This is a genomic window from Rhizobium sp. BK491 (assembly GCF_014194925.1).
Lineage (GTDB): Bacteria > Pseudomonadota > Alphaproteobacteria > Rhizobiales > Rhizobiaceae > Rhizobium.
This window is the reverse complement of the sequence record NZ_JACIAR010000004.1, coordinates 574028-689370: the sequence shown is the minus strand read 5'-3', so window position 1 is coordinate 689370 and position 115343 is coordinate 574028. Positions and strand designations below refer to the sequence as shown.

The window sequence follows — 115343 nt, the reverse complement described above, 5'->3', positions numbered from 1 at the left end:
CGGGTCCTTGGCCAGAAGGCTGCGCATGCCGCCGCGCTGGTCGCAGGCAATCACCATCATGGCACCGTTGCTGCCGCAAATCTGCTGGTAGCCGCGCATCTCCGCTGTCGTCAATTTCGTCATGTGATCCTTCCCCCAACCGTTGCGAAACGGCACCCATACGAGCACGCCTTCCCCACTCCTCGAAGAGGGCAATGCTCCTGAAATTGAGGACTCTCATGCGCGGTATAAACGTTGCGAAACCGGGCTTTTTAAGCGATAACTCCTCAAGTACCATACGTGTAACACATTGCAGAAAGGAATTTCAACCTGAATTCGTCTCAATCGCAGGAGGCTGCGGCAAATCGCGCGTTGCTGCACACGGTCGCCAAATTGCACTACCAATCCGATATGGCGCAGGTGGATATTGCCAGGAAGCTTGGCCTGTCGACGGCGACTGTTTCACGGTTGCTGCAGCGAGCCCGGGCAGTCGGGATCGTCCGGATCGAAGTCATCGATCTCTCACCTGCCGAGGATCTGAGTGCTGCACTGATCGACGGCCTGAAGCTGCGCACCGCTGCAGTGATCGATACGCCGTCATCAAACGTGCTGAGCGCGCTTGCCGCGCCTGTCGGCTCGCTTCTGCAGCAGGCGGGCCTGCGTTCGGGTTCGACGCTCGGCATCGGCTGGGGGCGGGCGGTGCGCGAGGTGACATTGGCTGGTCTGCCGCAGTTGCCCGGTATCGTCACGGTCGCGCTGAACGGCGGCATGCAGCATGCAGCGCCTCACTTCCAGATCAATGAATTCGTGCGCCAGGCGGCAGTCCAGATGGGCGGCGTGCCGCATTTCCTGCATGCGCCTTATATTTCTTCGACCGAACTCCGGGATGCATTTCTCGGAGATCCTACGGTCCAGCAGGTGACGTCTCTCTGGGACAGGCTGGACGCGGCAATCGTCGGTGTCGGACTGACACATGCGGCAAACCCCTCGGAAACGGCGTTACCCGGCGAAAAGGCGCTGAGCCACGCGGCCGGCGATGTGCTGCGCCACTACGTCACCGAGGAGGGCGAAATCCTGCACTGGGATGGAGAGGAAGGGATGATTGCAGCCTCTCCCCAACAGTTGCGCAAGGTGCCGCTCTGCATCGCCGTTGCCGCTACTCCCGGCAAGGCGAGCGGCATTATCGGCGCGGCACGATCGGGAATGATCAATGCGCTGGTCACGGACGCCAATACCGCGCAGGCCATTCTCGATCGCCTGTCGTCCCATCAGAAAGCCGAGGATCGATCCTGATACCCTTTGTCTGCGCGATTAGCGCTTAGAAACGGCAAGCACTTGTGTGTCTGCTCATGAGTTTACCAGGCAGCAATCTCTTACGCTGCCTTTGGCAAGAGCGATTTTAGGTTCACGCCATCCGTCAAAGCTTCGATCGGCGGCATGATGCGCTTGGCAATCAGCATCTCGCTCAGTTTGATATCCTTGGCGATCTTGTTGCCGGGCCCCACACCGCTCGCAGCGACCAGCCTTTGTTCTGCGTCGAGATGGAACAGGATGACGGCGCCGTCATCCAGATCGCGTCTGATGACCGTCCGCCCCTCGTCGACGAGGCCGGCGATTTGCAGCGTATGATCAAACTGGTCGGACCAGAAATAGGGGACGGCCTGATAGCAGCGAGCCGCACCCATCAAATTGGCCGCCGCGAGAATGCCCTGATCCTGCGCATTGCGCCAGGCTTCAAGACGCAGCCGACGTCCGCCGTAGAGCGGATGCGGAAACGAACAGCAGTCGCCGGCGGCAAAGATGTCGGCGATCGAGGTTTCCAGGTGCTCGTTGACTGCAACGCCATTATCGATCGCAATGCCTGCTTTTGCAGCAAGTTCGGTGCGTGGCTGCGCGCCGATCCCGACAACAAGCACATCGGCAGCGATCACCTTTCCGTCGGAAAGGGAAATGCCGACATGTTGTTCATCCGCTTCGATACCGAGAACCGCCATGCCGCATTTTACGGTGACGCCGTTGCGCTGGTGCAGGGCTGTGATCGTTTCCGCGATCAGCTCGGGTACCCCGCGTTTGAGAATACGTTCCTGAGACTCGATGACAGTTACTTTCGCGCCGCGGCTATGCGCCGATGCGGCAACCTCCAGCCCGATAAAGCCGCCGCCAAGCACGGCTACATGCATATTTGCCCGGATATGGGAACGAAGCGCAATCGCATCGTCCATTGTCCGCAGATAGAGGATCCGGGAACTGGCGGGCGTGTTCGCCAGTCGCCGGGGTGCAGCCCCCGTCGTCAGCAGTAACTTGTCGTAAGACAAGGCCCGATCATCCGAGAGAATGAGCCGTTTTCCAGCTGCGTCGATGGCGTCAGCCGATACGCCGCCGATATGCCGGATAGCCTTTTCAGCCAGTGCGACATCATTGAGAACGGCGGGCAGCCGAGGCTCTGCGTGATCGAGCAGGACCTGCTTGGAAAGAGGCGGTCGCTCGTAGGGAAGATGAACCTCATCGCCGATAAGGGTGATCTCCCGCCGATAGCCGTTCTCCCGCAGGCTCAATGCGGCGCGTGCGCCACATTCGCCGGCACCGACGATGATGATGCCCGCATCGCCGCTCATGCGCCGATCCCGATCATGACGCGATCGCCTTCCACTTTGACCGGATAGGTCTTCAGATTGATGCAGACGGGCGCGCCCCGTGCTTCTCCGGTCTTGTAACTGAAGCGGCCATTGTGCTTCGGACACTCGATTGTGTCGTCCATCACGAGCCCGTCGGCCAGATGGATTTTCTCATGGGTGCAAAGCCCATCTGTAGCAAAATACTCGTCGTCGGGGCTGCGGTAGATCGCGAAGGTTCGCCCGGCGTGATCGAAACGAACAACATCTTCCTGATCGATTTCGTCGGCAGCGCAGGCATCAACCCAGTTCGTCATTTCTTCCTCCTCATTGCAATCGCCAAGGCGTGAAAGGCGTTATCGAGTCTTGGGAGCAGGTCGACATTACGCTTTGAGCGCGCATCGTTTTTCCTCCCGAGTGGTTCCCAGCATGCGCGAAACCACCCCTCGCATTCCACGTCGATTGTGATCATTTTTCATCATGGAAGAGCTGCATGGAGAAGACACGTCGCTGGGCGGCTAGGCTATAGGGCCGAAAACGTCGGCTTCACATCCACATATCGATAGACAATAAAGCCGGAGCCTGCGGAAGGAGGCCGCAGGCTCCGGCATTTGCCGTCATCGCCGGTCGTGAGATGACGGTCCCGGCAGCCCAGCCGGGCCTTCGACCCGCTTTAGCTCGGTGTGCCGGAGCGGCGCGCCTGCTTTTCGGTATATTTCTTGGCGCGCTCCATAAAGCGCTTGTTCATGCGGTCCTCGGCCTCCTTCGAGCCGTCATGGAAAGTGCCGAACCACTGGTCGAGCGGGATGACGCCATCGGCATAATTGCATTCGAAGAACTTGTGGTGGAGATAATGGTCATAGGCGTGGGTATCGATCCCGGCTTCCTCGCCGATCACGATCTTGTCGAAGCCGGCATGGCCTGGCGCCGGCGCAAGAGCGGCGTGCGTCAGATGGAACAGGGCGTGGATGGGATTGGAGGGCAAGATCCAATGGATGAGAACGCCCGAGAAATACAAAAGATGTTCGACCGGATGCATGGCGAGGCCTGACCAGGGGCCGGGATTGACGTTGTTGTGATGCAGCTTGTGGACCGCATGATAGAGCGGCGGCCAGTGGATCAGACGATGCACCAGATAGAAGTGCAGATCACGGAATGCCGGGATCAACAGCATGATGATGATGCAATAGATGGGGTGCTCGGCAAAGTCGACATAGGGAATGATGCCGTTCGCAAAGGCCCATAGCGTCAGAACTTCGAATGCCGTCCAGAGCGGTACGGCGCTCGCAAAGGTCCAGATCACGTTGTCGACGGTCTGGTTTTTGAAAAGGAAGGCCGAGTTATCCTTCGACGGCCACTTGCTATTATATTTGAAGCGCGTGCCCTGCTTCTTCTGCATGTAGAGGCGGAGATGAAAGGCGCCGAAGAACAGGAAAACCAGCGCGGCATTGCGCAGGAGGAGATAGGCAATCCAGCCCGGCGCCAGTGTCTTCATCGTTTCCGTGGAAGGTGTCGCGTAGAGCCACAGCAACGTTGCAACGGCGGCATAGACGGCATTCCAGGGCATCAGATAGCCGGGATATCCAAAGAACCATTTCAGGAAAGCGATCGGTTTGGCCGGCCAGATGAAGACGGGCGGATAGTGCAGAAGCTTGTTGGGTTTCCAGTCGCCGCGTTTGTCGCGGGTGCCATAGAGCGTGTCGTCCATAATGTGCCTCCCGGTGGATGAACTATGCGGTCAGTGTCAGCGACGTCGGCTGGAAACGACAGCATTGATTTGATGAAATTTGCTCACGGAGGCGGGAACTTTTCTGAGTCGCAATCGGGGAGGGAAAGGTGGCGATTTGGCATCCAGAGCGTCTTGATGAAAAACCCTCACGACACCGGCGCCCGGCTCGCGAATACATCCGCTTTGCAATGAAACGCCGCGATGATCAAAAGCCATCATCGCGCCGGCTGGCGAAGATCTCGGATTCATGATCTGAGCTGCGCACTGGCAGGGGAGGAACCATGCAGAACTTGCTCATATTCCAGTCGCTGTGGTCCATGGAGCGGCGCAGCGCGCAATATCCGGAGCTTTCTCTGGAAGAAAACATCGACAAGATCGCGTCTGCGGGCTTCGATGGCATCAGTACCCACTGGTACGACCGCAAGATCGTTTCCCGCGTCGCAGCGCTGCTCAAGCAGCATGGCTTGCAGGCGGAAGGTCAGTGCTTTCCCAAGACTGTCGACGATCTGAAGCCGGTGCTGGAAACCGCGGCCGAATACAATGTTCATCATATCTGTCTGCAGCCGGACGTGCGGCTACGTCGGCTGGAGGACTGTATTCCATTGCTGGAGGGTTGGCAGCGGCTGGCGGAAGAAGCCGGCATCGACGTCTGGATCGAGACGCATCGCGACCGTATGACGACGGATCTATTCTTCACGCTCGATCTCCTCGATCGGCTGCCGGATCTGCGGCTGTTGGGGGATGTCTCCCATTTCCTCGTCGGGCGCGAATTTGCCTGGCCGGTATCCGACGAAAACCATGCGCTTATTCATCGGATACTGGATAGCTCCTGGGCTTTCCATGGCCGCGTTGCCTCGCGCGAACAGGTCCAAATCGAGATTTCCTTCCCACATCACAGGCCCTGGGTCGACCTTTTCCTCGGCTGGTGGGAATATGGCTTCAAAAGCTGGAAGAAGCGCGCCAACGAGGACGCAACGCTCGCCTTCACCTGCGAGCTCGGACCCAAGCCTTATGCGATCACCGGCAGGGACGGTGAAGATACCACCGACCGCTGGGAAGAATCGCTGCTTATGCGGCAGGAAATACTCGATTTATGGGCAAAGGTAGCCGGCTGATAAGTCGAATTAGATATCGATCATAGACTATTGATTTTGGAGGATTTTCGATGGACGTAAGAGCAGCGGTCGCGGTCGCGGCTGGCAAGCCGCTTGAGGTGATGACGGTTCAGCTTGAGGGGCCGAAGGCCGGCGAAGTGCTGATCGAGGTCAAGGCAACCGGCATCTGCCACACCGATGATTTCACCCTGTCGGGTGCCGATCCGGAAGGCCTGTTTCCGGCGATCCTCGGCCATGAGGGTGCCGGCATCGTCGTCGATGTCGGACCGGGAGTGACCTCGGTGAAGAAGGGCGATCACGTCATTCCGCTCTACACCCCCGAATGCCGCGAATGCCCCTCCTGCCTTTCCCGCAAGACCAATCTGTGCACGGCGATCCGCTCCACCCAGGGCCAGGGTCTGATGCCGGACGGCACCTCGCGCTTCTCGATCGGCAAGGACAAGATCCATCACTATATGGGCTGCTCGACCTTCGCCAATTATACCGTGCTGCCGGAGATTGCCGTCGCCAAGGTCAATCCGGACGCCCCCTTCGACAAGATCTGCTATATCGGCTGCGGCGTGACCACAGGCATCGGTGCGGTCATCAACACTGCCAAGGTGGAGATGGGCGCAACGGCCATCGTCTTCGGTCTTGGCGGCATCGGCCTCAATGTTATCCAGGGCCTGAGGCTTGCCGGTGCCGACATGATCATCGGTGTCGATCTCAACAATGACAAGAAGGAATGGGGCGAGCGCTTCGGCATGACGCATTTCGTCAATCCGAAGGAAGTCGGCGACGACATCGTGCCCTATCTCGTCAACATGACGAAGCGCGGGGCCGACCAGATCGGCGGTGCCGACTATACCTTCGACTGCACCGGCAACACCAAGGTGATGCGCCAGGCGCTGGAAGCCAGCCATCGCGGCTGGGGCAAGTCGGTGGTCATCGGCGTTGCCGGCGCCGGCCAGGAGATCTCGACGCGTCCGTTCCAGCTGGTGACGGGCCGCTCGTGGATGGGCACGGCCTTCGGCGGCGCGCGTGGCCGCACCGATGTCCCGAAGATCGTCGACTGGTACATGGAGGGCAAGATCGAGATCGATCCGATGATCACCCACACCATGCCCCTCGAAGACATCAACAAGGGTTTTGAACTCATGCATTCGGGAAAGAGTGTTCGCGGCGTCGTCATCTACTGACGGCACAGGCGTCCTCGCCGGAAGTTTCTGGCGATCCAAGCGACGGATAAGCCGATCGCCATCGTTCAAGAAGAACGCCGGCCTCGTGATGGGGTCGGCGGTTTGAACATGAATGACCTTCAGGCAAAAGGATATGCCCATGACCAGCAAGTTGCTAGGTGCGACCGCCGCCGCTCTCTTCGCTCTATCTTCCGCAACCGTCGTCTTCGCCCAAACGACGGCACCTGCGACGCCAGCTCCCGCCACGACGTCTTCCACATCGGCGCCATCGTCCACCATGCCCTCGAAGGATGAGATCAAGACGGCGCGGCAAGCCTGCCGGCAGGATGCGACAGGGCAGGGCCTCAAGGGTCAGGCACGCAAGGACGCAGTCAAAAGCTGCCTGCAGCAAAAGTATCCAGTCCTGGCAAAACGCAAGACCTGCCATGACGAAGGTACAGGTAAAGGTTTGCAGAGGAAGGCGCTGCACGATTACGTCAAGCAGTGCATTACCGCGAGCTGAACAGCGACCTGCAATCGCGGCCTCTCGCCGGAGCTGCTCATCGTAACAGTCCGCTTCACGGGGCGGACCGCTACCTCGCACAATCACCGCGCACGTCACGTCGGCCCTTTTTCCCGCAGGCAAGTCGCCTTATCTCCTTAAGCAAGGACATAAACTTCAGGGCGTGGCGTGCTTTTCCATCCAGACCGACTTTCATTCGGCATAGTACTGCCGGCGCAGCCGCGAACTGCGGCCGACATTCAGTTCGATACTCAGCTCGGCATTGCAACCCATGCCGACAAATTGGGTTTCGATGCGCTGTGGGTGAGGGATGTTCCCCTCAATAGCGAAAGCTACCCCGACCCGATCGGACATGCCGATCCCTGGGTTTTCCTGGGAGCTTTGGCGGCTGTCACCTCCAATATCCATGTGGCGACCGGTGCAATCGTCCTGCCTTTGCGGCATCCGCTCCATATCGCCAAGGCCGCGCTGTCCGTCGCCTCCCTTTCGAAAGGCCGGCTCGTCCTCGGTCTCGGTTCGGGAGACCGACCGAGCGAATATGATGTTTTCGGAGAGGATATCGAGAACCGTAAAGTGCTCTTTCAATCGCATTGGGACCGGCTCGCCGTTGCACTTAGCCCGGATCAGAAGGTCGTCGATGAAGGCGGTCGCGTGCGAAACGAGTTCGCCATCAGGCCCGCGCTGCAACAACCCTCCATTCCCCTGGTGGCGGTCGGTTCATCGTCGCAATCGCTCGAATGGATTGCCCGCCACGCAACAGCCTGGATGACTTATTACCGGCCGCTACCCGTTCAGAAAGACCGGTTGGCGCTTTGGCATAATGCCCAAGCCAAGGTAACCACGGATTTTCGCGGCTTCGGCCAGTCCATGGTGCTGGAACTGCTCGACAACCCGCAGGCCTCCTATGAGGAGATCAATCTTGGCGGCAGAACCGGTAGGCGAGGGCTTATCGACGCCTTGTCGGCAATGCGTGAAGCCGGCATTCATCACGTCGCCTTCAATCTCGTTGTCCAAGGCAGACCGGTCGGCGACGTCTTGGAAGAGATCGCAGCGGATATTTTGCCGGCTTTGCAGTAGCTTCGCCAATTGCCCTCGATGGTAGCGTCGTGGAAATCCTATCCCTGTGACCCTGGCTTTTGCAGCCCTTGCCACCTATCTTTCCGCTGCAACCAAAAAGGGCCGATTTTGCTTCTCGAAATTTCTATCGTCATCGTCCTCACCCTCCTGAACGGCGTGCTTGCCATGTCGGAATTGGCGATCGTCTCATCCCGCCCTGCCCGTCTGAAAGTGTTATCGGATCAAGGCAGCAGAGGCGCGACCATGGCGATAAGGTTGGCCGAGGAGCCGGGCCGCTTCCTCTCAACGGTACAGATCGGCATCACGCTCGTCGGCGTCCTGTCCGGCGCCTTCTCGGGCGCCACACTTGGCGCTCGACTGTCGGGTTGGCTTGCCGCGCAAGGTCTTTCGGTCGCAGCCGCCGATGCCATCGGCGTTGGTTCCGTTGTAATGGCCATCACCTATCTATCGTTGATTATCGGCGAACTCGTACCGAAGCAGGTTGCTCTCCGGGCGCCGGAATTGGTCGCCAGCAAAGTCGCGCCGGCCATGGTGTTCCTTTCCCGAGCTGCAGCCCCGCTCGTCTGGTTGCTCGACCTCTCGGGACGGCTGGTTCTGAGGGCGCTTGGTCAATCCGGCAAGGTTGCCGATGGCGTTAGCGACGAGGAAATCAAGACGGTTCTGGCGGAGGCACAGAGCGCCGGCATCATCGCAACGGAAGAGCAGGCGATGATCTCGGGCGTCATGCGATTGGCCGACCGAACCGCAAGGGCATTGATGACGCCGCGTCGCGACGTGGAGGTTATCGATATCGAAGATAGCTTCGGCAAGGTTCGCGAGCAGATTCGCCGCACCGAAAAAGCGCGGCTGCCGTTACGCAAGGACAGCTCCGACGAGATCGTTGGGGTGCTGACAACAAGGGATTTCTTCGACGCACTGGCTTCCGGCGGTCAGCCTGACATTCTGAAGCTCGGCAAGCAGGTGCCGATCGTTTCGGATCTTTCAAGCGCCCTTGACGTCGTCAAGGCTCTGCGTCGCTCCTCTTCGCACATGGTGCTCGTCTATGACGAATACGGGCATTTCGAAGGCGTCATCACGTCGGGTGACATCCTGGAAGCCATTTTGGGAGCCGTTCAGGAAGAAGAAGACGCCGGCGGCGAACAGGCAATCGTCCGTCGCCACGACGGCAGCTATCTCGTGTCCGGCTGGATGCCTATCGACGAGTTCGCCGATTTCATGAACCTCCAGATCGAAGACGATCGCGACTACCAGACGGTTGCAGGCTTCGTGCTGCAGGAGCTGCGCCATCTTCCGGATGTGGGCGAAAGCTTCACGAAAAACGGCTGGCGCTTCGAGGTCGTGGATCTCGACGGCCGCAGGATCGACAAGCTGCTGGTGAGCTCGGAAAACGGCGGCAGCGATAGTAGCCTTTGACAGCTGGATTGAGATGCATGACACGCCCATGATCATCTAAGCACGTCTCTTTACAAAACGAACTAGTTCGTACATTATTTCCTCAGAGGAGGAGTACCTGCTGCCCGAAGCAGCACGGTGACTGCCAAGATCGGCTTGAATGCCATGCGAAGGGGGCGCGGAAGGTAGATTCGGCGTTGCCGCTCGCTGCATTTCCTTGAAATTGGAATTGTCTGGGGAGGAACAACGATGACGATATCAACTGATCATAAGACGCCTAGGCGCGCCGCTTTTGCCAGCTGGCTGGGAAGTGCCGTCGAATATTACGATTTCTTTGTCTATGGGACGGCCGCGGCGCTGATCTTTCCGAAAATATTCTTTTCAGCGGAAGATCCGCAGACAGCGGCAATCGCTTCTTTTGCGACCTTCGGCGTGGCCTACATCATGCGGCCATTGGGTGCGGTGATCCTGGGTCACATCGGCGACAAGTTCGGTCGCAAAAAAGTGCTGACCTTCACGCTGCTTCTCATGGGATTCTCGACCTTTATTATCGGTTGCCTGCCGACCTATGGCCAGGCTGGCATCCTGGCTCCGATCCTCCTGGTTTTCGCGCGATTGCTGCAGGGTATTTCGGCTGCGGGAGAGCAGGCCGGAGCAAGCTCGATGACCCTCGAGCATGCTCCCGAGAACCGCCGGGCCTTCTTTACAAGCTTTACGCTGAGCGGGACACAAGCGGGCCTGATCCTTGCGACCCTCGTCTTCATTCCGTTGGGAACGCTGGACGAAGCCGCTTTGCTCTCATGGGGCTGGCGCATCCCATTTTTCCTGAGTTTCGCTGTCGTTATCGTCGGCTTCTGGGTTCGTCGAACGCTCGCGGAAACGCCCGCTTTCCTTGAAGAGACGAAGAAAGGCGATGTGGTCAGGCTGCCGCTGGTCTCGCTGTTTGCCAACTATTGGGCCGATGTGCTGCGTATCATCTTTGCCGCCTTGATTTCCGTGGTCAGCACGATTTTCAGCGTCTTCACGCTCTCCTATGCTGTCAACACCATGCATATCGATCGCTCGACGATGCTGACCGTTCTGGTGCTCGCCAACATCGTGGCGCTTGGCGCCATTCCGGCTTGGGCCATTCTGGCGGACCGAATCGGCCGCAAACCGGTCTTCATTTTCGGCGCCATCGGCTGCGCGCTTCTGATATGGCCCTATATCTGGGCAATCAGCCAGAATAACCTCACGCTCGTCTTCATCCTCGGCATTCTGCTCTCAGGTGTTGTTTACAGCGCATCCAACGGCATCTGGCCGGCGCTCTATGCGGAAATGTTCGACACCCGCGTGCGTCTGTCCGGCATGGCCGTCGGCACCCAGATCGGTTTTGCGCTTGGCGGCTTTGCTCCGACGATCAGCGCCGCCCTTATGGGCAGCGGTCCCATGGGATGGGTGCCGGTTGCCTTGTTTACCTCGATCACAGCCTTGATTGCCGCCATTTCCGCCGCAACCGCGACGGAGACTTATAAAACGCCGATCGATCAACTCGGCAAGGATGCGCGGCGCTTCGCAGGCTCGATGAACCACGCCGATCGGACGGTCTAGACGTCAGAAGCCGATCTGGACGATGACGTGTCGCGATCGCGGACAAGCTTGTTGAAAACCACCACGTGAATGGGATGAAACAATGAAAACCTCGATTGCGACCGTTTCGATCAGCGGTGACTTGAAGGAAAAGCTTCACGCCATCGCCAAGGCTGGTTTCGATGGTGTCGAGATCTTCGAGAACGATTTCCTCGCTTTCGATGAATCGCCACGCCAGGTCGGTCAAATGGTCCGCGACCATGGGCTGGAGATCACGCTCTTTCAGCCCTTCAGAGATTTTGAAGGCATGCCGGAGCCCTTGCGCAGCCGGACCTTCGACCGCGCCGAACGCAAGTTCGACCTGATGCAGGAGATGGGCACGGATCTCGTGCTTGTCTGCTCGAATGTTTCATCGGTCGCGATGGGGGGCATCGATCGCGCAGCGGCTGACTTCTACGAACTCGGGGAGAGGGCGGCCAAGCGCGGCTTGCGCGTTGGCTATGAAGCACTTGCCTGGGGCCGGCACATTCACGACCATCGCGACGCCTGGGAAATCGTCCGTCGGGCCGATCATCCGAATATCGGCCTCATTCTCGACAGCTTCCATACGCTCTCGCGCAAGATCGATGTCAATTCGATCCGGTCAATACCGAAAGAGAAGATCTTCATCATCCAGCTTGCCGATGCGCCGTTGATCGACATGGATCTCCTCTATTGGAGCCGTCATTTCCGCAACATGCCGGGCGAGGGCGACCTTCCCGTGCTTGACTTCATGAAAGCCGTCGCGGCGACAGGCTATGACGGCTATCTCTCTCTCGAAATTTTCAACGACCAGTTTCGTGGCGGCTCGCCGACCGCCATTGCCGTCGATGGCCGGCGTTCGCTCATTTATCTCGGCGACCAAGTGCGCCGCGCGGAAAGCAGCGGCCTTACCCTGCCGCCGATGCCGGCGCGCACCGAGGTGGAGGGCGTTGCCTTTATCGAATTTACCGTCGATGAAGCGGAGACATCCGTCCTCTCGGGTCGGTTGCGTGCCCTGGGCTTTCGCCATGTCGGGCACCACAAGAGCAAGCGCGTCGACGTCTTCCGGCAAGGCAATATCAATCTCGTCGTCAATACCGATCCGCATGGGTTTGCCGGCGTGTCCTATGCCCTGCATGGGCAGTCGGCCTATGCGATGGGATTGTGGGTGGATGATGCTGAGGCTGCGGTCGCACGGGCTGTCGCCCTCGGCGCCGAACGCTTTGAGCAGCCCCTGAAGCCTGGTGAAATAAAAATGCCGGCCATAAGAGGCGTCGGCGGCGGCATCCTTTATTTCCTGGATCGGGGGAGCGCGCTCGCTCGCATATGGGAGACCGAATTCGATCCGATCGACGACGATGCTGATCTCCGACCGGTCGGACTGACGGGAATAGATCATGTTGCGCAAACCATGAAATATGAGGAGTTGCTGACCTGGCTACTCTTTTACACCGCGATCTTGAAGGCGCATAAGACACCGATGGTCGACATTATCGATCCCGCCGGTGTCGTCCGCAGCCAGGTGGTCGAAAACGAGCCGGGAACTTTGCGTATTACTTTGAACGGTGCGGAAAATCGCAATACCTTGGCGGGACATTTCATTGCCGAGACTTTCGGCTCCGGGATTCAACACCTGGCCTTTTCGACCGACGATATTTTCGCGACAGCGGTAGCTTTGTCGAAAAATGGTTTTGCGACGTTGATGATCTCGCCCAATTATTACGACGATCTCGAGGCGAGATTCGGCCTGGAGCCGACCTTCACCGATCGTCTGAAGGCACATAATATTCTCTACGATCGAGACGATTATGGCGAATATTTCCAGCTCTATAGCCCGACCTATGGCGAAGGTTTCTTCTTCGAAATCGTTCAGCGCAGCGGCTATCGCGGCTATGGTGCGGCAAACGCCATTTTTCGCATTGCGGCGCTCCGGCGGCATCTGCGGCCAATTGGTGTACCGAAACTTTAGGCTCTCCCCATCAGCGCGAAGCCTATGTTAAAGCTTTGATCTTCAATGATGGGCCGGAGCGCCCAGGAAGACGGGCAGAGGGCATGACCAAATCGCAAGCGGCGAAGATAGAGCGTATTGCGCGAAAGAACGATCCAGACGCGACCAAAGAAAATATCCTCAAGATCGCAACCGAGGAATTTGTCGCGGCTGGCTTTTCCGGGGCGCGCGTCGACGAGATTGCCGAGCGCACCAAGACGTCCAAGCGCATGATTTACTACTATTTCGGTAGCAAGGAAGGGCTCTATCTCGCTGTCCTGGAGCAGGCTTACACGAAGATCCGCACGCTCGAGAGCGAACTCGATCTCGAAAACATGCCGCCCGTTCAGGCTATGGCGCAATTGATTGCAAGCACCTTTGATCACGATGATCAAAATCCGGATTTCGTCCGCCTGGTCAGTATCGAGAACATTCATCGCGCGGAGCATATGAAACGTTCGGTCGTCCTGTCGCAAATGAACATCGCGGTCATCGACATCATCTCACAAATTCTCGAAAGGGGTTATGCCGATGGCAGCTTCGTGCGCCGCGTCGATCCCGTCGATTTACACATGATGATCAGCGCGCAGTGCTTTTTTCGCGTTTCCAATCGGCATACTTTCGGAGCGATCTTCGAGCGCGACCTTTCATCAGAAGAATTGAAGAAACGTCACAAATCTTTGATAATAGACGCCATTCTTGCCTTTCTGAAAAATCCGTCCCCCGACTCGATCTGAATTCGCGTCAAACTGTTTGAGTTCCGTCGGCGGCTCCAGCCGGCATGCAAAACTGCGCCTCACGTTGACTTCACGTACTAGTTCGTACATTTTGTCGCAAAACCACGTGGCATAGCCTTATTTCGCTGCTCGGGAGGAAAAATTGAACACCCAAACCGCAATCGTTCCGCGTCAGCTTCGCGTCGGATTAATCGGCGCCGGCATTGGCCGGTCGCTCACGCCGGCCATGCATATGCGCGAAGGCGAGCATTGCGGACTGTCCTATCGCTACGACCTCATCGACCTGGATGCCCGCGGTCTATCGGTCTCGGATTTGCCTGCACTTATCGATGAAGCCGAAGCGCAGGGTTTTGCCGGTCTCAACATCACGCACCCTTGCAAGCAGGCGGCTGTTGCACTTGTGGATGAGCTATCGCCTGATGCCCAGACGCTGGGATCCATCAATACGATCACCTTTCATGGAAAGAGCAGGATCGGCCATAACACCGATTGGTGGGGCTTTGCTGAAAGCTTCCGTCGCGGGCTGGCCGGCGTTGCGCTTGGTCATGTCGTACAGCTAGGAGCAGGTGGCGCAGGTGTTGCCGTCGCGCATGCAACGGCCGAGATGGGCGCGCGCTCCATAGAGATATTCGATCTGGATCCCAAGCGTGCACAGGCTCTCGTGGAGCAGCTTCAGCCGGCACACGATGCCTGTCGTTTCTCGATCGGTCATGATCTTGTCGCCGCGCTTGATGCCGCGGATGGCCTGGTCCACGCAACCCCAACCGGTATGGATGCGCATCCGGGCCTACCGCTCGACAGACGGCTTTTAACGGAGCGCCTTTGGGTTGCCGAAATCGTTTACTTCCCGATAGAAACCGAATTGGTGAAGCGCGCCAAGCAGGCAGGATGCCGCGTACTCGACGGCGGCGGCATGGCGGTATTTCAGGCCGTAAAGGCTTTCGAACTATTCACGGGCATGCGTCCGGATGCGAACCGTATGATGCAGCACTTCAATTCGTTGCGCTCCTGACGAAAAGCCCGTTTATCCTCATCAAGCTGCTTTTCGCACCGATGGATCATCATTTGCATTTCAGAGCATGGAGATCATGCAAATGACTGTGGCTTTAAGTTCCATAAGATAGATTATCTGATATTTAGTTGTCGCAAAGTTAGAGTGTCCTGATCCTGCAAAGCAGGAATACCACTCTCCCCGCGTCAATGCCCGTCCCGGGCAACGTCGTCTTTCGGGACCGTATCCACCAGGTTCTTCCGATGGAAAATGAAGAGTCCGGCAAGGACGATGATAGCGGAGCCGATGATAATCTGGGTGTCCGGAATATCGCCGAAGAAAACGAAGCCCAGGACGATTGCCCAGACAAGCAGGCTATATTGGAGCGGAGCCAGCAGCGAAGCTGGCGCGAGCTTCAAGGATCTGGTTATCAGCATATGAGCGCTACCGGCGACAATGCCGAGGGCGAGCATCGCACCGAGATCGAGCGCTGATGCGGAACGCCAGTTGCCGATGCTAAGCGCCAATCCGGCAATAAGCGCACCGAGCGTCTGCCACGCGACGAGCGTCGCATCGCGTGTCTGCCGCAGCCGCCGTCCAAGCACCAGGGTCAATGAGAATGCGAGGCTGCCGCTGAGGCCGAAAAGCGATGGCCAGGAAAACATTGCCGCCGAAGGTCTGAGCGCGATCAATACGCCGATAAAGCCGACGAAAACCGCAAGCCAGCGCCGCCAGCCGATCCTCTCGTCAAGGAAGAAATGCGAGATCGCCGCCACATAGATAGGGCCGGCCATGTAGAAGGTCATGACATCGGCAAGCGGCAGATAGGCGACAGCGGCGTAAAAGAGAGCGACGTCGAGCGTCGCCATGACGACACGCAGAAGCTGCAGCGGCGGCCGTTCGAGGCGAAAAAGCGCGTCACTGCCCTGCCGCGCGATCATAGGCGCCAGAATAATGAACGAACCGAATGAGCGGATCACCAGAATCTGGCCGACGGAGAAACTCGCAACCAGCCACTTGCCCATGGCATCGTTCAGCGAAAACAGGAAGTCGCCGAGAAGCATCAGCAGCATGCCGGCAAGTACAAGATTGCCGCTTGTTACGGCTTTGCCCATGCGCATGCTGACTATCCTTGCGAATCCTGCATTTTACCACCTGCGCTTTAGCCGGTTTTGCCCCCTACCCGCAATGGATTTCCTCGTAGGCAGTTATTCCCAACATCTATCGGTTTCCAGCCATAGAAGCATCGGAGCGCTCGCCGTCGGCAGACGCGATCTTCCTCTAAAACTTGAGCGGATGTTTATAAATTCGTTTATATGATAACGTTTATGGAAGCGACGAGCCGAACCTCGCCAAAGGGAGACGCTCGATATTCCTACATGCTTTTCATTGTTGCATAACAGCCTGCCGATATTGTCCGCTTGCCGGGTGAGAGAAGATACATGATGCAGCCGCCGGATGGAGCGCCAGATCCTACGCACCGGGACCAAGACGTCGAAGACGAGCAGGTCCTTAAGCCATTTGAATTGCTCCAGGCCCGGTACCTGTCTCTCGCCGAGCGCTACGAATGGCTCGAAGCCATGATCAACTACGTACCGGACTATATCTATGCCAAGGACAGGAATGGCCGCTTCCTTTTTGCTAACCTGGCGATCGTCCTCAACAATGGCTTCAGGCATGTCGACGAGTTGATTGGACTTACCGACGCCGAAATTCACCCCATGGCCGATGCCTACAAGATCGAAGAAGTCGAACGGCAGGTAATGGAGAGCGGCAAGGCCGATCTCGGCGTCGAGGAACGGCGACTGAAGGGTGAAGGCTGGCTCATGATGTCGCGGGTGCCGCTACGCGACAGAAACGGCAACATCATCGGCGTCGTCGGCGCATCGCGCGACATTTCCGCTCGAAAACGGGCGGAAAAACTGATGAGTGCCCAGACGAAGCTTCTACAAGATGTGGCGCGCGGCGTTGATCTCGACGTATTTCTCAGGGAGTCCCAAGTCCTTCTTGAGGAATTGCTCAACGGCAGACGCGTGAGCTTCGTCCTCAATGGCGATCAAGCCGAACCGCTTGCCGGCGATATCCTGGAATTTCCCATTTTTTCGCGAGACGGCGGCCGGCATGGAGCCCTGGTGACGGTGCAAACCGATGGTGACGAGGCCGGGCTTATGGAATTCTTCGCCGGCATAGCGCAGACCGTGGGCATTGCCATCGATCGCCATCGCGACATCGCCCATATCGCCTATCTGGCTGAACATGACGCGCTCACCGGCCTGCCGAACCGCATGCTGCTCGACCGCAAGCTCAGCGCCCTCTTGGAAAAAGCGTCCCGACAACAAAGGTCATTGGCCGTGGCCTTTGTCGACCTCGATAATTTCAAGCTGGTGAACGACACCCTTGGCCACGCAGCCGGCGATGAATTACTGACCGTTGTCGCGCGGCGCATATCGACCCAAGTCGGCGAAGGCGGCGTTGTTGCGAGGATTGGCGGTGATGAATTCATCATCGTTCTGGAAGATCCGGCTGAGCCAATATATGAGAGGCTCGCGGCCGTCCTGGCGGACATTTCCCAGCCCATGATTGTACAAGGCGTCGAAATCCGGGTAGGCTGCAGCATCGGTGTCGCGTGCGCCATGGAGCATGGCACGACGGCTTCGGAACTCTTCGCAAATGCCGATATGGCGCTCTATCGTGCCAAGGAAGCGGGGCGCAATGCCATTCGCCTGTTCACGCCGGCGATGGCGGAGGACGCCCGCAACAAGCTGATCCGTATCGAAGAATTGCGACGCGCTGTGGAGCGGGACGAATTCGTGCTCCATTATCAACCGCAAAAGGAAGTTCGCAGCGGCAAGATCATTGGCGTCGAGGCCCTCGTGCGGTGGCAGCATCCTGTCGAGGGCTTGTTGTTGCCCGGTGTCTTCATTCCGCTCGCGGAAGAAACAGGGCTCATCGTCCCGCTCGGCGAAATCGTTCTGCGAAAGGCCTGCCAGCAAGCCCGTCTGTGGCAAGATCGCGGCCTGCCCGCACTGCGCATGGGCGTCAACGTATCTGCGCGGCAATTCCTGGAGAGTTCACTGACAAGCCATGTGGCATCCGCATTGCAATCGGCTGATCTCGACCCGCAATGGCTTGAGCTCGAACTGACGGAAAGCTTGATCATGCGTGACGTAGAAGGCGCCATCGAGCGGATGCATGAACTGAAAGAGCTGGGTGTCAGCCTCGCGATGGATGATTTCGGCACCGGATATTCAAGCCTGAGCACACTCAGGCGCTTTCCGCTTTCCCGGCTGAAGATCGACAGATCCTTCATTGCCGACATTCCCGAAAAGCCGGGCGATATGGCAATTACGTCCGCCATCGTATCGCTCGGCAGAACACTCGATCTGGAAGTCGTGGCGGAAGGCGTCGAGACCGAGGAGCAGGCCCGTTTTCTCGAAGGCGCCGGATGCGAATTGCTTCAGGGCTATCTGTTTGCCCGGCCCCTTCCCTCCTCCGAGATCGAAAGCCTGATTACCGGGACCGTTTCTAAAGCTGTGTAGATATTCGCACGGGGCAGCTCCCCGCACGCGGATGCCTCTCAAGGAAATGTCGCCATCTCGATCCAGTTCGCACCTGCATTGACCGGGTATCGCCCCACCAATGCGAGACCGCCATCGGATTGGTCGATGGCGTAGACGGACAGCCGGTCGGATTTCTCTCCCGATACGACGAGGAACCGGCCTGATGGGTCGATGCGGATGCCGCGCGGCTGCTGCTCGGTCGGATAATTCGTGACGTAAGTCAGCCTTCCGTTATCCACATCGATTTTCAATAGCGCAAGCCGGCTGGTGGTCCTTTCCGTCGTATAAAGAAATCTGCCGTCCGGTGTGATGCCGATATCTGCGGCCCAGATTTTCGGCTCGCCGTTGTCTGGTGAGACTGCATCCGGTGCTAGGCCAGGCGACAGGCCCGCATCCTCGGGAATGGATGCGACGCTCTCGACCTCTCTCAATGTGCCCCTATCGGCATCGAGCGCATAGTGGACGACATGGCCGGTCAGCTCCGTCAGAACGTAGACGGCCTTATTATCCGGCGACACGACGATATGCCGCGGGCCAAAGCCCTTGCCGGTCAGGACCTGAGCCGGATCGTTCGGCTTCAGTATCCCGGTCTCAGGGTGTAGGATGAATTGCTGCACGGCATCGGAGCCGAGATTGGTGACAAAGACATATTTGCCTGTCCGATCAGTGACGATCGAATGGGCGTTGCGGCCGGTTGCGATCACTTGCTGGGCTCGCGCGGTGACGAGCCCATTCTTGTCGATGAGCAGCACGGCGATCTTGTTGCCGCCATAAGAGGCAGCCAATAGAAGCCCGCCTGTCGGGTCGAGGGCAACATAGGCCATGCTGTCGGGCAGCGCTGCGGCCGCCTCCTGCCTTAATCTGCCGCTTTCGGGGTCGATCGCCAGCGTCAGCACCCGGTAAGGCTGCGCACGGATAACGGCGTAAAGATGTCGCCTGTCGGGGCTGACAGCCATCGGCATGACCATCGCGCCGACATCCATGCTGGATATCGCCGTGAGCGCACCTGTCGCTCCATCCATTCGATAGGCATCGATCGTTCCGGCAATTGCCGCAGAGACATATACGAACGTGCGATGCACACTGGAAGAAGGCTGAATCACGGATCACCTCGTCCGAGCATCAGGGCCGGTTCCATCGGCGGCGATGCGGATCATCTGGAAAATAGATACTGCTATCCATCGAATGCGCGAAAACCAGATGGTCGCCACAGCGCCTCGATCCGGCTGGCCAAACAGACGGAACATCCCTTTCGAAGAATCGACCGCTATCGTATGACATAATATGACAGCAGCACCCTGTCGAGCATTATTGCTCCTGCAGCTCGGCGAGACGGCGATAGCGACGCTGGCTCGCCATCATATGCGCACGCATCGCTTGTCGCGCGCGTTCTGGATCTTGATCGGCGATCGCCGCTAAAATCTCCGCATGCTCTGCATGAACCTTCTGCAGATAGGCGCGGTCATTCGCCTCGGGCAATGTCGGAAACTGCTGGCGCGGAATGGTTCGTGTTCCGAAATGCCGAAGCACGTCGACATAGAACCGGTTATTCGTCGCAGCCGCGATCGCCATATGAAACTCATAGTCCGCTTCGACGGTCGACAGCCCCTGCTCTATCAGCTGCGCCATCTTACGGTTGGCCGTTGCAATCGCGGCCTCCTGTTCGGCCGTCCTGCGATAGGCGGCGATGGCTGCCGCCTCGCCTTCCGCCGCCATGCGGAATTCCAGCAGTTCCAGCGTTTCGGGGATACTCTTGACCTCGACCGGCGTCAGCAGCAGCCCAGACCGCGTCGGTGTGTCGGAAACGAATACGCCCTTGCCCTGAACCGGCGTGACGAGGCCTGCCGCACGAAGATCTGCAATCGCCTCGCGCACGACGGTCCGGCTGACGTCGAATGCAGCCTCAAGCTGCGGCTCGGTCGGAAGCTGGTCGCCGGCCCGAAGCTTGCCGCTCTCGATCTGCAAGCGCAATTCGTCGATGACCCTTTGTGCCAGCCTTTGCCGTGTCCGGGCATTTGTCGTCATTCCCAATTCCCGACCCATTTCTTGGCCTTCAACCGCAGTCGCTTCTCATCGTCAGCAAGTCATCATACGAATAGTCTTAACATCAGGCGCGTCGAATGCAATTGGGCCAGGCGGGCCCATCAGATTTCCCAGTCAGAACTATATGCCCTGGATCTCAATTTCGACGACAATTCCAGCTGTACCTCGATCGTCTTCTGCAGCCTTGCCTGGAGACTGTCGGACGAGATGGTGCCGTCTAACCAATCCCGCTCGGTGGCGTAAACGACATAGGGATTGATCACGCATTTGAAATCGAGCATCAGCGACGTGGCCAGACTTCCATAAGCCATATAGCTGTGCGGAAGCCCACCGGAGCAGATGAAAGTGACGATCTGATCGAACCAGGCCGATTTTTGTCCGCTGGCGCCTGTCGCACCGGTAAGTTCGATCAGGCTCTTGGCAGCACTTCCCACCGACCAATTATAAATGGGTACCGCAAGCAAGACACCATCCGCATCGCGAATTGCACGATACAGCCGGTCGTATGAAGGATGTTCATAGCATTTCAAATTGTCAAAAGCGGGCAACTCCAGATGCTGAAGATCGATAAACTCGACTTCGCATCGCCTCTCTCGCAACAAATTTTCAGCCTCGCGAGCCATGCGGCGGCTCCTGCTTTTCGGATCAAGGCTGCATGAAAGGATGGTGATCTTCAGAGGATCCATTGCCTATTCACTCCAGCATCATCGTTACGAGAAGAGGTTTTAAGTATGCGTCATGACGGCGAGACGGCCCCCCTCACCAAAATCCTACCGGCTAGGCAGTCTATGAATATGATCCTGAAAATAGCAATGCGCCGCCCCGTCATTGCGGTAACGCGGCCAGAGAGCCTCAGATGTCCTTGGGGCGCCGTGAACGGGCTATTTCCCTTTTGACCAACCTATGCAAAGTTGTACGCATGACAGGAACAGCCGCGTCGTAACGGAAGTTGGCGAATAGATTTGAGGTCTGGCAAGGTATTGATCGCGTGGGCAGCGCTGCCGCCCCTACCGGGCTTGCCTGACAGTCTCGGAGGGCATTTCTCCGAAGGATTGATAATATAGCGCTGCGAACCGCCCCATATGGGAAAATCCCCAATCGCGCGCTATGTCGGCCACAACCCGCGGGCGGTTCGATTGCGTCAAGGCCTTACGCGCGCCTTGCAGGCGTATCTCGCGCAGATAGCCGAGGGGCGTCATGTTCTTGAACTGCTGAAATGCGGTCTGTAAAGATCGCACGCTTGTTCCGCTCTCGCGCGCAATATCGGCGATCTTGATGTCCGCACCTGCATTTACGTGCATATATTCCATTGCGCGCTTCAACTGCCTCGGGATTGCCGGCGATGCCGGCCCTTGCAACTGCGGCGTATAATTGTGCGGCACAGTCTCAAGCAGAGCAATCATCATTGCCTGCAAAAGGCATTCGGTGAATGAAGCGGAGGATTTTTGTTGGCCGGCCGCTGTGAGGTCCTGCCAGATCAAGTTTCCAAGCGCGGCAATCTGCATCCCTCGCCCCGATGTCAAATCGACCGGGCCGGCGAATTCCAGATCAGAGCGCACCGGTGCGTCCAGCAGCGTGCTGAGCTGCCGTATCATGGCCGCCTTTTCGAATGCGATGCCCATATGGCTCCGCTGCTCGAAAAACGTGAGCCGGCTGAAAGAAGACATATCGGCCACAAGTCCCCTGCCCGGCTCCGATTCCAATTGCAGCCCAGCGGCGTCGACAAGCATCTTGCCGGCGGTCGGCAGATAAAGGCCGTAGGCTTCGGGGCCACCGGGCAGCATAACGCTCATGCCAGAATGACATTTGCCGCGCCAGACGCTGCAGGAGCCGATCGTATAGTGGCGGTCTTCCACCGAAATCGCACCGCGGCGATGGAGAGGTTCGACAATCGCGGGAAACAGGGTTCTCGCGTAATGTGCGGTCATCTCCTCGGCATCGGCTTTCTCGATTTGGGACACCGAGCACGTCGCGTAAGTCAAATGTTCCCCTCATAGCGCTGCGTCTGCAGATTACCTTTTTAGCCTTCGGTCATCTGCCTCGAAAATACATCCTCGCTTACGCCCCCGAAGAAAATAGCGCCATAAAACTAGAAAAATCAATGGCTCATCGAATAAGTATGATAATTACAACCATGCGGACGCATCGCAACGTGAGTATATATTTTCTTCCTGCTTATATTATTTCATAATATGATCGGACGCATTGAGATATATTTCATATTTAAAGAATGCCTCTCGTTAATACGTTAACTTTTCAGCCGAGACGGCACATGATGCCTGAATATACAGGCAATCATCCGAGCCTCTTGACGGAATGTTATCGATAACATAGCCTCCTCCTATCGAAGCTTTGGGAGGAGCAGGATGGACGACGAAAAGCTGCTCGCATTTTCCGACATCACCAAGGAATTTGGCGGAACACGAGCCCTGTCGAACGTGTCGCTCGACTTGCAGCGCGGCGAAATCCTTGCGCTTCTCGGGGAAAATGGCGCGGGCAAATCGACCCTCATCAAGACATTGGCTGGCATCTACAAGCCGGATGGCGGGCAGATCCTGTTTCGCGGCAAACCCTATCATCACCGCCCGCCACAACCCAATCAACGCCAACCGGTCGCCTTCATCCATCAGGATCTCGGACTGATCGAATGGATGACGGTGGGCGAGAATGTCGGGCTCGCGCAGGGCTATTCCCTGCGCGGTAAATTGATCGACTGGCGCGCCACGGAGCGACGTACCGCCGAGGCACTGAAGCTCGTCGGCTGCGATTTCGATCCGTCGACCCGCGTACAGGAGCTGACCCGCACCGAGAAGTCGCTGGTCGCAATCGCTCGGGCGCTTGCCGTCGAAGCCGACGTGCTGGTGCTTGACGAACCTACGGCCAGCCTGCCCGCCGACGAGGTCGAGAAACTCTTTGCCGCCATCCGCCCGCTGAAAGAGCGCGGCGTGGCTATGATCTATGTGTCTCATCGCCTCGACGAGATCTTCCGTATCGCCGACCGCGTTGCCGTCTTACGTGACGGTCAGCTGGTCGGCCAGAAGCCAGTCTCCGAGACAACACCGGATGAACTCATCCGCATGATCGTCGGGCGCAAGGCGGACCAGCTTTTCGTCAAGGCAGAAAGAAGCGCTGGCCCCGCCATCGTTTCCGTAAAAGAGCTTTCCTGCCGCGGCGCGGGACCCGTGTCCTTCGATATCCGAAAGGGCGAATTGCTTGGTCTCGTCGGCTTGCGCGGCGCCGGCCAAGAACTGATCGGACGCACCCTCTTCGGCTGCGAGCCGTCGCAGGGCAGCGTTCGCTTGAATGGGGCAATACCCGATCTTTCCAGCACAGTCGCAGCGATGGCTTCAGGCATCGGGCTGATCGCCCGCGATCGGACCGAAGAGTCCGTCGCCATGTCGCTCAGCCTGCGTGAAAATACGTTCCTCAATCCGGGCGCCTCCGGACGAAGCCTGTTTTCGTTCCTGTCGCCACGCCGCGAAGCCGAAGCCGCCTATTCTCTCGGCAGCCGCGTCGGCCTCAGACCCAATGACCAGAGCCTTACTATCGAAGCCCTATCCGGCGGTAATCAGCAGAAGGTCGTCGTCGGACGATGGCTGGCGACGGGCCGCAAATTGCTGATCGCCGAAGATCCGACCGCCGGCGTCGATGTCGGCGCCAAGGCCGACATCTATCGGCTGATCGCCGAGGCGGTCGAGGCAGGCCTTGCCGTGCTCGTCGTCTCCACCGATTTCGAGGAAATCGCTCACATCTGCCATCGTGCCCTGGTGTTTTCGCGCGGGAGGATCGTGCGCGAACTCAGCGGTGCCGACCTCACAACACCGGCGGTCATCGCCGCCGCATCAGCATCCGAAGCGGCCTGAACCGGAGGAGAACACCATGCAATCGATCGAATCCAACGCGCTCGAGCCAACCCGCGCCGAGCTTTCGGCCATGAGCTTCGGCCAGAAGATCCAGCGCCTGCTGCCTGTCTATGGCCTCGTCATCCTGACGGTCTTCTTGATCCTGCTTTTCTCGATCCTGCTGCCGCAGACGTTCCCGACGATGCTCAACCTGCGTTCGATCGTTTCCGACAAGACGATCATCGCCATCCTGTCGCTGGCGGCCATGATCCCGATGGCGGCTGGCCGCATCGACCTGACGATCGGCTATGGCATCGTGCTCTGGCACGTGCTGGCGATCAGCCTTCAGACGATGTTCGGGCTGCCTTGGCCGGTTGCCGTCTTGATCGTCATCGCGCTTGGCGCGCTGACCGGCTTTCTCAACGGCCTGCTGGTAGAAATCGCCAAGATCGACAGCTTCATAGCAACGCTCGGCACGGGCACGGTCCTCTACGCCATCGCACTCTGGCATACAGGCGGACGGCAGGTGGTGGGCATGCTGCCGCAAGGGTTTTATGCGCTGAACGGCACCATGGTCTTCGGCCTGCCGATCACCGGCATCTATGTTCTGGCACTTGCCTTCGTCATGTGGATCGTCCTCGAATATCTGCCGATCGGCCGCTACATCTATGCGATCGGCGCCAATCCGAAGGCTGCCGCGCTCAACGGCATTCCCGTCCGCCGCTTCGTCATCGGCGCCTTCGTCACCTCGGGCACGCTTGCCGCCTTCGCCGGCGTCCTGCTTGCCTCCAAGCTGCGTATCGGCCAGGCAAGCGTCGGGCTCGAATATCTGCTGCCCGCGCTGGTCGGTGCGTTCCTTGGCTCGACAACGATCAAACCCGGCCGCGTCAATGTCTGGGGCACGATGATCGGCGTCATCATCCTGGCGGTCGGTATCGCCGGCATCCAGCAGTTTGGCGGCTCCTTCTATGTCGAGCCTCTGTTCAACGGCGTCACCCTGCTCGTCGCGATCGGTATTGCCGGTTACGCCCAGCGCCGCCGCAGTCATGCAGGACGCATGGCACCAGCCCAGGCACCGCAACTTTCCGCCAAGACGGCGGAGAAATGAAGATCATCCGAAGTTCGAATGTCCAAAGGGAGGAGAAGACATGAACCGTAGACAATTCCTGCAGGCCACGACAGCGATCCTGGTGCTATGCGCCGGCCAGGCCTATGCCGACCCGTTGGCGGATGCGAAGGCCGTCGTCGAGAAATATGCGACACCGGTGACCAAATGGGACGGACCAACCACCGGCCCGAAGGCACAGGCCGGCAAGACCATCGTCGTGCTAGCGGGCGACCTGAAGAATGGCGGCATTCTCGGCGTCAGCAACGGTGTCGAGGAAGCAGCAAAGGCGATCGGCTGGGAGGTGAAGGTTCTTGATGGCGCCGGTTCCATCGGCGGACGCACGGCAGCTTTCGGTCAGGCCATAGCCCTGCAGCCTGCCGGCATCATCATCGATGGCTTCGATGCCGTCGAACAGGCGCCGGCACTGGAACAGGCAAAGGCCGCCAAGATCCCGTTGGTCGCCTGGCATGCCGGCCCGACCATCGGCCCGGACGACAAGAACGGTCTTTTTGCCAACGTCAGCACCGACGCCATGGAAGTCTCGAAAGCCGCTGCCGATTGGGCCTTCGTCGATGCCAAAGGCAAGCCGGGCGTCATTATCTTCACCGACTCCACCTATGCGATCGCCATCGCAAAGGCGGACAGGATGAAGCAGGAGATCGAGCGGCTGGGTGGCAAGGTGCTCGAATATGTCGATACCCCGATCGCCGAGACATCGCAGCGCATGCCGCAGCTAACCACCTCGCTGCTGCAGAAATACGGTGACAGCTGGACGCATTCGCTTGCGATCAACGACCTCTATTTCGATTTCATGGGTCCTTCGCTCGCCTCCGCCGGCAAGAGCGGCACCGACGCGCCGATCAACGTCGCAGCCGGCGACGGCTCGCAATCGGCCTATGAGCGTATCCGCGCCGGCCAGTTCCAGAAGGTTACGGTGGCCGAACCCCTAAATCTCCAGGGTTGGCAACTGGTCGATGAACTCAATCGCGCTTTTGCCGGCGAAAAATGGTCTGGGTACCTGTCACCGCTGCATGTCGTGACGGCAGACAATATCCAATCCGATGGCGGCCCGAAGAACACCTTCGATCCGGACAACGGTTACAAGGACGAGTACAAGAAAATCTGGGGTAAGTGATCTCAGTCAAAAGAGGTGGCGCGGCGGCGAGCCGCGCTGCTTTCGCCAGACAGGTTAAACTTGGCGGCTGCTGTCCCGTGCAATCAGTTGCGGTAAAATCCTGACATCGGAAACCGGCTGCGTGCCTTCGATAATATCCAAAATCAATTGCGCGGTCCGCTCGCCAATTTCACGCGCGAAGGCGTTGATCGTCGTCAAGGTCGGCACGCAGACCTCGCCGATCTCATAATTGCCAAAACCGCCGATGGAAAAGCGCTCAGGCACGGGAATTCCTAGCCGACGACATTCGGTAAGCGCACCATAGGCGGCAAGATCCGAGACGCAGACGACGGCTTCCGTATCGGGATAGAGCTCGATCAGCTTCGCCATGGCATTGGCGCCTTCCCGCATCGAGATCGGCGGCGATCCGGCTGCGATCAATCTCGATGCATCAAGGCCATGTGCCTGCATGGCAGCGACGAAGCCGAGCCGGCGTTCGCTGCCGCGCGAATCTCGCTGGACATCGCCGCCAATGAAGGCGATGCGGCGACAGCCGAGTGCGACGAAATGATCGACCATATCGCGCATGACGGCTCGGTTGGAAAAGCCGACATAGTGGCCGATCGGATCGGTCGGGATATCCCAGGTTTCGATCACCGGGATTGCCACGGTCTGAAGGAGTTTCCGCGCACGCTCCGTGTGAGTGCCGCCGGTTACGACGATCGCCTGCGGCTTGCGGCGAAGCAGCTGCTCGATCAGCCGCTCCTCCTCCTCGACATTGTAGTTCGTGTAGCCAAGCAGGATTTGCATGTCCCGCTTGGACAAAGTATCCGAGAGGCCGCCGACCGTATCGGCGAAGTTGGCATTGTTGATGGAGGGAATGGTAACGGCGACGAAGCCTGACTTTTGCGAACGAAGGTTGGACGCTGTGCTGTCGAAGACATAGCCCAGCTCTTCCGCCGTTCGCAGGATCGCTTCGCGCGTCTCCGGACTGACCAGGCTATCGGCCTTGAAGGCACGCGACACGGTCATGGGAGAAACTCCCATGACGCGGGCTATGTCGGCCATGGTCGGCGTTTTGCGATCGTTACTCATCAATGGCCCATGTTATCGTTACCATCAGAGTAATATGCCTCTTCCCAGGATGGCAAGAGACCATCCAAGATGTCCCGCCAAACGAGCACGGAGCCTTGCTGCCCGCGCCGGAAACGTCGTGCGAAAGCGGTCTACAGCTGGAACTCATGTGCCAGCGTCACATGATGATGGATGCGTCCTTCGAAAAAGCGTGAGAGAACCGCTTCCGTCGCTGCACGCGCCTCGGTGCGCACCGGGCTCGCAAGAGCCTTCTCCACGGCGGCCATGTCCGGATAGTTCACGGCTAAAATCATCGGAAACTCCGGGGCGCCTTCATCGCGTGCCTCGGCAAAGGTAACCCGCACGTCGAGGGCACCTGGAAACTGCTTCCACTTCGGCAGGATGGTTTCCATGACGGCCGTCCGAAACGCCTCTGCCTCCCCTTCCTTGACCTTGCCTTCGAATAATGCGTATCGGGTAATCATCCAGCGATCTCCTTGTTCGGCCCCTTGAAGAATTCCATCAATGCCGCCTGATCTTCACCGCCAAGACCGGAAGCCGTCAGCATGCGGTGTATCTCGGTACAGACCGCCGTCAGCGGCATGGCGGTATTGGTCCGGCGGGCCAGATCCTGAGCGCCGTTTAGATCCTTGACCATATTGTCAATCCGTCCGGTGCGGCGGTAATCCTTGGCGACGTAGCGCGGCATATATTCCTGCAGGATGGCGCTGTCGGCCCGCCCGCCCTTCAGCGCCTGCGGGATTTTCGTGGCATCGACGCCGGCGTCGAGCGCCAGTTGCGTCGCTTCCGCGACCGCAAGGAAATTCAAGGCGCAAAGAACCTGATTGATGAGCTTCGTGGTCTGACCCGCCCCGACGGGACCCATATGCGTATAGTTCGAGGCCACATGGCGCAGGACTTGATGCGCATCCGCGACATCCTGCTCGCTGCCGCCAGCCATCAGCGTCAATTGTCCGATCAGGGCCTTTGGCGCTCCACCGGACAGCGGACTGTCCACCCAGCGCAGCCCCTTTTCCGCAGCCGCTGCGGCAAGAGCCTTTGTCGCATCGGGGTCGATCGACGACATGTCGATAATCAGCGTTCCCGGCTTGGCACCGGCAGCAACACCTTCGAGCCCGAATACCGCGGCATGGACGATCTTCGGCGAATTGAGGCTGAGGACGACGAAATCGGAAACGGCAGCGGCTGCCGCTGCACTCGGGGCTGCCGTGGCGCCTTTTGCGGTCAACACCGCAACCTTCTCCTTGTCGAGATCGAAAACAGTCAGCTGATTGCCGGTTTCCGCCAGGCGGGCGCCGATCGCTCCGCCCATAGCGCCGGCGCCGATCAGCGCTACCTTGTTGCTCATGATTGCGTCTCCTCCAATGCAATTAAGATGGCCGCCAAGACTTGATCCAGCGGCTGATCGATATCGACGGTGATCGCCTGCTCGTCGGCGCCCGGCAGCTCGAGGGTTGCAAATTGACTGTCGAGCAATGCCGGCGGCATGAAATGATCCCGTCTTGCCTGCATGCGTCGAAGAATGGTCTGCCTCGTTCCGGCAAGGTGAACGAAGCAAACCGGCGCGTCGACAACCTCGCGAATCCGGTCGCGATAGATGCGCTTCAGCGCCGAACATCCGATCAGCGTCGTATCCTGCGCCAAAGCCAGGTATTGACCGACTTTGTCGAGCCAAGGCCAGCGATCGGCGTCGGTCAACGGTATGCCGGCACTCATCTTGGCGACATTGGCGGACGGATGAAGATCATCACCATCGGCATAGATGCCTCCAAGGCGAGCGGCCAGCGCCGACCCGACCGACGACTTGCCGCAGCCGCTGACGCCCATGATGACGAAGCGGCGCGGCAGAGCGCCATCAGAGCGATGCCGTGATGCCGCCGTCGACATAGAGCACATGACCGTTGACGAAGGAGGAGGCATCGGAAGCAAGGAAGATGCAGGCACCGACCAGTTCTTCGACACGGCCCCAGCGGCCGGCCGGCGTGCGCTTTTCGAGCCATGCGGAAAAGTCTGCATCGGCAACGAGGGCCGCATTCAATGGCGTAGCGAAATAGCCTGGGGCAATGGCGTTGCATTGCAGCCCATACTTCGCCCAATCCGTTGCCATGCCCTTGGTGAGATTGCCGACGGCACCCTTGGTTGCCGTGTATGGCGCAATCGAGGGCCGCGCCAGCGCCGTTTGTACGCTGGCGATATTGATGATCTTTCCAGCGCCGCGCTTGATCATGTGCCGGGCGACAGCCTGGCCGACATTGAAGACGCTCGATATATTCGTCCGGAGCAGCCGCTCGAAGGCATCGGCAGGAAAATCCTCGAGCGGCGTGCGAAACTGCATGCCGGCATTGTTGACGAGAATGTCGATCGCGCCGATCTCCGCCTCGAAGGCATCGACGGCCTGACGCGTAGCCTCATGGTCAGTGGCGTCGAAGGCCAGCTGATACGCCTTGCTGTCGAAGCTTTCAGCCGCCGTGGCGAGCTTGTCCTTGTCACGCCCATTGAGCACCAACTCGGCGCCGGCGGCCGCTAAACCTTTCGCGAGTGCAAGCCCGATACCTTGGGAAGAACCCGTCACCAGGGCGCGCCGTCCCTTCAGATCAAAAAGACCAGCAGACATTGTTTCCTCCGTTTTTATCTCGACAATGGCCGTCTCCCCTGTTTATGTTATCGATAACATTTGATGTCAAGGGAGGACATACAAGATGAGCAAGCCACCAATCCTGCAGATTGGCCCCTACCCACAATGGGATCAAGAGCCGCTCGACGCAGCCTTTCAGGTTCATCGCTATTTCGACGCCGCTGACAAGGACAGATTACTCGCCGAGGTCGGACCATCGATCAGAGGCATTGCGACACGCGGCGAACTCGGCGCCAACCGTGCCATGATCGAAGCCTGCCCCAAACTGGAAGTCATTTCGGTCTATGGCGTCGGCTTCGATGCCGTCGACCTGCAAGCCTGCCGCGAGCGCGGCATTCGCGTCACCAACACCCCTGACGTCCTGACCAATGATGTCGCGGATCTGGGAATTGCGATGATGCTCTGCCTTTCGCGCGGCATGATCGGGGCAGAGACATGGGTGCGTGACGGCAGTTGGGCGCAAAAAGGGCTCTATCCCCTCAAGCGCCGCGTCTGGGGACGGCGTGCCGGCGTGCTCGGTCTGGGCCGCATCGGCTTTGAGGTCTCCAAGCGCCTGAAGGGCTTCGACATGCAAATTGCCTATTCGGACGTCGAGGCGAAATCTTACGCGTCCGACATGACCTTTGTCGCCGATCCGGTCGAGCTCGCGACACAATCGGATTTCCTGTTCGTCACGCTCGCCGCGTCGGCGGCGACGCGGCATATTGTCGGTCATAAGGTGATCGAGGCGCTCGGCCCGGAAGGCATGTTGATCAACATTTCCCGCGCGTCCAATATAGACGAAGACGCCCTACTCGATGCGTTGGAGACCGGCAAGCTCGGATCAGCAGCGCTCGACGTCTTTGAAGGCGAGCCAAAGCTCAATCCGCGCTTCCTGGCACTCGACAATGTGCTGCTGCAGCCCCACCATGCCTCCGGCACGGTCGAGACGCGCAAGGCCATGGGTCAACTGGTGCGCGACAATCTCGCCGCTCATTTCGCCGGCCAAGCGCTGCCCACACCCGTTCTTTGAGGAGGAAGATATGAAGGCCATCATCGCCCACGCCGCCAAGGATGTGCGGATCGAGGATTATCCTGAGGAAGAACCGGGTGCAGGAGAAGTGAAGCTGAGGCTTGCAACCGGCGGCGTCTGCGGCAGCGACCTGCATTATTATCATCACGGCGGTTTCGGCACTGTTCGCCTGAAGGAACCGATGATCCTCGGGCATGAAGTCAGCGCGACCGTGACCGCGCTCGGCCCGGGCGTGCAGGGGCTCGACATCGGCCAACTCGTTGCCGTTTCCCCCTCCCGCCCCTGTCGCACCTGCCGCTATTGCCTGCAGGGATTGCCCAATCAATGCCTCAACATGCGCTTCTATGGCAGCGCCATGCCCTTCCCGCACATACAGGGTGCCTTCCGCGAGACGCTCGTCGCCGATGCCATCCAATGCGTGCCGGCCGATGGCCTGACGCCGGGTGAAGCGGCCATGGCGGAACCTTTGGCCGTGACCTTGCATGCCACGCGGCGCGCCGGCGAACTTCTCGGCAAACGCGTTCTCGTGACCGGCTGCGGTCCGATCGGCGTCCTCTCGATCCTGGCCGCACGCCGCGCCGGTGCCGTCGAGATCGTCGCGACCGATCTTTCGGATTTCACCTTGTCGCTTGCCAGGCAAGCAGGTGCCGACCGGGTCATTAACACGAAGGACGAACCTGAAGCGCTTGCCCCCTATTCCTCCGAAAAGGGCACGTTCGATGTGCTCTATGAATGCTCGGGCGCGGCAGCAGCCCTCGCCGGTGGCATTGCGGCACTGAGACCGCGAGGAATCATCGTACAGCTTGGGATCGGCGGCGACATGAGCCTGCCGATGCTGGCGATTACGGCCAAGGAGTTGGAACTGCGTGGCTCTTTCCGCTTTCATGAAGAGTTTGCGGTTGGCGTCGATCTGATGCGCAAGCGCCTTATCGATGTGCGGCCGCTCATCACCCACACAGTACCGCTTGCCGATGCGATCAGTGCTTTCGAGATCGCGTCGGATCGAAGCCAGGCCATGAAGGCGCAGATCGCCTTCAACTGAGCGAAAGCGGTGCGAAATCCACTCGGTTGAAGCTGATGAGGGGGTTCGCGCCCGTTCAGTCTAGGTCGGCGCCGATCGCTTTGAGCGCGGCGCGGGCAACCTGTTCGTCCTGCTCGCCGGAACCCGAACCGACGCCGATGCCGCCGAGAAGCGCGCCGCCGACGCGGATCGGCAAACCGCCGCGCAACCCCGTCATCCCGCCGTCGGTGGCGATTGCCAGCGGCACTCGCGCATCGTCCGGCAGCGAATGGCTGGGAGCGCCGATGGAGGCAGCCGTCTGTGCTTTAGCACCGGCGCTTTTCAGCGACTGAAAACGCGAACCGCGCATGCGGAAGCAGCCGAGCGTCACGCCGGATTGATCGACGATGACGATGCATTGCGGCTGGCCCATCGCGGTCGCAGCTGAAATGGCGGTATTCAACAAGGTCATCACACCTTCGTCACTCAAGACGCTCGACGTCAGAACGTGGCTCATGCACTATCCTCCTCATTGCGGACTCATCGAGATATGTTATCGATAACAGATCAACGCACGATCTAACATTACGGGAGGTATTGTCACAATGTCGTTCTTCGAAATCATCGACCCGGCCTTTGGGAAGTTTGTTCTTGGCAATGCTCCTGTCAAGCAGATCGCCACCGGTTTCGACTGGGTGGAAGGCCCTGTCTGGTTCGGAGATCTGAATTGCCTGCTGTTTTCGGATATTCCCAACAACCGCATCATGCGCTGGATACCAGGGCTCGGCACCAGCATCTTTCGCGAACCTTCGAATTTTTCGAACGGCCATACGCGTGACCGGCAGGGCCGGCTCGTCAGCTGTGAGCATGGCGCCAGGCGTGTCACGCGCACCGAATATGACGGCTCCATCACGGTGATCGCAGATCGCTACCAGGGCAAGCATCTGAATTCACCTAATGATGTGATCGTCGCCTCGGACGGTGCGATCTGGTTTACCGATCCGCATTACGGCATCGCGACGGATTACGAGGGATATAAGAGCGATCAGGAGCTGCCGTGCAATGTCTACCGGGTCGATTCAACGGGGTCGATGCAGGCCGTGCTGACGGATTTCAATTGCCCGAACGGGCTTGCCTTCAATCCTGACGAGACGAAGCTTTATGTCGCTGATACCGGTCGCATGCATAGCAACGATCCGCAACATATCCGGGTCTTCAACGTCGGCCAAAACTGGCAGCTCTCCGGCGGCGAGGTATTTCATGCGATTTCGCCGGGCTGTGCTGACGGTATGCGCTTCGACAGCGACGGCAATCTCTGGTCTTCGGCAGCCGACGGCGTGCATTGCATCGCGCCCGACGGCCATCTCATGGGCAAGATCCTGGTACCGGAAACAGTGTCCAATCTCTGCTTCGGCGGTCGCGGCAAGCACAAGCTTTTCATGACGGCAACGACAAGCGTCTACGCGATCTCCTTGAACCGAAGCGGCGCACTGTGACAGCGGCGCAAAGGCGTCGGGTGAAATAGGGCGGCCCTAAATCATGCCTAGGACCATCCTGCCCTGAAATCTGAGGTGACGGCAAAGCACTCGTCACGGAGCGATTGCCGTGTCGGCCCGCAACAGACGATCTCAGCGTAAATCGGCCTGCGGCCTGGAGCACGAAGCGGCATGCGTGATCGGCGCCATATTGGCGGACAAGGCACGCTCCTGCCGGCGCGCGGCATCCTGCAGCAGGCTTGCCATTCCAGTCACGGAAATGCGATCCGCGCGCATGACCTGGCGGATCAGCGGATCTTTGAGAACTTCGGCGATCGTCAAGTCCCTTTGGGTCATGGTTACCTCCTGTTCGTTGGAGCAGAAGATAAGCCGCTTTGTTAGCAGTGCGATGTCAGAACCCGGACAAAAACAAGGCATTTCGTTCGATTTTGTTACAGAATAATTGCAAAACCCAAAGCGGTACATATTCCAAAATTACAATAGGACCCTAGTTGACCGCTGGGAGAGGTTGATTTCCTTGAAATCGGCCGAACTGGGAGGGGCCGCCTGCTCCGCGAGGATGCAACGTTTTGGAATATCCAAGCCATAATTTTGCAACTTTTGCGCTTATCATCACGCGCTGCAGGGGGATTTTAAGATTAACTATCGACGATTGGCCGTGCTATGTATTCCTCAGATCAGACCACAGAAGATGAGCGTCTCATCTACCATGCAGATCTTCTGAGCCAGCTTTCAAATCCCAAACGCCTTGAGGTCTGTATTCATCTGTCCGGCCGTGAGGAGGATGTAAATAGCCTGGCCAAGAAGCTTGGAATATCGCAATCAGCGCTCAGCCAGCACCTGACCCGCTTGCATCATTCCGGCATCGTCAAAGTGCGTCGTCAGGCGCAGTATAGATACTATACCTGCGATCATCCGGCCGTGTTGCAGATCCTCAAGACACTTGCGGGAATTTTCGATGCTGAACTCAAAGAGCATGGCAGTCGCGAGGAGAAATCGTAACGCAGCACCGATACGGCTCTGCTGGTTGCCCTTCAAAAATGTAAATTGCGAACGGGCCAGGCAGAATGTGGCCCGTTCGCAATCGATCAAACACCGCGCCTGTTTCCCCAGATGATCACGTGCAGTTGCGGCAGCACCCTCGCCTCGAACCATCGATCATTGCTGACCTTTTCCACGAGCCACCGCATCCGCTCGACGATGCCGTCAATATCGACAATGGCATCTTCTGCATCGGCTGGCGGCGGCGTGTGATTGCCGGGTTGCAGATAGACGGGCAATTGAGGATAGCGAGCAGCCGCGTCTCGCGCATATTCATAGTCGAGATCATCGAATATGACGATCTTCAAGGCGATCTGCGGTCCGTCGCCTGCCATGCGCAGACAGTCGTCGAAGGCGATCCAGTCCGTCGCCATGCCGCTCGATGGAGGCTTCGGGCTCAGCACGAGCACATCGAGTTCGGCGAACCATTCCCTGGCCAAGCTGCCTTGAGTCTCCAGCGCGAAGCGATATCCCTCCGCATGGCCGCACGCAATCAGCGGGCCGAGCGGTTGGATCGCAGGATTGCCGCCGGAGAGCGAGATGGTCAGCGATTTGCCGCCTGAAAGTCGCGTTACCTCCTGCCAGATCTCATCGACCGACATCGGCCGCCATTGATCGCGATAGTCACTATCGACGGCATGCAGCGTATCGCACCAGGAGCAGCGATAATCGCAGCCGCCGGTGCGCACGAAGATCGTCGGAAGGCCGATCAGGATGCCCTCGCCTTGGATCGTCGGCCCGAAGATCTCGCTGACGCGAATGGGCGCTTCGCTCATGGCCGGTATTCCGCCCAGGTCTTCGGCGTTTCGCTGACTCGCACGGCAGATGTCTGCGGCAAGCGCTCCTTGCACCAGTCATAGAAATGCTTGGCGAGATACTCCGAGGTCACCCGTTCATGTCCAAAGACATCATTGAGATGGCGATGATCGAACGCTTCATCGATATAGCGCTTCAGCGGCTGTAGCTCATGATAGTCTCGCACGAACCCGTTCTCGTCCAGTTCGCCGGCCGAAAGCTCCACAACGACGATATAATTGTGCCCGTGCAGGCGCGCACACTGGTGATTGGCGGGAAGATGCGAGAGCTGGTGCGAGGCGGAGAAATGAAACTCCTTGGTGATGCGATACATTACTTCACCTCCTCAGCCGAAAAGCCCGATGTCGCGGCAACCCAGAAATCGGCATCGTCGTATTCCGTGGGATCTGCGATACCAGCGAGATGGAAGGCTTCGCGCCGCTCCACACAGGTACCGCAGCGGCCGCAATGGCGCTCTCCGCCCTTGTAGCAGGACCAAGTCTCGGCAAAGGGAGTTTCATGCCGAGCACCGTCGGCAACGATATCCGCCTTAGAGATCGTCACATAAGGCGCGTAGAGCAAAACGCCGGCATAGCCGTCGAGTGCGTGGTTTTGCATCTGCTGGAACGCGTCGATGAAACCCGGGCGACAGTCGGGATAGATGAAATGATCCCCGCCATGGACCGCAACGGCGACGGCATCCGCCTTCTGCGCCGCCGCAAGCCCGAACGCGATCGCCAGCATGATCGCGTTACGGTTCGGTACGACCGTCGCCTTCATGGTTTCCTCGGCATAGTGCCCGTCCGGCACCTCGACATCATCTGTCAGAGCCGATCCGGTCAGATGCCGGCCGATGGCGGTGATGTCGATGATCTCATGCGGCACGCCGAGACGCTTGGCGCAGGCGCCCGCAAATTCCAGCTCCTTGCGGTGCCTCTGGCCGTAATCGAAGGAGACGAGGCCGATAAGCTGATGTTCGGCTGCGACCTTATGGGCGAGCGAAACGGAGTCCAATCCGCCGGAGCAGATCACGATAGTCTTCATAATTCAGGATCCCTTGTTTTGACCGGGTGGGCTGCGACCGGATTTCATGGCTTTTCAAAGCCACGGCGGGGTCTCTAGCAGCAGAAACCGGAGGAAACAAGGCAATCGTTCATTTCATCGCAACGCGCTGTCAGCTGCCCTGCGCGTTGCGATGGCTGTGATGTCTTTAGCCGACGCCTGCAAACTTTCCCGAGATGTTAAGATCCGGATAGTAACCTACAGGCTTGCCGCCGACAGTTTGGCCGCCGGTCAGGCTGCCCTGGATCTCCGGCCCGAAGAAGGAATAAGGGAAGGTCGATGGCAGGGCACTCACATCGTCGAGGCGTCGGCGCAGTTCGTGCGGTATCGTGAATTCCAGCGCGCCGAGATTATCCTTTAGCTGCTCCAGTTTCGTCGCGCCGACGATGATCGAGGCAATGCCAGGCTGCGTCATCGCCCAGTTGACCGCTACCTGTGCCATGCTGCGGCCAAGCTCGCCCCCCACCTTTTCCAACTCGGCGACGATTGCCCAGTTGCGCTCGTTGAATTTCTGAAAACCGGGATTGGTCGTGCCCCGCACGGTTTCGAGCCGGCCGGCCGTTTCTCCTTGGCTGCTGGGGCGATATTTGCCGCTGAGCAGACCGCTCGCAAGCGGGCTCCAGGCCATGATGCCGGCGCCGTAACGCGTCGCGAACGGTACGAATTCATTCTCGATATTGCGCTCGGCCAGGGAATATTCGAGCTGAAGTGCCGAGATCGGCTCATAACCGCGATATTCGGCAATGGCCTGGGCGCGGCTCGCATACCAGGCCGGAACATCGGACAGGCCGACATGCCGGACCTTGCCCGAGCGCACCAGGTCGTCAAAGGTACGCATTACCTCTTCCGGTGGCGTCAGGCGGTCCCAGCAATGCATGAGGTAGAGGTCGATATAATCCGTGTTGAGCCGCTTCAACGACCCTTCGACCGCCCGCAGGATATTCTTGCGGCCATTGCCGGCCGCATTCGGCGTCTGGGCCGCAAGGTTCATGGTGAATTTGCTCGCAATGACGGCATCGTCGCGCAAGCCGCGCTCCGCAATGAACTCGCCCAGCCAGGTCTCCGACGTACCACCGGTATAGGCATCGGCAGTATCGAAAAAATTGCCGCCGGCATCGACATAGGCATTGAAGATGGCCCGCGCCGCTTCCTTGTCGGCACCCCATCCCCATTCCGTGCCGAAGGTCATGGTTCCAAGCGCAAGCCGCGTCACCTTCAGTCCGCTATTGCCCAGCGTGAAAAATTCCATGCTCATCGTTATTCTCCTCTGTGGCGCACCAAACCAGCTCGATGATCGAAAGCGGTCGGCCGCAATTCAGTGCTTATAGCTTCGCTGCTTTTCGTCCGTTCGATAAGGTCATTTAATTTGCATTCATTATGCGATATGGCTCAGTAATGGATCGCGATCTGCTCACACATTTGCCTATCGTCGCCGCCGTCGCGCGCCGCGGTGGATTTGCCGCCGCTGCCAGCGAACTGGGCATGAGCCCATCGGCCGTAAGCCATGCCGTTCGGCTGGTGGAAGAAAGACTTGGACAGCCGCTCTTCGCGCGGACGACCCGCAGTGTTGCGCTAACGGAGGCCGGAAAAAGCCTGCTCGGAACGATTAATCCAGCGCTGCAGGACATTCACGATCGTATGGAGCGCATCAAGGCGGCCAAGGGAAAGCCGAGCGGCCTGCTGCGCATCAATGCCTCCCGCATCAGCCTGCCGCTTGCGATAACCCGCGTCATCAGGGCCATGGCGGAACGCTATCCGGAGGTCGAGATCGAGATATTCTCCGATGAGCGGTTGACCGATATCATTTCCGAGGGTTTCGATGCCGGCATCCGCGTCGGCGAGATGATCGCTCAGGATATGGTGGCGGTCCGCCTGACCCCGCCTTTCCGCGCGATCGTGGTCGCATCCCCCGATTATATCGGACGGTTCGGGCGGCCGAAGACGCTGGCGGATCTCGCAGGTCACAAATGCATCGGTTATCGCCTTATCCGCTCCGGCGGCCTTTACCAATGGGAATTCATTGAAGACGGGCGCGATGTCGCCGTGACCGTCAGCGGCCAGGCGATCGTCACAGAATCGCATTCAGCCGTCGAACTCGCCCTGGCCGGCGTGGGATTGGCTTATGTCTTCGAGCCGCTCGTGCAGGCAGAGATCGCATCCGGCAAACTTATTCAGGTCCTAGGCGGCTATGCGGTGACCGAAGCAGGCCTTTTCCTCTATTTTCCGCGTCGCGCCGAGCTGGCACCGAAGCTCAGGGCTTTCATCGACACGATACGGCAGATCAATCGCGAGGCGGCCACCGGCTAGGAGCAAGCTCCATTGACTGCGAGCGGTACGCTCATGAATGGTCAAATTGCGCGGGGCCGGTCCCAAACGCGCAGGAAACAGAACGCCCGTCGCTATTCGAAATAAATCGAGATTGCCGTCTGCCGTAACTCCCGGCAGTCATAGCGAAACGCTTCTCCAGCGAGGAGTTCGGAAGTGCTGCGGCATCCGCCATCAGCCTCCGGTCCAAAAGATCGATAAGCGCCAAGAGGAGGAGGAAGCAATGCAGGAAATCGCAGCAAAGAAGGCGCCGAGCCCGATCGACGTCGAAGTCGGCAAACGTATCCGCGCGCAACGGCGCCTGCTGGGCATGAGTCAATCGGCCCTCGCCGAGAAGCTGGACCTTACCTTCCAGCAGGTCCAGAAATATGAAAAAGGCGTCAACCGCGTCGGCGCAAGTCGTCTGCAACGTGTTGCTGATAGCCTCGGCGTCCCGATATCGCACTTCTTCGATAATGCAGCCTTTGACAATCCTGTTCCAACCGACGCGCCGCGCAACGACCTCGTCGGCTTTCTTTCGTCCGAAGAGGGCGTGGAGCTCAATCGGGCCTTCACGAAAATCAAGGATGCCAGGACGCGCCAGAAGATCGTGGGCCTTCTCAAATCCCTGGCCTTCGCCTAGCCTTCCCCGTCGAGCCGGCGCCTGCTCGGCCTCGGCGTCAACTTGTAATGCGCGGCGTGCGAATGACCTTGAGGAACAGAGCGTTCATCGCGTCTGAGATGCCTTGCGTCGGACTCACCTCGAAATAGAGGCCAGGTGAGGCGCACGTCTGCAAGTTGGTGCCGATTTGCGATTGGAACGGCGCGATCCACTGGTTGTACCAGCCGTTTGTCGGCAAGGGAAAATAGGTCGTATAGAGGATAGCGATCTTGATGTTCTGGTTCTTCAACGGCTGACAGAAGGCGGTGGCGAGCGGCTCCTGGCAACGCCCGCCGGTGGTCGGCTTGGTGCAGGTGTTGGGCTTATAGCTGTCGCCGACGCCGTCAGTGACAAGGAAGAGGACCTTCTGACGATCGGAAGTGGTTTTTCCGCTGCCGCCCGTACCGATGATCGGCGCGAGCTGCGTCAACATCGTATCGAAGCTCGTGTCCTGGTCGTTGTTATCACTCTGTCCTCGAACACTCATGAGGTCCACTGCGCCAGTCGCATTTTTAACCTGCGCCATATCGGATGACAGCGCCGATACGTTGGTCAAGCCAATTGTCGAGGTATCTTTACCGAATGTATAGACGGCCATTCTGTACTGATCGGGTGTCACCCTGTTCGTCTTGGCAGTATCCGTAAGCGACTGTGTTGCCAGCCCGACGACGGCGATGCGGGTCTGGACGTGAAGGCGGCTTGCAAGATTATAGTAATTGTTGTCCGTAGTGCTGTCGTGGCACGCAAAGGCACATTTGTCCGACGTGTTTGCCACCATTTTATTAATATCGGTTATGGTAGCACCGATCCCCATGGATGGCGTGTTGTCCAGCAGCATGTAGAAATCCATGAAGGTCGCCGTCTGATACTGTGCAGATGCCGAGCCACTGACGGGAATGGATGTTTTTCCGATAATCTGGCTCAACGTCGTCGGTACGTTCGCCGAAAAATTGACCGTCGATGAGACGACATTTCCCGTGCGGATTACCCCGGCGCTGACGTTGACCGGTATGTTCTGAATATCGCTGGACGCCTGGCCATAGAAGAGCTTGTTGGCATCGCTTTGACCGATCGTGACGGTGCCGTCGCTTGTCATGGCCATGGCAGCCGCAACCGCCGGCGACGAATCCGCGATTGCGCCGACCGCGGCCGCATCGGCAGCATTCTGCAACTCCGTCCGCACGAGCATCGCATTGGTAATATCGAGCGCCAGTCCCCCAGCCGCGATCAACGGAACGGCGACCAATGCCGTTGTGATCCCGAAATTGCCCGACCGATCCAGAAACAGCCGTCCCGAGAGCTTGCGCACGGCATAAAGGGACTTCAGATAAATCGTAAATCTCTTCACAAGCAAACCTTCTACATTATAAGTTGCGGCGTCGAAACATTCGCTAAAATGAAAGTATTATTACTTTCAAATATACTTATGTATATTATACTCGAGAGATATTTAGATTCTCATAAGGGAGAGTTTCTCAATTATACTTCCAATATTCAGGGGAAATTTACCAAGAATCCGTAATATAGCTGCGCATAGCGCAAATGGCGGATGGTAATCGAACGCGATGAACTCCCCGTCCGAAACGAAAAAGACGCGCAAAATCCAATACTTCGTAAAGAAGATATACAGCGGGCATAAAGCCGGAGGTTGCAGAAATTGCAATTTCACGCAAAGCATCTTTACTTGATTTTCAGTGTTTACCCGTGAAAGCAGCAGTGTCGATATCAGGCGCAGCTGACCGCATTGGAAACTGCCACTCACCCTGATGGCTATTGTTGGGATCTTTGCGTGCGCGTTCTTTCCTGCATCTTCACGGAGCACAATCTGTGGCTCGTTCTCCTGGCGGCGCTCGTCTGTGTCAGCGGCGGATGGATCACCCTCAACCTGCTCCAACGAGCCGAAAAGACGCGCGAACTTCAACGTGGCGGTTGGATTTTTCTGACCGCCGTGGCTGCCGGGTCGTCGATCTGGTGCACGCATTTCATAGCCATGCTGGCCTATGAAGTCGGAGCGCCGGTCACCTTCGATCCCATCCTGACGATGGCCTCGTTTCTTTTGGCCGTTATCGGCTGTGCCGGCGGGTTTACGATCGCCTTATCGCGCCTGCCGCACATCGCACCGGAATTCGGCGGAGCCGTCGTCGGCCTTGCCATCACCAGCATGCACTATACCGGTATGCTGGCCTACCACGTCGATGGCATCGTTGAGTGGAACCAGGGTTATGTTGCCGCTTCTGTTGCCCTTTCGGTGATTTTTGCAGCCCTTGCACTCAATCAAGCCGTGCGCCGACCTTGGCAGCTCTCCCCGATCGCCGGCCTCCCTCTCTTCGTCATCGCCGTGGTCTTGCTTCACTTTACCGCAATGACGGCGGTATCGGTCACGCCGCTTACAACTGGCGCTGCGATCGCGGACACTTACGCCCTGAAAGCCATGGCGGTTGCCGTAGCCGGCGGCGGATTGCTGATCATCGGTACAGGCGTGGCAAGCTACATGATCAACGAGCGGGCCTCGCGCGAATCCATCGAGAAGCTTCAGCATATGGCACTCAACGACCTGCTGACGGGCCTACCCAACCGCAGCAGCTTCGCCGACCATCTGCAGCGCGAGATCGGCCATGCCAAGGAAGACGGCGTAAAACTCGCGGTCATCGGCATCGACCTCGATCGCTTCAAGGAAATCAACGACCTGCGAGGACACAAGGCTGGCGACCAGGCACTGAAGGCAATCGGACGACGCCTGCTGCGCCTCGTCCGAGACGGCGAGTTCGTTGCCCGTGTCGGCGGTGACGAGTTTGCCGCTGCCAAGCGCTTCCGGGAGCAGAGCGAGCTTCTGGATTTCGTGGCCCGGCTGGAGAAGGTCCTGTTCGAGCCCATCCGGATCGACGATTTCGAGACGGCGACAGGGGCCAGCATCGGTGTTGCCATCTATCCCGACGATGACGTCGATCAGGAGCGCCTCGTCAGCAACGCCGATCTCGCCATGTATCGCGCCAAAGCCGACATCGGCCGCGCCGTCTGCTTCTATGAATCCAAGATGGATGAAGCTGCCCGCGCCCGTCATACGCTGGCGCAAGATCTGCGCCGCGCTGTCGAATTGGACCAGCTCGACCTGCACTATCAGGTACAGACGTCGGTTCGCACAGGGCAGATTTGCGGCTACGAGGTCCTCCTCCGCTGGCATCATCCCGAGCGTGGCGCGGTGCCGCCTTCGGAATTCATTCCGATCGCAGAAGAAAGCGGCACGATCCTCGTCATCGGTGAATGGGTTTTGCGCACGGCCTGCAAGGAGGCGGCATCATGGGAGCAGCCCTATAAGATCGCCGTCAACCTCTCGCCCGTACAGTTCGCTCATGCGGATCTCGCAAAGCTCGTTCATACGATCCTTCTCGAAACCGGCCTTGCGCCATCGCGGCTGGAACTTGAAATTACCGAATCCACAATCATTGCCGATAAAACTCGGACCTTGCATGTCCTGCGGCAGATCCGGGCTCTCGGCGTGACCGTCGCCATCGATGATTTCGGCACCGGATATTCCTCGCTCGATACGTTGCGATCCTTCCCCTTTGACAAGATCAAGCTCGATCGTTCCTTCATGAACGAGGTGGATCACAGCATTCAGGCAAAAGCGATCGTTCGCGCGGTACTGACGCTCGGCAAGAGCCTGGATATCCCTGTTCTGGCGGAAGGCGTCGAGACCAACCATCAGCTCGAAATCCTGCGCGTTGAAGGCTGCGACGAGGCACAAGGCTTCTTCCTCGGCCGGCCAAAGCCCGTCGGGCAGATCTTCCAGATGGAAGCATCGGCAGAGGACGACGAGGCGTCGGCATTCTCCGGCCGGTTGCCGCCGCATCGCATGCGGCGTCGCTAGCAGATCCAGACGCGGTAGCGAGATAGCCGCGGCAATTCCGAGGTGCTGACCTGCCCGCTCCTTCGTCCCGCGCAAATTCGCCGGCCGCAATTGGCAGGGATATCAGATCGAACGGTCGGACACTTCCCCGATCCATTCCGTTGCAAGCTCGATCGCAACGGCGGAGCGGATATCGAGAGCGTTGGCGGCCACGAGAAGCTCATAGCGACCGGCGATGGCTCGAAATGCTCCGATCCGCTCGTCGAAATAGCTCAAATCGCGCGGACGAACGACAAGCGAGGCTGTGCGCTTTTCACCCGGCATGAGCCGAAGCTTGGCAAAGGCGCGTAACTCCTTGTCCGGCCGCTCGAGCGCCGAAACAGGGGGCCGCACATAAAGCTGCACGAGTTCGGAACCCGTTCTGTCGCCGGTATTGGTGACATCGACTGTTACGGTGACACCCTCAGCGCCCATTCTTGTTGCCGAAGCCTGCGCCTCGCCCCAGGAAAATCGCGTATAGCCAAGACCGAAGCCGAAGGGGAACAAGGGCTCGATATTGCGCGTATCGTGATGGCGATATCCGACGAAGACGCCCTCGGCGTAACGCACATGCCCATCCTTGCCGGGATAGACGGATGCGTCGCCAACCATGGCGGAGTTATCCGATAGGCGCTTCGGGAAGGTTTGCGGCAGACGTCCGCCGGGCTCGACATCGCCGAAGAGTACATCGGCAACGGCATGTCCGAGCTCCTGGCCAGGATACCACATCTGCAGCACGGCCCGAACCTTGCCGAGCCAGGGCATCTCGATGGGGCCGCCGGTCTGCAGCACGACAATGGTATTGGCGTTGGCGGCCGCCACCCGGTCTATGAGTTCCTCCTGACGACCCGGCAGACGCATATCTGGCAGATCGAGGCCCTCCGTATCCCACTCGCCGTCGCGGCCGACAAAGAGCAGAACGACGTCTGCATCACCTGCCTTTTGGACGGCATCCAGCATCGCCTCTTCGCCGAGCGGCTTCTCCACGCCGAAGCGTACCGCCGTCAGATTGATCCCCTCCTCGGTCGTCGTGGACGAGCAATATTCGACCACCACCTTGTAGCTCTGTCCGGCTTCCAGATGGATGCCCTGTCGTTGCTCGACATTGGCGGTGCCGAAGTAATTGTCACCGCGAGCCCAGCCGTCATAGCCGTCGACGACGAGCTTGCCGTCGACAAAGAGCTTGGCGAGACCCGCATTCGTCATGCCGAATACATGCTCGCCGCTCTCCGCCGGCACATAGGAGGCTGTCATGCGGGCGGAGAACTCATTGGGATCGAGTTCCGAAGATGGCAGATCGAACCAGAAGAACTCGCCCTTACTCGCCGTTTCGGTGGCGATCACCGGCCCTTCAAGGTCGCGGCCTTTAAAATAGTCCACCCGCATCTCGCCGGAGAAGACATTGATGAGGCGATTGTTGCGGCAGCCGGTAGCATGGTGAATGCTGTTGGCATTCGACAGTGCCTGCCGGATCCCTTCCAAGGGGCTGACCCTGTAGTGGGCTGCGATCTGGGCGCTGCCGCCACCCATGACCCGGGCTTCGGCGGCATTCGGCCCGATAACAGCCACATGCCCAAGGCCTGCCTTCTGCAGCGGCAGAATGCCGTCGTTCTTCAAGAGCACGGCACCCTCGGCTCCGAGCTTGCGGATCAGCGCGCGATCCTCAGGCAGATCAAGCGCGTGTTCGCTCAAATCGGGCACCTTCTCGAAGGCGCCGACCCGCTCAAGCAATGTGAGAATGCGGCGAGCAGCCTCGCGCACGGTTTCCGGCTTGACCTCGCCGTTAGCCACCGCCGCCACGAGCTTTTCGCCACGGTCGCGCGTCGGACCGGGCATTTCCAGATCGAGCCCGGCGTTGACGGTCGCCGCTGTCGAATGGGAGCCGAACCAGTCCGACATGACGATGCCGTCGAACCCCCATTCCTCCCGCAGGACTTTGGTCAAAAGCCAGGGATGCTCGCTCGTATAGGTGCCGTTCAGCCTGTTATAGGAGGACATGACGGCCATAACGCCGGCCTTCTTCACGGCCTGCTCGAACGGCGGCAGATAGATTTCGCGAAGAGCACGCTCGTCGATATCCGACGACATCGTCTGGCGCTCGATCTCGGATTCATTGCCGGCAAAATGCTTGATCGTGGCGGCAATACCCTGGCTCTGCACACCCTGGATATAGGCAACGGCAAGAGCGGCCGTCAGCATCGGATCTTCCGAATAGCATTCGAAATTGCGGCCATTGAGGCCGGAGCGGTGAATATTGACCGTCGGCGCCAACAACACCGAGGCGCCCTTGCTCTTGGCCTGGCCGGCGAGCGCCACGCCCATACGTTCGACAAGGGCGGGGTCCCATGTGGCGCCAAGCGCGATCGCAACGGGAAAGCAGGCCGCATTGACGCCGGCAACCAGCGAGCCGGCGCCGCGGGCTCCGTTCGGCCCGTCCGTGACCTTGATCTTCGGGACACCAAGGCGCTCAACCGGCACCGTGGTCCAGAAATCGGCGCCCGACAGCAGCGAAACCTGCTCTTCAAGCGTCATCCGGTCGAGAATATCGTCGATCATTAGGCCTCCCGAGCAATTCCCTGGCTGTTCCACCGTCCATCCGCGGTGAGGATTCGCATTTAAGACCAACAAATCATAAACACGCCAGATGCTCTTTGGATAAATCGGTAAATCAATGAAATAACATATATTTTTCCGTAATATTCAGCCTTTTCCGCATCGGGACATGCGTGACAACCAGTCGGAAATCATAAATTTGATGCTTGCACGGGTAGCGCCGATGGCAGCGCCGGGCAAAAGCGCCGGTTCGATAAAATGCGAATAATCTTTTTCCGAATAAATTTGACCGTGTCGGATTTCATGAGCCCAACTCATGGAGCCGAGTATGCGTTCACTTCTCGTCGCTGCAAGCTTTCTCTTCGTTGCCGGCCTATTGTTTTCGACGGCAACGACGGCAAAACCCGTCGCCAATACCGCCGCGGCGCACACACATCAATTTGCGCGCGAGGTGACGGATGCGAGCGTACCCGTCGGCTGGACCAACTTCTGCAAAGCGCAACCAACCGAATGCGTGGCTGGCCAAAAGAGCACGGAATTCGTCAATCTCGATCGCGATCATCGGCTGCAACTGCAGCAGATCAACAGCCTGGTCAATCACGAGATCCAGGGCATTGGCGACAATGATCATTACGGCATCTACAAGCTCGGCATCGTCAATTGGTGGACCTATCCCGACGATGGTGCCGGCAACTGCAACGACTATGTCCTCTTGAAGAAGAAATTGCTCATCGAAGCAGGCTGGCCACGGTCTGCCCTGCTGCTGACGGTGGTCCTCGACACCCATAACGAGGGACATCTTGTCCTGATGGCGCGCACGAACGACGGCGATCTCATCCTCGACAATCTCACCGATGCAGTCAAAAACTGGAACGGAACGGGCTATACCTTCATCAAGCGCCAGACGGCCGACGATCCGAACAACTGGGTTCGGCTGGAATCCGGTCGCACACCTGATGAGCTTGCCATGATCAGCAAGGCCTTGGCGTCTCATTCACAGTGATTGGCAGCCCAATAGCTATCGACCAGACCTTTGCCGTCTTGGTCCAGGATGGCAAAATTGCCGGGAATGACGACGAAGAAGCGTTCTCCGCTTTCCGCACCGGAGCTGCCATTTGCACTTGCCGCGTCGACACGACCACAGACGACGAAGCCTGGCATTCGTTCGCTCGGCTTGGCCGCCAGAATATGGATGGCAGAGGGCGGCACCTCTATGCGCCGCGCGACCGCTGCCTTGGCAAGCGCCGGGACATCCGCCATGGTTGGCAAGGCTTCGCCGGGGGCGGCTGCAAGCAAGATGCTCCCTGCGATCACGAGATGTTGCATCGACATCCTTTCGAAAGCCTGGACCACGGGAACGCAACCCTGGACGGCTATATCCCGTATGCCTCTGCAGCCGAAAGCTGCTTTGATCGAAGTTTATTGTGATTCGCGAGGCGGAAGAAGCTTGCGCTCTTGCCTTCGGATAACGATCGCGTATCAAGATCGTCCCCGCGCCGGGGTACATTTTGGAAAGTCAGCTTGCGAATGCGAACACGCCTGTCGATACTCCCGGCACTCGGTCTCCTTTTTATCCTTGCATTGACGAATGCCGCTTCCGCGCATGAGCTCGTGCGCGTGCCGCCGGGCAATCGCAACAGCGTCCAGCCGCCCATACCGAACACTTCGGTACTGCGAGCCAAGGCCTTCAACACGACCTACGACGAAAAATACCAGAAGATCGTCGGCGTGCTTCGCGACAACAAGGACTTGATGGCCTCGATCAGGAAGGCTGGACAGGCCTACCAGATCGACCCCATCCACATCGTTGGCGCGCTTGTCGGCGAACACACCTACAACATCACGATCGTCAACAGGGTGAAGTCCTACTACGTCAAGGCGCTCGCCTATTCGCAGTCCGATTTCAAGTTTGCCTATAAGGACGTGACCGTCCAAACCTTCCTGAAAAAGCCGGAATTCGCCCCTTGCAACGCCTTCACCGGCAGCGCCGAATTGTGGGAATGCCGTGACGAGACCTGGGACAAGAGTTTCCGAGGCAAGGTCATCGACGGCGTCACTTACGAAAACATGACGTTCCAGCGCGCCTTCTTCCAGCCTTTCTTTGCCGGCCAGACCTTCGGCCTTGGGCAGATCAGCCCTTTGACCGCCCTTGAAGTCACCGATCTCGTGCATGCGACGAGCGGCCTGCCGAAGCTTTCCGTCGATGATCCGCAGGCGATCTACCGCGACATCATGGATCCCGATCGCAGCGTGATCTATATCGCCGCTATCGTAAAGGATGCCATCGACGCCTATCGTGCGGAGGGTTTCGACATCACCGACAATCCCGGCCTGACGGCAACGCTTTACAATGTCGGCCAGCCGCGCCGCCGTGCGGCCGCCCTGCGGCAAGCGGCGGACGCTACGGGCGGGAAGAAACTGCCGGAAGAAAATTATTATGGCTGGCTGGTGAATGATAAACTGCCGGAGCTGCGCGGGTTGCTCGGCCGCGACAATAGCCAATAGGCCGGCAGAACTTCACCCATGATGACCATCGGCCTAATCAGGCGATCAGGCTGACGCGATCATTGGCAATCTTGTTTTCGACCCAGGCTCGTTCATTCTGCCAATCATGCCGCTTCCACCCTTCCCAGCCGAAGCCGCATAGCTTGACGTCCCATTCGGACGCGGGGAACCTTGCGAGCGCATAACGGATGCCAAGGAAGCCTGTGCTGGGAAAGACCTTGTGCATGCGACGCTCGGAAATACCGAGCTCGCCGCAGCCCGCAATATAGGTCTGCGGCGGCATGATGCGGATCTCCTTGCCGGCCCTGCCCAGCAACTCGATTGCCTGCATCGTCCAATCAGCCTTTCGGCCTTTCAGACGCTGGAAGATATTAGGCCGTGGGTGATATTTGCGAATGATATCGGGGTGGTAGGCCAGCATGAAGACCTTTGCGGCCTTAAGCGCAGCGTTATCCATGAAGCCAGGATCGAGAAGCCGCCGATACAGGATCTTGCTCGAGGCAGCCAGCATGATCATGTCGGTGCGCTCGCCGCTCATGCCGCCGGAAAGGACCGGCTCATTGAAACGCATGACGAATTGCGCCTCGTCGACGATACCGGCGATATCGCGTTCCAGCTTGCCATTGCCGACAATGATTGCAGTCTTACGCGCCAATGCGATCGTCCAGAAAATACGGGCCGTGGATTAGCAAGTTGTTCTGACAGCACACTGAAACATTGATGAGGCGGAAATAAAGTGCGCCCCTCCCGGATCGGCTGCGCGCTGAGGGAAGAATGGGCTCAACCCATAGCGCACGAGCCCATTCCCATTCCGCAAGGACCGTTGCGACTAATCACGCTGCCTGTTCGAGCACAGAACGTATCAGCGTTTCGGCTTTGGCAATGGCCGCATTTGTCGCCTCTGGGCCGTGGGCCGTCCCTTCGACGCGGATAGTTTCGATGTCGGTTATGCCCATGAAGCCGAGCAGATGCTCCAGATAGTTCGTCTGAAAATCGAAGGCCGCATGGACACCCTCCGAGAAGACACCGCCACTGGCCGTCACCACATAGGCTTTTTTGCCGCTCAGAAGGCCGTTAACGCCGCTCGCATCATAGCTGAAGGTGACGCCGGGCCAGATGATATGATCCATCCAGGCCTTGAGTTGCGAAGACAGACTGAAGTTGATCATTCCGGAGCCGATGACAATCACCTCGGCGGCCTTGACCTCGTTCACCAATGTCTCTGCAAGTGCTACGGCTTCAGTCTGTTCCGGCGTCCGCGCTATCGAGGGCGCTATGCGGCCTTCGATATAGGCCAGCGTGATATGCGGCAGCGGCTGAGCTGCCAAGTCGCGTATCACGAGCGTTCCGCCGAGGCGATCTCTGAGCCCCTCCGCGACCTCGGTTGCGAATCGCGTGGACAGGCCTTCGGCCCCGCGCGGGCTCGAGGTTACAACGAGAATGTTGGTCATTTGCTGACTCCTTGTATGAGTGGTAAATAATTGTGACCAACGCTATTAATGTAACTAATTCATTCTCCGCAAGAAGGCACATTCATGACACTGAATGACATTGATTTTCCCATCCCCCATCTCGACGATTGCCGGATGGTGCGGGAAATTCTCGATCGCATCGGCGATAAATGGAGCCTGTACGTCATCGCCATTCTCAAAGATGGCCCCCTACGGTTCAACGAATTGCGGCGGCGGATCGACGGCATTTCTCAGCGAATGCTGACGTTGACGCTGCGCGGGCTGGAGCGCGACGGGCTGGTGACGCGTACGCTATTCCCCACGATTCCACCCCGAGTGGACTATGAACTCACCAAATCCGGTCGGGAACTGCTTGGCCCGGTGATGGCGCTTGTGGGATGGGCGACCGCCAATCAGGATGTCATCCAGGAGGCACGCGCTCAATACGACAAACGGTAGGTAGGCGTTTCGGTAAGTAATTCTTTCAAGTGCCTACAAGAAATACCGGAACTTCAGCGGAAGCAGCGCCGCGCCGATCGCGCTGGCATCCCCGCGTGTCTCGCTTAGCACCAGCCGAGGTCCGGGCGGTGCGGCACCATAGCGGTGCGGACGCTGCGACGGCAGGCGGGCGCGCGCGATCATCATTCGTCCAAGCTCGGGCGGTAGCTGGCCACCGAAGACGATGGCTTGCGGATCGATCACCCCGGCAAGCGTGGCGATCAGGCGGTCGAGCATCGGCATGGTCTCGGAGAGCCAGCTCTCGACGCCGGGCCAGGAAGGGTCGAAATTCTGCTTCAGCTCCTCGATGGAGCCTATGTCGACACCACTCTCCCGCAACGTGGCGATAAGATATTGCAAAGCCGGCCGGCGTAGCACTTCGTCCGGATCATAGATGACGCTGAATTCCCCGGCATTCCCATGGAAGCCCAGATAAGGCCTGCCCTCCAGGATGAGGCCGCCGCCAAATCCATAATTGAAGGAGAGGTATGCAAAGGTCTTGCACCAGCGCCCGACACCGCGCAGGCTCTCGCCTATGGCGCCCGTCGTTGCGTTGTTTTCCAACCAGGCCGGAACTCCGAACACATGCTCGAGTTCCGGCTGCAGATCGACCAGAGACCAGTCGCGCAGCGGCTCCGGAGCGTTAAAGCGACGATCATCGCCGACGAAGAAACCCGACATGGCAAAGCCGAGCCCGATGAGGTTCTCGCGCGATATTTCGTGGCGCACCAGCATCGAACCCAGTTTCTCATCAAGGATTGCCAGCGTTGCCTTGCGGTCGACCGGCACGCCCCTCAGCGCCTCCTGATCGACGATGTCGCAGCCGAAATCAGCAAGCGACAGCGTCACGGCATCGGTATTGACGGAGATGCCGACCGAATAGACCGCCAGCCGCTCCAGTTCGATCGTCGGGCTCGGCTGCCCGCGCGCGCCCTTAAATGGCGCGCCGGCGCGAAGCAAGCCGCGAGCCACTAGCGCCTCGACGAGACGATGTACCGATTGCTGCGTCAAATTGGTGTGCGCTGTAATAGTCGCGCGCGGAATCGGTTCGTGATTGCGGACAATATCGAGGATGAGGCGCTCATTCTCGCTTGCCAGTGGGAATTTTTCCAACGCTGCCATGACTGCAATCCTGATCCTGTCGTACCGACCTAGCCGTTCGCCTATCCGGGCACAATCCGGACCTATATATTCGCTGCCGCTCGTCATAAATATTACACTTTATGTGTATTAATAACCATAACAGCGATCGGTGCCAATGCCACCGCGTCGGCCATAGCCATTGGTGCTCCCATTCGACATCGAACCCCGCATCCGCTCATTCCGCCTCCAGCTCACGAAAGCTCTTCCCATGCATAGCCAGACCGCCACCTCGCCCTTATCTCGCAATGCCGATATCTACGACCTCCTTTCCCGGACCAATCCAAACATTCTGACGATTGCCCATCGTGGGCTTTGGTCGGCAGCTCCCGAAAATTCATTGGCGGCAATCCGTGCGGCAGCCGAGCTTGGTGTGGAATTCGTCGAAATCGACACGCAGGCGACTGCCGACGGCCATCTCGTCGTCATTCACGACAAGACGCTGGACCGCACCACGTCGGCTAAAGGTGTGGTCGGAGCGAGCAGCTTTGCCACAATCCGCGAGGCCCGACTGCGTGCCGGCGCTGGCGGAGAGATGACGGCGTTGACCGATGAGCGTGTTCCCACGCTCGAAGAGGCGCTGGAGGAGGCGCGCGGGCGCGTCTTCGTCAATATCGACACGAAATTTCCGCGTGAATTGCCGCAAGTCATTGCCGCGATGCGCCGGCTGGGTGCCGAGGATCACGTCATCATCAAGTCGGATGTCGAGCCGCAAAGCGGCTCCTTTCCTGTACTCGATGCCGATTGGTTCGGCTCGATCCCGCATATGCCGATGTTTCGCGTCCGGCCCGGAAAATTTACCCAGGATCTTCGAATGATCGAACCGCTCAAGGCGCCGATGATCGAGGTGAAATTTACCGACATTGCCGATCTCGCAGCCGGGCGCGAGGAACTGGAACGCCAAAATATCCGGCTCTGGATCAATACGCTTGATGTCTCCTACAATCTCGACTTCAACGATAGCCGGGCGCTTAGCGACCCGGAAGGCGTATGGGGAACGCTCGTTGATGCCGGCGTCGGCGCCATCCAGACCGATACGAATGTCGAATTCAAGCAGTGGCTCGCGACCAGAAGCGGCAAATAAAGGCCCTTCGGTTTAACGCACAGACAAGAAAGCCCGGGCGACCTCCCGTTGCCCGGGCTTTTGCCTCCTCCCGCGCTGGTAGCAATCTAAAGCGAAGCCTTCGCGCTCGCGAAGAGGGGCGTTTCTCAGGAACAGCCTTACCAATTTTGGTCATCTGAAAGGCAAATGCTGCACCGCAAAGGAAATGATGCGAAAATGAATTAAAACTGATGTGAAAATGAATTTTGAATGTTGACTTAAGGAATCGCTGAACTAGTTCCCGCTCATACGCCGGGGTCCGCCCCATCCATAGCGACCATATAATCCTGCATAATCCTGTGCAGCCGTTCCAGCAGCTAAGTCGCTGTTGCGGCAAGGAATATTCGTGCGGTTACGAGGTCGCGTCATAGCGCAGTGGGACTTTAGTATCTCATGAGCAGCATCACTGGACGGCTCGTCAAAGGAAGCATGTGGCTAAGCCTGTCGCGGACCATCGTGAACGGACTTGCAACGCTCAGCACCTTCGTATTGGCCCGCTATCTCGCGCCCGCCGATTTTGGCGTCGTCGCCCTTGGCATGACGATATTGATGATCGTCACGACCATTACCGAACTTTCCCTCTCGGAGGCGCTGATCCGTCACGCTGCACCGGACGAATCCCATTTCAGTGCCGCCTGGACCCTGAATGCCGCGCGCGGGCTGGCGATCTGCATCCTGTTTGCGATCTTTGCCTATCCGGCGGCGGCCCTTTTCAATGAGCCTAGACTGGCGGGCGTCATGTTCGCTCTCGGCATCAGCATGTTGCTTGGTGGTCTCACGAATCCGCGCCGCATCATGCTGCAGCGCGATCTGATCTTCTGGCAGGAGTTCGTGCTTGCGGTCTCGCAGAAATTCGCCGGCTTCGTCGCCTCCGTTGCAATCGCCATCATCTATCAAAGCTATTGGGCGCTGATCGTCGGCACGCTGATCAGCCAGGCGACGAATGTCATCGTCTCCTATCTCGTGCTGCCCTTCCGCCCCAGGATCACCTTCCAGCACATGCGGGAGTTCTTCTCCTTCTCCGCCTGGCTGACCGCCGGCCAGATCGTCAGCACGCTCAACTGGCGCTTCGACTATCTGCTTGTCGGCAAGATGCTCGGCGGCATCCAGCTCGGCTATTATTCGGTCGGCAGCAACCTCGCCATGATGCCGACGCGGGAGGCGACCGCTCCACTCACGCAGACGATCTATCCGGCTTTTGCCGGTATTCACAACGATCCAGGCAGGCTCGCCGCCGCCTATCAACGCGTGCAGGCACTGGTTGCCGCTGTCGCCCTTCCAGCCGGCATCGGCGTTGCCGTGACCGCCGATCCGTTGGTGAGGCTCGCGCTCGGCGACAAATGGGCGCCTGTCATTTTCATCATCCAGTCGCTGGCCTCTGTCTTTGCGCTGCAGACGCTGGGCTCGCTCGTACAGCCGCTCGGCATGGCAAAGGGCGAGACGCGCGTGCTCTTCGTCCGGGACACGCAGATGTTCTGCCTGCGTGTCCCGATCATGATTGGCGGCCTGATGCTCTATGGCCTTCCGGGGGTCATTGCCGGCCGCGTCTTCACCGGCCTCTTCAGCACGGCCGTCAACATGATGCTCGTGCGACGCTTCACCGGCATCACCGTTGCAAAGCAATTGTCGGTGAACCTTCGGGCACTCGCGAGCGTCGCCATCATGGCGGCGGGCGTCTCTTTTGCCTCGAGCCATCTTGCCTACACGGACGACAAGTTCGTGCTCGTAACGCATCTCGCAATCCTGATCCTGCTCGGCGGCCTGCTCTATTGCGGTTCGACGCTCCTGCTGTGGACGCTGATGAAGCGGCCGGCCGGCCCGGAAACGGAGGTTCGAAACATACTCGGCAAGGTGCTGCCGAGACTTCGGCCTGCCTGAAACGCGCGGCCGACACCGGCCGGATTGATCGTCATCTGAATGGGGGAATGGGGAAATGACATTACCAGCAAATCAACAGCTGATCGCCAAACTGGACAACATGATCCACGATTGCCTGAAGGATTATATCAGCAATGATGAACCTCTGGCGATCCTCGACTTTCCCGACATCCGCAACTGCGGCGACTCCGCCATTTGGCTCGGTGAAATGGCTTATCTCAACAGGCGATACGGCAAGCGTCCGGCCTATGTCTCGCGCATCGACGATTTCTCGCCCGAGCAACTCGAGCGCACCATGCCGACCGGCCCGATCTTCATTCATGGCGGCGGCAATTTCGGCGACATATGGGATGCGCATCAGGACTTCCGTGAACGGGTTCTGGAGCAATTTCCCAATCGGCAGGTAATCCAGTTCCCGCAATCCATCCATTACAAATCGCAGGCACGCATAGAGGAAAGCGCCCGCGTCATCGGACGTCACAAGCATTTCGTATTGCTGGTGCGCGACGAGGAATCGAAAGAGTTTGCCCATAGGCACTTCGATTGCGAGGTGCGTCTTTGCCCGGACATGGCCTTCAGCATCGGCCCAATCCGGCCGGAGGCCCCGGAATTTCCCGTGCTTGCCATGTTGAGATCCGATCTTGAGAAGGTGGGCGGGGCCAATCTCTCCGCCTATCCCGATATTCCGAAAGAGGACTGGACGACCGAATCCGCCAAGCGTGTGCGCATCTCCAAGGCGATCGGCGCGGCAACGGCTCTCATGGCTCTCAAACCGGCTGAAATAAGACTGCGCAAGCTCGACGCAGCGGCACATAATCGTCTTAGACGCGGCATACGCCAGATTTCCCGCGGCCAGGCGATCGTCACGGACCGTCTGCATGTCCATATCTGCTCGATCCTGCTTGGACGGCCCCATGCGGTGCTGGACAATAGCTATGGCAAGATACGTCGGTTCATGGCGGCATTTTCCGGCGGTACCGATCTTGCATATCGAGCAACCTCGCTCGATGACGGTATCGCCTGGGCACGCCATCAGGCGACACAGCCATTGGCCGCTGCCTGACAGGCCGTGTCGTAGGCCTACAAAAATAATCAGGCGAAAGCGCTTCAAGTGCCTTCGCCTGATATTGGCTCGATCCAGCCTGGGAGGCAGCCATCCGAGCAGCGCAGACAAACCGCCTGCCCTTTCCCAAAATCGCTCTTAACGGGCGTTGTACTTCGCATCGACCTCGTTGATGGCCTTGACGTTGCCGGCCGAGCGGCCATTCTCGTCAAACGTCTGCGCCAGGAAGGCATCAGCGATCGCCTTGGCGAGCTCGGTGCCAATGACGCGGGCACCCATGGTGATGATCTGGGCGTTGTTCGAGAGCGCTGCACGCTCTGCCGAATAGGTGTCGTGGGTCAAAGCAGCGCGAATACCCGGCACCTTGTTGGCCGAGATGCAGACGCCGATGCCGGTGCCGCAGACGAGGATCGCCTTGTCATAGGTGCCGTCGATGACGCCGGAGGCGACGCGGTCGGCGAGGTTGGCGTAAAACGCATCCGGGCCTTCATCGGTGCGCGACACTTCGCTCACCTCGAAACGATCCTTCAGATGATCGGCGAGAACCTTGGCGAGGCCTTCGCCGGCGCTGTCTCCAGCAATAGCAAGCTTCATGATATGTCTCCTCAGAGTTTGGCGGCGCACTTGGCCAGGATGTCGAGATAGCCCTCGACGTTCCAGGCCGAGCGGCCGATGAAGAGCCCGTCTACGTGCGGGCAGGATATGAGTTCTTCGCAGTTTTGCGGATTGACGGATCCCCCGTAGAGACAGGGGATCTTTCGACCGAGTACCTTTTGCGCGACCGCGACGATTTCAGCCTGGCGCGCATCGGCATAGGAAGGCTCTGCAGGGATTCCCTTCTCGCCGATCGCCCAGACCGGCTCATAGGCGAGCAGGATCTCAGCCTGCTTCTGCGCGTCCGAGAGCTTCGACAGAGCGCCAATGACCTGCTCGCTCAGGATCTCCGTTGCACGACCGCTCTCACGATCGGCCAGCGTTTCGCCGATACAAATCAACGGGATCAAGCCATGACGGACGGCCGCCTCTGTTTTGAGGCCAACGGTTTCGTTGGTCTCGCCAAAATACTCGCGACGCTCCGAATGGCCGAGCTCGACGATATCGAGATTGCAATCCTTCAACATCAACGGCGAGATTTCCCCCGTCCACGCACCCTGGTCGGCCCAATGCATGTTCTGGGCGCCCACCTTGACGGAGCTTTCCGAGAGGATCGATTTGACTTCCCGCACGGCCGTGAAGGGTGGAATGACAAAGCGCTGGATGCGAGGATCCCGAAGAGCATCGGCGGCACGCAAGGCCTCAGCGAAGGCGCGGGCCTCGGCAAGCGTCTTGTTCATCTTCCAGCTCGTGCCGATCCAATAGCGAGGCTTCTCTGTCATGTCATATCCTGGTTCGAGGCGATGGTAAGTGTGATGCCGTCGCGGCGAAATTGCTCGACAATGGCGGCATCAGGCACGTGATCGGTAATCACGGCGTCGAAATCGGACAGATCGGCCATGACGTGCAGCGCCGTATGGCCGATGCGCTGATGACTGACGAGCAGGCAGCTTTTAGCAGCCGATGCGATCATTGCCCGCTTGGTGCGCACGACGTTGTCGTCCATATGATAGGCAAGCTTACCGGAAACGGCCGGCGTCGACAGGAAGGCGATGTCGGCCCGCAGCCGTGACAATGCCTCCTCGGTAACGACGCCCAAAAACGCGTTGAACTTTGCGGAATAGATGCCGCCGAGCGCTATCAAGGTGATGCCGCTTTCGTTCTTCATCCGATCGATGATTGCGGCATTGTTGGTGATCAGCGTCAACGGCCGCTTCTGCAGCAGCATCTCACCCAAAACGGCTGCCATCGACCCATCGTTGATCATGACGGTCATGCCGGGCTCTACCAGTTCCAGCGCCGTGCGCGCCATGGCGAGCTTCTCGTCATGACCCTGGCGGTCGCGGAACCGGAAATCACTTTCGAACTGGGTGCCGGCATCGATCGTCGCGCCGCCTCGGACCTTGCGCAGCACGCCAGCCTGTTCGAGATCATCGAGATCGCGGTGGATCGTCATCTTGGACACGACAAAGCGGTCAGCGAGATCGTCGAGATCGACGGTCTTGTGCTCGACGAGCAGATTGATGATCGATTGCTGGCGCTCTTCGCGTTTCACTTTGCGCTCCGGCCTTTGGCCCGAAATGGATCTTAAAGGAGATATAACATCAAAATCTCACAAATCAACATTTCTGCTGTTATGTTGAGATGAATTCCTGTTTTATGGCGCAGCATCACACCTCATCCTTCAGGAGCGCCCGCGCCGTTTTCTCATCCGTTATCAGACCGTAGAGACAGCGGCTCTTGAGGACGGCAAGGATGGCTTCGACCTTCGGCAATCCGCCCGAAAGCGCGACCAGCCGTTCGCCTTTGATGCGCGGCAGGGAGGCAGACAATGTGCGCGAGGTCAGCGTCGTCTCAAGAATATTGCCGTCGGCATCGAAGAAATGGCCGAGAATTTCGCCGACGCCGCCGGCCGCCGTGATCTCCTTGATCTCCTTCGGCTCGACCATGCCCGACAAGACGAGCTGCGCATCGGTATCGACCGTGCCGAGACCGACGAGCTTGAGATCGGCACCGTTTGCAAGATCGAAGACTTCCTTCACGCCGCGCTGCGCAAGCAGCACATCGCGGTCTTCCCGCGTATTGGCGAAGAAGGGCACTGGCATGACATGCGACTGCATGCCCGTCTTTTCGGCTATGCGGTGCATCACGTCATAGGGGTTGGCTGCATAGTTTCGCGTCAGGCCACCGAGCAGCGAGACGAAGCGTAAATCCTTGGCGCTGACGCGCGACAGGTGATGGACGGCGGAAGAGAGCGTTCGGCCATGGCCGAGGCCGATCACCTTATTGTGGCCGCTCTCGATCTCGCGCCGCAGGAAGCCGGCTCCCGCCTGACCGAGTGCGCGAAACTCGAAACCCTCCTCGCCCAGATCGGGTGCGACCTCGCAATATTGCAGCCCGAAGCGAGCCGAAAGTTTGGATTCCAACTCGACGCATTCGACGATATCGCCGTCGATCGTCACCTTGACGACGCCTTCGGCAACCGCGCGCGCAATCAGCCTGTGCGCCTTCACCGAGGGAACGCCGAGACGTTTCGCCACTTCGGACTGCGTCAGCCCGCCGGCATAGTGCAACCAGGCCGCCCGCACGGCGAGCGAAGCATCCGCATCCGTCATCGTCCGTTCCCTTTCATTTCTATACGCATAGTCCCTCGCCTGTTCTCTCCGGCCATAGTGTCCGATCCGGCCACCTCCTCGGTACCTGTTGAATCGGGACTCGGCCGCTCCACCGGCTAGATATGCAAGTCGCTGACGCCCGTGTCGATATGAGGCGCCCAGAAGGCAATGCTTTCGGCAATCTGCGGGATGACCTGGCGATCATTGGGCTCGCGCTCCTTGAACGACAATTCCAGGCAGATTTCATTGTCCTTGGCTCCACCTTCAGCAAATGCCTTCAACAGCGGTTCCGGCTGGATGCGGCCCTTGGCATTGAATTCCGCTGTGAAGGGACGATGCCCTCCCTTGTCCATCAGGCTCTGCTTGATATGGATGATCGGCGAAACCTTCGGCACGGCGCGCGCCCAGGCGTAGGGGTCATAGTCATCGGTATTGGCCGAGGTGACATCGCCATGATCGATATCGGCCATCATCCACATGGGGATGGCGAACGGCGCCTTGGTCAGCCTGTCCTGCAGGGAAAGGCAGGCCTCGATCGTCTCGCCGAATTCGCGGCCGATGCTCATCGGCTCCCAAAAGATATAGGAGAGGCCGGCAGCCCGGGCATGTTCGGCCACCTCGCCCCAGCAGTCGATCGCGATCTCGATCAATTCCTCGCGGCGGACCGGATCGTCGTAGTCCTTGTAGGTGAAGATCGCGAACTGTGTGCCGACCGAATGACCGCCGAGATCGGCGGTGATATCGGCAAAGGTCTTGAACCAGTCGATATAGTAGCGGCGAACATCCCTGTCCGGATGGCCGAAATGATTGAGGCGGCCATAGGGACCGGTCATGCCTGAGGTTACGCGAACGCCGGTGCGCTTCAGTGCCGCCTGCATATCCCGCGTCAGCCGGCGAATGACCGGTGCCTGCCAGCTCGGATTGATGAATTCGTGCGTCAATTGCAGATCGCGGATGCGCAGGTCACGCGCGACCGTTTCGATCAAATCGGCCGGCTCGGCAAAACGATTGACAAGCGGGTTGGTGTTGAGTGAAAGCGTCAAGGGCATGGGTATTCTCCGGCAAGATCTGGTGGTTCAGGCGGCCAGCGCCAGTTCGGCATCGAACCAGGCGGCGAAGGCCGCCTTCTCCTCAGTTGTCATGTGCAGACCTTCCTTGGTACGCCGCATCAGCACGTCGTCGGCCGCCTGCGCCCATTCGCAAGCCACGAGATAGCGGACTTCGGCCTCGTAGAGATCGCCGCCGAAATGCCGGCCGAGGTCCGCCAGCGACGTGGCATTACCGACGATCTGCTTCGTGCGGGCGCCATAGAGATGGCCGTAGTGATTGACGAGCGCACGCGGCATCCAAGGATAGGCCGCACGCAGCGTATCGGAAAAGGCGACATAATCGGCATTCGGAATATCGCCGCCCGGCAAAACAGCACTCCGCGTCCAGTCGCCACCCATCTTCGGGAAGAATTTCGCAAGCCGCTGCATCGCATGCTCGGAGAGCTTGCGGAAGGTGGTGATCTTGCCGCCGAAGACGCTCAGGAGCGGCGCGCCACCGGTCTCGTCGAGATCGAAGACATAGTCGCGCGTGACAGCAGACGGGTTGCCCTTGCCGTCGTCGAACAGCGGCCGGACGCCGGAGAAGCTTTCGAGCACGTCGGAGCGGCGCAGCTTCTCCTTGAAGTAGCGATTGACGGCCGTGATCAGGTAATCGATTTCCTTCTCGTCGACCCTCACCTCTTCCGGCTTGCCTTCATAGGGAATATCGGTCGTGCCGATCAGCGCCTTGTCGCCCTCGTAAGGGTTGATGAAGATGACGCGCTTGTCGTGATTCTGGACGAGATAGGCCTGCTGACCGGCCCAGAATTTCGGAACGATGATGTGACTGCCCTTCACGAGCCGGACGCTACGCTGGCTGTTCGAGCCGACGACACGGCCAATAATGTCGTTGACCCAGGGACCGGCGGCATTGACCAACACGCGGGCGCGCACCGTCCGCACCTCGCCGGAGCGCTCGCCGCGCATCTGAATGAGCCAGTTACCCTGCTCGCGGCGCGCGCTGACGCAAGCCGTGCGCGTCAGGATCCGCGCACCCTTTGCGGAAGCATCGAGAGCGTTGAGAACGACGAGCCGGGCGTCATCAACCCAACAGTCGGAATATTCAAAACCCTTGGAATATTGATCCAGGATCGGTGCCCCTTCCGGATCACGGTGCAGATCGAGCGAGCGGGTGCCCGGCAGCTTCTTGCGGCCACCGAGATGATCGTAGAGAAACAGACCGAGACGAACCAGCCAGGCCGGACGATCAGTCGGACTATGGGGAAGAACAAAGCGCATCGGCCAGATGATGTGGCTGGCCGAGTTCAACAGCACCTCACGTTCGATCAGCGCCTCGCGCACCAGGCGGAATTCATAATATTCAAGGTAGCGCAGGCCGCCATGCACGAGCTTGCCGGAGCGCGAAGACGTCCCCTCGGCGAGATCGCCTTTCTCGCACATGATAACCGAAAGGCCGCGGCCGGCCGCATCGCGGGCAATGCCGGCACCATTGATGCCTCCGCCGATCACGAAAAGATCAAAGATTTCCGGTTCCATCATGTCATGCTCCTAAGGATGCCTGCGGCATCATCAATTCAATCTTTTAAGCCGCACTCGCTCGCCGGCCTGATAACGGCTAGTGCTGGGCCAGTTTGTCCCAAGCCGGCGCAATCGCCTGGCGCACGTCCTTGTAGGCGTCGAACAAGCGGTCATAGCGCTCGACGTTTTCCTGATCCGGCGCTTCGGCTTCGCCGAGCAAGGGCGTCACCCAGTCAGCAATGCAGCTGTCCATGTCGCGATAGGCGCCGATCGCGACGGCGGCCATCATCGCGACGCCTGCGGCCCCCGCCTCCTCGCGGTCGGAAATACGCACCGGCGCCTTGACGGCGGCCGACAGCGAACCCCGCAGTGCGCGCGACCGGGCAGCTCCTCCGGTGATGCGTAGCTCCGAAGGCATGTCGCCCATGGCGGCATAACAATCGCGCGTGGCCATGCCGAGCCCTTCGACGACAGCCCTCAGCATGTCGGCAAATCCATGCCGCGTCGAAAGCCCGGTAAAGCCGGCACGCGCATGGGCATTGACGAAGGGACCGCGCTCGCCGGCCTCCGAAATATAGGGATGATAGATAAGATTTGTCGGCCGCGCTTCGGCAAACCAGGCGTCGATACGCGGAATGAGGTCGGAATAGGAAATCTCGCTCCCGCTTGCGGACATCAGATCTGCCGCGATCTTCAGAATCCAGTCGATATTGATGGTCGCACCCATGTTGGTCTGGACCTGCGTGACGATGCCAGGGATCGGCAGGGCGATCACATAGCCGGTCCCTTCGTCATTGAGCTGGACATCCGGCACGGCCTTTGCGCGCATATGCACGCCCGTCGATCCGATCGTTGAACAGGCCGCGTTCTGGCCGCCGGTGCGAACTCCGGCGCCAAGTGCGGTCATCACCATGTCTACATAGCCGAGACATACCGGCGTTCCAGCCAGCAGACCGGCTGCCTTTGCCGCTGTTTCCGTCAAGGGATGGCTAATCTCCGTTCCATCGACGATCTCGGGAAGAAGCGAGCGCCGGCGGGCAAGGCCGAGCGCATCGATGACAACAGCATCATACTGACGATTGCGGAAATTACCGAAGGTGAAACTCGCCTCGGATGGATCGGTCGCGCGAATGCCTGTCAGATTGAGATAGAGCCAGTCCTTGCAATGCAGCGCCGTCTCGGCCCGATCGAGAAGCTCAGGCATGAAGCGATCCATATGGGCGAGCTGCGCGCCCTGCTGGCAGGTATTGAGACCGGTTCCGGTCGCCTCGAAACGGGCGCGATTACCTTCCAGGGCGCCCAACCGCGTGACCGTCGATGCGGCTCGGGCATCAAGCCAAAGCCAGGCATCATCGACGGGCGCATTGCCAGGACCAACAAGCCAAGTGCCGTCGCCCTGCCCCGTAACCGCGATCGCAGCCGTCCGGCTGGCAAGATTTTCCACCTTCTCTCCAAGCCCGCGCAACGCGCTGACACAGTCCGCCCAGGTCTGGCCGAGCGACTGCGTGACCGATCCGTCTTCACCCGTCCGGTAGCGATTTCGCGCCGAAGCGGAAGCGATCTGCTTTCCGGTTAGGTCGAAGGCAACTGCCTTCAAAACAGAGGTCCCCGCATCGATCCCGATGATGATCCCGTTACCCTTAGGCATTGGGCGCCGACCCCACCATTCCGCGTCTTGCAGCACGAGAGCAAGCAAACATCACAAACATTTTCATTCCTCCCCTTACGACCAAGGGCATAAGCTATGCTCGTCCGCATTCGTCGTCGCTATATTTGCCACTCCACAGACAGAATGACGATTGAAGCAGCACTTAACAGACAATGGATCCACGATTCATCCGAATGCCGCCCTCATAACACAAAGATATCGCGGCTGCAGTAATAATTTTCTGGTGTTGTAATTTTTTTCATATAAAATAGATGGAAATAAACGTTACGGCACCGCAAGCAGGAGCGACGACTGCAATCGAAGAAAATTGACGTAACGGACGGAGCTCCTCAGAAGGGGTTAGTAAGACGTTGCAAAATATGTGTGCAGAGTTTCCATATTCACAAATTATTTTAATTACTTAAGCAGTTTACCTGTAGTTAAGGTGGCTAAAGCGGCACCGATCGCAGGACGTCCGTAAAGCACCAATAGAGCAGCAAGCTTAAGCGCAAAAAAACAAGAAACATTGAAACTCATAGAGACCCACCGAATACAAAGCGCACTAAATCACGGTTGACAGCCTTAAAGATTTATAACATATGAAGCGCAGTTATTAACATACTTATATCACAAATATCGCATAGATGCGGAAAATGTGAAGAGGGCGATTGGAGGAGACAGTCGCCCGTATGCTGAGGAGGCTCCTGATGTTGAATTTCCCTTTCGGTGACGGCATAGCCCGAAGCCAAGCGGAACGCGCCGCGCGCCAAATGCGCAGGCCCGACTGCCACTAAGCCGGATCGCGGCACTTTTCTCCCTTTCTCCATCAGGCAATCCGGCTGACATGCCCAAGGTCGTTTGAACATGAATACGCAAGCTCAATACGCAACTGCCAAGCCGACAGGCTCCAAGGTGAAGATCGTCGCCGGCATCGCCGCCTTTGTGATCGTGATCGGCGCCATCGCCGCCGATACCAAGGTGGTCAAGATTGGCTCCGAACACGACGTGCGCGAACAGGGTTTCCAACCGGATACCTATGGCACTGCCGAATTCCCGAAAGTGCAGGCCGATGTCGAAAAGCGCGCCGTCGATGCGGTGACGCTCGCCAGTGCGGTTCTCGCCGACAAGAAGGCGGCCGGCGAGAAATATGGCGTCGCGACTACAACCGGTCCCGTTCTTCCCGTCTCCTTGACGGGCGCCTTCGGCGAACGCAAGGCCAACCTCAACGAATTCAAGGTCGATGGCATGCCTGACGGCATCACCGTTCGCATCCAGACGGGTCCTGCCATCAACGGCACCGATCTTCGCGATGCGACTGGCAAGATTGAATTCGGGCAATTCACCAACCAGATCGAATATCAGGACGCGGGCTCCGCCATCAACAACGAGATGAAGAAGGCGACCCTTGGCGGCCTGGATCCTGAAAAGCTGACCGGCAAGACGGCAACGGTCGTCGGGGTCTTCAAGCTCATCAATCCGAAGAACTGGCTCGTCACCCCGGTAAAGGTCGACGTGAAATGAGCCAGGTCCAGCACAATGGCACGACCACGGGTGAAGTCGTTCTCGCCGCCCGCAACGTTGCCAAATCCTATGGCAGCGTCCATGCGTTGAAGGGTGTCAATTTCGATATTCGCCGCGGCGAGGTCACCACCCTCTTCGGTGAAAACGGCGCCGGCAAATCCACCCTAATGAAGATCCTCTCCGGCGTCATCCAGCCGACATCGGGCGAGATCATCCTCGATGGCGCCCCCATTTCCTTCGCCTCCTCCACGCATGCGCGCGCCTGCGGCATTTCCATCATCCACCAGGAATTGAGCCTGGCGCCGAACCTCAGCGTCCGTGACAACATCTTCATGGGTCGCGAGATCATGAAGGGAGGCGTGGTCGATTTTGCCGAGGAAGAACGCCAAACCCGGGCACTGATGGAGGAGCTCGAAGAAAACATCGATCCGATGACACCGGTCGAGGATCTGCGTCTCGGCCAGCAGCAGATCGTCGAGATCGCTCGCGCTCTGTCGGTCAATTCCCGCATCCTGATCATGGACGAGCCGACTTCGGCGCTCAGCGCCAGCGAGGTCGAAGTTCTCTTCAAGGTCATTCGCGACCTGACGAACCGCGGCGTGTCGATCGTCTATATCTCGCACCACCTGGAAGAGGCTCTGCAGATCACCCATCACGCCGTCGTTCTGCGCGATGGCAACATGACCGCCTATGCCGAGCGCAAGGACATCGATCTCGAATGGATCGTGCGCAACATGGTCGGCGACAATTTTGACCTCGGCAGCCCGCCGACCGGCCACAGAATGGGCGACGTGGCGCTGACGATCGACAATCTCACGGTTCCAGGCCCTTCGGGCGCCGCCTATAACGCCGTCGATCGCCTATCGCTTGAAGTCCGCGCCGGCGAAATCGTCTGCATCTATGGTCTGATGGGCGCCGGCCGTACCGAACTGCTCGAATGCGTGGCAGGACGGCTGCGCTCGAGCGGGGGCCGCGTCCTCCTCGGCAACACGGATGTCGGCGGTCTCAGCATCGCCGGACGCATCGCGCAAGGTTTGGTGCTGGTCCCCGAAGACCGGCAGCGCGACGGTCTAGTTCAAACGATGACCGTCGGCTCGAACCTGTCGCTTGCCAGCATCGGCGCCTTTACCAAGGGTCTTTTCACCTCGAGCGGTCGCGAGCGGTCGCTGGTCAGCGACTCAATCCGCAAGGTTCATGTCAAGACCGACGGCGGCGATGCGGCGATCGGCTCGCTATCGGGCGGCAACCAGCAGAAAGTCGTCATCGGCAAGATGTTGGCGACGGCACCTCGCGTGATCCTGCTCGACGAGCCGAGCCGCGGCATCGACATCGGCGCGAAGGCTGAGGTCTTCAAGCTGCTGGCCGAGCGCGCCAAGGAGGGGCTGGCGGTAATCTATTCGACATCGGAAGTCGCCGAGTGCCTGAGCATCGCCCATCGCATCATCGTCATGCACCGCGGCAGGATTTCTGCCGAATTCGGTCCTGACGTCACCAAAGAAAAGATCATGGCCGCCTCCGGCGAAGCAGTGGTCGCGCACTAGCCGCATTCATGGAGCACTGATTATGTCAGTCACGAACATCACAGATAAAAAGCCAGTTTCCAACGGACAGCGGCGGAATTTCAGTCTCGTGCGGCTGATCCTGGAAGGACGCGCCTTCTTTGCGCTGATCGTCATCATCGCGGTCTTCTCCTTCCTATCGCCCTACTACTTCTCGCTCAGCAACTTCCTGACCATGGCCTCGCATGTGGCGATCTTTGGCATCCTTGCCATCGGCATGCTGCTGGTCATCCTCAATGGCGGCATCGATCTTTCCGTCGGCTCGACACTCGGCCTTGCCGGCTGTATCGCCGGCTTCCTGATGCAGGGCGTCACGCTTTCGAGCTTCGGCGTCATTCTTTATCCGCCGGTCTGGGCCGTCGTGGTGCTGACCTGCATTCTCGGCGGCGTGGTCGGCGCGGTCAACGGCGTGCTTATCGCCTACCTGCGCGTCCCGGCTTTCGTCGCTTCGCTGGGCGTCCTCTATGTCGCGCGCGGTATCGCGTTGCTGATGACGAACGGGCTTACCTACAACAATCTCGGCGGCCGCCCCGAACTCGGCAATACCGGCTTCAACTGGCTGGGCTTCAATCGCCTCGCCGGCGTTCCGATCGGCGTCATCGTCCTTGCTGTGCTTGCGATCATTTGCGGTATCGTTCTCAGCCGCACCGCCTTTGGCCGCTGGCTTTATGCCTCAGGCGGCAACGAGCGCGCTGCCGATCTTTCCGGCGTTCCGGTCAAGCAGGTCAAGATCGCTGTCTATGTCCTGTCGGGCATTTGTGCCGCCATTGCCGGCCTCGTCCTGTCCTCGCAGCTGACCTCGGCCGGTCCGAACGCTGGCACCAGCTACGAGCTGACCGCAATTGCCGCCGTCGTCATTGGCGGTGCCGCATTGACCGGCGGCCGCGGCACGGTGCGCGGCACCATGCTTGGCGCATTCGTCATCGGCTTTCTGGCGGATGGCCTCGTCATCATCGGCGTCTCGGCCTACTGGCAGACGGTCTTTACCGGCGCAGTCATCGTGCTCGCCGTGCTCATGAACAGCATCCAGTACGGACGCAGGACCAAGTCCGGCTGACGTTGCACCGAAACTTGTCACTGGTCGGTGAAAACACCGGCCGGAGAAAGGACCGCCGGTTCGCCGGCATTACCAGAGCTCATCAAAGGGAGAGAGACTAATGTTCAAAAAAGGCTTGCGCATCGTCATGGCAGCAGTTGCTGTGGCACCGCTTCTGACCGGGGCCGCCTGGGCCGCCGGCCAGATCACCGTCATCGTCAACGATCCGTCCAACCCCTATTGGCTGACGGAAGGCAATATCGCCAAGGCAACCGCTGAAAAGCTCGGCTACACGGCAACAGTCGGCGCACACAAGGGCGATACCAACACCGAAAGCAACCTGATCGATACGGCCATTACCAACAAGTCGGTCGCAATCATCCTCGATCCGGCCAATGCTGACGGCTCGGTCGGTGCAGTCAAGAAGGCCGTTGCGGCCGGCATCCCAGTCTTCCTCGTCAATGCCGAAATCAACCAGGAAGGCCTTGCCAAGGCTCAGCTCGTCTCCAACAATGCTCAGGGTGCGGCGATCGGCGCTCAGCAGTGGGTCGAAGCCGTTGGCGACAAGGGCAATTATGCCGAACTCTTCGGCTCGCCCTCCGACAACAATGCCGCCACCCGCTCAAACGGCTATGAAACCGTTCTGACGCAATATCCCGACTTGAAGAAGGTTGCCAAGGAAGTTGCCAACTGGGACCGCACCCAGGGCCACAACAAGATGCAGTCCATGCTGCAGGCGCACCCCGACATCACCGGCGTGATTTCCGGCAATGACGAAATGGCGCTTGGCGCGATTGCTGCATTGAAGGAAGCCGGCAAGCTCGCCAGCGTCAAGGTCGGCGGCTTCGACGGTTCGCCGGACGCTGTCGCCGCCATCAAGGCCGGTGAGCTTCAGTACACCGTCCTGCAGCCGGTCGCTATCTTCTCCGAAGAAGCGGTCAAGCAGGCCGACAGCTTCATCAAGACCGGCAAGACCGGTGCCAAGAGCGAAAAGCAGCTTTTCGATTGCATCCTGATCACCAAGGACAATGTCGACAAGTACACGGCACCCTTCGTTCTCGCCCAGTAATGACATTGGGGACGCCGCACACCGGCGTCCCCATCCCTTGGCCGCGATGAGCGGCATCCTGGCTGAACATCAGACAGAACTTGCAGAAATCCTGATAGCGAATTGTTCTTTCATATTTTTCACGATATTCGCTGCAGTAAGCTGATCTCCGCAAGGCTCAGCGTCAGAGGCCAAAGTGACAGACAAGACAAGCCCCGTAGCATTCCTGCAGGACGAGCTGCCAAGCGACAGCCGCCATTCCCGTCAGATCGCCAGGCGCCAGATGATAGCCGAGGCCGTGATGGCGGAGGGTTCCATGCGCATCGAGGATCTGACCGAGCGTTTCGGCATCAGCCTGATGACGGCCCATCGCGATGTCGACGAACTGGTCAGCCGCGGCTTGTTCCGCAAGACACGTGGCATCGTATCGGCCGCTGCCACCAGCCTGATCGAATCGAGCGACGTCTATCGCGCCAACCGGCAGGCTGCCGAAAAGAAGACGATCGCCGCAGCTGCCATGCAATTCATCGAACCTGGCCAGGCAATCTTCCTCGACGATTCCACCACCGTCCTGCAGATGGCCTCGCAGCTGCCGGCCAAGGTTCCGCTGACGGCGATCACCAATTCGCTGACGCTGATGAATGCGCTGAAGGATATGCATGACGTGACGCTTCTGGCGCTCGGCGGGCAGTACTATAATTGGTGCAACGCCTTCATGGGGCGGATGACGATCAACGAGATCAACCGCTTGCGGGCCGATGCCGCCTTTATCTCGATGTCGGCCATCATCGACGACGTGGTTTTCCATCAGTCGCCCGAGATCGTCGATATCAAGCGCGCCATGTTCGAAAGCGCCGCCAAGCGCGTCCTGCTGATGGATCACACGAAGTTCGAACGCCGGGCTCTGCATAGTTTTGCGCATTTGAGCGAATTCGATGTCGTCATCGTCGACGGCAAGACGCCTGCCGACCATCTGGAGCGCATGCGCAGCAAGAATATCAATGTCGTCGTCGCCGGCGGCGACTGGAAATGATCCGGAGACTGAAGCCGTCAGGGCTTACCCTCTTCGTTTGCGATCAGGAGCAATGAGAATGCCGAGTCTGCTCGGAATTGACAGCGGCTTGACTGTCACCAAGGCCGTCATCTTCGACATCGACGGAACGCCGCTTGCCGTTGCCCGCCGTCGCGTGACGCAGTTCATGCCGAAGGCCCGCCATGTCGAGCGCGACATGAACGAACTCTGGAGCCAGACGGCCGACGCCATTGCCGAGGCAATCAAGCTCAGCAACCGCCCGACAAGCGACATCCAGGCGATTGCCGCAACCGCTCACGGTGATGGCATCTATCTGCTCGACAAGGCAAAGAAGCCGCTCGGACGCGCCATTCTCTCGCTCGACAGCCGCGCCGGCTCGATCGTCGAACAATGGCTGAAGAGCCCTATTGCCGATGAATCCTTGAAGCTGACCGGGCAATTGCCGCATGTTTCCGCGCCATCGGCCTTGCTTGCCTGGATCAAAGCCAACGAAGCGGAGCGCTTTGCTGAGATCGGCCATGTCCTGAGTTGCAAGGACTGGCTGCGCTTCTGCCTGACCGGCGTTGTCGGCACTGACCGCACCGAGGCCAGCACATCCTTCACCAATGTCACGACCCAGGATTATGCGCCGGATGCGCTGAGGCTTTTTGGTGTCGATGAAATCACCGACGCCTTACCGCCTGCCTCGCGATCGGATGAGATCGTCGGATATGTGACCGAGGCCGTCGCAAAGCGCACCGGCCTTGCCGAAGGCACGCCCGTCGTTGCCGGCCTGCATGACGTCACCGCATCGGCCCTCGGCGCCGGCGGTTATGCCTCCGGCGTCGTTGCCGTCATCGCCGGTACCTATTCGATCAACGAGACGCTGTCATCGAAACCGAGCGTTGATCACCGCTGGTTCTGTCGCAACGCCATTGCGCCTGGCCAATGGAACAACATGTCGATCTCGCCGGCATCATCAGCCAATTACGAATGGTTCCTGGATAAGCTCTGCGCCACCGACGTTGCCGGCGCCGAAGCTGCCGGCACGTCCATTCATACCATGCTCGGTCCCGAGATCGAGGCAGCGTTCAATCGACCGTCGAGCGCGCTGTTCCATCCCTATCTGTTCGGTTCGCCCTATGGTGCCGAGGCCACTGCCAGCTTCTTCGGGATTGGCGGCTGGCATGATCGCGGCGACATGCTGCGCGCGGTTCTGGAAGGCATCGCCTTCAACCACAAGATTCACGTCGATGCCCTAAGTGCCGGTTTTTCCTTCGATCAGGCAAGGTTAGCGGGCGGTGTCTCGCGCAATCCGATCGTCGTGCAGATGTTTGCCGACGTACTCGCCATGCCCGTTACCGTGACGGAAACCGATGAAGCCGCTGCCTGGGGGGCAGCCCTTTGCGCCGGTGCCGGCATTGGCGTCTATTCAAGCCCGCAGAGCGACCCGCGCGATGTCGGCAAGATCGCCAGAACCTATCATCCGGATTCCGCCCGCAGCGCAGACTACCGTATCCGCTATCAGCTCTTTCGCGACATTGCCGAAGCAATGACGCCGCTCTGGCCGCGGATCGGCAATCTCGCAACCCAGCACTCCCAAGGCTAGACCGCCACTTGCGTCGCGAAGACGGGCTCTATCGCGGCAGTTCACCAGGACAATGATGTTATGACCGATATGGCCGCCGATCTGAAACAACGCTTCTCGCAACTTCAAGACGGAGATGTCGATGTCGTCATTCTCGGCGCCGGCGTCAATGGTGCCGGCCTCTTCCGCGATCTCTCGCTGCAGGGCGTCAACTGCCTGATCGTCGATAAATCCGATTTCGGCTCGGGAACGAGTGCCGCGCCATCGCGGCTGATCCATGGCGGGCTCAAATATCTCGAAACCGGCGAGTTCCGGCTCGTCGCGCAGTCGGCGCTCGAGCGGAATCTGCTGCTCAAGAACGCGCCGCATTGCGTCGAAGCACTACCGACCTTCGTGCCGATCTTCTCCTGGACACGCGGGATTTGGGCCGCCCTTCGCACGCTGACGGGCTCGACCACCGCCCCACGCAGCCGCGGCGCCTTGCTTATCAAGATCGGGCTCGCGCTTTACGATTTCTTCGGTTCGCGCAACCGTGTCATGCCGCGCCACCGGTTCCTTTTGAAGCGCCGCGCGCTGAAGGAAATGCCGCATGTGACGCCGGAGATCGTCGCCGGCGGCATCTATTACGATGCCAAGATCAGCCGGCCGGAACGGTTGGTCTATGAACTGGTCAAGGACGGGCTGGAGGCGAACAAGGGCTCGCTTGCCGCAAATGCAACGAGACTGGTTTCATCAGCCGACGGCCTGCTGACCTTCCAGCGCGCGGATGGCTATGCCTTTTCGGTCAAGCCGAAGCTCGTCATCAATGCTGCCGGCCCATGGATCGATCATGTCAACGCCGCTCTTGGAGCACCCGCCCATCTGATCGGCGGCACCAAGGGATCGCATATCCTGCTCGATCATCCGGAACTGGTGCGCAGCCTGAACGGCCATATGATCTATTTCGAAGCCGATGACGGCCGCATCTGCCTTGTCTATGGCTATCTCGGCCAGGCACTCGTCGGATCAACCGATATCCCTTGCGACGATCCAGACAATGTTCGCTGCGAAGAGCCGGAAATCGACTATTTCCTCGATAGCGTCAGGTCGCTGCTGCCGAGCCTGCGCTTCGACCGCAATCAGGTAACCTATAGCTATAGCGGTATTAGGCCCCTGCCCGCCTCGGATGCCTCCTCGCCCGGCCTGATCAGCCGCGATCACTCCGCACCCGTCTTTGAACCGCAGGCCGGACGGCCATTCCCGATCATCTCGCTTGTTGGCGGCAAGTGGACCACGTTCCGCGGCTTTGCTGAGGAAGTCTCCGATACCGTGCTCGCACGCCTCCAACGCAGACGCAGAACATCGACCGAGCACCTTGCGATCGGCGGCGGACGGGATTTCCCGATCACCTCCAATGAGCGGGCGAATTGGATCAGGTCTGTTGCGGCAAAGACTGGTGTCGAGGCAGATAGAGTGGATGAGCTGCTTGGCCGATACGGCACGACCGCCGCGGAAATTCTTGCCCACCGTTGCGACTACAGTGACAGTCAACGCATAAGCGGCGCCCCACGTCATAGCGCGCTGGAGATCGACTGGATCGCGCGCCAGGAGATGGTCGTGCATCTCTCCGACATCGTCTTCCGCCGCACGACCATGGCGATCGAAGGCCTGCTGACGATCCAAGGCCTGCGCGAAATCGGCGCCATCGCCGCAGCGGCCCTGCAATGGGACGCCCAGCGGCTTAACCAAGAAATCGATGACGTCGTCATGGCGCTGTCGAAATTCCACGGCCAGACGCTGACCGAAGAAAACATGCGTCGGGCAGCAGGTCCTGCGGCGCGCTGATCATCCTCGACCCCAAGAAAATAACGGATCAGGTAAACCGGCCTTGTGGCGCGCGAGTTCTATGGCTGAATGCGTGAAACACAGCCTACCACTCGAACTGCCCGAGCATTCTTCCGGAGCTCCGAGTGCAGCCACACTGGCCTCGATCAGGCCGCTACAGCAAACCCGCTGAGGGAAATGCTCTGTTATCGCCATAGAAAACATTTGACGGCCGGCGACTTCAATGTTTTCTATTGATAAAAAACAATCACTGATAAATACGTGGATCTCCGCATCCCCACACATGGTCTACCAACAGCATTCATATATGAGGATATCGGCTTGAGCTCACGGATCATCCAATTTGGCACCAGCCGGTTCCTGCAGGCGCACGCGGCGTTGTTTGTGCACGAAGCACAGCAATCCGGCCAGGATGTCGGTCCGATCGCCGTCGTTCAGGTCTCAGGCGCCAGCAGCCGCAGCGGACGTGTCGCCGCCTTCGGCAATCCGCAGGGCTATCCGGTCATCATCCGCGGCATGTCGGATGGCCAGCCACTCAATCGCACCATTCAGGTCACCAGCGTCGATCGCGGCCTTTCCGCAACCGAGCATTGGAGGGAGCTGTCTAAACTCTTTGTCGAGGAGGCCGAATTCGTCGTCTCCAACACCGGCGACACCGGTTACCAGACCTGGCCGGAGGATGATCGTTTCGGTTTATATGGCGATGTTCCTCGATCTTTCCCCGCAAAACTTGCCGCCCTCCTCGTCCAACGCTGGCAGGCCTCCGCCCGCCCCCTGATCATCCTTCCCTGCGAACTGATAACGGGCAATGGCCATGTTCTGAAGCAGGCGGTCGTCGATTGTGCCAGGCTCAACAATGTGGCGGCTGGTTTTTATGACTGGCTCGACGGCCACGTCGCCTTCGCCGAAACCCTGGTCGATCGCATTGTTTCCGAGCCGATTGAGCCCATCGGTGCTGTTGCCGAACCTTATGCCCTATGGGCGATCAAGCGCGCGCCCGGCGTGCGAGCGCCATGCCAACATCCAAGCATCGTACTGACGGACGATCTCGCACCCTATGAACGCCTGAAACTGCATATCCTCAATCTCGGCCACACGTTTCTTGCCGAAATCTGGCAGCGCGAAGGCCGGCCGGCGGATGAAACCGTGCGTGCCATCCTGGCCGACAAAGATATACGGACCAGGCTAGACACCCTCTATGAAAGCGAAGTGCTGCCCGGCTTTGCCGCAAACGATATGGGCGACGAGGCAAAAGCCTATGTCGCAACGACACTCGATCGCTTCCTCAATCCCTTCCTCGATCACCGAATCGCGGACATCAGCCAGCATCACCCCGAAAAGGTCGCCCGCCGCATCCGCGCCTTCCTGGATTGGGCGGATAAGGCGGGCAGCACCTCGGACATGGGCACGCTGCGACAGATTGCGGCGCACTATATTTGAACCGAATGTGAGGCCTGCCGCCTTGCTGGCCGAATGGGGGCCGTTCAGTTCATAGCGATTGAGCTCATTGAGCGGCGCATTATCCCTCGACAGCGTACCGTAGATTGCCATCACGCCTGGTAAAAACCGGAGGTAGCGGCTAAAAGATCTTAGCTCAAGGGCGATTTGAGCCCTGAGAAATCGCATCTATGCCTGGCCTTATAGCTGATAGGCTTCTATCTCCTCAAATCAAATCACGCAACCTGAGGTCACAGATAATGCGTAAGATTCGCAAGGTGACCAAAGTGGTGCGATATTCAAATTACGAAATACTCAAATTGAATCTCGATTGTCACTGCAGTCGATTATCGACAAAATACCATTGCTCTGGATGCGAGCGCACTACCGGTTCTATCACGACATTCAATTGCGCGACGTCCTGAACAAGGTGTTCCTCAACGCCGAATTTTTCGGGCAGCATGAAAGGCTTCAACGCCGTCAGCGCAAATCGCGCCCCCTTTTCCCGAACAATATAAATCGGATAGATCAGCGCATTTGTCTTCCTCGCCATTCGCGCAATGAGCGCGTAATTGCCCTCAAGGTGCACAGGCCTGCCCAAGAATGGCGCTCGGATACGTCCGTTAAATCCCTCATCACAGAACATCAGCAGATTGCCGCCGTTTTCCAGGATTCTCAGAGCCGGGCGGACGAAGCTGCGGCCAGGTTTCAGGATTCCGAGGCCCGCTCCCTTGCGCAAGCGGTTGACGATATAGTGGCGTGAGCGGCGTTTGGGCGGGTCGTAATTCATGGTAACGTCCAGCCCCATGTCGAGAAGACAATGCCAGAGCACTTCCCAGTTGCTGATATGCGGCGCAATGAAGATCACCGGGCCTTGGCTGCAACGCTCTACCAACCCTTCGGTGCCAATCATGCGGATGTGCCGCCGTGCCAGTCTCGGCACGACAGAATATTCCGCCATCTGCCGCCCTTGAGAATCGGCATAGGCATCGAGAAGCCGCTGGAGCTCGATATCCGTAAGTTCGGGCCTTATCGTCTTGAGATTGGCTGCCGCTCGCGCGTAAGCCGCTTTATGAAAGCGGGGAGCAAGCAGACGCCCAAGCCAGCCGCCGAGATCCGAGCAGACGCTGGCCGGCAAGAGCATGAAGGAAAAATAGAGGAAGAGATCGACGGCATTGTCGATATTCTCGAAGATCCAGTAGCGCAGAAATGCCTTGCGGCGATTACCGCCAGCTGCGAAATCGGCCAAGGGCGGGGCCTTGGCAGGCTCATAGGTCCACGCCTTGCGCTTTGACGCGACAACTCTTTCGTCGCCCTCGTCCCCAGCCGTCATCCCTTACGCCGATGCAATGTCACGGGCATGCCCTCGCGCGGACGCAGCGTCAGACGGCATTGTGGCTGAACTTTGTGTCCATGCCTGATCCGGACACGAAAACGCTGGGCCAGGATCGCCAGGCAAAGGATCGCCTCGGTAAGGCCAAATTGCAGACCGGGGCATACGCGCGGGCCGGCGGCGAAGGGAATATAGCTGTAGGGCGTCGGCCGTGTCTCGCCGAGGAAGCGCTCAGGGTGAAAGCGATGCGGCTCGGGAAAGAGCGAATCCGTGCGATGCAAGATCCAGGGCACGATCAGCACCAATGCGGCCTTGCGTACCTTCACGTCGCCGATCTGGTCGGCCTCAGCCGCCTGGCGTGCCAGGATCGGCACGGGAGGATAGAGGCGCAGCGTCTCTTCGATGACCGCACGGCACCAGTCTAGCTTCGCGACATCATCGATCGAGGGAACCCGATCGCCGCAGACGGCGTCGATTTCCGCATGAACTGCCTCTTCCACCCAGGGCGCACCTGCCAAGAGGTACCAGGCCCAGGTCAGCGTTGCCGCGGTCGTTTCGTGGCCGGCCATGAAGATTGTGGCAGCCTCGTTGCGAAGCGCCACCACGTCGAGTTTCAGCTCGGGGTTGCGCTGCTGACGACGGATCAGCAGTTCGACCATGGAACTGTTATCACCCTTGCCGGCCAGATGATCTTCGATCACCTGATCGATAATCCGGTGAATGCGCCTCACCGACCGGCTCAAGCTTGGCGTCTTGATGATGGGCAAACCTTCATCGAAACCGAGAAAATAGCCGAAATTGACGGAATCGACCAGCGACTGGTAGCTCGCAAACCCTTCGGTCACCGCATTGGCGCTTTCCTCGCCGAGGTCATTGCCGAAGACACTGCGGGAAATGATCTCCGCCGTCAGCCCAGCCATCTCGAACAGGGCGTTGACTTCCGCCCCTTCACCCAGGCTCTGCCAGCGGTCGGCAAGCTCGCTTGCCGTGCTCTGCATGATCGCGCCGAAGGCCGGCACGCGGTTTTTATGCACGATGTCGGAGACCAGCGGCCGGCGCTGTTTCCAGGTTTCCTTATCGGATATGAATAAACCATCGCCCAAAAGATATTCCAGCGCGCGACGCATCTGCGGTGTCTTGCGCTCGAAATTCTCATGGCGTTTGGCCACCACATAGCGGATGGCTTCAGGCGAATTGACAATGATGAGCTGGCGGCCCAGAAGCTTGAACTCCGCCACATGCTCGCGATAATCGGCGCGGCGCCAGATCGACAGGAAATCGCTGCGCGCCTGCAGCATCAGCTTCAACGGCTGGCCCGGCTTTCCGCTATAATAAGCTGCGTGAGCCGGCTCGAAATAGCGCGAGGATTGGTCGGCGTGTTCGACGATTTCGGTTTTCTGATCAAGCCAGGCCAGCATAGCGGTGCAGAACTTTCACGCCTTGCGGCCGGAGATGATAAGAGGGCAGTCGGACACGACACACGGACGTGGCCACTATATTCATTTCGCAACCGCGGAAAAGCCCCTGCTTGGCCGAAGTTAAGGCCTGTCTTTCACCTGGAAATCGGCTGCGCTTAAATGCTTTCCAACATAAGCAATTCATCCAGCGTTTGTCGCCTGCGGATCAATCGATGCGTCTCGCCGTCGATCAGCACTTCTGGCGCATAGAGACGGCTGTTGTAGTTCGATGACATCGTTGCGCCATAAGCGCCCGCGCCATGAAACACGAGATAGTCGCCGACATGGGCTTCGGGCAGATCGCGGGTTTCCACCGTGCCGTTGTCGGTCTGCGTGAAGACATCGCCCGATTCGCAGAGCGGACCTGCGACAACGGTGGGGAAGATTGTTCCGGCAGCACTGCGAGGCGCCGTGCCCGGAATGACCGTGATGTGATGGTAGCTGCCATACATCGCCGGCCGGGCGAGATCGCTGAAGCCGGCATCGACAAGCACGAAGCGGTTGCGGCCCATCATCTTGACCGCCCTCACTTCTGCCAGCAATACGCCGGCATCCGCTGTCAGGAAGCGACCCGGCTCGATCTCCAGCCGGATCGGATGGCCGACATGCGTCTCGATCTCGCGCCGAGCCTTGTCCCAGAGCGAAAAGTAATGGGCAGGATCGATCTCCTCCTCACCTTCCCTGTACGGCACAGACAGGCCGCCGCCGGCGGAGATGGCCTCGATATCGACATCCAGCGTGCGGCAGAATCCGATCATTGCACCGCAGACACGCTGCAGATGTCCATAATCGACACCGGAGCCGATATGCATGTGCAACCCGACGAGCTTCAGCGAATATTGCCGCGTCAGCGCCACGGCCTCCTGCAACTGCTCGAACCAGATGCCATGCTTGCTGGTTTCGCCGCCGGTGTTGGTCTTTTTGCTATGGCCATGCCCGAAGCCGGGATTGATGCGCAGCCAAACCCTATGGCCCGGTGAGCGCACACCCAGTTGATGCAGCATGTCGATAGAGCCGATATTTACCTCGATCTTGTCGGCAATGACGCGTTCCAACGTCGGCCGATCGAAGACGTCGGCGGTGAAGACCACCTCCGCTTCTCCCGACGCATTGTCGGCTGAAAAACCTGCCCGCATCGCCCGCTCGATCTCGCCGAGCGAGACAGCATCGACCCGCACGCCCGCTTTGCGCATTTCTTTCAGAATATGAATGTTCGAACAGGCCTTCTGCGCATAGCGGATAACGTCGAAGGCGGAGAGTTGGGCGATGCGGCGGCGGATCGCGGCAGCATCATAGATCCAGAGCGGCGTTCCATATTCGGCGGCAAGCGCGCTCAGCGTTTCGTTGGAATGGAGGGTCATTTTGTCTCGATCGGGTCGGGGCGGGAATGGATCAACAATGAATAATAATATGGGCGGAGCGACCGTGTCACTCCACCCCTTTCTGAATACAAGAGTGCTGCAGCTGGCTAGCGCCTCGCGGCGACAAGGGCCTGCTCGAGATCGGCAATGATCTCCTTGGCCGAGTGCAGTCCGACGTTCAGGCGGATCGTTCGGTCGCTGACACCGAAGCGCGCGAAGACATTTGTCTCCGGCGAAATGCTGAGAGCTGCCTTTGCCGGCACCACGAGGCTTTCCGGTCCACCCCAGCTGACGCCAATACGAATGAGGCGCACCGCATCGACGAAATCGGCCACATCGATGCGGTCCGAAACCTCGAAGGAAAACAGCCCACCGAAGCCGCTGAAAGTACGTTTTCCCGGATGATCGCCGAGTGCCGGATGCATGACATTGGTCACGTCCGCATGAGCATCGAGCCAGGACGCCACTTCGAGCCCGGCTTCATGATGATGCCGCATGCGGAATGGCAGTGTCTCGAGATTACGCAGTACGAGCCATGCCTCGAATGGCGCCAGCTTCGCTCCGGTGTATGGGTAGATTTCGCTGTTGATCCGGTCGATATGCGCCTTCGAGCCAGTGACCAGACCTGCCACCGTGTCGCTCTGTCCGCCGAGATATTTCGAGGCGGCGTGGATGACGATATCGATACCGACGGAGAGAGGCCTCTGAAAGAGCGGTGTTGCCCAGGAATTGTCGACCATTGTCACGACGCCGTGGCGGCGAGCGGCCTCGGCGATCGCAGTCAGATCCTGCAATTCGAAGACCATCGAGGTCGGGTTTTCGAGATAGGCGAGCTTGGCACCCGGAAGTGCAGCAAGCATAGCCCCCGTATCGGTGCCATCGATATAGTCGACGACGACGCCGAAGCGCTTCAGGACTTTTTCGAAGAAGCGGAAGGCATCGCTATAGACGTGCCGCACGGTGACGATACGGTCGCCGGGTCCGACGAAGGCGAGAACCGCAGCAGCAATCGCGCCCATGCCGCTCGAAAAGGCGCGTGCCTCTTCCGCGCCTTCCATCTCGGCGATCTTGCGCTCCAGAAGCCGCACGGTCGGATTGTCGCCGCGCGAATAGATCGGCTTCTTCGAACGGCCGGCGAAGACGTCCTCCAGCTCCTTGTAGCTATCGAACAGGAAGAGGGATGTCTGATAGATCGGCGGCACGGCTGCATCGAACGGATCGTCGCGCGGCGTCATCAGCGTATCGGGAATGGCGTGGCGGTAGGCATCGAATCTCGGCGTCTCGTTCATGGCGTTCCTCTTGGGTCAGGAGTGAAGTGTCGATTGGCCGACAAACGGCCCGGTGCGCCGGTCGGCAGAATGGCGAGCCATTCCCGCCACCCGACAAAGCCGCCGAGGATGGCAGCAAGAATGGCAGCGACAACGGCAGCAGCAGAGATCCCGGCAAAGCCCATCCAAAGCGGTAGCACGAGCAGAAGCGGGATCAGCAAATAGCCCTGCGGCGCAAGCCCGACGACGGCGGACAGACCCGCCCTGCCCCGCGATTGCAGCATGACGAGCAGCACGGATTGAAAAGCCGCAAGCGGAAAGATCGGAAAGAGGGACCGCAGCCAGGCGACTGCCTCATCCACGACGTCCTGGCTATCCGTGAACAGGCGTGCGATCGGCTCGGCAGCCAAGAACAGCAAGATGGAATAGAGTAATGCGACCGGTATCGTCACAGCCAGCATGAACCGGATGACGGCTTTGAGCCGCTCAGCATCGCCCGCGCCAAAGGCGTGACTGACGACACTCTGGGCACCGAGGCAAAAGCCGAACAGCGGAAGCTGTCCCAGAGTCATCAGCCGGATCGCAATCGCCGTTGCCGCGACACCTTTATCGCCGCCATGGACCGCGGCCTCCCGTATCAGGACCAGAAAGCCGAGGCCCGTGACGATGCTTGTTGCGGCAGCGGGAAGGCCGATCCGCGCGATCGGCCAAAGCAGTTGCCAGCAAATCGCCCCGCCGGTCACGCTCACCGTTCCCCATCGGCGCAGGAAGTAGACGGCATAGCATGCAAGGGCCGCAATGGATGAAACAATGGTCGCCAGTGCCGCGCCGGACGCGCCGAGCTTGAAGACAAAGATGAAGACGGGGTCGAGAACCGCGTTCAAGGCGAAGCTCGCGATCAGCACGATCATCGAGAAGCGTGAATTGCCCTCGGCGATCGCTATGAAATCGCAGATAGCCTGCAAAAGCCCGAGTGTCATACCGAAAGCAAGCAGCCGCCCATAATCGAGCCCAGGAGCGAGGAGATTGTCGCTGGCGCCGAGTGCGCCGACAAAATCCGGCAGGCCGAGATAGATCAGGATCGACAAGAAAATACCGAGCGGGATCGTCGCCGCGAGCGCTGTCGTGGCGACCGACGCCGCGGCTTTGAGATCCCCTTCGCCAAGGTGGCGCGCAAGCAGCGTCGCAAGCCCGATACCCAGCCCCTGACCGGCCGCCGCGACAAGCAGAAACAGCGGCATGACCAGACTGATGCCTGCCAGCATGTCCGGGCCGAGCGCCCCCAGAAAGATCGCGTTGATCGCATGATGGCCGGCACTGGCGGCAAGTCCCGCCACGGCCGGAAGCGCGACCGCCAGAACGAGCCGCTTGACGCGCGGATCGTTCATATCGACGGCTGTTTTCATCAGGCGCCTCGCGCCAGCGAGCCAAGCACAGGCTGCCCATCCTCTGTGGACAAGCCGGTGAGATCCGGCAACAGCAGCCGATCCATGAAGAAGCGCTCGCGCAGGAGCACGACCAGCAGCGCCTTCTTGTGCGGGAACTGAATATGCTTGACCTTGGCGAAGCCGGAACGGTCGAGATTGCGGATCTGCTGGGTGTGATGATGGATCGGCTCACCGACGATACGTCGCGTGCGCGGATCGGACAGGAACATGTAGTGCATAAGCGACGGAAGCCAGGCGCTGACGAAGGCTTTCCCGCGGAAATCATCCTCGCCGATCGCCACATGCCAACCTCGGTCATAGCCGTCGGCGTCGTAATGCGGTCCGATCCTGTCTTCCTTCGCCCAATAGAGCTCGAAATAGCCGAACGGCACACCGCCGAAGGTCCCGATCAGCGGCAGGGTGCGCGGATCGGCAAGGCGGCCTGCGATGAAATCGCGGTGATAGGAAAGATCGCCGCTGTCTTCCCATATGGCGGCGACCCTCGGATCGTTCATCCAGCGATGGAAATGGGGAAGATCGGCCTCGATATCGGCGACATGGAAGCCAAGCTGGGTATTCAGCCAGGGAATGAAGCGGCTGTAGACACGGCCGGCGGGCTTCGGCGGCCGCTGCGGGTGAACGGCGCCATTCGTCAGTGTCGACACTTCCGGATAGCTGCTTGGCACGCTTCCAAGCCAGGATCTTGGCTGCTGGAAGAAGGATTCCGGGCGCACGATCAGGCGATCGCTGCGCCGCTCGATGGCACCCGCTTCCATCAGGCGCCTTACGAGGTCGCCATCTGCGAGCTCGATCTGGAAGCAGTCCAGCTGTGGATTGCATGCCAGAACGGCTTCCGACACGGCGTTGACGATATCCTCGCCAGAAAGCGGAGGGACCGCGGTGGAAATTGTATCGAAGACCACGAGATTGGTGGCCGGCCCCGATAGATGGCCTGAGGCCACCTTCACTCCGTGATGCTCGACGCGAAAACTCCCCGGTGCATGCCCTGCCGATATGATGAGCGGCTGGCCGTAGGCAAGCGCGCTGCTCTCAAAGCCCGAAGCCGGAAGGCGCAGATCAAAGGATTTCTCCGCCGTTCTATCGCTCCTGATCGCCAGCGAAGCATCCATCTTTCATCTCCATATCTTCAGAACCACGCCGGTTGATATCTGCAGGCTAAACACAGCGCTAATTCTGCGGTGACGAACGACGTCAGCAAAAATTCAAAATATTTTCCAAAAAATATTTTTCGAAAATCATCTGAATTTTCCAAAACCTCATTCGTTATGGAGCTACGTCGACGTAATTTTCGGAACGTCCGAGTTTATCGGCGCCATAAGACATAGATATCGATCGATTGAACTTAATATCTTTCACAAATATTGAGAGGTATACATTATTGTATTTCGATCTATTTGATATGTATTTCAATACAATTAAGGAGAGCGGCGAAGAAATGACTGTCCACGATCGCAACGCCAAGGCAGCAAACGATACGGATTATCTCGCCAAATGCTCCCTATCGCCGACACAGTCACGTATCTGGCTCCTGTCTGAGACTGGTAACGAAGTCGTCTACGGGCGACAAATACTCGCGATCGTCTTCCCCCCGATCTCTTCTGACCTTGCGCGCGAGGGCCTATCAAAACTCTCTCGGCAACATCCCCTCATCACCTCGGAATTCGAGGCGAGGGCGGGCGGCGCCGTCCAGCAGATCCTGGGGAACGACCGCTTCGTCGAGATCATCGAGACGAAGTTGACTGCAAGCGAAAACCTGGACAACGCGCTGACTACGGCTGCCGCGGCGGAACAGGCCCGCCAGATCGACCTTACCGATGGCAATCCGGCCCGCTTCATCCTCCTGACGCAAGAAGCGCGGGCGGTGGGCGTCCTATTCTCCCTCCACGCCATCCTTGCCGACGCTGCGGCGCTCGATCTGCTTGCGGCGGATTTCCTTCATAACATCGACGGTCATGACCCGGCGGATATCGCAGAGACCGTACTGCCCGACGCCGCTTCGTGGATGATTGCCAATGGCGCACCGCGCCATGCGGCGCCGGAACTGGTCGACTTCTGGTTCCGGCGGCTGACGGCTCAGGAGAACATTGCGTCACTCCCGCCGCAAACATCGGCGGGAAAAAACATGGTCGACGAGGTCTGGTTCGAGCATATGCTTGAAGTGCCGGTACAATCGTCCGCCGACACCTCCGGCGACATGCTTGCCGCCCTCGGGATCGCCCTGCGACGCCATACCGGATACGGCACTCAAAGGATCGGCCTGGTCACGCGTCCGGAAAGGCAGAAAGTCGCCGCCCGCTGCGAGGACGTGTTGATCCTGACGCCGGAACTCGATGGCACTATGATGCTCAAGGACGTTCGCAATGCGTTCGTCAAGGAAATCGATATGGCTATCAGGCAATCCCTGCCCTTCGAGGCCCTTGCCGATGCGTTGATAAGACGGGACGAATCCTTCGACACCACCGGCCTCGTCAAGACGCTCCTCGATGTGCGTCCACCCCCGCGTCTCCTGCAAGCAACCTCGAACGAGGTCACGCTGCGCAGCCCCATCGAACCGCCGGCACGTCGCGATGCCGATCTGGTCGTTACCGTTTCCCCGGCCTCCGTCGGCAAATTGCGTATCGGCATCGGCTTCGACCCGCAGAAGCATGATCGAAAACAAATCATACGCTTCGCCGACGATCTTACCTTGGCACTTGCGCAATTACAGGCCAACCCCGGCCTTCAGGTCAAACATATTCCCTTCGTGTCACCGGAAGAGCTGGACAGGCTTTCAGCACCCTATCCGGATGCCCCGGAGCCGGACGACGGCACGCCGATCCACGAGGTCATCTCCGCACAGGCGAGACGGCGGCCGAATGCGTTTGCCGTCGCACAGGGTGAGAAATCCGTGACACATGGCGAACTCGAAGCTGCCGCCAACCGGCTGGCTCATCGGTTGATCGCGATGGGGATCGGCCCGGAAAAGCGCGTTGCCATCGCCCTTGAAAAGTCTATCGACGCGATCATCGCCATTCTTGCTGTGCTGAAGGCTGGCGGCGCATTCACGCCGGTAGAGCCGGATCATCCTGAAGCGCGCAATCGTCACATCCTGACGGCCCCAGGCCTCTCTCTCGTCATCTCCCGCGCAAAGCACATCGCCCACCTGCCGAGCGACATCGCGACACCCTATCTCAATCTCGATGCCATCGATCTATCCGCGGAGAGCGTCGGCGCGCCAGCAACGACCATTGCCCCGCAGCAACTTGCCTATGTGATCTACACGTCAGGCTCGACAGGCGTCCCGAAGGGAGTGGCGGTCGAGCACGGACCACTCGCGCACCATTGCAAGGCTACTTTGCGTATCTATGAGATGAGCGAGGAGTCCTGCGAATATCCGGTACTGCCGTTCACCTCGGATGGCGGCCATGAGCGCTGGATGGTGCCGCTGATGGCAGGCGGCGGCGTGGTGCTGACGCAGGACAAGCTGGCCACACCGGAAGATGCCTTCGCGGCCATGAAGCGACACGGCGTCAACAATGCCAGCCTGCCCACCAGCTATGTCCGGGGGCTGGCCGAATATGCCGGAGAGAACAGCGAAATTCCGCGGCTGCGGCTCTATTCCTTCGGCGGCGAGGCACTGTCGCAGGCGGTGTTCGACATGATTACCGAGAACCTGAAGGCGCAGCTGCTGATCAACGGCTACGGCCCGACCGAAACGATCATGACGCCGATGATCTGGAAGATTCCGGCTGGCACCCGCTTCGAGGGAACGGTCGCGCCGATCGGGCGCGGCGTGGGCGATCGGCGCATCTATGTGCTCGATGCCGACCTTGCACCGGTTCCGGTCGGCGTGATCGGCGAAATCTACATCGGCGGCAGCGGCCTGGCACGCGGCTATCTCGGCCAGCCGGAGCTGATGGCCGATCGTTTCATCCCGGATCCCTTTACACCTGGCGGACGACTGTACAAGTCCGGCGATCTCGGCCGGTGGCGCGAAGACGGCATCGTCGAATTCGCCGGTCGCGTCGATCACCAGATCAAATTACGCGGCTTCCGCATCGAGCCGGGCGAAATCGAAGCCGTGCTGCGCTCCGATCAACGTGTCGCCGAGGCCGTCATCCTGTTGCACAATGACGGCGGCCGCAGTTCTCTGGTCGCCTATGTTGTGCCGCGCGAGGGCGAGAGCTTGAGCGTGACCGAGCTGCGCCGCGCCGCCATGACGGCCCTGCCCGATTACATGGTGCCACAGACCATCATGCTGATCGACGAGTTGCCGATGGGGCCGAACAGTAAGCTGGACCGCGCGGCCCTGCCCGCACCGCGCATCGAACGCGAAATGGCGTTACCTGCCAACGACAAGGAAAAAGCGATCCTGGATGTCTGGAAGGATATCCTCGACATCGGTGATATCGGCGTCACGGAGAATTTCTTCGATATTGGCGGACAGTCTCTGATGGCCGTGCGCATCGTCTCGCGCCTGAAGATGCGCCATCCCGAATGGCCGCTGACGATCGCCGATATGTTCAATCACCCTACCGTGCGCGATCTGGCACTAGCGGTCGACGGCAGCCGCGATGAAACTGGCGTCGACGTCGTCTACCTTCGCCGCAATGGTGACCGGCCGGTGCTCTATTGCTTCCCGGGCCTGCTCGTCAGCACGCGCGAATATATGCGGCTTGTCGACTATCTCGGCCCGGAACAGCCAGCGACCGGCTTCATCTGCTATTCGCTGACGGAAACCAAGACGCTGAGTACCCGCGTCGAAGACATTACCGCGCGTTACGCCGAAGCCGTGCGCAGACAAGCCAAGGGTCGGCCCTGCGCCTTCCTCGGCTGGTCGTGGGGCGGACTGCTCGCCTATGAGGCCGCCCGGCAGCTCGGCAACGACATCGATCTGCGTATGATCGGCATGGTCGATGTCTGCGATATGGACGAGGAGTTCACCGTCGGCATCATGCCGCGCTTCGAAGCAGGCGTCCGCGATCGCACCCATGCTGCCGTGCAGAGCTGGCTTGCGACCACACCGATGCGCGAGGACTGGAAGAGACTTTTCGCCGCCATGAACGAGGAGGTTTACGAACAGTTCCTCCACCATGTCGTCAAGCATAATGTCAAACTGCCGACGGATGGTCCCGATATCGGCTCGGAAGAGCATACGTTCTGGATCCTCATCGACAATGCGATGATCTTCCGCAACTACCGCCTGGAGCAATCTGATTTCCGCATCCATGCCTTCGCGGCCGAGGATTCTCTCACGCGTGCCCTCAACGTCATCGACTGGCGGCGCTATTCGGCGAATGCCACGGCATCGGAGATCGTCACCGGCACCAACCATCTGACGATCATCGGCAAGACGCCATTCCATCAGCGTTTCGCCCGGCGGCTCGACCATGCTTTTGCGCCGGCGCCGCTGTCCAAAGACGCCGTCAAGTAACCCACTCTTCTACATCATTCTGGAGCTGCACCATGACATCGCACGTGCTCGACCTCGCCGGGGCCGGAATCGGTCCCTTCAACCTCAGCCTTGCCGCTCAGCTCGATTCCATACCGCAACTTTCCGTCCGCTTCTTCGAACGGCGTCCATCCTTTGCATGGCATCCGGGAATGATGCTGCCGGGTGCGGAAATGCAGACATCCATCCTCAAGGATCTGGTGACGGCCACCAACCCGACAAGTCCGTGGAGCTTCCTCTCATATCTCGTTGCGCATAAACGCTTTTATCAGTTTCTGAATGCGGAATATGAAGCCGTTCCGCGCAAGGAATTCGCCGACTATCTCGGATGGGTCGCGCGCGGGCTAACGTCGCTCCGCTTCGGCGCGAGCGTCCGAGAGGTCCATGCCAATGACGGCCTTTTCTCCATCGCCACCGACGATGGTGCGATCAGCGCTCGCAATCTCTCCGTCGGCGTCGGCAAGATAGCGTCTCGTCCGGCTTGGGCCGAACAGCTGCCGAAGTCCATGACCTTCCATAGCAGCGAAGCGACGCAACGTTTCGGTGATGTCAAAGCGCCCCGCATTGGCGTCATCGGCGGCGGCCAGAGCGGCGCCGAGATCGTCGATGCGCTCCTGGATCTGAATAGGGTTTCATCCATCCACTGGATCAGCCGCCGGCCGAATTTCGAGCCGCTCGATGCGACGCCATTCACCAATGAGCTCTTCACACCAAGCTACATGGAGCGCTTCCACGGACTTCCCGAAGAGCTGCGGCTCACTCACACGCGCCGGCAAGTGCTGGCGAGCGACGGCGTTTCCGCCTCTACCTTGAAGAAGCTCTATCGCCGGCTCTACGAGCGAAAGCTCGATGCCGCCGGGCACCCCGACCACAGCATATCGCTGCGCCCCTTCCGCAACGTCATCGCAGCCGAGCAGGATGGTCCCGAAATCACGCTGACCATGCGCAACGGCTTCGATGACAGCATCGAAACACTGACGGTCGACATGGTCGTTTTTGCAACCGGCTATCGCTTTGTGCTTCCGGAATTCCTGCATTCGCTCGAAAACCGCATCGAGCTCAGCTCCATCGGCGAACCGGTGCTGGAAAGCGACTTCTCGCTGACATGGGACGGGCCACGGGAGAACCGTATCTTCGTTCTCAATGCCGGACGCCATAGCCATGGCATTGCCGAGCCGCAGCTCAGCCTTGCCGCATGGCGCAGCGCGGTCATCGCCAACGCGTTGCTCGGCCGCCAGCATTTTGATCTCGATCAGCTCGATCCCATCGTACAGTGGGAAACGCACGGACAGCCGTCGAACCTTCCCTCTCACATGGGACAGGCAGCGGAATAGGTGAAGACGGGCCAACCGGGGGAAGAGACGGTGCAGGTGGAACTTCATAGCCTGCACCTGTCTGACGGGCTTCCCGTACCGGACTCGATTTTGAGCGAGGCAGAAAAAAGCCGTGCCGCAGCGTTCAGATCATGCTCGGCGCGGCGCCTTTTCGTTGCCGGCCGGGTCCTATGTCGAAGCGTCATCGCCAATCTGCTTGGCTGCGCCCCGCAAGCACTTTGTCTTGCGATTACCCCTTCCGGCAGACCCTATCTGCGCGATTACCCCGACATCGACTTCAATCTGTCGCACGCGAAAGACCGCATAGCACTTGCGATTTGCCGCGGCGCCCGCATCGGCATCGATATCGAGCGTCTCGATGCATTTTCGGAGAAGGAAGCCTCCGAGATCATGCCGATGATCCTTTCCGAACAAGAGTTCAATCAGGTGCATCAATTGGATGAACGACATCGCCGTGATGTTTTTCTCACCCGCTGGGTTCAGAAAGAGGCTGCGTTGAAATGCTTCGGCCGGGGTTTTCTGGTCGACCCGCACAGCGTGATGCTGACGCCGGTAAATACAACTTTAGAAGGCAGATGCCAGGTATCCGGCGAAGCGATATTCACCCATTCCGGCCGTATCAGCGACGAAGAAAGCGGGGATTTTCAGTGGGCTATCGCAACATCAAGGGCTGCAGCAAGGCCGAAATGGCGGCATCACAAAAGCGGGATTTTCTTCTAGATCTCATGAAAAATTGAAATAAAATCAGGTGGATAAACCTTGATTTAGGAGATGCTTCACTTTTCGACACTGCTATCTTGACTATTATTATCATGTTTTATAGGTTCCTCTCAAAAAGAGGGGCACACAGAAATGCAACTTTGGATTTCAGCGAGAGCCCGACATGATTGCCAACCGTTCGCAGTCGACTTCCAATGCGCAACTCCAAACAGCACTTCACGCCTATCCGAAGCTCCTCTCCGTCGCATGCAGGATCACAGGCTGCATGAGCTTGGCCGAGGATGTCGTGCAGGAAGTTCTCCTGCAGCTGGTCTCCAAGCCGCTGAACGAGGATATAGCGGCTCCAACGCCCTATGTGATGCGGATGGTGCGCAATCTGGCGACCGATCATGTGCGACGCCGGCAATATGAGCGGGGCCTGTTCGTCGAAGAGGAAGTGGGCGGCAATACCTCGGCCTATGGAAGCCCGGAGGAGCGCCTTCACGAGGCCGAGGCCTACAAGGCCTTCCGCTGCACGGTCGAATCCATGCCTGCCAGAACCCGGAAGTTCTACGAGGAGCACTATTTCGACGATATCCCCCAGAACATCATCGCCAGGGAGGCGGGTGTATCCTGCGCCCTTGTTTGCGGCCTTCTGCGGGAGGCGCATTCGCGGTGCCTCGCCGCTATCTCGCTTGAGGCCGACCATTCTTGCGCTGCCGGCAGCGGCCACAGACGAAACCGAACAGCACGGGTGCGGGAGATGCGGGCCTGATGGCGGTTCACCGCCATCAGGCCCGCAAACTGCACTCCGTCGCCAGGAAAGGGAAAATGCAGGAAGCCATCGAGATAACCGAATCCAAAGGCGCCATCTGTCGTGACATCATGACGGAATTGACCGATTGGTTTACCGACCCCGATGTCATCGATGCCTGCGCGGGAGCCGTGGAGGCCTTGCCGATGTTCGGCTGCGTCGAGGCGGATACTGTTGCCGGCTTCGTTGCCCTGCGCGCCCATCCGCCGGCCGCCATGGAGATTCTCGTGATAGCAACCAGGCGCCGGCACCATCGCAGCGGTGTCGGAAAGCGATTGCTGGCCGCAGCCGAGACCTTCGCCCGCTCTTCCGATTGCAAGCTCCTGACGGTCAAGACGCTCGCGCCGCGCGGCAGGGACGAACCGCAATATGAAAAGACCCGTGCCTTCTACGACAGAAACGGTTTCATACGCGCCGAGATATTCCCAACCCTCTGGCGCGAAAGCGATCCGTGTCTCTTCTTCGTCAAGCCATTGACCTCGATCAACTAACGCATCGCTCACCGGCGACCGGAATTTTAGGGAGCCGGTGGGCTTCAGCAGGAATGATAATGAAAAACGATAGGATCACCGGAAAAGATCAAAGTCACGCAACGGTCTTCGCGACGGAAGGCCTGCGTTTCGAGGTCGACGGCAAAACCATTCTTCATCCGCTCGACATCAGCTTCAAGGCGGGCGAGATTTCCGGCCTGATCGGCCATAACGGCTCCGGCAAATCCACGCTGATCAAACTGCTGGCCCGGCAGATTCAGCCGACCGGCGGACGCATCCTGTTCGATGCCGCCGCCGCCGGCTCCTACGATATGCGGGCCTTTGCGCGCGCTGTCGCCTATCTGCCGCAGGACACCTCATCGGCCGCCGGCTTAACCGTCGAGGAGCTTGTCGCCTGCGGGCGCTACCCCTGGCATGGCGCGCTCGGGCGGTTCACCGATGTCGATCGGGAAAAGGTGGAGATCGCGATGAAGTTGACGCATGTCGATACCTTGGCAGGCCGCATCGTGGATACGCTCTCCGGGGGCGAGCGCCAGCGTGTCTGGATCGCCATGCTGGTCGCGCAGGACAGCCGCTGCCTGCTACTCGACGAGCCGACATCGGCACTCGACATCGCCCACCAGATGGAAATCCTCGGGCTCGTCCGCGAGCTTTGCCGGGCAAAGGATCTGAGCGTCATTCTCGTCCTGCACGATATCAATGTCGCGGCACATTTCTGCGATCATCTGCATGCGCTAAAGCAAGGGCGCCTCATTGCAGCAGGCCCGTCGCCGACCCTCATGAAGGCCGAAACGCTCAATACGATCTACGGCACCAATATGGGCGTCACTGCCCATCCCGTGCATGGAACGCCGCTTGCCTATGTCATCTGATAGCAGCTTCGAGAACCTGATGCTTTCCCGGCGCACGCTGCTTGCTGCTGCGGCGTTTTTTGCCGTTCCGCAAGCGGGAGTGGCTGCAGGAACCATATCCGGCCCGATCGTCTCCCTCGATTATGGCCTGGCATCGACACTGCTGGCACTCGGGGTAACACCGGCCGGCATCGCCTCGCTTGCCGATTGGGACACATGGGTCGTCGAACCGAAAATGCCCAATGGCGTCGTCGATCTCGGTACCACCAGCGAGATCAATCTCGAGGTCCTGGCAAGCGTCAAGCCGGCGCTGATCCTGACCACGCCCTATCTCGCGCCTTTGAAGCCGCAATTGGAGGCGATTTCGCCGGTCCTGGAACTGACGATCTATGCCGAAGGCGGCGAGGCTTTGTCACGCTCCATCGAGGCGACGCGTCGGCTGGCCGACGCCATCGGCCGGCGGCAACAGGCGGAAGAATTCCTTGCCCGGTCGGAACAATTCTTCGACGACTGCGCAAACCGCGTCAAAAAGCTCAACCCTCCGCCGTTGGCGCTCATTAATTTTGTCGATCCGCGCCATGCTCGCATTTATTGCGGCGCGGGCCTCTACCAGAACGTCATGACCAGGATCGGGCTAAAAAACGCCTGGACCAAGCCGGGCGACTACTGGGGCTTCGAGACGATCGGGCTGGAGCAATTGGCGACGCTCGATCAAAGCTTGCGTCTGATCGCATTCGAACCCCTGCTTCCGCCAAATGTGCTCGACAATCTCCAGGATAGTCCGTTGTGGACCAGTCTTCCCTTTGTCCGAGCCGGGCGGGTATCCGTGCTGCCGGGCACCTTGATGTTCGGCATGGTGCAGGAGGCTCAGCGTTTCGCGCGCATATTGCTTGACCATCTGGAAACATTCGCATGATCCGCACCGAAGCAAATAACGGCCTCGGTGCTCCAGCCGTGGCGCTGACGCTGTTCGCGCTCGCCAGCCTGCTTGCCTGGTATCAACTGGCGCCTGACCTTTCACGCTTGTTTGAGCAGAAAGCAGGCTACGACCCGCAACGCCTGCTACTCATCTATTCGACGCTGCCGAGGATCGTCACCGCCTTGCTGGCAGGTGCCGCGCTCTCGCTGTCGGGAAGCCTGCTGCAGCAGGTGCTGCGCAATCCGCTCGCCTCTCCGTCCACGCTCGGCATTTCGGCCGGCGCCAATCTCGCGCTCGTAGCCGTCATGCTTGCCTTTCCCGCCCTTCAGGGCCTCAGCCGCGATGCCGTTGCCCTGTTCGGGAGCACCGCGGCGGCGGCAGTCGTCTTCCTGATCGGCGCAAGGCGCGGCTTTTCGCCCTTGTCGCTGGTGCTTGCCGGCTTGATCGTCGGCGTCTGGAGTGGAGCGCTTGCCGCCATTCTCGTTCTGATGAACGATCGCTATCTCTCCGGCCTCTTCATCTGGGGCGCCGGATCGCTGGCGCAGCAAAGCTGGACCATTCCGCTTTCCCTTCTCCCGAAAATCGCCACACTTTCCATCGCGGCCTTGTTGATGGCACGGCCTTTGGGGCTCATGGACCTAGGCGATAGCGGCGCGAGCGGACTTGGCCTGTCGGTCAAGCGCACGCGCGTTGTTGCCGTTTGCATCGCAATTGCGCTTGCCGCGATCGTCACCAGCGCCGTCGGCGTTATCGGCTTCATCGGTCTCATCGCGCCGCGCATCGCCCAGCTTGCCGGCGCTAGACAGATGAAGAGCCAGCTCATCTGGTCACCCCTCATCGGCGCGGGCTTGTTGCTGCTGACCGATGAAGCCCTCGTGCTGCTCTCCGGGGCTTCTTCGACCTTCCTGCCGACGGGCGCTATTACTGCACTGCTAGGCGCACCGTTGCTGCTCCTGATGCTGCCGCGTTTGAAGGCCGCGCAGCGCAACGCGCCCTCCCCCTCTCAGAATGCGAGCCGCGCCTTACATACGCCGCGCGTACTCTTGCTTGCATCAGTTCCGGCGCTCGTCCTTCTCCTGGCGGGCGCAGTCTTCTTCGGGCGTGCACCGGATGGCACATGGCAGCTGCTTGCCTATCTCCATTGGCCTGACGTACTGCCCTATCGTCTGCCGCGCATCGCCGGTGCCTTTGCCGCAGGTGCCATGCTTGGCGTCGTCGGCGCGATCCTGCAACGCCTCAGCGGCAATGAGATGGCAAGTCCGGAGGTTCTGGGTATTTCGGCAGGCGCTACCCTCGGCGTCACCGCCGCTCTCTTCCTTCTGCCTGCTCCCGACATGGCCGCCCAACTGGGCTTCGGCGGTATCGGTGCCTTCGCCGTGCTCATCGCCATCTTCCTATTCGGCATCCGATCCGGTTTCGCGCCGGAACGATTACTTCTGACGGGCATCGCGCTGGGCGCCATGCTGGATGCCTTCATCAGCGTGCTGGCCGCGAGCGGCGATCCGCGCGCTATGATCGTCATGCAATGGATGAGCGGATCGACCTATCTCGTTGATACACCAAAGGCAATCTCTGCGATGATGGCAGCAATAGCAGGCCTTGCGCTTACCTTTCTGGCTCATCGCTGGCTCGACCTGCTGCCGCTTGGGGCTCAGGCGGCCCAGGCAATCGGCATTCGTGTCAACTTTGCCCGCGCCTGCCTCTTTGCCCTTGCCGCAGCCATGACCGCGGCCGCAACCTTGGTCGTCGGCCCCCTGAGCTTCATCGGTCTCATGGGGCCGCATCTGGCGCGAGAGCTAGGCTTGCGACGCGCGGCTCCCCAGCTTATGGGTGCAGCACTCGCCGGCGGCAGTCTCATGGTGCTTGCGGATTGGTTCGGCCGCATGATCGCCTTTCCCTACCAGATGCCAGCCGGCTTGGTTTCCGCGCTCGTCGGCGCCCCGCTGCTGCTGATATTGCTGATGAAGCGGCGACGGGCGGCATAGTCTCACGTAGCGGGCGATCCCGAGCGTGGCATATATGCAAACGGGATGTTTGCCGGCCGAAGGCGGGCAGATTGCTTACGTCGCTGCACGACCACTTTTGGGAACCAAGTTCAAACCAAAACACTGGCTTCGATCAGACGCGATCCAGGAACTCAAGTACTCGGCTCGTCAGCAGCGCAGTTGCACCCGCATCATAAGACGGAAGCGAACTGTCGGCGAAATAGTGCTGATCGCCGGGATAAAGGAAAAGCTTCGCGTCCTCGACCTTCGCCACAATCTCCCGGGCGGCATCGATATCACCCTCGCCTACGAAGATCGGGTCGTTTTCCAACCCGTGAATCTGGACAGGCACGCCATCTGGCCAAGGTCCGAAGGCCCATTCGCCACTGATCGGCAGGCAGGAATGGAACAAGAGAGCTCCTCGGGCTCCGGGCCGTGTCTGAGCCAGCTTCTGCGCAGGCAGCACGCCGAACGAGAACCCGGCATAGACGAGCGCAGGAGGCAGATCTTCAGCGACGCGGGCACCGCGCTCCCGCATATCGTCGAATCCAACACCGCCGATATAGGCGAGCCCCTCTTCGATGCTTTGAAAAGTGCGTCCATCGAATAGGTCAGGCGGTGCACCATGTGACCGGCACCCCGCAACTCATCAGCGAATGCTCGCACACCCGGGGTCAATCCCTGTGCGTGGTGGAACAAAAGAACCTCAGCCATACGGAACCTCGCGATGGGATGGTCGGGTACATTTTCTGCTAGCTACAGCCTCATCGCCGCATCGGCAAGAATGCGGGTATCTTGCAACAGGCTTAGGCTGCAAAGTAGCCTTGCTGACAGTAAGGTCGAGTTCGGCCGACGAAAGAAGCTATCGGGGTGGAGCGGGCGCCGCACAGAATACGGCGCCCCGATAGGCTTACCAGCGATACTTCAACGAGGCTGTGATGTTGCGGCCCTGCCCGAGGTAGCAATAGCCCTCGTTGCAGACCGTCAGGCGGCGGTTGGCGATGTTGCGGACATCGAGGCTTGCAACCAGGCCCTTATATTTCTGATCGACCGCGCTGAAGTCGTAAGACACGGCCGCATCCAGGTAGACGCTTGCATCATTCTTGTCGGTGTTGGCCGTGCTGGTATAGGTCTCGCCGGTATAGCGAATGCCGGCGCCGACGGTCAGGCCCTTTGCGGCAGAATCATCCTGGAACGTGTAGTTCGACCACAGGCTGGCAATGTTTTGGGGCGTTACGGCCGGTGCGTTTCCGGCATTGTCACCACGCGTGATTTCGGAGTGGTTATAGGCATAGGCGGCAACCACATCCCAGCCATCGGTGATGTTTGCCCTGGCTTCCAGTTCGATCCCCTTATTGGTCACTTCACCGAGCGAGGCGTAAATGCCCATCAGCGGATCGACGAGAACCGGCTTGTTCTTCTCCACCAGATGATAGGCAACGGCCGAAAGCAGAATGTCGGTGCCTGGCGGCTGGTATTTGACGCCAAGCTCATACTGTTCGCCCTTGGTCGGATCGAGAATACTGCCGGATGCAGACCGCTGCGTGACCGGATTAAACGAGGTGGAATAACTGGTGAAGGGTGCGATGCCGTTGTCGAAGAGATAGAGCGCGCCAGCCTGGTAGGAAAATGCATTCTTGTTGAAGCTGTCTTTGGTTGTCGTATCAGTGGAGACAATGGTGGTGTCGGTCGACTGCTTCACCCAGGTCTGACGCCCGCCGAGCGTGAAGCGCCACTTGTCGAGTTCGATCTGATCCATGGCATAGGCGCCGAACTGCTGCAGGCTGGCGTCAACCCGGCTGAAATTATAGGCCGGTGTCGGGCCGGATACGCCATATCTCGGATTGCCGATATCGAAGTCATAGGCGGGGCTGGTCGTCGCATCCATCCCATAGGCGAAGGAATCGCTCATGCGGGTATAATCGAGACCGAACAAGACGGTATGAGCAGCCGGACCGGTTTCGAATTTGGATTCGAGTTGGTTGTCGACCTGGAAGACGTTCATCCTGTCGCCGATCGCAGTCGCACCGCGCTGGGCGACGTCTCCGACCCAGCCGAGGGTACTGAGATAGCGTGACTTCAAATCCAGATGAGAGAAACGGAGGTTTTGGCGGAAGGTAAAGCCGCCGTCGAACTCATGCTCGAACTGATAGCCGACCTGCTGCTGCTTGGTTCTCTGATAATCGTAATCCGGGTCGCTGTCGCGATAGTCGAGAACATTGCCATCGGGGCCGATCATGGCGCCGACATTGGCATCCGTTTCCGTCGATTGCGCTGAGCCATAGATGGTGATTTTCGTCGTGTCGTCCGGCTTCCAGGTGAAGGACGGTTGGATCAGATAACGATCGTCGGCGATATCGAAATTGGTATCGCCCTTTCGCGCCAGGCCGACGATGCGATACAGCATACTGTCATCGTCCTGATTGACCCTGCCCCCAAAATCGAACATCGTCTGGGCACGATCCGACGTTCCATAGAGAATGCCGACTTCCCTGATCGTCTCTTCGGTCGGCAGCTTCGATATCTTATTGACGATCCCGCCCGGCGAACCGGCGCCATAGAGCACGGATACCGGTCCCTTGATGATCTCGACGCGGTCGAGCGCATAGGGATCCGTCCGGAACATCGCATAATTCATGTAGGGCTGCCGCAGCCCGTCGCGATAGTCGCCGTCGGTCGTAACATCATTGCCGCGAATATAGACCTGATCGAAGCGCGGATCGAAGCCATAGGAGCCGGTCTGGACGCCAGCCGAATAACGCACCGCCTCGACGATATCCTGAGCGCCGCGCTGTTCGAGCTCCTCTTTGGTCACCACCGATACGGAACGAGGCGTCTCGAGGATCGGCGTATTGATCTTGGTTGCGCCCCTGCTCTTCTTTGCCGCCACGGTCGTGTTATCGCTTGCGTCACTCGACTGGCCGCTGACGATGATCGGCGCGAGCTGGGTGGCATTTCCATTGTTCGCATCGGCCGCAGCATCTTGCGCGAAGGCATTTCCACTTAAAGCAAACACTGTCGCAAGTGCGGTGACGCCGCTTGCAAGATGGAATCTCTTTCGTGTCAAATTACTGATATAATTATGGGATTTCTGCTTCATAAGCCCTTTGCGCCTGCCCGTTTCGGAAAAGATGGCGCAAATTAGTTCGCAGGCGCAGCCGGCGTCAAGAATACATGAGTACAAGAGTCATATTTTTTATTCATTTCCACTCTCATGTTGCAGAATGGCCCCGATGGCCGAACACCAAATTGCGGAGGGCACCTGAAAATTACGCTTAGCAAAGCATTCGGCCCGCTTGCCAGATCGCGCCACCAATAATATGAGACTTTTCATCATCTTTCTGCAAATATCGGCGCTGTTATTCCGGCGCCCCACATGATCGGTCAGCCGGAGAGGCCATGTCTCATACATCATCACACAATGCCGCTTCCATTCTGGCGCCGGCCACCCTTCCCGGCTGCACATTCATTGACCTGAAGTTTGACAACGCCGATCATCCGCACAGGATCTTTCTCTATCGCCCGGACAAACCGGCACCGGCGGAGGGTTGGCCGATCCTATACCTGACCGACGGCAACGCCTGCTTTGCGACCGCCGTCGACGCGCTGAAGGTGCAGGCGAGCTATCCGAACGGAACCAATGTCGCGGAAGGCGTCATCGTTGCCATCGGCTATCCCACGGACGAGCCATATGACCCGCTCCGCCGCTCCTGGGATTTGAGCCCACCGCCCGGACGCGTCTATCCGCCGTTCTTTCCCGATACGTCGGATGTAAAGACCGGGGGTGCTGAACGCTTTCTGGCGCTCATCGAGGACGAGCTCAAGCCTTGGATAGAGCGGCAAGCTCGGATCGACCGCTCGCGCCAGACGCTTTTCGGCCATTCGTTTGGTGGCCTTTTCACGCTCTACGCGCTGTTTTGCAAACCCGATGCCTTCAGCCGCTGGATTTCCGCAAGCCCGGCGATCTACTGGGAAGATTCAGCAATTCTTTCGATGGAGAGAGAATTCCTCGACAGTTACAAAGAGCCGCTCGATACGGAACTGCATCTTTCCGCCGGTCAGTATGAAGGCGAAATCCTCGCGCCCTTCCATAAAGGTACCGCCGACGAGCAAAAACGTCAGGAGCGTGCGAAGGAAACGCGCACGATAGAACTTGCCCGCGAGATGGCTGAGAGATGGGGCAAACTGGTGTCATCCACAGGAACGATCACCTTTGAAGTATATGCCGAAGAGAACCACATGTCGGTCCTTCCGGTCGCGCTGAACCGGGCCGTCCAGATCGCATTTCGAAGAAAAAATTCATTCTGAATTCATAGGCTTGCCGCCTGAAGTTTCAGCCTTTTCTTAGGAAAAATATCGTGCTTCGCGCATTCGGCACGATGGAGCGCGTTGGCTGCGCATTTCTGTCTTCTTCCGGCACTCCAATGGGCGAAATTAACCATCGGTTAACCATAATCACCTTTATTTGCTATAGTGAATACAAGGACTTGATTCCAAAGACCGTCGCGCAATTTGCCGATGAATGTGACCAGGATTGCCGCGATCTAAAAGATGCATTTTTCAAAGACGATAGTTTTGATAATGTTGGCCTGTATCGGGGCTGGTTGCACCACAACCGGTCAGGTTCACCAATCGATCGGCGTGGAAACGGTCACAAGTGACAAGGCGCTGGCATTTCCGCCACCCGGTGGACCAGCGATTATAAACGTGGTCGAGCGCCGGCATGGCAAGGATGTCGAGCAGACGATCGCACTTTCCACCTCGTCTTCCGTTTCAGGCCAGAACTTCCTCAAGGTCCAATTTCAAGGCATAACAGGCCCCAATCCGGGATTTGGGAGCCGGCCGTTCGATACGATCAGTGACCGGGTGATTGTTCGCGAAATGGCGGCCGCAATACCTGGCGTTCGGCTCGCGCGCTCGGCAACGTTCGTCCAGAACAGCTACGGGCCGTTCGGCTATGCTTCCGGCCAGAGCCGGGCCGGCGATACCTGTCTTTATGCCTGGCAGCAGGTGAAGGCCGGCTTTGCGCCACAGCAGGAGCAGCGCAATTTCGGCATGGTGCAGGTCCGCATCCGGCTCTGCGACGCCCATGCGAGCGAACGCGAGCTATTGAGCACGGTCTACGGTTATACGATCGCTGGCCATTTTGCCGGCGCCGCGCTCAATCCTTTCGGTGCACCGCGCGGTGCTGATGCTGCTCTCGGCAAGCCCGGCGAACCGGTCTATCCCGACGCGGCACCCTACCGCACTGCGCCGATCAGCATCGGCTACCAGCCCGCCCCCGTCACAATGCGCCCGACAATCAGGCGCCGGCCGGTCGTGATCCAACCTCAGCCGCAGGCGGCACCAGCGCTGCCGCCGATGATCGGACCGCGCGTACCGCTGCCGGATGGTGGAAACGAGCCCTCCCAAATCAATGGCGGAAGCGGCGCGAGTTCGTCGGCCGCACCACTACCGGCAAATACTGCAAGCAATATCGTCGTGCCTTTACCGGACTGTAACGGGGCAACTGGCATATCTCAGGGGTGCCGCTAGCAGCGGTTCCGCTTGGGGACGCCAGGATGGCGTCTGGCAATACCTTTGAAGGGACACCAATGCAGACTGCACGCAGCATCTTGATATGGGCCGTGATAGCGCTCTGCGGGATCATTCTGATCACGTTGCCGGTCAACCTTCAAACGCAGCTGATTGCCAGCACCGTCGTGGTCACTTTGATGGCGATCATCAAGATCCTCAAGCGGCAGGGAACCTGGCGGCTGGTGGCCCTCGCCTTTGGCACCGCCATCGTGCTGCGTTATGTCTATTGGCGCACATCCTATACGCTGCCGCCCGTCAATCAGCCGGAAAACTTCATTCCCGGCCTGCTGCTCTACCTCGCCGAAATGTACAACGTGGCGATGCTGATGCTCAGCCTCTTCATCGTCGCCACGCCGCTACCACCGCGCACCAACCGCGCTTCCGAAACCAAGAACTTCCCGAGCGTCGATGTCTTCGTGCCGTCCTACAATGAAGACACCAATCTTCTGGCCAACACCCTCGCCTCCGCCAAGGCGATGGACTATCCGGCCGACAAGCTGAGGGTGTGGCTGCTTGATGATGGCGGGACCTTACAGAAGCGCAATTCGACGAAGATTTTGGAATCGCAAGCGGCAATCGCCCGCCATGACGAACTCAAGCGGCTCTGCGTCGATCTCGATGTCGAATATCTGACGCGCGACCGCAACGAACATGCCAAGGCGGGCAACCTCAATAACGGCTTGGAGCATTCGAACGGCGACCTGATCGCCGTTTTCGATGCGGACCATGCGCCCGCGCGTGATTTCCTGCGCGAGACCGTCGGCTACTTCGAGGATGACCCGAAGCTCTTTCTGGTTCAGACCCCGCATTTCTTCATCAATCCGGATCCGCTGGAGCGCAATTTGCGTACGTTCGACAGCATGCCGAGCGAGAACGAAATGTTCTACGGCATCATCCAGCGCGGTCTCGACAAGTGGAATGCCGCCTTCTTCTGCGGTTCGGCCGCCGTGCTCAGCCGCAAGGCGCTGCAATCGCAAAATGGCTTTAGCGGCGTCAGCATCACGGAAGACTGCGAAACCGCCCTTGCGCTGCATGGCGCCGGCTGGAACAGCATCTATGTCGACAAGCCGCTGATTGCCGGCCTGCAGCCGGCGACTTTCGCAAGCTTCATCGGCCAGCGCAGCCGCTGGGCGCAAGGCATGATGCAGATCCTGCGCTTCCGCTTCCCGCTCTTGAAGCGCGGTCTGACGCTGCCGCAGCGGCTCTGCTACATGTCCTCGACGCTGTTCTGGCTCTTTCCGTTTCCGCGCGCCATCTTCCTGTTTGCACCACTCTGCTATCTCTTCTTCGATCTCGAGATCTTCACGGCATCGGGTAGCGAGTTTCTCGCCTATACGCTTGCCTATATGCTCGTGAACTTGATGATGCAGAACTATCTCTATGGGTCGTTCCGCTGGCCCTGGATTTCCGAGCTCTACGAATATGTTCAGACGGTACATCTGTTGCCGGCGGTGATCTCGGTCATGCTCAATCCCCGCAAGCCAACCTTCAAGGTCACCGCCAAGGATGAGTCCATCGCCGTCAGCCGGCTTTCGGAAATCAGCCGTCCGTTCTTCGTCATCTTCGCCGTTCAGGTCATCGCGCTGGCGGTCACCATATACCGCATCTATGCTGAGCCCTATAAAGCGGACGTCACGCTTGTCGTCGGCGGCTGGAACATCATCAACCTCATCCTTTCCGGCTGTGCGCTCGGCGTTGTCTCCGAACGCGGGGAGCGCGCCTCTTCACGGCGCGTGCGGGTCGATCGCCGCAGCGAATTCGGGATCGACGGACGGTGGAATTCTGCTTCCATCGAGGACGTCTCCGTCCACGGCGCCAGGTTGAACGTCTTCAACAAGGATCTGGAGCCGGTCAAGGTCGGCTCGGAAGCGACCATACGCTTTCAGCCCTATAGCGGCGCCGAAATGGTGACCTTGTCGATTGTCGTCCGCAATATCGAACAGATGGGAGATATCACGGCCATCGGCTGCCAATATATTCCGAAGGGTGCTGCCGACCACCGCCTGATTGCCGATCTCGTCTTTGCCAATTCCGATCAATGGACGAAGTTCCAGCAGGCGCGGCGGCGCAATCCCGGCATCATCCGCGGGACCTTCTGGTTCCTCAGCATGTCGCTTTATCAGACCAGCCGCGGCCTGCTCTATCTGTTCAAAGGTGTGGGCTCCGATCGCACGCAGCAACGGCAGGATGCGAAGGCGAGAAGCTGATGAACCGCACCTTCCCCATCCTCCTGCTTCTCCTTGGCGCCGTTACGGCACAGGCGCAGACGGCGCCGTTTGACATGTCCGGCGAGCGGCCGAAGGGCGAAGCGCCGACAGTACCTCAGATCATTATCCCTCAAACTGCCGCGCCGCAGATGGAGTCCCCGAAAACAGTAGCGCCTCCGGCTACCGCTCCTCAAGCCGTCGCACCACAGGTCGCGCCGCCTCTGGTCATGACGCCGCCGGCCACTACGCCGCAAACACCGGCGCCAAAGGCCGTCCCGCCTGTTGCTCCCATGCAGACAACGCCACAAGCGGCATCGAAGACGAAGCAGGCGACCGCTGGCAACGACGTATCGGCCTTCCGGCGCTATGTCGTTCCCTTCGCAAAGCTGCGATTGGAGGGCGAGGCCGATCGCAAGTCCTGGTCGATCTATCTGACGCCTGAGCAGGCGGCAGCCCCGGCAAAACTCACTTTTGCCTATCAGAATGCAGTTGTCGTCGCCCCGGAGGCATCCCAGATCACCGTTCTGGTGAACGACCGCGCCGTTCATCAGCAGCAGATCGGCTCCTCGGACAACGAGTCCGATATCAGCTTCGACATCCCGCGCGGGCTCCTTCAGCCCGGCGCCAATCTCCTGACCTTCGAGGCGACGCAGCGCCACCGCGTCGACTGTGATATTGCGTCGACCTACGAACTCTGGTCCGACATCGATCCCGCCAGAACCTATCTCAGCTTCGCCGGCCGCGACGCAGAAAAACTGTCGACGACCGATGCCATCCGTGCAATCGGTGTCGACGGCACCGGCAAGACGCAATTCAATCTCGTCGTACCGGCCCTGGCTCAATCAGAGACGACCAAGCCGATCCTGCATCTGGCACAGGGACTGGCACTTCTGAGCGGAATGCCGAACCAGGCCTTTTCATTCGGCGCAGATGCCCTCCCCGCGCCCGGCCCGGGCAAAATGACCGTGGTCGTCGGCACGCCGACAGAGCTGCAGCCTATCTTTGCTGTTCCGGCCGCAGCACAAAGTGGCGCGCTCGCGACCTTTGCAACGGACCCTCGCAGCGGTCAGCAGCTTCTCCTTATCAGTGGTCCATCCTGGCAGGCAATCGCGTCTGCGGTCGACATGGTCGTGTCGCCGACCGAACGCGCGCCAGGCACCCGTCGAGATCTGCTGGTAACACAACGATGGTCCGCACCCGACGCGCCGCTGATCTATTCGGGCACCAGCCTTTCCTTCGAACAGCTGGGCGTCAAGACCACAGAATTCTCCGGCCGGCGTTTCCATACCAGCTTCAACGTGGCGATCCCCTCCGATTTCTATGCGAATGCCTATGGCGAGGCGACCATCCTGCTGGATGCGGCCTATGCCAAGGATGTGCGGCCGGGCAGCCACATCGACGTCTATGTCAATGGCAGCATCGCCACGACCAAGCCGATCACGGCGACCGGAGGCGGCATCTTCAGGCAATTGCCCATCCGCATCACGATGCAGCATTTCAAGCCGGGACTGAACAACATCACGCTTGAAGCCATGTTACTGGCCGATGAGGATACCGCCTGCGCGCCTGCCGCGACATCGAGCATGACGCCGCGATTTGCACTCTTCGACACGAGCCAGTTTACGGTGCCGGATTTCGCGAGGATCGCACAGCGCCCGAATCTGGCGGCTCTCACCGGCACAGGCTACCCCTACAGCCGCGAGACCGAGCCCGCCGCGCTCTTCATCGATCGCCCGGATGCTGACACCTTGTCCGCGACCGCAACGCTCCTAGGCCAGATGGCACTCACCGCCGGTCACCCTATCCCTTTCGAACCGACCGCCTCGCCGAATACCGTCGGCACCCGTAGTGCGCTGTTCATAGGATCCGTTTCGCAGCTGCCGTCGACAATCCTTGCGCAAATGAACATCTCCACTGCGAGCCAGGTCGCCTGGCGCCCGCCCGCCCCTGGCCAGGGCAATATACCGGAGGCTTCGGTGACGATTGCCGATTGGCGCACGCGCATCAATGGCGGGATATTGCAGGGGCAGATGCAGAACTTTCAGCAATGGATGCATCGCAATTTTGACATTACCCTGAGCTCGCTGCGCTTTATTCCCAGCTCCGAACAGATGTTCACACCATCGAACGCAAATAGCTTCCTGATCGCCCAGGAGGCAAATCCGACCAATGACGCAACCTGGACCGTCGTCACCGCGCCCAGCGCCGGAGACCTGCGGGCAGGCGCCGAGGCGATGAGCGCGCAACATGCCTGGTCGCAGATCGGCGGTCGCATAACGGTCTATTCCGGCAAGACGGGGAAAATCGATACGGTGCCCGTAAGCCGATTCAGCTTTGTCGTCTCCCAGCCCTGGTCGCTGACAAACTATCGGCTGATCGCCGCAAACTGGCTTTCCAGCAACATATTGTCCTACGCCTTGCTGTTCGTGATCGGCTCCTTCCTGCTCGGCGTGAGCACGGCAAGCGTTCTTTCCAAGATCGGCAGGCGCGAATGAAGCTTCGGCGCCTTGTTCTTGCTATCTGCAGCGCGGCCATTATGACGGCAGCGCAACCGGCTGCCGCTCAACGAGCGGCAATCGATCCGCAGGCCTGGGCTGCCTACAAGGCGAAATTCCTCGATGTGAATGGTCGCATCATCGACAACGGCAATGGCGGCATTAGCCATAGCGAGGGGCAAGGATACGGCATGCTGCTTGCCTACCTGGCCAACAATCCGGCCGATTTCGAACAGATCTGGTATTTTACCCGCACGGAGCTGTTGCTGCGCGATGACGGTCTTGCCGTCTGGAAATGGGATCCGGCCGTCATCCCGCATGTAGCGGACACGAACAATGCTTCGGATGGCGATCTGCTGATTGCTTACGCACTAGCCCTGGCGGGATCGGCCTGGAACAATAGAGATTATCTACAGACGGCCGCAAGCATGGCGAGATCCATCCTTGCTCATCTTGTCATCACGTCCGCAGGGACGACGCTGCTTATTCCAGGCGCCGAAGGTTACCGGCAACCGGGGCGTAAGGATGGGCCGGTCATCAATCCATCTTATTGGGTCTTCGAAGCGATCCCCGTCATGGCGCTGCTGGTGCCTTCCGATCGCTGGCAGAAGCTCAGCAACGACGGCCTTGCCCTGCTGCGCTCCCTGCAATTTGGCCCGCGCAAGCTTCCCGCCGACTGGGTAAGCCTCAAGGCGAAACCGGAACCCGCGGACGGCTTCGAAGCGGAATTCGGCTATAATAGCGTCAGGATCCCGCTTTACCTGGCCCGCGCCGGGATCGACGACAAGGCGCTGCTTTCACGCCTCCGGCAGGGAATGACCGTCGCGGAGGATGAGCCTGCCACGATCGATCTGGCGACCGGCAAGCCGAAGGACCTGCTTCCCGACGTGGGTTATAGAATTGTTAACGATGTTGTGGCGTGTGTGGTGAGCGGTACGAAACTGCCTGCTTCGGTTCGGCAGTTTACCCCATCGCTTTACTATCCGGCCACCTTGCAGCTGTTGAGCCTGGCTTTCGTCACGGAGAAGCATCCGGAGTGTTTATAAAGTCCACCTTGATCATGGCTTTCATGGCCGTCGCCGTGGCGGGGTTCACGCTCGCGACGAAGGATCACGATTCGCCGGAAGACAAGATCAAGCTGGCAAAGTCGGCACGTCTCGAGCCGCAGGCGATGCTTGCCGCCGATAACAGCTCGGCCGGCGGCAGCTCCGGACAGCCCGCCGACTTGCAGGCGCTTGCCGATCATATACAGGCGGCTGCGCCCTCGGCGGTTCTCTCCGACACTCCTGCGAAGTCGGCAAATACGACCGCCGCGGATTCTGTGGCGCAAGCCTCGCCGGAACAGGCACAGCCGCAAGCAACGAAGCCAACATCACCTCAGCAGTCCAACCCGGCACAAGCTGGCGATAATCAGCCGAAGGTCGACGAAAGTGCATTGCGCTATTTTGCAAGCCGGGGCGACAAGGCGCGACTGCAGGCCGAAATCTCCCGACTGCAGGCGCTCTACCCCAATTGGAAGCCACCTGCCGATCCGCTGGCCATACCGCAAAATAGCGACAAGCAGCTCGAGGCCATGTGGCAGCTCTATTCGGAGGGCCGCTACGCCGAAGTGCGCAAGGCCGTCGCCGACCGACAGACTAGCGAACCCGGCTGGCAGCCGCCCGCCGATCTGCTGGAGCGGCTCGATATCGCGGAAGCCCGCACCCGGCTCGTTAACGCCTCCGATCTGAAGCAATATCAAACCGTGATCGACATCGGCGCGAGAACGCCGAGCCTGCTGACCTGCAGCGATATAGATGTTCTCTGGCGGGTCGCCGAAGCCTTCATTAGCACGGATCGTGCCGCCCGTGGCCTGGATGCCTATAAATATATCCTGAAGATCTGCACCAATCCGCAAGAAAGGCTTGCGACCATCCAGAAGGCGGCGGCTCTGCTGCCCTATCAGCCGATGCAGGACCTTTTGGCTCTCGAAAGGCCCGACGGCAATGGCGGGCGGGAATTCGACGGCATCAGGATTGATCTGGCCCGCCGTTTCGTCGCCCAGGGCAATGACGATCCGAAACTGGTGGTATCGCGGGATTATCTCTCCCAGGTCGAGCGTGTCGCCCGAAGCCAGGGCCTTGCATCCGATGACGCACTCCTCGGCTGGTATTATTTGCGTCGCGGCAACTACCCCGATGCCGAGCAATGGTTCAAAGCAGCGCACGAGAAGGAAGATTCGGCAACGATCTCACAGGGTTTAGCACTGGTACTGATCGCCGATCGCAAGCCGCAGGAAGCCGAAGACGCCATGTATAAGTGGCGCAATGAATCCAAGGATGCGATGGCAACCTACCTTGCGGCGACCGCCAATCTGATCGCGCTGCAACCGCCGGCCAACCTCAGTGAAGATGTCCTAGGCCGCATCGCCGCGGAGGTCGTGAAGCAGAAATACGTCCCGACAGCCCAGCAGTTCGGGTGGTTTGCGCGCTCGATGAACCAGCAGCAGGCAGCTGCTCGCTGGTTCGAGACCGCTTTGCGCTGGAAGCCGGACGACGAACCCTCCGCCTATGGCCTTGCCATTACCCGCAATCAGCTGAACGACCGGCAGGGTGTTGCCGAAGTTCAAAGACTATGGGCCGGTCGCTCCCAACGCATCGCCGTGCTCGGCGAGCCGGCGCCTCGAACGCCGACGTCAGAACCGCTGCCGTCGCCCAACCAAGCCGGACAGTCCGCACCACAGGCTCCGCCTCAAACATCGATGCAGCAAGGCGCAGCGCAGAATGTGCTCCCCCCAATCTCCCAGGCAGCACCTCAGCCTTCGATGACACGGCCCTATGTCAATGCGCAGATGCCCGACCAGCCGATCGCGCCCGCCCGCAGTGCACCATCCCAGATTTATGCTGAACCACAGGCCCGCGCCCGGGTCGCCACCCGCTCGCCACGCAAAACGGCAGGATGCAAAACCACCGTGAACGCGCAAGTGCTGACGCCTGGTAACGCTCTTTCCCGAGGCTGGTGCCTGATGAACCTGAATCGGCCCATGGAAGCAGTGGAAGCCTTTGGCGTCGCCTTGAACAGTGCGGATCCGAAGTCGCGCGAAGAGGCAGCCTATGGGCAGAGCCTGGCCTATTTGAGAGCTGGCCTTGCCAACGATGCGTCCGTTGCCGCCACCAAGGCGCCGATGAACCACCAGCGCGCGGCCGAATTACAGGTCGCCATCCTGGCCGACCGTGCTCTCTCGGCCTTTGAGGGCAAGCGCTATCACGAGGCTTTGCTCTATCTCGATCAGCGAGCCCAACTGCAGCAGGAACGCGTCGACCTGATGGTCCTGCGCGGATACTGCTATCTCAATCTGAAAATGTACGACGACGCCGAACGCATCTTCACTGCCGTCGCCGCAACCGGCAGCCGCGACGGCAGCCGTGGCTTGCGGGATCTGCAGCTTACTCTACATCCGCCGCGAGGGGAGTATTGAGGTGCCACAACCAAAGCTGCCGCATGTGTTGAAGATCTATATTGCCGCTATTACTTCCACGACTCTGCCTACGGCCTGCTACAGCGCATGGGATGATTGGACACGATCGATCGCATCGACGATGCTTGGCCTCGCATTGCTCGGCCGGCGTAAAGCAGACGGAGACTTTCGCTTCGACCGGCTCACCCGCATAGACTTGACTTGCAAACATCAGGGCGGCAATAGCGACGGCGGTGATTCTCATATCGATTTTATAGTATATCGGGGCATTTTCACCCATCCCCTTAATTTCGAGTATTCCTGATTAGCCTATAACGAATTAAGCCTACGACGGCAACCTAACGCGAGACACGCAGTATGGCCCTGATGATGAAGCCCAACACCTGCTGGAAACATTACTCTTCACATTCAATGTGATCCCCGACAATGAGGAGCACCGAGGGTCGCGATTAAAAGCCGCTAATGAACAGCTTTTTTTAGTCGGCCCTTTTTATGCGACGTGCTAGAAGACAACAACTTCGGCTTCTCCGCTAAGATTATTCCCGACAACTCAAGGCTAATCTGAGAGATTCCGACACTTCTTGACCCTTCGAAGATGTCACTGAGGATATAACTTGATCACAAAGAAGGAACTTGAGCGGCGGTGTAAAGAGGCGTTAAATGGTCTTTTCATCAAATGACTTCAACTTACCATTGGCCGGTGTGACGGCGGCGATGTTCGTCGCATTTTACATCCTTCACGTGCTAGGTTTCGACCTACCACCGTTTTTCTAAAGTTCAGATGCGACAACTTCAGCGAAGCACGAGACAGACTGTAAAGGAAGCGCTGCGCGAGCGTGGACATGTGATGATGGCCGTTATTCTTCGCGATATGAGAACGAGGTTCTTCAACCACGGCCTTGGATTTCTCGTGCAATCGCTTTGGCCGCTGACACATATTTTTGTCCTACTGTTTTTGAATACATATGCCGGACGATCTGCACCATACGGGAGTAGCCCTATGGTATTTTTTGGGGCCGGCGTGGTTCCGACACTAACCTTCATATATATTTCAAGATTTATGGCATATTCAATTATATTGAACAAAAATATGCTTTCATTCCCCATAGTAAGGGTTACCGATATAATTTATGGTAGAGCTTTTCTAGAGATTAGCGCTGGCTTCATAACTTTGCTTTTTATTTGGATTATATTCATAGCAATGGGTGTGGATCCCTATCCAGATGACCCATTACAAGCAGTTTTTGCTTATCTTGCAACAATTCTATTGGCTTTGGGAGTCGGTTCAATCATAAGCGTCATGACGACAATCCTTCCCATTTTTGTAACGGTGTACGCCCTGATGACGATCCTATTCTATCTTGGTTCAGGATGTCTTTTCGTGACACCAAATTTGCCAGATCAGATCGCAATTCCACTTTCGTACAACCCGATAGTGCAGTGCGTGGAGTGGATGCGCACGGCATATTTCGAGAGCTACAGCGATCGCCTTCTCGATAGGGAATATATCCTGTCATTTGGCGGTGTATGTCTGTTGATTGGCCTGCTCGCGGAAAAATATTCAAAGAGATTGATGCTCGACGCCGGATAGAGCGACTCGCGCGACCGAAGGCACCTGGATCGTTTGACGCTCAAGATTCCAGATCCGCAAGTAAAGTGATATGTGAGGCTTCTAAACGCTTACGAATTAACCGCACCGCCTTCGCAAATGAGCTTGGAAATACGACTTTCACGGTTGCCTAATTGTCGAACCTATATTGTTCAATATATTGTTTGTCGGCGAAATGGGTACATCGGAAACAAGCGCATTAGGCCCTGATGCATAGCTCAGATTATTGCCGTAGATTGCCGAGTTAATTACGCCATCGCCTAATGAAATTCCCTTGACATCTGGCTCCAGCGGCCCAGTGATGGTGTGTCCCATGATTATCGCGCCGGAATGATCCGAAATCGTGTTTTGCAGGCGGACCCCGGCAACACGCGGTTGATCGCCCACCGTACCAATGAGAACTTGGTTACCTTCCAACAGGAAATTGTATAGAGGGCGAAGATTCGGTTGGTTGTCGGTGCCTCCGGAATATCCCCAGGCATGCGCCCCGATAAAGTGATTGTTTCCTCCATGCGACGCGTAAAAATTAGCAATCCTCGCATCAACTGCGACTGCTCCGATTTGATTGTCCGAGCCAGCGACCCAAAGATTGTAATCTGGAAGGTCCGCCGGAGTTCGATAGCAATCGTGACCAATGTCATTGACGTTTTCCAATCGATTAGAGTTATCGATGGAAGTCTCGTAGCCAGCCTTCTGAAAGTAATTGGCACCATTGCCGGCGGCCGCATTGCGCAGCACCGAACTGCGAAAAGTCAAGCCGACGGTGTAGGCATTATAAACCGTGTAGCGAGAGATGCATGATCCATCAATCCTGACATTTTCGAATGTCAACTTGGTTGCGCTCTTCACGCTCTCGCCGAAACCCTCGCCTTCGACATACATCGTGGCAAATTTGACCGCCCCGCTTGAGCAGCCAGGCATTGCGCGGATCGTGGCGCGCCCGGCCGACGCCCCCTCAATGACCAAGCTTGCGGTGCCATTTGCAACGCCCTGAGGTCGGAAGCTATCGGCGCACACGTTATAGTATCCAGAGGATGGCGCCGGCAGGTAAAGGTGGCCAGCATTCCGACCTGCGACTTTCCCAGTGGCGGCGACGGCGGCATTCAACGCGGCGCTGTCATCTCCGCCGGACCCAGCTGCAGGATTGAAGTCTTGTGGCGTGGGGTATGGAAAATCGACACGCTGCTGCTGCGCGAGGGAGTTAGTCGAAGCCAACGGATTTACACAGAGGATAGCAAACGAGACGCCGCAAACATGCCTGAAACCCATTTACCAGATCCATCCTATCACGACCATCGGACGTGAAGTTCATAACAATCTGGAATGGCTAAATTTGGATCGAGGCGTCCCAATAAAACGTGTGGGCAACTATCAGTTCGTGCTTTTCCGCCGATAGCCGCTTGCGGGTCCGCATGTTTTTCCGTTACATCAATAGCTATCAGTTTTTAAGGGGGATCTCGTGAGAGTTGCATTTTTTACAGATACGTTCACTCAGTTCACACCGCTAAATGAAAAGTATGATTCCATCGCCTGGAACACCGGCAATCTTCTTTTTCTCAATGCGATCAAGAAAACCATCGAATGCGACATAGTCTCCTCGTGGGAAGACGATAAGATGGAAGAATACGATGCATTCATCACGTCCGATTTAATTTGGGTACTAGAGAACGCAAAGCCATCAGATCGGATGCTAAACCGCCTCAAGATGGCAAAGGACCGGCCAATCATACCCCTAAGTGTTGGCCTTCAATCGCATACATTTAAGCCCGACTTCAACTTGCACCCTGAAATGCTCTTCGCGCTAAAAGAGATGGAGTCTCGCTGTGTTATTGCTGTGCGTGGCGAATACACTGCGGACATACTCAACCGACATGGCGTCACGAACGTCGAGATCGTCGGTTGCCCTTCAATGTACCAGTTACCGCTCTACCTTGGGAATCTCAATTTTCTTGAGAAGGAGCCGACGGCGTCTTTCGCAACAGCCAATTATCGCTCCTTCGATGGAGCGTTCACCTCGGCTGACCGTGATATATTGCGCTATATACAGACGTATAGCGGGGGCTTTGCCGAACAAACACTCTTGCCACTGACGCCGAAGATGATGCCAGACACACGTATCAGGCAATGGTTCACACGCTATACCTATGTCTACTTTGATCTAGATTCCTGGGTTCTACATAACCAACGGTATGACTTCAGCTTCGGATTGCGCTTTCATGGCAACATTGCGGCACTCTTGGCGAAAGTCCCAGCCCTGTTCATGAAATTCGACAGTCGAACGCAGGAAATGACAGATTACTTCTCTCTCCCGACGATCCGAGCCGACCAGTTTTCAATAGATGAGCCGCTTTTTAGGCATGCTGAACGCACCGACTATTCCGCATTTATTCGCGGGTATAGAAGCAAACTGAAAAATTACACCGACTTCCTGATGCGCAACAATCTCGAAATGACCTTAAATTTCCGCAAAAGATTGGACAACTTTCTTGTTGGACATCGCAGCCTGGAAAAGCGAGCGCTTGATGCGCTTTAGCGAATACACTCGTGCGGCGCCACGACCATGACAGTGGCGGCCTTTTATTGCCGCTATCGTCCTTTCCTCGGGCCACTAGACCGGCACTATGAGTTGCGAATATTACGCAGTATCGACTCCAAATAGTCACCCGTCGCGCCATTGTCGGGAAGTCGTTGCATCGCGATATCGTGGTATCCCCAGCCATCAAGCGACAAATGTGTCACCTCGAAATTTTCCGACACCACAAATTCGTTGACGGCTTGCAGGACGCCATACGGATCGCCCTCTAGCGGCGACCAACCCGTATAGTCATTGCAAATAATATGGCCGCCGACCTTCACCTTGCTTTTTGCCATCTCCAAATCCTGCCGAACATGATCGTACATGTGGCTGGCGTCAATGTAGATCCAATCAAAATGCTCATCTGGAAATTTCGAGAGCTCTACCCACGATGTGCCCTCGATTGGGGATAGGCGACCGGCTTCGATGTATGGGTTCAACAAATCGTATCGGAACGGCGCGTAATTCATATCAACCACGATAAGTTTGATATTTGCGTGAGTGGTAAGAATGAATTCGGCGAATAATCCGGCTTGGGTGCCTACTTCGATAGCCACTCCGTCACCTGGCAATTGACGAATAATGTCTTTCCGGTCCCCTATTACCTTACAGCCATCAAGCTTTGCCTGAGGAATCGAAATCCTCTTGCCGTCATGGCCCATTATGAATTTCGGAAGCCGCCCTTTTTTACGAGAGGCAGCAACAGCCTTTCTCAAGGCCGATCTGAATTCTAGATGCTTTTCCTGAGCGTCCTTAAGCAAAGACTCAAAATCGTTTTCTTCCGACATAAAAACTTCTCCAACGGCCTTAAAATTATGGGAACGCCCGAATCAACGGCCCTTAGAACCTAACGGAAAAACACGTCAATAGTTGTATCGGTCGGTAAATAAATTTCCAACACGCGTGGGATTGGTACCCCTTTAGGCGCAGAATATGTCTTTCTGTTTTCTCCATAACTCAAACCAAAATCGAAAGCATCCCCCCCCCAATTGAGCACAGGCCGAACTCCATCATCAGTTACAATTTCGAGATCACCAGACCAATCGCCATGGTCAGGCAGCGTCACATAGACCGACGTGTAGCCAATTGCTTTGTCGATATGCCCTCTTAGTTTGCCAGATGCCTTCAGAAGGGCAACCTCCCCAATGCCATCAATGTTTATCCGCTGCCGTGGCTTCGCCCAAAATGGGGAGCCTGATCGAGCAGAAGGCTCTCTTCGAACGATGGCTCTGATACCAAGGTCGCTCGAGCTTGGAAGTCTCAATGCGACTTGGACATCCGGGCGATCATAACGATTTGCCAAAAACAGGGTGTACTGATCTCTATCTATCAAGATTCCATCTGGCGTGTCTGGGTGTCCGTCTTTATCCACAAACCATCCCTCAAGCAGGTATCCATGAACTTCACCGCCGGAAGAAATTCGTATCGGTGCCTGGTGTTGCAAATTCGACTGGACATCCGCTCCCAAGAGTTTTGTCAAGGCAAGAAACTTCTCGCGCTGTTCAAAAATCGGCAACGCAAGTTGGATGGCATCTTTTTTGCGCCCGATCTCAAACGCTAGGTCGGAAAGCTTCCTACGAGCGTCTGTGGAATTTGGATCGAGCGCCATAAGCTCACGTTGAAGCGCGGCCGCTGGCTCTTTCCCTAAGCGATGCCAGGTCTGGTCCAGAATTCCTTGCGCCAGTTCATTACGATTCGCATAGCGCAAGATATCGCCGACCAAAGTTGGCTGGACATGGTCTACGGCCGCGAAGATCCTCTCATGATTGGCGTATATATTCCCGGTCGCCAACATCCCGGTGGTGCTAACGCGGTAATGAAAAAGTGGCTCCGGCACAACGCCGATCTTAAAGCCGTGCATGTACGCCTTTAGGAACAACTCCCAGTCTTCAACACCCACTCCTCGTAGTTCAGAGAATCCTCCCAGCTTCTCAAAAGTGTCCCTCTTTATCAGTGCGTTCGCATCTCCAAATCGGTTTCTGAAGAAAGAAAAGACACCTCCGATGCCAATCGGATAGAATTCGATCGAGCGCTTTTTCTTTGAGTCAGAAAACGGGCCTCGAGCGTCATTCGCGCGAAAAACGTAGGCTTGGCACGTCAGGATATCAGCATCTGAATGCACAGCCGCCGAGACGAAATTTTCTATCTCATGCGGTTCGGCGACATTGTCGTCATCATGGAACAGAATATATTCGCCTCGCGCAACCTTTGCAGCAGCATTTCTGGCCGCACCCAGGTAGTTGTTTGGCGTTCGAGCAATTTGGATTGGGAAGCGGCTGGAAGCTTTTTCGATGCGCTCCAACTCTTTGGTCGCGCCAGCCGAGGTGCTTCCATCATCCACCACAATGATCTCAATGCTCTCGTAGGTTTGCTCGTTGAGATGTTTCAGCGCCAGTTCAAGGAATTTGGGACGCTCATAATGAGTAATGCAGACGCTAACTAGCGGCTTAATCTTGATTTTTGTCTCACCAACATTGGTCGCAGTAAAGAGACTTGCGTGCAATAATTCCCATTCTTCCATGATTTTGGATGGCTTGAGCGAGGACACTATCGAGCCCATCCCATCATTGGCAATACGGAGGATCGCCGCACTCAAATCTTTTCCGCTCGGGTTAGCTAAGCATTGGGGAGCTTCATCCTCAAATAGCTCTGCAATACCGCCGACTGCGGAAGCTACGAAAGGAACGCCTAGAGTAAAACACTCACCGATGACGCAGGGGCTGTTTTCAATCAGAGACGGTATGACGCAAATGGTGTTTTCTCTCCTTTTTAAGAAGCCCATCGCCTCATGCTGAGAGAAGTCATTTATGAACTCAATATCGCCAGGATAATTTTTCAGTTTCCGCAGCGCCATTGAACCCGTGAATTCGCGATCTATGCGATCAAAGCGCCCCATGAACACGATGTTTGGATGGAAGTCCTCCGGGAATAGGGCAACCGCATCAAGGAAAATCTCAAATCCTTTTCGTCTCTCGTGTCTGCCAAAGAAGACTAAGGTATCTATGCTGCCGCCGGCAACTTCTCTCGTTTTAAGCTGCATGTTCGGCACGAAGCCGGCATTAAACCATTGCGGCAACAACCAATTTATCACCCTCGCTTCTGGCAACTTAATGTTTTGTTCGGCATACCAATCGAGCAAGTAACGGCTAGGGCTAACAACGAGATCAGAGTTTTCTATCTGGCTCTTCTCGATTGCTTCAGCTTCAAAGTTTTCCAGAGATGGTACGTGCCGATTGTAACGGCGAACCCACTCAGAGCTGCCGTGGAGGTGCGTTACTACGCTCGATCTGAGAGAACCCTGCCGTCGGGCCATCGCGCAATAAAAGCCGCTCCCAAGCCACTCGTTAAAATGAACAACGTCAGGATCATGCCGTTTGATAAACCGATAGACACAATACGCTTTTGATATGCTGTCGACGGGATTTGCAACTTCATCATCGTCTGAAACTACTTCGCCGAGTAGCGTTATTGTTATGTCAGGATGTAGTTCCTGAAATCTCGACGTATCCGCCGCAGAAACAGCCATATCGGTCACAAGGACTTCAACACGGTATCCTAGGTTCGTCAGGTGGAGTGTCAGCCCCAAAGCACACGCCCCGATCCCCCCTGACTTATTAAGACCAGAAATTTCCTCAGTAACTATGCAGGCTTTTCCAAAAGACGATTCCACAACTAGCTCCAACATACTGCGCACACCAGGACGTAGATGTCATATGACGCTGAGTTGCTTGGATCAACTCTCCTAAGTTGAAAAAATGAGCCGAATGGTACGCGCTACACTGTTTCCTTAACCCTGAATCTGTCTGTATGGGGAGCGTGAGATGATGATATGTGCCTAAAATTCTACACC

At 58.5% G+C, this 115343-nt stretch carries 95 protein-coding genes and 1 pseudogene (1 of these 96 cut by a window edge); 52 read left to right on the top strand and 44 right to left on the bottom strand.

All coding sequences use genetic code 11. The features are described 5' to 3' along the window. On the bottom strand, positions 1 to 123 hold the 5' portion of the coding sequence (locus FHX05_RS21500) for a tagatose-bisphosphate aldolase (RefSeq protein WP_183874371.1). 819 nt of this gene lie to the left of the window's left edge; the window shows 123 of its 942 coding nt (coding positions 1–123); its start codon is at positions 121 to 123; its stop codon lies beyond the left edge, outside the window. Between the two features lie 228 nt (positions 124 to 351). Here FHX05_RS21500 and FHX05_RS21495 point away from each other — a divergent pair, with 228 nt between their 5' ends. Continuing rightward, positions 352 to 1272 (top strand): sugar-binding domain-containing protein, encoded by a 921-nt coding sequence (locus FHX05_RS21495; RefSeq protein WP_183874369.1) that lies wholly within the window; start codon positions 352 to 354, stop codon positions 1270 to 1272. An 80-nt stretch (positions 1273 to 1352) separates the two neighbouring features. On the opposite strand, the gene FHX05_RS21490 is transcribed toward FHX05_RS21495, so the two are convergent. The 3 genes from FHX05_RS21490 to FHX05_RS21480 form a co-directional block, all read right to left on the bottom strand. Beyond that, on the bottom strand, positions 1353 to 2594 hold the full coding sequence (locus FHX05_RS21490) for an FAD-dependent oxidoreductase (RefSeq protein WP_183874367.1): 1242 nt from the start codon (positions 2592 to 2594) through the stop codon (positions 1353 to 1355). Continuing rightward, positions 2591 to 2908 carry a MocE family 2Fe-2S type ferredoxin gene (locus tag FHX05_RS21485; RefSeq protein WP_112339297.1) on the bottom strand — a complete coding sequence of 106 codons (318 nt, stop codon included), beginning with the start codon at positions 2906 to 2908 and terminating at the stop codon, positions 2591 to 2593. The genes FHX05_RS21490 and FHX05_RS21485 overlap by 4 nt, the downstream gene beginning before the upstream one ends. A gap of 356 nt (positions 2909 to 3264) precedes the next feature. Continuing rightward, on the bottom strand, positions 3265 to 4299 hold the full coding sequence (locus FHX05_RS21480; protein ID WP_183874365.1) for a sterol desaturase family protein: 1035 nt from the start codon (positions 4297 to 4299) through the stop codon (positions 3265 to 3267). A gap of 302 nt (positions 4300 to 4601) precedes the next feature. Here FHX05_RS21480 and FHX05_RS21475 point away from each other — a divergent pair, with 302 nt between their 5' ends. From FHX05_RS21475 to FHX05_RS21435, 9 genes are all read left to right on the top strand, one after another. After that, a complete protein-coding gene (locus FHX05_RS21475) occupies positions 4602 to 5435 on the top strand; it encodes a TIM barrel protein (RefSeq protein ID WP_183874363.1) in 834 nt (277 codons plus the stop codon). Positions 5436 to 5485: 50 nt separating this feature from the next. Beyond that, positions 5486 to 6613: an S-(hydroxymethyl)glutathione dehydrogenase/class III alcohol dehydrogenase gene (locus tag FHX05_RS21470; protein WP_183874361.1), complete on the top strand. Its 1128-nt coding sequence runs from the start codon at positions 5486 to 5488 to the stop codon at positions 6611 to 6613. A gap of 139 nt (positions 6614 to 6752) precedes the next feature. Further along, on the top strand, positions 6753 to 7115 hold the full coding sequence (locus FHX05_RS21465) for a PsiF family protein (protein WP_183874359.1): 363 nt from the start codon (positions 6753 to 6755) through the stop codon (positions 7113 to 7115). A gap of 168 nt (positions 7116 to 7283) precedes the next feature. Next, on the top strand, positions 7284 to 8192 hold the full coding sequence (locus tag FHX05_RS21460) for a TIGR03571 family LLM class oxidoreductase (RefSeq protein WP_183874357.1): 909 nt from the start codon (positions 7284 to 7286) through the stop codon (positions 8190 to 8192). Positions 8193 to 8300: 108 nt separating this feature from the next. Beyond that, positions 8301 to 9605: a hemolysin family protein gene (locus tag FHX05_RS21455; RefSeq protein ID WP_183874355.1), complete on the top strand. Its 1305-nt coding sequence runs from the start codon at positions 8301 to 8303 to the stop codon at positions 9603 to 9605. A gap of 228 nt (positions 9606 to 9833) precedes the next feature. Then, positions 9834 to 11174, top strand: coding sequence for an MFS transporter (locus FHX05_RS21450; RefSeq protein ID WP_183874353.1), 1341 nt, complete (start codon positions 9834 to 9836; stop codon positions 11172 to 11174). An 82-nt stretch (positions 11175 to 11256) separates the two neighbouring features. Then, positions 11257 to 13143, top strand: coding sequence for a sugar phosphate isomerase/epimerase and 4-hydroxyphenylpyruvate domain-containing protein (locus FHX05_RS21445; protein ID WP_183874351.1), 1887 nt, complete (start codon positions 11257 to 11259; stop codon positions 13141 to 13143). A gap of 83 nt (positions 13144 to 13226) precedes the next feature. Beyond that, positions 13227 to 13898 carry a TetR family transcriptional regulator gene (locus FHX05_RS21440; protein WP_183874349.1) on the top strand — a complete coding sequence of 224 codons (672 nt, stop codon included), beginning with the start codon at positions 13227 to 13229 and terminating at the stop codon, positions 13896 to 13898. A gap of 142 nt (positions 13899 to 14040) precedes the next feature. Then, positions 14041 to 14910: a shikimate dehydrogenase gene (locus FHX05_RS21435; protein ID WP_183874347.1), complete on the top strand. Its 870-nt coding sequence runs from the start codon at positions 14041 to 14043 to the stop codon at positions 14908 to 14910. Between the two features lie 185 nt (positions 14911 to 15095). Here the strand turns inward: FHX05_RS21435 and FHX05_RS21430 are convergent, their stop codons facing one another. Next, positions 15096 to 16010 carry a DMT family transporter gene (locus tag FHX05_RS21430; protein ID WP_183716034.1) on the bottom strand — a complete coding sequence of 305 codons (915 nt, stop codon included), beginning with the start codon at positions 16008 to 16010 and terminating at the stop codon, positions 15096 to 15098. 321 nt (positions 16011 to 16331) lie between these two features. On the opposite strand from FHX05_RS21430, the gene FHX05_RS21425 reads away from it, so the two are divergent. Further along, positions 16332 to 18428, top strand: coding sequence for a GGDEF and EAL domain-containing protein (locus FHX05_RS21425; protein ID WP_183874345.1), 2097 nt, complete (start codon positions 16332 to 16334; stop codon positions 18426 to 18428). 38 nt (positions 18429 to 18466) lie between these two features. Here the strand turns inward: FHX05_RS21425 and FHX05_RS21420 are convergent, their stop codons facing one another. The 4 genes from FHX05_RS21420 to FHX05_RS21405 form a co-directional block, all read right to left on the bottom strand. Then, positions 18467 to 19552 carry a lactonase family protein gene (locus FHX05_RS21420; RefSeq protein WP_183874343.1) on the bottom strand — a complete coding sequence of 362 codons (1086 nt, stop codon included), beginning with the start codon at positions 19550 to 19552 and terminating at the stop codon, positions 18467 to 18469. A 205-nt stretch (positions 19553 to 19757) separates the two neighbouring features. Beyond that, the gene (locus FHX05_RS21415) at positions 19758 to 20474 is read right to left on the bottom strand and encodes a FadR/GntR family transcriptional regulator (RefSeq protein ID WP_183874341.1); all 717 of its coding nucleotides are present in this window, start codon (positions 20472 to 20474) and stop codon (positions 19758 to 19760) included. Positions 20475 to 20593: 119 nt separating this feature from the next. Beyond that, the gene (locus FHX05_RS21410) at positions 20594 to 21178 is read right to left on the bottom strand and encodes an NADPH-dependent FMN reductase (protein ID WP_183874339.1); all 585 of its coding nucleotides are present in this window, start codon (positions 21176 to 21178) and stop codon (positions 20594 to 20596) included. 321 nt (positions 21179 to 21499) lie between these two features. Further along, a complete protein-coding gene (locus FHX05_RS21405; protein WP_246699029.1) occupies positions 21500 to 22474 on the bottom strand; it encodes an AraC family transcriptional regulator in 975 nt (324 codons plus the stop codon). Between the two features lie 384 nt (positions 22475 to 22858). On the opposite strand from FHX05_RS21405, the gene FHX05_RS21400 reads away from it, so the two are divergent. From FHX05_RS21400 to FHX05_RS21390, 3 genes are read left to right on the top strand one after another with little or no spacing between them, the layout of a single operon-like run. Further along, positions 22859 to 24355: a sugar ABC transporter ATP-binding protein gene (locus tag FHX05_RS21400; RefSeq protein WP_112610636.1), complete on the top strand. Its 1497-nt coding sequence runs from the start codon at positions 22859 to 22861 to the stop codon at positions 24353 to 24355. 16 nt (positions 24356 to 24371) lie between these two features. Next, positions 24372 to 25442: an ABC transporter permease gene (locus tag FHX05_RS21395; RefSeq protein ID WP_183874337.1), complete on the top strand. Its 1071-nt coding sequence runs from the start codon at positions 24372 to 24374 to the stop codon at positions 25440 to 25442. A 40-nt stretch (positions 25443 to 25482) separates the two neighbouring features. Beyond that, on the top strand, positions 25483 to 26577 hold the full coding sequence (locus FHX05_RS21390; protein ID WP_183874335.1) for a substrate-binding domain-containing protein: 1095 nt from the start codon (positions 25483 to 25485) through the stop codon (positions 26575 to 26577). 54 nt (positions 26578 to 26631) lie between these two features. On the opposite strand, the gene FHX05_RS21385 is transcribed toward FHX05_RS21390, so the two are convergent. The 5 genes from FHX05_RS21385 to FHX05_RS21365 form a co-directional block, all read right to left on the bottom strand. After that, complete coding sequence (locus FHX05_RS21385; protein ID WP_112610632.1) at positions 26632 to 27651, bottom strand: LacI family DNA-binding transcriptional regulator; 1020 nt, start codon at positions 27649 to 27651, stop codon at positions 26632 to 26634. A 131-nt stretch (positions 27652 to 27782) separates the two neighbouring features. Continuing rightward, positions 27783 to 28115 carry a hypothetical protein gene (locus tag FHX05_RS21380; RefSeq protein WP_112610630.1) on the bottom strand — a complete coding sequence of 111 codons (333 nt, stop codon included), beginning with the start codon at positions 28113 to 28115 and terminating at the stop codon, positions 27783 to 27785. Continuing rightward, complete coding sequence (locus FHX05_RS21375) at positions 28112 to 28999, bottom strand: NAD(P)-dependent oxidoreductase (RefSeq protein WP_183874333.1); 888 nt, start codon at positions 28997 to 28999, stop codon at positions 28112 to 28114. Before FHX05_RS21375 ends, FHX05_RS21380 begins: the two co-directional genes overlap by 4 nt. Continuing rightward, entirely contained in the window at positions 28996 to 29538 is a 543-nt protein-coding gene (locus tag FHX05_RS21370; protein WP_183874331.1) for a gluconokinase, read from the bottom strand. Before FHX05_RS21370 ends, FHX05_RS21375 begins: the two co-directional genes overlap by 4 nt. Continuing rightward, the gene (locus tag FHX05_RS21365; RefSeq protein WP_183874329.1) at positions 29507 to 30265 is read right to left on the bottom strand and encodes an SDR family oxidoreductase; all 759 of its coding nucleotides are present in this window, start codon (positions 30263 to 30265) and stop codon (positions 29507 to 29509) included. The genes FHX05_RS21370 and FHX05_RS21365 overlap by 32 nt, the downstream gene beginning before the upstream one ends. An 85-nt stretch (positions 30266 to 30350) precedes the next feature. Here FHX05_RS21365 and FHX05_RS21360 point away from each other — a divergent pair, with 85 nt between their 5' ends. Both FHX05_RS21360 and FHX05_RS21355 read left to right on the top strand, forming a co-directional pair. Continuing rightward, the gene (locus FHX05_RS21360; RefSeq protein ID WP_183716020.1) at positions 30351 to 31298 is read left to right on the top strand and encodes a 2-hydroxyacid dehydrogenase; all 948 of its coding nucleotides are present in this window, start codon (positions 30351 to 30353) and stop codon (positions 31296 to 31298) included. Positions 31299 to 31308: 10 nt separating this feature from the next. Continuing rightward, positions 31309 to 32340, top strand: a complete 1032-nt coding sequence (locus FHX05_RS21355) for an L-idonate 5-dehydrogenase (RefSeq protein WP_183874327.1) — start codon at positions 31309 to 31311, stop codon at positions 32338 to 32340. Positions 32341 to 32395: 55 nt separating this feature from the next. On the opposite strand, the gene FHX05_RS21350 is transcribed toward FHX05_RS21355, so the two are convergent. After that, positions 32396 to 32815, bottom strand: a complete 420-nt coding sequence (locus FHX05_RS21350) for a heme-binding protein (protein ID WP_183874325.1) — start codon at positions 32813 to 32815, stop codon at positions 32396 to 32398. Positions 32816 to 32903: 88 nt separating this feature from the next. On the opposite strand from FHX05_RS21350, the gene FHX05_RS21345 reads away from it, so the two are divergent. Further along, positions 32904 to 33794 carry an SMP-30/gluconolactonase/LRE family protein gene (locus tag FHX05_RS21345; RefSeq protein ID WP_112400050.1) on the top strand — a complete coding sequence of 297 codons (891 nt, stop codon included), beginning with the start codon at positions 32904 to 32906 and terminating at the stop codon, positions 33792 to 33794. 132 nt (positions 33795 to 33926) lie between these two features. On the opposite strand, the gene FHX05_RS21340 is transcribed toward FHX05_RS21345, so the two are convergent. After that, positions 33927 to 34130: a hypothetical protein gene (locus tag FHX05_RS21340; RefSeq protein ID WP_112337625.1), complete on the bottom strand. Its 204-nt coding sequence runs from the start codon at positions 34128 to 34130 to the stop codon at positions 33927 to 33929. A 327-nt stretch (positions 34131 to 34457) separates the two neighbouring features. Between FHX05_RS21340 and FHX05_RS21335 the strand changes: the two genes are divergently transcribed. Beyond that, complete coding sequence (locus FHX05_RS21335) at positions 34458 to 34796, top strand: metalloregulator ArsR/SmtB family transcription factor (RefSeq protein WP_112337626.1); 339 nt, start codon at positions 34458 to 34460, stop codon at positions 34794 to 34796. Between the two features lie 86 nt (positions 34797 to 34882). Here FHX05_RS21335 and queE read toward each other — a convergent pair whose 3' ends face one another. The 4 genes from queE to FHX05_RS21315 form a co-directional block, all read right to left on the bottom strand. Next, positions 34883 to 35611 carry a 7-carboxy-7-deazaguanine synthase QueE gene (gene queE / locus FHX05_RS21330; protein ID WP_112337627.1) on the bottom strand — a complete coding sequence of 243 codons (729 nt, stop codon included), beginning with the start codon at positions 35609 to 35611 and terminating at the stop codon, positions 34883 to 34885. Continuing rightward, positions 35608 to 35964, bottom strand: a complete 357-nt coding sequence (gene queD / locus FHX05_RS21325; protein WP_112400048.1) for a 6-carboxytetrahydropterin synthase QueD — start codon at positions 35962 to 35964, stop codon at positions 35608 to 35610. The genes queE and queD overlap by 4 nt, the downstream gene beginning before the upstream one ends. Continuing rightward, entirely contained in the window at positions 35964 to 36674 is a 711-nt protein-coding gene (queC, locus tag FHX05_RS21320; RefSeq protein WP_183874323.1) for a 7-cyano-7-deazaguanine synthase QueC, read from the bottom strand. Before queC ends, queD begins: the two co-directional genes overlap by 1 nt. Before the next feature lie 166 nt (positions 36675 to 36840). Continuing rightward, positions 36841 to 37947 (bottom strand): aldo/keto reductase, encoded by a 1107-nt coding sequence (locus FHX05_RS21315; protein WP_183874321.1) that lies wholly within the window; start codon positions 37945 to 37947, stop codon positions 36841 to 36843. Between the two features lie 140 nt (positions 37948 to 38087). Here FHX05_RS21315 and FHX05_RS21310 point away from each other — a divergent pair, with 140 nt between their 5' ends. Both FHX05_RS21310 and FHX05_RS21305 read left to right on the top strand, forming a co-directional pair. Continuing rightward, positions 38088 to 38999: a LysR family transcriptional regulator gene (locus FHX05_RS21310; RefSeq protein WP_183874319.1), complete on the top strand. Its 912-nt coding sequence runs from the start codon at positions 38088 to 38090 to the stop codon at positions 38997 to 38999. A 241-nt stretch (positions 39000 to 39240) separates the two neighbouring features. Then, a complete protein-coding gene (locus FHX05_RS21305) occupies positions 39241 to 39639 on the top strand; it encodes a helix-turn-helix transcriptional regulator (RefSeq protein WP_112413265.1) in 399 nt (132 codons plus the stop codon). Positions 39640 to 39676: 37 nt separating this feature from the next. On the opposite strand, the gene FHX05_RS21300 is transcribed toward FHX05_RS21305, so the two are convergent. Then, complete coding sequence (locus FHX05_RS21300) at positions 39677 to 40966, bottom strand: TadE/TadG family type IV pilus assembly protein (protein WP_183874494.1); 1290 nt, start codon at positions 40964 to 40966, stop codon at positions 39677 to 39679. A 480-nt stretch (positions 40967 to 41446) separates the two neighbouring features. Between FHX05_RS21300 and FHX05_RS21295 the strand changes: the two genes are divergently transcribed. Then, on the top strand, positions 41447 to 43525 hold the full coding sequence (locus FHX05_RS21295) for a bifunctional diguanylate cyclase/phosphodiesterase (RefSeq protein WP_183874317.1): 2079 nt from the start codon (positions 41447 to 41449) through the stop codon (positions 43523 to 43525). Between the two features lie 102 nt (positions 43526 to 43627). Here FHX05_RS21295 and FHX05_RS21290 read toward each other — a convergent pair whose 3' ends face one another. Beyond that, positions 43628 to 46099: a glycoside hydrolase family 3 C-terminal domain-containing protein gene (locus FHX05_RS21290; protein WP_183874315.1), complete on the bottom strand. Its 2472-nt coding sequence runs from the start codon at positions 46097 to 46099 to the stop codon at positions 43628 to 43630. A gap of 325 nt (positions 46100 to 46424) precedes the next feature. On the opposite strand from FHX05_RS21290, the gene FHX05_RS21285 reads away from it, so the two are divergent. Then, complete coding sequence (locus FHX05_RS21285) at positions 46425 to 47099, top strand: transglutaminase-like cysteine peptidase (protein WP_112610602.1); 675 nt, start codon at positions 46425 to 46427, stop codon at positions 47097 to 47099. Here the strand turns inward: FHX05_RS21285 and FHX05_RS21280 are convergent. Then, positions 47087 to 47422, bottom strand: a complete 336-nt coding sequence (locus tag FHX05_RS21280; RefSeq protein WP_183874314.1) for a hypothetical protein — start codon at positions 47420 to 47422, stop codon at positions 47087 to 47089. The genes FHX05_RS21285 and FHX05_RS21280 overlap by 13 nt on opposite strands. A 201-nt stretch (positions 47423 to 47623) precedes the next feature. Between FHX05_RS21280 and FHX05_RS21275 the strand changes: the two genes are divergently transcribed. Continuing rightward, a complete protein-coding gene (locus tag FHX05_RS21275; protein WP_183874492.1) occupies positions 47624 to 48601 on the top strand; it encodes a DUF1402 family protein in 978 nt (325 codons plus the stop codon). A gap of 37 nt (positions 48602 to 48638) precedes the next feature. On the opposite strand, the gene FHX05_RS21270 is transcribed toward FHX05_RS21275, so the two are convergent. Together FHX05_RS21270 and FHX05_RS21265 are read right to left on the bottom strand one after the other, a co-directional pair. Then, positions 48639 to 49256 carry a hypothetical protein gene (locus FHX05_RS21270; protein WP_183874312.1) on the bottom strand — a complete coding sequence of 206 codons (618 nt, stop codon included), beginning with the start codon at positions 49254 to 49256 and terminating at the stop codon, positions 48639 to 48641. 178 nt (positions 49257 to 49434) lie between these two features. Next, a complete protein-coding gene (locus tag FHX05_RS21265) occupies positions 49435 to 50052 on the bottom strand; it encodes an NAD(P)H-dependent oxidoreductase (protein ID WP_183874309.1) in 618 nt (205 codons plus the stop codon). Between the two features lie 84 nt (positions 50053 to 50136). Here FHX05_RS21265 and FHX05_RS21260 point away from each other — a divergent pair, with 84 nt between their 5' ends. Continuing rightward, a complete protein-coding gene (locus FHX05_RS21260) occupies positions 50137 to 50511 on the top strand; it encodes a helix-turn-helix domain-containing protein (protein ID WP_112610596.1) in 375 nt (124 codons plus the stop codon). A 33-nt stretch (positions 50512 to 50544) separates the two neighbouring features. On the opposite strand, the gene FHX05_RS21255 is transcribed toward FHX05_RS21260, so the two are convergent. Then, positions 50545 to 51672, bottom strand: coding sequence for an ROK family transcriptional regulator (locus FHX05_RS21255; protein ID WP_183874307.1), 1128 nt, complete (start codon positions 51670 to 51672; stop codon positions 50545 to 50547). Positions 51673 to 51901: 229 nt separating this feature from the next. Here FHX05_RS21255 and FHX05_RS21250 point away from each other — a divergent pair, with 229 nt between their 5' ends. The 3 genes from FHX05_RS21250 to FHX05_RS21240 all read left to right on the top strand — a co-directional run bounded on the left by FHX05_RS21250 (position 51902) and on the right by FHX05_RS21240 (position 55733). Continuing rightward, complete coding sequence (locus tag FHX05_RS21250; protein WP_183874305.1) at positions 51902 to 52774, top strand: glycerophosphodiester phosphodiesterase family protein; 873 nt, start codon at positions 51902 to 51904, stop codon at positions 52772 to 52774. Between the two features lie 411 nt (positions 52775 to 53185). Continuing rightward, a complete protein-coding gene (locus FHX05_RS21245; RefSeq protein ID WP_015343122.1) occupies positions 53186 to 54670 on the top strand; it encodes a lipopolysaccharide biosynthesis protein in 1485 nt (494 codons plus the stop codon). 55 nt (positions 54671 to 54725) lie between these two features. Next, positions 54726 to 55733, top strand: coding sequence for a polysaccharide pyruvyl transferase family protein (locus FHX05_RS21240; protein ID WP_183874303.1), 1008 nt, complete (start codon positions 54726 to 54728; stop codon positions 55731 to 55733). A gap of 138 nt (positions 55734 to 55871) precedes the next feature. Here FHX05_RS21240 and FHX05_RS21235 read toward each other — a convergent pair whose 3' ends face one another. The 7 genes from FHX05_RS21235 to FHX05_RS21205 all read right to left on the bottom strand — a co-directional run bounded on the left by FHX05_RS21235 (position 55872) and on the right by FHX05_RS21205 (position 63157). Then, positions 55872 to 56327 (bottom strand): RpiB/LacA/LacB family sugar-phosphate isomerase, encoded by a 456-nt coding sequence (locus tag FHX05_RS21235; RefSeq protein WP_069615612.1) that lies wholly within the window; start codon positions 56325 to 56327, stop codon positions 55872 to 55874. An 11-nt stretch (positions 56328 to 56338) separates the two neighbouring features. Next, entirely contained in the window at positions 56339 to 57109 is a 771-nt protein-coding gene (locus tag FHX05_RS21230) for a triose-phosphate isomerase (protein ID WP_183874301.1), read from the bottom strand. Beyond that, entirely contained in the window at positions 57106 to 57882 is a 777-nt protein-coding gene (locus FHX05_RS21225; RefSeq protein WP_183874299.1) for a DeoR/GlpR family DNA-binding transcription regulator, read from the bottom strand. Before FHX05_RS21225 ends, FHX05_RS21230 begins: the two co-directional genes overlap by 4 nt. Positions 57883 to 57997: 115 nt before the next feature. Further along, positions 57998 to 58942: a sugar-binding transcriptional regulator gene (locus FHX05_RS21220; RefSeq protein WP_112400034.1), complete on the bottom strand. Its 945-nt coding sequence runs from the start codon at positions 58940 to 58942 to the stop codon at positions 57998 to 58000. 116 nt (positions 58943 to 59058) lie between these two features. Further along, positions 59059 to 59991: a TIM barrel protein gene (locus FHX05_RS21215; protein WP_112610584.1), complete on the bottom strand. Its 933-nt coding sequence runs from the start codon at positions 59989 to 59991 to the stop codon at positions 59059 to 59061. A 27-nt stretch (positions 59992 to 60018) separates the two neighbouring features. After that, positions 60019 to 61530 carry a glycerol-3-phosphate dehydrogenase gene (locus FHX05_RS21210; protein ID WP_183874297.1) on the bottom strand — a complete coding sequence of 504 codons (1512 nt, stop codon included), beginning with the start codon at positions 61528 to 61530 and terminating at the stop codon, positions 60019 to 60021. 76 nt (positions 61531 to 61606) lie between these two features. After that, positions 61607 to 63157 carry an FGGY-family carbohydrate kinase gene (locus tag FHX05_RS21205; RefSeq protein WP_112400031.1) on the bottom strand — a complete coding sequence of 517 codons (1551 nt, stop codon included), beginning with the start codon at positions 63155 to 63157 and terminating at the stop codon, positions 61607 to 61609. 864 nt (positions 63158 to 64021) lie between these two features. Here FHX05_RS21205 and FHX05_RS21200 point away from each other — a divergent pair. The 8 genes from FHX05_RS21200 to FHX05_RS21165 all read left to right on the top strand — a co-directional run bounded on the left by FHX05_RS21200 (position 64022) and on the right by FHX05_RS21165 (position 74185). Further along, entirely contained in the window at positions 64022 to 64678 is a 657-nt protein-coding gene (locus tag FHX05_RS21200; RefSeq protein ID WP_112400030.1) for a DUF2291 domain-containing protein, read from the top strand. Beyond that, the gene (locus FHX05_RS21195; RefSeq protein ID WP_183874295.1) at positions 64675 to 66219 is read left to right on the top strand and encodes a sugar ABC transporter ATP-binding protein; all 1545 of its coding nucleotides are present in this window, start codon (positions 64675 to 64677) and stop codon (positions 66217 to 66219) included. The genes FHX05_RS21200 and FHX05_RS21195 overlap by 4 nt, the downstream gene beginning before the upstream one ends. A gap of 22 nt (positions 66220 to 66241) precedes the next feature. Further along, positions 66242 to 67294 (top strand): ABC transporter permease, encoded by a 1053-nt coding sequence (locus FHX05_RS21190; RefSeq protein ID WP_041678207.1) that lies wholly within the window; start codon positions 66242 to 66244, stop codon positions 67292 to 67294. A 100-nt stretch (positions 67295 to 67394) separates the two neighbouring features. Then, positions 67395 to 68342 (top strand): D-ribose ABC transporter substrate-binding protein, encoded by a 948-nt coding sequence (locus FHX05_RS21185; protein WP_183874293.1) that lies wholly within the window; start codon positions 67395 to 67397, stop codon positions 68340 to 68342. 175 nt (positions 68343 to 68517) lie between these two features. Continuing rightward, entirely contained in the window at positions 68518 to 69354 is an 837-nt protein-coding gene (locus tag FHX05_RS21180) for a DeoR/GlpR family DNA-binding transcription regulator (RefSeq protein ID WP_112610574.1), read from the top strand. A gap of 58 nt (positions 69355 to 69412) precedes the next feature. Then, a complete protein-coding gene (locus tag FHX05_RS21175) occupies positions 69413 to 70942 on the top strand; it encodes an FGGY-family carbohydrate kinase (protein WP_183874291.1) in 1530 nt (509 codons plus the stop codon). Between the two features lie 60 nt (positions 70943 to 71002). Further along, complete coding sequence (locus FHX05_RS21170) at positions 71003 to 72745, top strand: glycerol-3-phosphate dehydrogenase/oxidase (protein WP_183874289.1); 1743 nt, start codon at positions 71003 to 71005, stop codon at positions 72743 to 72745. Positions 72746 to 73066: 321 nt separating this feature from the next. Continuing rightward, positions 73067 to 74185, top strand: coding sequence for a mannitol dehydrogenase family protein (locus tag FHX05_RS21165; protein WP_183874287.1), 1119 nt, complete (start codon positions 73067 to 73069; stop codon positions 74183 to 74185). 331 nt (positions 74186 to 74516) lie between these two features. Here the strand turns inward: FHX05_RS21165 and FHX05_RS21160 are convergent, their stop codons facing one another. The 6 genes from FHX05_RS21160 to FHX05_RS21135 form a co-directional block, all read right to left on the bottom strand. Beyond that, a complete protein-coding gene (locus FHX05_RS21160) occupies positions 74517 to 75515 on the bottom strand; it encodes a lipid A biosynthesis lauroyl acyltransferase (protein WP_246699028.1) in 999 nt (332 codons plus the stop codon). Then, positions 75512 to 76933, bottom strand: a complete 1422-nt coding sequence (locus tag FHX05_RS21155; protein ID WP_183874285.1) for a cytochrome P450 — start codon at positions 76931 to 76933, stop codon at positions 75512 to 75514. The genes FHX05_RS21160 and FHX05_RS21155 overlap by 4 nt, the downstream gene beginning before the upstream one ends. 155 nt (positions 76934 to 77088) lie before the next feature. Next, complete coding sequence (gene lysA, locus FHX05_RS21150; RefSeq protein ID WP_183874283.1) at positions 77089 to 78333, bottom strand: diaminopimelate decarboxylase; 1245 nt, start codon at positions 78331 to 78333, stop codon at positions 77089 to 77091. 107 nt (positions 78334 to 78440) lie between these two features. Then, a complete protein-coding gene (locus FHX05_RS21145) occupies positions 78441 to 79622 on the bottom strand; it encodes a PLP-dependent transferase (RefSeq protein ID WP_183715971.1) in 1182 nt (393 codons plus the stop codon). Further along, entirely contained in the window at positions 79619 to 81007 is a 1389-nt protein-coding gene (locus tag FHX05_RS21140; protein WP_183874281.1) for an MATE family efflux transporter, read from the bottom strand. The genes FHX05_RS21145 and FHX05_RS21140 overlap by 4 nt, the downstream gene beginning before the upstream one ends. Then, positions 81007 to 82158, bottom strand: a complete 1152-nt coding sequence (locus tag FHX05_RS21135; protein ID WP_183874279.1) for a GNAT family N-acetyltransferase — start codon at positions 82156 to 82158, stop codon at positions 81007 to 81009. Before FHX05_RS21135 ends, FHX05_RS21140 begins: the two co-directional genes overlap by 1 nt. Before the next feature lie 326 nt (positions 82159 to 82484). Here FHX05_RS21135 and FHX05_RS21130 point away from each other — a divergent pair, with 326 nt between their 5' ends. The 8 genes from FHX05_RS21130 to fhuB all read left to right on the top strand — a co-directional run bounded on the left by FHX05_RS21130 (position 82485) and on the right by fhuB (position 93573). Beyond that, positions 82485 to 86462: a non-ribosomal peptide synthetase gene (locus tag FHX05_RS21130; RefSeq protein ID WP_183874277.1), complete on the top strand. Its 3978-nt coding sequence runs from the start codon at positions 82485 to 82487 to the stop codon at positions 86460 to 86462. 32 nt (positions 86463 to 86494) lie between these two features. Further along, the gene (locus FHX05_RS21125; protein ID WP_183874275.1) at positions 86495 to 87814 is read left to right on the top strand and encodes a lysine N(6)-hydroxylase/L-ornithine N(5)-oxygenase family protein; all 1320 of its coding nucleotides are present in this window, start codon (positions 86495 to 86497) and stop codon (positions 87812 to 87814) included. After that, complete coding sequence (locus FHX05_RS30790; protein ID WP_183874273.1) at positions 87815 to 88534, top strand: 4'-phosphopantetheinyl transferase superfamily protein; 720 nt, start codon at positions 87815 to 87817, stop codon at positions 88532 to 88534. 163 nt (positions 88535 to 88697) lie between these two features. Further along, the gene (locus FHX05_RS21115) at positions 88698 to 89288 is read left to right on the top strand and encodes a sigma-70 family RNA polymerase sigma factor (RefSeq protein WP_183874271.1); all 591 of its coding nucleotides are present in this window, start codon (positions 88698 to 88700) and stop codon (positions 89286 to 89288) included. Between the two features lie 56 nt (positions 89289 to 89344). Then, positions 89345 to 89818 carry a GNAT family N-acetyltransferase gene (locus FHX05_RS21110; RefSeq protein WP_183874269.1) on the top strand — a complete coding sequence of 158 codons (474 nt, stop codon included), beginning with the start codon at positions 89345 to 89347 and terminating at the stop codon, positions 89816 to 89818. Positions 89819 to 89877: 59 nt separating this feature from the next. Then, positions 89878 to 90690 carry an ATP-binding cassette domain-containing protein gene (locus FHX05_RS21105; RefSeq protein WP_183874267.1) on the top strand — a complete coding sequence of 271 codons (813 nt, stop codon included), beginning with the start codon at positions 89878 to 89880 and terminating at the stop codon, positions 90688 to 90690. Next, on the top strand, positions 90680 to 91585 hold the full coding sequence (locus FHX05_RS21100) for an iron-siderophore ABC transporter substrate-binding protein (protein ID WP_183874265.1): 906 nt from the start codon (positions 90680 to 90682) through the stop codon (positions 91583 to 91585). Before FHX05_RS21105 ends, FHX05_RS21100 begins: the two co-directional genes overlap by 11 nt. After that, positions 91582 to 93573: a Fe(3+)-hydroxamate ABC transporter permease FhuB gene (gene fhuB / locus FHX05_RS21095; protein ID WP_183874263.1), complete on the top strand. Its 1992-nt coding sequence runs from the start codon at positions 91582 to 91584 to the stop codon at positions 93571 to 93573. The genes FHX05_RS21100 and fhuB overlap by 4 nt, the downstream gene beginning before the upstream one ends. Before the next feature lie 133 nt (positions 93574 to 93706). Here the strand turns inward: fhuB and FHX05_RS21090 are convergent. Together FHX05_RS21090 and FHX05_RS21085 are read right to left on the bottom strand one after the other, a co-directional pair. Next, a pseudogene (locus tag FHX05_RS21090) lies at positions 93707 to 94287 on the bottom strand (dienelactone hydrolase family protein). A gap of 196 nt (positions 94288 to 94483) precedes the next feature. After that, positions 94484 to 96673 (bottom strand): TonB-dependent siderophore receptor, encoded by a 2190-nt coding sequence (locus FHX05_RS21085; RefSeq protein WP_183874261.1) that lies wholly within the window; start codon positions 96671 to 96673, stop codon positions 94484 to 94486. A gap of 299 nt (positions 96674 to 96972) precedes the next feature. Between FHX05_RS21085 and FHX05_RS21080 the strand changes: the two genes are divergently transcribed. The 8 genes from FHX05_RS21080 to FHX05_RS21045 all read left to right on the top strand — a co-directional run bounded on the left by FHX05_RS21080 (position 96973) and on the right by FHX05_RS21045 (position 108900). Continuing rightward, the gene (locus FHX05_RS21080; protein ID WP_183874259.1) at positions 96973 to 97881 is read left to right on the top strand and encodes an alpha/beta hydrolase-fold protein; all 909 of its coding nucleotides are present in this window, start codon (positions 96973 to 96975) and stop codon (positions 97879 to 97881) included. 50 nt (positions 97882 to 97931) lie between these two features. Further along, complete coding sequence (locus FHX05_RS21075) at positions 97932 to 98234, top strand: hypothetical protein (RefSeq protein WP_162700896.1); 303 nt, start codon at positions 97932 to 97934, stop codon at positions 98232 to 98234. Next, a complete protein-coding gene (gene bcsN, locus FHX05_RS21070; protein ID WP_112412570.1) occupies positions 98125 to 99108 on the top strand; it encodes a cellulose biosynthesis protein BcsN in 984 nt (327 codons plus the stop codon). The genes FHX05_RS21075 and bcsN overlap by 110 nt, the downstream gene beginning before the upstream one ends. A gap of 59 nt (positions 99109 to 99167) precedes the next feature. Continuing rightward, a complete protein-coding gene (gene bcsA, locus FHX05_RS21065; protein WP_112611555.1) occupies positions 99168 to 101357 on the top strand; it encodes a UDP-forming cellulose synthase catalytic subunit in 2190 nt (729 codons plus the stop codon). Continuing rightward, entirely contained in the window at positions 101357 to 103852 is a 2496-nt protein-coding gene (locus tag FHX05_RS21060; protein WP_183874256.1) for a cellulose biosynthesis cyclic di-GMP-binding regulatory protein BcsB, read from the top strand. Before bcsA ends, FHX05_RS21060 begins: the two co-directional genes overlap by 1 nt. Continuing rightward, entirely contained in the window at positions 103849 to 104898 is a 1050-nt protein-coding gene (locus tag FHX05_RS21055; RefSeq protein ID WP_183874254.1) for a glycosyl hydrolase family 8, read from the top strand. The genes FHX05_RS21060 and FHX05_RS21055 overlap by 4 nt, the downstream gene beginning before the upstream one ends. Next, positions 104889 to 107309, top strand: a complete 2421-nt coding sequence (locus FHX05_RS21050; RefSeq protein ID WP_348648330.1) for a cellulose synthase — start codon at positions 104889 to 104891, stop codon at positions 107307 to 107309. The genes FHX05_RS21055 and FHX05_RS21050 overlap by 10 nt, the downstream gene beginning before the upstream one ends. A gap of 847 nt (positions 107310 to 108156) precedes the next feature. After that, the gene (locus tag FHX05_RS21045) at positions 108157 to 108900 is read left to right on the top strand and encodes an ABC transporter permease (RefSeq protein ID WP_246699026.1); all 744 of its coding nucleotides are present in this window, start codon (positions 108157 to 108159) and stop codon (positions 108898 to 108900) included. A gap of 138 nt (positions 108901 to 109038) precedes the next feature. On the opposite strand, the gene FHX05_RS21040 is transcribed toward FHX05_RS21045, so the two are convergent. Further along, the gene (locus FHX05_RS21040) at positions 109039 to 110187 is read right to left on the bottom strand and encodes a hypothetical protein (RefSeq protein ID WP_183874250.1); all 1149 of its coding nucleotides are present in this window, start codon (positions 110185 to 110187) and stop codon (positions 109039 to 109041) included. 190 nt (positions 110188 to 110377) lie between these two features. Here FHX05_RS21040 and FHX05_RS21035 point away from each other — a divergent pair, with 190 nt between their 5' ends. After that, entirely contained in the window at positions 110378 to 111451 is a 1074-nt protein-coding gene (locus FHX05_RS21035) for a polysaccharide pyruvyl transferase family protein (RefSeq protein ID WP_183874248.1), read from the top strand. Between the two features lie 86 nt (positions 111452 to 111537). Here FHX05_RS21035 and FHX05_RS21030 read toward each other — a convergent pair whose 3' ends face one another. Next, complete coding sequence (locus tag FHX05_RS21030) at positions 111538 to 112281, bottom strand: class I SAM-dependent methyltransferase (protein WP_183874246.1); 744 nt, start codon at positions 112279 to 112281, stop codon at positions 111538 to 111540. 59 nt (positions 112282 to 112340) lie between these two features. After that, positions 112341 to 115163, bottom strand: a complete 2823-nt coding sequence (locus FHX05_RS21025; RefSeq protein ID WP_183874244.1) for a glycosyltransferase — start codon at positions 115161 to 115163, stop codon at positions 112341 to 112343. Positions 115164 to 115343 lie beyond the last annotated feature (180 nt).

Bases quoted from the DNA above. Each gene is read 5' to 3' on its own strand.
- FHX05_RS21470 (WP_183874361.1), top strand. From the start codon at position 5,486: ATGGACGTAAGAGCAGCGGTCGCGGTCGCGGCTGGCAAGCCGCTTGAG.
- FHX05_RS21195 (WP_183874295.1), top strand. From the start codon at position 64,675: ATGAGCCAGGTCCAGCACAATGGCACGACCACGGGTGAAGTCGTTCTC.
- bcsN (WP_112412570.1), top strand. From the start codon at position 98,125: ATGCATTTTTCAAAGACGATAGTTTTGATAATGTTGGCCTGTATCGGG.
- FHX05_RS21175 (WP_183874291.1), top strand. From the start codon at position 69,413: ATGCCGAGTCTGCTCGGAATTGACAGCGGCTTGACTGTCACCAAGGCC.
- queD (WP_112400048.1), bottom strand. From the start codon at position 35,964: ATGTATCGCATCACCAAGGAGTTTCATTTCTCCGCCTCGCACCAGCTC.
- FHX05_RS21265 (WP_183874309.1), bottom strand. From the start codon at position 50,052: ATGACCAACATTCTCGTTGTAACCTCGAGCCCGCGCGGGGCCGAAGGC.
- FHX05_RS21055 (WP_183874254.1), top strand. From the start codon at position 103,849: ATGAAGCTTCGGCGCCTTGTTCTTGCTATCTGCAGCGCGGCCATTATG.
- FHX05_RS21115 (WP_183874271.1), top strand. From the start codon at position 88,698: ATGATTGCCAACCGTTCGCAGTCGACTTCCAATGCGCAACTCCAAACA.
- FHX05_RS21285 (WP_112610602.1), top strand. From the start codon at position 46,425: ATGCGTTCACTTCTCGTCGCTGCAAGCTTTCTCTTCGTTGCCGGCCTA.
- FHX05_RS21305 (WP_112413265.1), top strand. From the start codon at position 39,241: ATGCAGGAAATCGCAGCAAAGAAGGCGCCGAGCCCGATCGACGTCGAA.
- FHX05_RS21145 (WP_183715971.1), bottom strand. From the start codon at position 79,622: ATGAACGAGACGCCGAGATTCGATGCCTACCGCCACGCCATTCCCGAT.
- FHX05_RS21170 (WP_183874289.1), top strand. From the start codon at position 71,003: ATGACCGATATGGCCGCCGATCTGAAACAACGCTTCTCGCAACTTCAA.
- FHX05_RS21465 (WP_183874359.1), top strand. From the start codon at position 6,753: ATGACCAGCAAGTTGCTAGGTGCGACCGCCGCCGCTCTCTTCGCTCTA.
- FHX05_RS21425 (WP_183874345.1), top strand. From the start codon at position 16,332: ATGATGCAGCCGCCGGATGGAGCGCCAGATCCTACGCACCGGGACCAA.
- FHX05_RS21140 (WP_183874281.1), bottom strand. From the start codon at position 81,007: ATGAAAACAGCCGTCGATATGAACGATCCGCGCGTCAAGCGGCTCGTT.
- FHX05_RS21410 (WP_183874339.1), bottom strand. From the start codon at position 21,178: ATGGATCCTCTGAAGATCACCATCCTTTCATGCAGCCTTGATCCGAAA.
- FHX05_RS21135 (WP_183874279.1), bottom strand. From the start codon at position 82,158: ATGGATGCTTCGCTGGCGATCAGGAGCGATAGAACGGCGGAGAAATCC.
- FHX05_RS21255 (WP_183874307.1), bottom strand. From the start codon at position 51,672: ATGGCAGCGTTGGAAAAATTCCCACTGGCAAGCGAGAATGAGCGCCTC.
- FHX05_RS21445 (WP_183874351.1), top strand. From the start codon at position 11,257: ATGAAAACCTCGATTGCGACCGTTTCGATCAGCGGTGACTTGAAGGAA.
- FHX05_RS21355 (WP_183874327.1), top strand. From the start codon at position 31,309: ATGAAGGCCATCATCGCCCACGCCGCCAAGGATGTGCGGATCGAGGAT.
- FHX05_RS21130 (WP_183874277.1), top strand. From the start codon at position 82,485: ATGACTGTCCACGATCGCAACGCCAAGGCAGCAAACGATACGGATTAT.
- FHX05_RS21080 (WP_183874259.1), top strand. From the start codon at position 96,973: ATGTCTCATACATCATCACACAATGCCGCTTCCATTCTGGCGCCGGCC.
- FHX05_RS21280 (WP_183874314.1), bottom strand. From the start codon at position 47,422: ATGCAACATCTCGTGATCGCAGGGAGCATCTTGCTTGCAGCCGCCCCC.
- FHX05_RS21335 (WP_112337626.1), top strand. From the start codon at position 34,458: ATGTATTCCTCAGATCAGACCACAGAAGATGAGCGTCTCATCTACCAT.
- FHX05_RS21155 (WP_183874285.1), bottom strand. From the start codon at position 76,933: ATGCTGGCCTGGCTTGATCAGAAAACCGAAATCGTCGAACACGCCGAC.
- FHX05_RS21085 (WP_183874261.1), bottom strand. From the start codon at position 96,673: ATGAAGCAGAAATCCCATAATTATATCAGTAATTTGACACGAAAGAGA.
- FHX05_RS21185 (WP_183874293.1), top strand. From the start codon at position 67,395: ATGTTCAAAAAAGGCTTGCGCATCGTCATGGCAGCAGTTGCTGTGGCA.
- FHX05_RS21275 (WP_183874492.1), top strand. From the start codon at position 47,624: ATGCGAACACGCCTGTCGATACTCCCGGCACTCGGTCTCCTTTTTATC.
- FHX05_RS21310 (WP_183874319.1), top strand. From the start codon at position 38,088: ATGGATCGCGATCTGCTCACACATTTGCCTATCGTCGCCGCCGTCGCG.
- FHX05_RS21205 (WP_112400031.1), bottom strand. From the start codon at position 63,157: ATGCCTAAGGGTAACGGGATCATCATCGGGATCGATGCGGGGACCTCT.
- FHX05_RS21100 (WP_183874265.1), top strand. From the start codon at position 90,680: ATGTCATCTGATAGCAGCTTCGAGAACCTGATGCTTTCCCGGCGCACG.
- FHX05_RS21390 (WP_183874335.1), top strand. From the start codon at position 25,483: ATGAACCGTAGACAATTCCTGCAGGCCACGACAGCGATCCTGGTGCTA.
- FHX05_RS21125 (WP_183874275.1), top strand. From the start codon at position 86,495: ATGACATCGCACGTGCTCGACCTCGCCGGGGCCGGAATCGGTCCCTTC.
- FHX05_RS21110 (WP_183874269.1), top strand. From the start codon at position 89,345: ATGCAGGAAGCCATCGAGATAACCGAATCCAAAGGCGCCATCTGTCGT.
- FHX05_RS21340 (WP_112337625.1), bottom strand. From the start codon at position 34,130: ATGACCCAAAGGGACTTGACGATCGCCGAAGTTCTCAAAGATCCGCTG.
- FHX05_RS21395 (WP_183874337.1), top strand. From the start codon at position 24,372: ATGCAATCGATCGAATCCAACGCGCTCGAGCCAACCCGCGCCGAGCTT.
- FHX05_RS21045 (WP_246699026.1), top strand. From the start codon at position 108,157: ATGATGGCCGTTATTCTTCGCGATATGAGAACGAGGTTCTTCAACCAC.
- FHX05_RS21490 (WP_183874367.1), bottom strand. From the start codon at position 2,594: ATGAGCGGCGATGCGGGCATCATCATCGTCGGTGCCGGCGAATGTGGC.
- FHX05_RS21430 (WP_183716034.1), bottom strand. From the start codon at position 16,010: ATGCGCATGGGCAAAGCCGTAACAAGCGGCAATCTTGTACTTGCCGGC.
- FHX05_RS21235 (WP_069615612.1), bottom strand. From the start codon at position 56,327: ATGAAGCTTGCTATTGCTGGAGACAGCGCCGGCGAAGGCCTCGCCAAG.
- lysA (WP_183874283.1), bottom strand. From the start codon at position 78,333: ATGACCCTCCATTCCAACGAAACGCTGAGCGCGCTTGCCGCCGAATAT.
- FHX05_RS21350 (WP_183874325.1), bottom strand. From the start codon at position 32,815: ATGAGCCACGTTCTGACGTCGAGCGTCTTGAGTGACGAAGGTGTGATG.
- FHX05_RS21190 (WP_041678207.1), top strand. From the start codon at position 66,242: ATGTCAGTCACGAACATCACAGATAAAAAGCCAGTTTCCAACGGACAG.
- FHX05_RS21105 (WP_183874267.1), top strand. From the start codon at position 89,878: ATGAAAAACGATAGGATCACCGGAAAAGATCAAAGTCACGCAACGGTC.
- FHX05_RS21315 (WP_183874321.1), bottom strand. From the start codon at position 37,947: ATGAGCATGGAATTTTTCACGCTGGGCAATAGCGGACTGAAGGTGACG.
- FHX05_RS21060 (WP_183874256.1), top strand. From the start codon at position 101,357: ATGAACCGCACCTTCCCCATCCTCCTGCTTCTCCTTGGCGCCGTTACG.
- FHX05_RS21440 (WP_183874349.1), top strand. From the start codon at position 13,227: ATGACCAAATCGCAAGCGGCGAAGATAGAGCGTATTGCGCGAAAGAAC.
- FHX05_RS21040 (WP_183874250.1), bottom strand. From the start codon at position 110,187: ATGGGTTTCAGGCATGTTTGCGGCGTCTCGTTTGCTATCCTCTGTGTA.
- FHX05_RS21215 (WP_112610584.1), bottom strand. From the start codon at position 59,991: ATGCCCTTGACGCTTTCACTCAACACCAACCCGCTTGTCAATCGTTTT.
- FHX05_RS21240 (WP_183874303.1), top strand. From the start codon at position 54,726: ATGACATTACCAGCAAATCAACAGCTGATCGCCAAACTGGACAACATG.
- FHX05_RS21385 (WP_112610632.1), bottom strand. From the start codon at position 27,651: ATGAGTAACGATCGCAAAACGCCGACCATGGCCGACATAGCCCGCGTC.
- FHX05_RS21160 (WP_246699028.1), bottom strand. From the start codon at position 75,515: ATGACGGCTGGGGACGAGGGCGACGAAAGAGTTGTCGCGTCAAAGCGC.
- queC (WP_183874323.1), bottom strand. From the start codon at position 36,674: ATGAAGACTATCGTGATCTGCTCCGGCGGATTGGACTCCGTTTCGCTC.
- FHX05_RS21380 (WP_112610630.1), bottom strand. From the start codon at position 28,115: ATGATTACCCGATACGCATTATTCGAAGGCAAGGTCAAGGAAGGGGAG.
- FHX05_RS21210 (WP_183874297.1), bottom strand. From the start codon at position 61,530: ATGATGGAACCGGAAATCTTTGATCTTTTCGTGATCGGCGGAGGCATC.
- FHX05_RS21220 (WP_112400034.1), bottom strand. From the start codon at position 58,942: ATGACGGATGCGGATGCTTCGCTCGCCGTGCGGGCGGCCTGGTTGCAC.
- FHX05_RS21475 (WP_183874363.1), top strand. From the start codon at position 4,602: ATGCAGAACTTGCTCATATTCCAGTCGCTGTGGTCCATGGAGCGGCGC.
- FHX05_RS21375 (WP_183874333.1), bottom strand. From the start codon at position 28,999: ATGAGCAACAAGGTAGCGCTGATCGGCGCCGGCGCTATGGGCGGAGCG.
- FHX05_RS21450 (WP_183874353.1), top strand. From the start codon at position 9,834: ATGACGATATCAACTGATCATAAGACGCCTAGGCGCGCCGCTTTTGCC.
- FHX05_RS21485 (WP_112339297.1), bottom strand. From the start codon at position 2,908: ATGACGAACTGGGTTGATGCCTGCGCTGCCGACGAAATCGATCAGGAA.
- FHX05_RS21030 (WP_183874246.1), bottom strand. From the start codon at position 112,281: ATGTCGGAAGAAAACGATTTTGAGTCTTTGCTTAAGGACGCTCAGGAA.
- FHX05_RS21345 (WP_112400050.1), top strand. From the start codon at position 32,904: ATGTCGTTCTTCGAAATCATCGACCCGGCCTTTGGGAAGTTTGTTCTT.
- FHX05_RS21415 (WP_183874341.1), bottom strand. From the start codon at position 20,474: ATGACGACAAATGCCCGGACACGGCAAAGGCTGGCACAAAGGGTCATC.
- FHX05_RS21360 (WP_183716020.1), top strand. From the start codon at position 30,351: ATGAGCAAGCCACCAATCCTGCAGATTGGCCCCTACCCACAATGGGAT.
- FHX05_RS21250 (WP_183874305.1), top strand. From the start codon at position 51,902: ATGCATAGCCAGACCGCCACCTCGCCCTTATCTCGCAATGCCGATATC.
- FHX05_RS21230 (WP_183874301.1), bottom strand. From the start codon at position 57,109: ATGACAGAGAAGCCTCGCTATTGGATCGGCACGAGCTGGAAGATGAAC.
- FHX05_RS21245 (WP_015343122.1), top strand. From the start codon at position 53,186: ATGAGCAGCATCACTGGACGGCTCGTCAAAGGAAGCATGTGGCTAAGC.
- FHX05_RS21260 (WP_112610596.1), top strand. From the start codon at position 50,137: ATGACACTGAATGACATTGATTTTCCCATCCCCCATCTCGACGATTGC.
- FHX05_RS21370 (WP_183874331.1), bottom strand. From the start codon at position 29,538: ATGTCGACGGCGGCATCACGGCATCGCTCTGATGGCGCTCTGCCGCGC.
- FHX05_RS21400 (WP_112610636.1), top strand. From the start codon at position 22,859: ATGGACGACGAAAAGCTGCTCGCATTTTCCGACATCACCAAGGAATTT.
- FHX05_RS21200 (WP_112400030.1), top strand. From the start codon at position 64,022: ATGAATACGCAAGCTCAATACGCAACTGCCAAGCCGACAGGCTCCAAG.
- FHX05_RS21365 (WP_183874329.1), bottom strand. From the start codon at position 30,265: ATGTCTGCTGGTCTTTTTGATCTGAAGGGACGGCGCGCCCTGGTGACG.
- bcsA (WP_112611555.1), top strand. From the start codon at position 99,168: ATGCAGACTGCACGCAGCATCTTGATATGGGCCGTGATAGCGCTCTGC.
- queE (WP_112337627.1), bottom strand. From the start codon at position 35,611: ATGAGCGAAGCGCCCATTCGCGTCAGCGAGATCTTCGGGCCGACGATC.
- FHX05_RS21480 (WP_183874365.1), bottom strand. From the start codon at position 4,299: ATGGACGACACGCTCTATGGCACCCGCGACAAACGCGGCGACTGGAAA.
- fhuB (WP_183874263.1), top strand. From the start codon at position 91,582: ATGATCCGCACCGAAGCAAATAACGGCCTCGGTGCTCCAGCCGTGGCG.
- FHX05_RS21290 (WP_183874315.1), bottom strand. From the start codon at position 46,099: ATGATCGACGATATTCTCGACCGGATGACGCTTGAAGAGCAGGTTTCG.